The sequence below is a fragment of the Falseniella ignava CCUG 37419 genome (assembly GCF_000301055.1).
GTDB lineage: Bacteria > Bacillota > Bacilli > Lactobacillales > Aerococcaceae > Falseniella > Falseniella ignava.
In genome coordinates, this window is sequence record NZ_JH932301.1 from 114,451 (window position 1) to 219,958 (window position 105,508).

99 protein-coding genes and 1 pseudogene are annotated in these 105,508 nt (G+C 38.3%); 78 read left to right on the forward strand and 22 right to left on the reverse strand.

Going from position 1 to position 105,508, the window contains the following annotated elements; all coding sequences use genetic code 11:
- Window positions 1-41 precede the first annotated feature (41 nt).
- Both HMPREF9707_RS04735 and HMPREF9707_RS04740 read right to left on the reverse strand, forming a co-directional pair.
- Window positions 42-920 (reverse strand): cation diffusion facilitator family transporter, encoded by an 879-nt coding sequence (locus tag HMPREF9707_RS04735; RefSeq protein ID WP_006701552.1) that lies wholly within the window; start codon window positions 918-920, stop codon window positions 42-44.
- A 12-nt stretch (window positions 921-932) separates the two neighbouring features.
- A complete protein-coding gene (locus HMPREF9707_RS04740; protein ID WP_006701553.1) occupies window positions 933-1,868 on the reverse strand; it encodes a C39 family peptidase in 936 nt (311 codons plus the stop codon).
- Between the two features lie 240 nt (window positions 1,869-2,108).
- On the opposite strand from HMPREF9707_RS04740, the gene HMPREF9707_RS04745 reads away from it, so the two are divergent.
- Genes HMPREF9707_RS04745 through gltX form a run of 4 tightly spaced genes read left to right on the forward strand, consistent with a single transcriptional unit; the run spans window position 2,109 to window position 6,695 of the window.
- Entirely contained in the window at window positions 2,109-2,621 is a 513-nt protein-coding gene (locus HMPREF9707_RS04745) for a dCTP deaminase/dUTPase family protein (RefSeq protein ID WP_006701554.1), read from the forward strand.
- 19 nt (window positions 2,622-2,640) lie between these two features.
- Entirely contained in the window at window positions 2,641-4,038 is a 1,398-nt protein-coding gene (gene radA, locus HMPREF9707_RS04750; protein ID WP_006701555.1) for a DNA repair protein RadA, read from the forward strand.
- 33 nt (window positions 4,039-4,071) lie between these two features.
- Entirely contained in the window at window positions 4,072-5,172 is a 1,101-nt protein-coding gene (locus HMPREF9707_RS04755) for a PIN/TRAM domain-containing protein (protein WP_006701556.1), read from the forward strand.
- A 32-nt stretch (window positions 5,173-5,204) separates the two neighbouring features.
- Window positions 5,205-6,695, forward strand: coding sequence for a glutamate--tRNA ligase (gene gltX / locus HMPREF9707_RS04760; protein WP_006701557.1), 1,491 nt, complete (start codon window positions 5,205-5,207; stop codon window positions 6,693-6,695).
- A gap of 148 nt (window positions 6,696-6,843) precedes the next feature.
- Here the strand turns inward: gltX and HMPREF9707_RS04765 are convergent, their stop codons facing one another.
- Window positions 6,844-8,697, reverse strand: a complete 1,854-nt coding sequence (locus HMPREF9707_RS04765; RefSeq protein ID WP_006701558.1) for a beta-N-acetylhexosaminidase — start codon at window positions 8,695-8,697, stop codon at window positions 6,844-6,846.
- Between the two features lie 170 nt (window positions 8,698-8,867).
- On the opposite strand from HMPREF9707_RS04765, the gene HMPREF9707_RS04770 reads away from it, so the two are divergent.
- Together HMPREF9707_RS04770 and HMPREF9707_RS04775 are read left to right on the forward strand one after the other, a co-directional pair.
- A complete protein-coding gene (locus HMPREF9707_RS04770; RefSeq protein ID WP_006701559.1) occupies window positions 8,868-10,010 on the forward strand; it encodes a trans-sulfuration enzyme family protein in 1,143 nt (380 codons plus the stop codon).
- A 244-nt stretch (window positions 10,011-10,254) separates the two neighbouring features.
- A complete protein-coding gene (locus tag HMPREF9707_RS04775; protein WP_006701560.1) occupies window positions 10,255-11,172 on the forward strand; it encodes a sulfurtransferase in 918 nt (305 codons plus the stop codon).
- 612 nt (window positions 11,173-11,784) lie between these two features.
- Here the strand turns inward: HMPREF9707_RS04775 and HMPREF9707_RS04785 are convergent.
- Together HMPREF9707_RS04785 and mgtE are read right to left on the reverse strand one after the other, a co-directional pair.
- Window positions 11,785-12,156, reverse strand: a complete 372-nt coding sequence (locus HMPREF9707_RS04785) for a hypothetical protein (RefSeq protein WP_006701561.1) — start codon at window positions 12,154-12,156, stop codon at window positions 11,785-11,787.
- Window positions 12,157-12,461: 305 nt separating this feature from the next.
- Window positions 12,462-13,865, reverse strand: a complete 1,404-nt coding sequence (gene mgtE, locus HMPREF9707_RS04790) for a magnesium transporter (protein WP_006701562.1) — start codon at window positions 13,863-13,865, stop codon at window positions 12,462-12,464.
- Window positions 13,866-14,025: 160 nt separating this feature from the next.
- Between mgtE and HMPREF9707_RS04795 the strand changes: the two genes are divergently transcribed.
- The 4 genes from HMPREF9707_RS04795 (at window position 14,026) to HMPREF9707_RS04810 (ending at window position 18,133) form a co-directional block, all read left to right on the forward strand.
- The gene (locus HMPREF9707_RS04795) at window positions 14,026-14,724 is read left to right on the forward strand and encodes a hypothetical protein (RefSeq protein ID WP_006701563.1); all 699 of its coding nucleotides are present in this window, start codon (window positions 14,026-14,028) and stop codon (window positions 14,722-14,724) included.
- Between the two features lie 83 nt (window positions 14,725-14,807).
- Entirely contained in the window at window positions 14,808-15,653 is an 846-nt protein-coding gene (locus tag HMPREF9707_RS04800; RefSeq protein WP_006701564.1) for an LCP family protein, read from the forward strand.
- A gap of 89 nt (window positions 15,654-15,742) precedes the next feature.
- Entirely contained in the window at window positions 15,743-16,408 is a 666-nt protein-coding gene (locus HMPREF9707_RS04805; RefSeq protein WP_006701565.1) for a hypothetical protein, read from the forward strand.
- A 135-nt stretch (window positions 16,409-16,543) separates the two neighbouring features.
- Complete coding sequence (locus HMPREF9707_RS04810; protein ID WP_006701566.1) at window positions 16,544-18,133, forward strand: hypothetical protein; 1,590 nt, start codon at window positions 16,544-16,546, stop codon at window positions 18,131-18,133.
- A gap of 72 nt (window positions 18,134-18,205) precedes the next feature.
- Here the strand turns inward: HMPREF9707_RS04810 and HMPREF9707_RS04815 are convergent, their stop codons facing one another.
- Window positions 18,206-18,700, reverse strand: a complete 495-nt coding sequence (locus HMPREF9707_RS04815) for an ECF transporter S component (RefSeq protein WP_006701567.1) — start codon at window positions 18,698-18,700, stop codon at window positions 18,206-18,208.
- A 205-nt stretch (window positions 18,701-18,905) separates the two neighbouring features.
- Between HMPREF9707_RS04815 and HMPREF9707_RS04820 the strand changes: the two genes are divergently transcribed.
- Window positions 18,906-19,475 (forward strand): GNAT family N-acetyltransferase, encoded by a 570-nt coding sequence (locus tag HMPREF9707_RS04820; RefSeq protein ID WP_006701568.1) that lies wholly within the window; start codon window positions 18,906-18,908, stop codon window positions 19,473-19,475.
- A 98-nt stretch (window positions 19,476-19,573) separates the two neighbouring features.
- On the opposite strand, the gene HMPREF9707_RS04825 is transcribed toward HMPREF9707_RS04820, so the two are convergent.
- Window positions 19,574-21,190 (reverse strand): NAD-dependent malic enzyme, encoded by a 1,617-nt coding sequence (locus tag HMPREF9707_RS04825; RefSeq protein ID WP_006701569.1) that lies wholly within the window; start codon window positions 21,188-21,190, stop codon window positions 19,574-19,576.
- 143 nt (window positions 21,191-21,333) lie between these two features.
- On the reverse strand, window positions 21,334-23,109 hold the full coding sequence (locus HMPREF9707_RS04830; RefSeq protein WP_006701570.1) for an oligopeptide ABC transporter substrate-binding protein: 1,776 nt from the start codon (window positions 23,107-23,109) through the stop codon (window positions 21,334-21,336).
- A gap of 312 nt (window positions 23,110-23,421) precedes the next feature.
- Here HMPREF9707_RS04830 and manA point away from each other — a divergent pair, with 312 nt between their 5' ends.
- The 10 genes from manA (at window position 23,422) to HMPREF9707_RS04880 (ending at window position 35,520) form a co-directional block, all read left to right on the forward strand.
- Complete coding sequence (gene manA / locus HMPREF9707_RS04835; RefSeq protein WP_006701571.1) at window positions 23,422-24,393, forward strand: mannose-6-phosphate isomerase, class I; 972 nt, start codon at window positions 23,422-23,424, stop codon at window positions 24,391-24,393.
- 10 nt (window positions 24,394-24,403) lie between these two features.
- Window positions 24,404-25,906 carry an ABC transporter substrate-binding protein gene (locus HMPREF9707_RS04840; RefSeq protein ID WP_006701572.1) on the forward strand — a complete coding sequence of 501 codons (1,503 nt, stop codon included), beginning with the start codon at window positions 24,404-24,406 and terminating at the stop codon, window positions 25,904-25,906.
- A 35-nt stretch (window positions 25,907-25,941) separates the two neighbouring features.
- The gene (locus tag HMPREF9707_RS04845; RefSeq protein ID WP_006701573.1) at window positions 25,942-26,889 is read left to right on the forward strand and encodes an ABC transporter permease; all 948 of its coding nucleotides are present in this window, start codon (window positions 25,942-25,944) and stop codon (window positions 26,887-26,889) included.
- 2 nt (window positions 26,890-26,891) lie between these two features.
- Entirely contained in the window at window positions 26,892-27,743 is an 852-nt protein-coding gene (locus tag HMPREF9707_RS04850) for an ABC transporter permease (RefSeq protein ID WP_006701574.1), read from the forward strand.
- Window positions 27,736-28,608: an ATP-binding cassette domain-containing protein gene (locus HMPREF9707_RS04855; RefSeq protein WP_006701575.1), complete on the forward strand. Its 873-nt coding sequence runs from the start codon at window positions 27,736-27,738 to the stop codon at window positions 28,606-28,608. The genes HMPREF9707_RS04850 and HMPREF9707_RS04855 overlap by 8 nt, the downstream gene beginning before the upstream one ends.
- Window positions 28,592-29,371: an ABC transporter ATP-binding protein gene (locus tag HMPREF9707_RS04860; protein WP_006701576.1), complete on the forward strand. Its 780-nt coding sequence runs from the start codon at window positions 28,592-28,594 to the stop codon at window positions 29,369-29,371. The genes HMPREF9707_RS04855 and HMPREF9707_RS04860 overlap by 17 nt, the downstream gene beginning before the upstream one ends.
- Window positions 29,372-29,395: 24 nt before the next feature.
- Window positions 29,396-30,127: an MBL fold metallo-hydrolase gene (locus tag HMPREF9707_RS04865; RefSeq protein ID WP_006701577.1), complete on the forward strand. Its 732-nt coding sequence runs from the start codon at window positions 29,396-29,398 to the stop codon at window positions 30,125-30,127.
- Window positions 30,128-30,214: 87 nt separating this feature from the next.
- On the forward strand, window positions 30,215-31,939 hold the full coding sequence (ptsP, locus tag HMPREF9707_RS04870) for a phosphoenolpyruvate--protein phosphotransferase (protein WP_006701578.1): 1,725 nt from the start codon (window positions 30,215-30,217) through the stop codon (window positions 31,937-31,939).
- Between the two features lie 150 nt (window positions 31,940-32,089).
- Complete coding sequence (tkt, locus tag HMPREF9707_RS04875; protein WP_006701579.1) at window positions 32,090-34,087, forward strand: transketolase; 1,998 nt, start codon at window positions 32,090-32,092, stop codon at window positions 34,085-34,087.
- A 329-nt stretch (window positions 34,088-34,416) separates the two neighbouring features.
- Window positions 34,417-35,520 carry an ABC transporter ATP-binding protein gene (locus tag HMPREF9707_RS04880; protein ID WP_006701580.1) on the forward strand — a complete coding sequence of 368 codons (1,104 nt, stop codon included), beginning with the start codon at window positions 34,417-34,419 and terminating at the stop codon, window positions 35,518-35,520.
- A 52-nt stretch (window positions 35,521-35,572) separates the two neighbouring features.
- On the opposite strand, the gene HMPREF9707_RS04885 is transcribed toward HMPREF9707_RS04880, so the two are convergent.
- Entirely contained in the window at window positions 35,573-35,920 is a 348-nt protein-coding gene (locus HMPREF9707_RS04885) for an ABC transporter ATP-binding protein (protein ID WP_006701581.1), read from the reverse strand.
- Between the two features lie 389 nt (window positions 35,921-36,309).
- On the opposite strand from HMPREF9707_RS04885, the gene HMPREF9707_RS04890 reads away from it, so the two are divergent.
- The 17 genes from HMPREF9707_RS04890 (at window position 36,310) to HMPREF9707_RS04970 (ending at window position 55,409) form a co-directional block, all read left to right on the forward strand.
- Window positions 36,310-37,821 carry an ABC transporter substrate-binding protein gene (locus HMPREF9707_RS04890; RefSeq protein WP_232217676.1) on the forward strand — a complete coding sequence of 504 codons (1,512 nt, stop codon included), beginning with the start codon at window positions 36,310-36,312 and terminating at the stop codon, window positions 37,819-37,821.
- A 90-nt stretch (window positions 37,822-37,911) separates the two neighbouring features.
- Window positions 37,912-38,871: an ABC transporter permease gene (locus HMPREF9707_RS04895; protein WP_006701583.1), complete on the forward strand. Its 960-nt coding sequence runs from the start codon at window positions 37,912-37,914 to the stop codon at window positions 38,869-38,871.
- A complete protein-coding gene (locus HMPREF9707_RS04900; protein WP_006701584.1) occupies window positions 38,871-39,707 on the forward strand; it encodes an ABC transporter permease in 837 nt (278 codons plus the stop codon). The genes HMPREF9707_RS04895 and HMPREF9707_RS04900 overlap by 1 nt, the downstream gene beginning before the upstream one ends.
- A complete protein-coding gene (locus HMPREF9707_RS04905) occupies window positions 39,700-40,626 on the forward strand; it encodes an ABC transporter ATP-binding protein (protein WP_006701585.1) in 927 nt (308 codons plus the stop codon). Before HMPREF9707_RS04900 ends, HMPREF9707_RS04905 begins: the two co-directional genes overlap by 8 nt.
- A complete protein-coding gene (locus tag HMPREF9707_RS04910; RefSeq protein ID WP_006701586.1) occupies window positions 40,623-41,501 on the forward strand; it encodes an ATP-binding cassette domain-containing protein in 879 nt (292 codons plus the stop codon). The genes HMPREF9707_RS04905 and HMPREF9707_RS04910 overlap by 4 nt, the downstream gene beginning before the upstream one ends.
- A 278-nt stretch (window positions 41,502-41,779) precedes the next feature.
- Window positions 41,780-42,658: a transporter substrate-binding domain-containing protein gene (locus tag HMPREF9707_RS04915; RefSeq protein WP_006701587.1), complete on the forward strand. Its 879-nt coding sequence runs from the start codon at window positions 41,780-41,782 to the stop codon at window positions 42,656-42,658.
- Window positions 42,659-42,719: 61 nt separating this feature from the next.
- Window positions 42,720-43,439 (forward strand): amino acid ABC transporter permease, encoded by a 720-nt coding sequence (locus HMPREF9707_RS04920; RefSeq protein WP_006701588.1) that lies wholly within the window; start codon window positions 42,720-42,722, stop codon window positions 43,437-43,439.
- Window positions 43,440-43,457: 18 nt separating this feature from the next.
- A complete protein-coding gene (locus tag HMPREF9707_RS04925) occupies window positions 43,458-44,198 on the forward strand; it encodes an amino acid ABC transporter ATP-binding protein (RefSeq protein WP_006701589.1) in 741 nt (246 codons plus the stop codon).
- An 82-nt stretch (window positions 44,199-44,280) separates the two neighbouring features.
- Entirely contained in the window at window positions 44,281-45,285 is a 1,005-nt protein-coding gene (locus tag HMPREF9707_RS04930; protein WP_006701590.1) for a sulfurtransferase, read from the forward strand.
- 360 nt (window positions 45,286-45,645) lie between these two features.
- Window positions 45,646-47,262, forward strand: coding sequence for a PucR family transcriptional regulator (locus tag HMPREF9707_RS04935; protein ID WP_006701591.1), 1,617 nt, complete (start codon window positions 45,646-45,648; stop codon window positions 47,260-47,262).
- 698 nt (window positions 47,263-47,960) lie between these two features.
- On the forward strand, window positions 47,961-48,713 hold the full coding sequence (locus HMPREF9707_RS04940; protein WP_006701592.1) for an SDR family NAD(P)-dependent oxidoreductase: 753 nt from the start codon (window positions 47,961-47,963) through the stop codon (window positions 48,711-48,713).
- A 34-nt stretch (window positions 48,714-48,747) separates the two neighbouring features.
- The gene (locus HMPREF9707_RS04945; protein ID WP_006701593.1) at window positions 48,748-50,010 is read left to right on the forward strand and encodes an amidohydrolase family protein; all 1,263 of its coding nucleotides are present in this window, start codon (window positions 48,748-48,750) and stop codon (window positions 50,008-50,010) included.
- A gap of 27 nt (window positions 50,011-50,037) precedes the next feature.
- Window positions 50,038-51,273, forward strand: a complete 1,236-nt coding sequence (locus HMPREF9707_RS04950) for an amidase (protein WP_006701594.1) — start codon at window positions 50,038-50,040, stop codon at window positions 51,271-51,273.
- A gap of 46 nt (window positions 51,274-51,319) precedes the next feature.
- On the forward strand, window positions 51,320-52,777 hold the full coding sequence (allW, locus tag HMPREF9707_RS04955) for an allantoin permease (protein WP_006701595.1): 1,458 nt from the start codon (window positions 51,320-51,322) through the stop codon (window positions 52,775-52,777).
- Between the two features lie 25 nt (window positions 52,778-52,802).
- Window positions 52,803-53,741, forward strand: coding sequence for a ketopantoate reductase family protein (locus HMPREF9707_RS04960; RefSeq protein WP_006701596.1), 939 nt, complete (start codon window positions 52,803-52,805; stop codon window positions 53,739-53,741).
- Between the two features lie 42 nt (window positions 53,742-53,783).
- Complete coding sequence (locus tag HMPREF9707_RS04965) at window positions 53,784-54,788, forward strand: CobW family GTP-binding protein (protein WP_006701597.1); 1,005 nt, start codon at window positions 53,784-53,786, stop codon at window positions 54,786-54,788.
- A 12-nt stretch (window positions 54,789-54,800) separates the two neighbouring features.
- Window positions 54,801-55,409, forward strand: coding sequence for an RraA family protein (locus HMPREF9707_RS04970; RefSeq protein ID WP_006701598.1), 609 nt, complete (start codon window positions 54,801-54,803; stop codon window positions 55,407-55,409).
- Window positions 55,410-55,485: 76 nt separating this feature from the next.
- Here HMPREF9707_RS04970 and HMPREF9707_RS04975 read toward each other — a convergent pair whose 3' ends face one another.
- Complete coding sequence (locus HMPREF9707_RS04975; protein WP_083857171.1) at window positions 55,486-56,343, reverse strand: oxamate carbamoyltransferase subunit AllH family protein; 858 nt, start codon at window positions 56,341-56,343, stop codon at window positions 55,486-55,488.
- Window positions 56,306-59,317: a bifunctional FdrA/YlbE family protein gene (locus HMPREF9707_RS08740; RefSeq protein ID WP_006701600.1), complete on the reverse strand. Its 3,012-nt coding sequence runs from the start codon at window positions 59,315-59,317 to the stop codon at window positions 56,306-56,308. Before HMPREF9707_RS08740 ends, HMPREF9707_RS04975 begins: the two co-directional genes overlap by 38 nt.
- Window positions 59,318-59,543: 226 nt before the next feature.
- On the opposite strand from HMPREF9707_RS08740, the gene HMPREF9707_RS04985 reads away from it, so the two are divergent.
- From HMPREF9707_RS04985 to HMPREF9707_RS05015, 7 genes are all read left to right on the forward strand, one after another.
- On the forward strand, window positions 59,544-60,398 hold the full coding sequence (locus tag HMPREF9707_RS04985; protein ID WP_006701601.1) for an alpha/beta hydrolase: 855 nt from the start codon (window positions 59,544-59,546) through the stop codon (window positions 60,396-60,398).
- Window positions 60,399-60,411: 13 nt separating this feature from the next.
- A complete protein-coding gene (locus HMPREF9707_RS04990; protein ID WP_006701602.1) occupies window positions 60,412-61,350 on the forward strand; it encodes an AEC family transporter in 939 nt (312 codons plus the stop codon).
- Window positions 61,351-61,674: 324 nt separating this feature from the next.
- Window positions 61,675-62,478, forward strand: a complete 804-nt coding sequence (locus HMPREF9707_RS04995; RefSeq protein ID WP_006701603.1) for a substrate-binding periplasmic protein — start codon at window positions 61,675-61,677, stop codon at window positions 62,476-62,478.
- Between the two features lie 52 nt (window positions 62,479-62,530).
- Window positions 62,531-63,205, forward strand: coding sequence for an amino acid ABC transporter permease (locus HMPREF9707_RS05000; RefSeq protein ID WP_040443178.1), 675 nt, complete (start codon window positions 62,531-62,533; stop codon window positions 63,203-63,205).
- Window position 63,206: 1 nt separating this feature from the next.
- Window positions 63,207-63,950 carry an amino acid ABC transporter ATP-binding protein gene (locus HMPREF9707_RS05005; RefSeq protein WP_006701605.1) on the forward strand — a complete coding sequence of 248 codons (744 nt, stop codon included), beginning with the start codon at window positions 63,207-63,209 and terminating at the stop codon, window positions 63,948-63,950.
- A 10-nt stretch (window positions 63,951-63,960) separates the two neighbouring features.
- A complete protein-coding gene (locus HMPREF9707_RS05010) occupies window positions 63,961-65,142 on the forward strand; it encodes a MalY/PatB family protein (protein ID WP_006701606.1) in 1,182 nt (393 codons plus the stop codon).
- Between the two features lie 12 nt (window positions 65,143-65,154).
- Window positions 65,155-66,207 (forward strand): uroporphyrinogen decarboxylase family protein, encoded by a 1,053-nt coding sequence (locus HMPREF9707_RS05015; RefSeq protein ID WP_006701607.1) that lies wholly within the window; start codon window positions 65,155-65,157, stop codon window positions 66,205-66,207.
- Window positions 66,208-66,590: 383 nt separating this feature from the next.
- Here the strand turns inward: HMPREF9707_RS05015 and HMPREF9707_RS05020 are convergent, their stop codons facing one another.
- Window positions 66,591-67,637 carry a 2,3-butanediol dehydrogenase gene (locus HMPREF9707_RS05020; RefSeq protein ID WP_006701608.1) on the reverse strand — a complete coding sequence of 349 codons (1,047 nt, stop codon included), beginning with the start codon at window positions 67,635-67,637 and terminating at the stop codon, window positions 66,591-66,593.
- A 326-nt stretch (window positions 67,638-67,963) separates the two neighbouring features.
- Between HMPREF9707_RS05020 and HMPREF9707_RS05025 the strand changes: the two genes are divergently transcribed.
- From HMPREF9707_RS05025 to HMPREF9707_RS05040, 4 genes are read left to right on the forward strand one after another with little or no spacing between them, the layout of a single operon-like run.
- A complete protein-coding gene (locus HMPREF9707_RS05025) occupies window positions 67,964-69,802 on the forward strand; it encodes a BglG family transcription antiterminator (protein WP_006701609.1) in 1,839 nt (612 codons plus the stop codon).
- The gene (locus HMPREF9707_RS05030) at window positions 69,795-70,076 is read left to right on the forward strand and encodes a PTS sugar transporter subunit IIB (protein ID WP_006701610.1); all 282 of its coding nucleotides are present in this window, start codon (window positions 69,795-69,797) and stop codon (window positions 70,074-70,076) included. The genes HMPREF9707_RS05025 and HMPREF9707_RS05030 overlap by 8 nt, the downstream gene beginning before the upstream one ends.
- A gap of 16 nt (window positions 70,077-70,092) precedes the next feature.
- Entirely contained in the window at window positions 70,093-71,457 is a 1,365-nt protein-coding gene (locus tag HMPREF9707_RS05035) for a PTS ascorbate transporter subunit IIC (protein ID WP_006701611.1), read from the forward strand.
- A 14-nt stretch (window positions 71,458-71,471) separates the two neighbouring features.
- The gene (locus HMPREF9707_RS05040) at window positions 71,472-72,179 is read left to right on the forward strand and encodes a transaldolase (RefSeq protein WP_006701612.1); all 708 of its coding nucleotides are present in this window, start codon (window positions 71,472-71,474) and stop codon (window positions 72,177-72,179) included.
- 360 nt (window positions 72,180-72,539) lie between these two features.
- Here the strand turns inward: HMPREF9707_RS05040 and HMPREF9707_RS05045 are convergent, their stop codons facing one another.
- Window positions 72,540-73,358, reverse strand: coding sequence for a hypothetical protein (locus HMPREF9707_RS05045; RefSeq protein WP_006701613.1), 819 nt, complete (start codon window positions 73,356-73,358; stop codon window positions 72,540-72,542).
- Window positions 73,359-73,659: 301 nt separating this feature from the next.
- On the opposite strand from HMPREF9707_RS05045, the gene HMPREF9707_RS05050 reads away from it, so the two are divergent.
- The 6 genes from HMPREF9707_RS05050 to HMPREF9707_RS05075 are packed head-to-tail and all read left to right on the forward strand — an operon-like array spanning window position 73,660 to window position 77,875.
- The gene (locus tag HMPREF9707_RS05050; RefSeq protein WP_006701614.1) at window positions 73,660-74,499 is read left to right on the forward strand and encodes a class II fructose-bisphosphate aldolase; all 840 of its coding nucleotides are present in this window, start codon (window positions 73,660-73,662) and stop codon (window positions 74,497-74,499) included.
- A 10-nt stretch (window positions 74,500-74,509) separates the two neighbouring features.
- On the forward strand, window positions 74,510-75,220 hold the full coding sequence (locus HMPREF9707_RS05055; protein ID WP_006701615.1) for a triose-phosphate isomerase: 711 nt from the start codon (window positions 74,510-74,512) through the stop codon (window positions 75,218-75,220).
- Window positions 75,207-75,728 carry a YjbQ family protein gene (locus tag HMPREF9707_RS05060; RefSeq protein WP_006701616.1) on the forward strand — a complete coding sequence of 174 codons (522 nt, stop codon included), beginning with the start codon at window positions 75,207-75,209 and terminating at the stop codon, window positions 75,726-75,728. The genes HMPREF9707_RS05055 and HMPREF9707_RS05060 overlap by 14 nt, the downstream gene beginning before the upstream one ends.
- A 23-nt stretch (window positions 75,729-75,751) precedes the next feature.
- Window positions 75,752-76,204: a PTS sugar transporter subunit IIA gene (locus HMPREF9707_RS05065; RefSeq protein WP_006701617.1), complete on the forward strand. Its 453-nt coding sequence runs from the start codon at window positions 75,752-75,754 to the stop codon at window positions 76,202-76,204.
- A gap of 27 nt (window positions 76,205-76,231) precedes the next feature.
- Window positions 76,232-77,560, forward strand: coding sequence for a PTS galactitol transporter subunit IIC (locus HMPREF9707_RS05070; RefSeq protein ID WP_006701618.1), 1,329 nt, complete (start codon window positions 76,232-76,234; stop codon window positions 77,558-77,560).
- Window positions 77,561-77,590: 30 nt separating this feature from the next.
- Window positions 77,591-77,875 (forward strand): PTS sugar transporter subunit IIB, encoded by a 285-nt coding sequence (locus HMPREF9707_RS05075; RefSeq protein WP_006701619.1) that lies wholly within the window; start codon window positions 77,591-77,593, stop codon window positions 77,873-77,875.
- A gap of 157 nt (window positions 77,876-78,032) precedes the next feature.
- On the opposite strand, the gene HMPREF9707_RS05080 is transcribed toward HMPREF9707_RS05075, so the two are convergent.
- Window positions 78,033-78,782 carry a DeoR/GlpR family DNA-binding transcription regulator gene (locus tag HMPREF9707_RS05080; protein ID WP_006701620.1) on the reverse strand — a complete coding sequence of 250 codons (750 nt, stop codon included), beginning with the start codon at window positions 78,780-78,782 and terminating at the stop codon, window positions 78,033-78,035.
- Between the two features lie 199 nt (window positions 78,783-78,981).
- On the opposite strand from HMPREF9707_RS05080, the gene hxlB (HMPREF9707_RS05085) reads away from it, so the two are divergent.
- From hxlB (HMPREF9707_RS05085) to rpe, 15 genes are all read left to right on the forward strand, one after another.
- Window positions 78,982-79,560 (forward strand): 6-phospho-3-hexuloisomerase, encoded by a 579-nt coding sequence (gene hxlB / locus HMPREF9707_RS05085; RefSeq protein WP_006701621.1) that lies wholly within the window; start codon window positions 78,982-78,984, stop codon window positions 79,558-79,560.
- A gap of 71 nt (window positions 79,561-79,631) precedes the next feature.
- Complete coding sequence (locus HMPREF9707_RS05090) at window positions 79,632-80,306, forward strand: fructose-6-phosphate aldolase (RefSeq protein WP_006701622.1); 675 nt, start codon at window positions 79,632-79,634, stop codon at window positions 80,304-80,306.
- 12 nt (window positions 80,307-80,318) lie between these two features.
- A complete protein-coding gene (gene hxlA / locus HMPREF9707_RS05095; RefSeq protein ID WP_006701623.1) occupies window positions 80,319-80,963 on the forward strand; it encodes a 3-hexulose-6-phosphate synthase in 645 nt (214 codons plus the stop codon).
- Window positions 80,953-81,510, forward strand: coding sequence for a 6-phospho-3-hexuloisomerase (gene hxlB / locus HMPREF9707_RS05100; RefSeq protein WP_006701624.1), 558 nt, complete (start codon window positions 80,953-80,955; stop codon window positions 81,508-81,510). Before hxlA ends, hxlB (HMPREF9707_RS05100) begins: the two co-directional genes overlap by 11 nt.
- Before the next feature lie 14 nt (window positions 81,511-81,524).
- Window positions 81,525-82,001, forward strand: coding sequence for a PTS sugar transporter subunit IIA (locus HMPREF9707_RS05105; protein WP_006701625.1), 477 nt, complete (start codon window positions 81,525-81,527; stop codon window positions 81,999-82,001).
- Between the two features lie 146 nt (window positions 82,002-82,147).
- Window positions 82,148-83,200, forward strand: a complete 1,053-nt coding sequence (locus HMPREF9707_RS05110) for an autoinducer 2 ABC transporter substrate-binding protein (RefSeq protein ID WP_006701626.1) — start codon at window positions 82,148-82,150, stop codon at window positions 83,198-83,200.
- Window positions 83,201-83,278: 78 nt separating this feature from the next.
- Window positions 83,279-84,757, forward strand: coding sequence for a sugar ABC transporter ATP-binding protein (locus tag HMPREF9707_RS05115; RefSeq protein ID WP_006701627.1), 1,479 nt, complete (start codon window positions 83,279-83,281; stop codon window positions 84,755-84,757).
- A gap of 16 nt (window positions 84,758-84,773) precedes the next feature.
- Window positions 84,774-85,775, forward strand: a complete 1,002-nt coding sequence (locus HMPREF9707_RS05120; RefSeq protein ID WP_006701628.1) for an ABC transporter permease — start codon at window positions 84,774-84,776, stop codon at window positions 85,773-85,775.
- Between the two features lie 15 nt (window positions 85,776-85,790).
- Window positions 85,791-86,756: an ABC transporter permease gene (locus HMPREF9707_RS05125; protein ID WP_006701629.1), complete on the forward strand. Its 966-nt coding sequence runs from the start codon at window positions 85,791-85,793 to the stop codon at window positions 86,754-86,756.
- Window positions 86,757-87,686, forward strand: a complete 930-nt coding sequence (locus HMPREF9707_RS05130; protein ID WP_006701630.1) for a ribokinase — start codon at window positions 86,757-86,759, stop codon at window positions 87,684-87,686.
- A 3-nt stretch (window positions 87,687-87,689) separates the two neighbouring features.
- Entirely contained in the window at window positions 87,690-88,136 is a 447-nt protein-coding gene (rpiB, locus tag HMPREF9707_RS05135) for a ribose 5-phosphate isomerase B (protein WP_006701631.1), read from the forward strand.
- A 17-nt stretch (window positions 88,137-88,153) separates the two neighbouring features.
- Window positions 88,154-88,831: a beta/alpha barrel domain-containing protein gene (locus HMPREF9707_RS05140; protein ID WP_006701632.1), complete on the forward strand. Its 678-nt coding sequence runs from the start codon at window positions 88,154-88,156 to the stop codon at window positions 88,829-88,831.
- Window positions 88,815-89,441 (forward strand): SIS domain-containing protein, encoded by a 627-nt coding sequence (locus HMPREF9707_RS05145; protein WP_006701633.1) that lies wholly within the window; start codon window positions 88,815-88,817, stop codon window positions 89,439-89,441. The genes HMPREF9707_RS05140 and HMPREF9707_RS05145 overlap by 17 nt, the downstream gene beginning before the upstream one ends.
- A complete protein-coding gene (gene araB / locus HMPREF9707_RS05150) occupies window positions 89,434-91,134 on the forward strand; it encodes a ribulokinase (RefSeq protein WP_006701634.1) in 1,701 nt (566 codons plus the stop codon). The genes HMPREF9707_RS05145 and araB overlap by 8 nt, the downstream gene beginning before the upstream one ends.
- Window positions 91,127-91,780: a ribulose-phosphate 3-epimerase gene (gene rpe, locus HMPREF9707_RS05155; RefSeq protein WP_006701635.1), complete on the forward strand. Its 654-nt coding sequence runs from the start codon at window positions 91,127-91,129 to the stop codon at window positions 91,778-91,780. Before araB ends, rpe begins: the two co-directional genes overlap by 8 nt.
- 138 nt (window positions 91,781-91,918) lie before the next feature.
- Here rpe and HMPREF9707_RS05160 read toward each other — a convergent pair whose 3' ends face one another.
- Window positions 91,919-93,091 carry an IS256-like element IS1542 family transposase gene (locus HMPREF9707_RS05160; protein WP_006701235.1) on the reverse strand — a complete coding sequence of 391 codons (1,173 nt, stop codon included), beginning with the start codon at window positions 93,089-93,091 and terminating at the stop codon, window positions 91,919-91,921.
- Between the two features lie 288 nt (window positions 93,092-93,379).
- On the opposite strand from HMPREF9707_RS05160, the gene HMPREF9707_RS05165 reads away from it, so the two are divergent.
- The 6 genes and pseudogenes from HMPREF9707_RS05165 (at window position 93,380) to HMPREF9707_RS05190 (ending at window position 98,861) form a co-directional block, all read left to right on the forward strand.
- Window positions 93,380-93,583 (forward strand): helix-turn-helix domain-containing protein, encoded by a 204-nt coding sequence (locus tag HMPREF9707_RS05165; RefSeq protein ID WP_006701636.1) that lies wholly within the window; start codon window positions 93,380-93,382, stop codon window positions 93,581-93,583.
- A gap of 440 nt (window positions 93,584-94,023) precedes the next feature.
- A complete protein-coding gene (locus tag HMPREF9707_RS05170) occupies window positions 94,024-94,908 on the forward strand; it encodes a phospholipase D-like domain-containing protein (RefSeq protein ID WP_198003483.1) in 885 nt (294 codons plus the stop codon).
- Window positions 94,909-94,972: 64 nt separating this feature from the next.
- A pseudogene (gene dcm, locus HMPREF9707_RS05175) lies at window positions 94,973-95,943 on the forward strand (DNA (cytosine-5-)-methyltransferase).
- Between the two features lie 15 nt (window positions 95,944-95,958).
- Complete coding sequence (locus HMPREF9707_RS05180) at window positions 95,959-96,381, forward strand: hypothetical protein (RefSeq protein ID WP_006701641.1); 423 nt, start codon at window positions 95,959-95,961, stop codon at window positions 96,379-96,381.
- 124 nt (window positions 96,382-96,505) lie between these two features.
- Window positions 96,506-96,793: a DUF6110 family protein gene (locus HMPREF9707_RS05185; RefSeq protein ID WP_006701642.1), complete on the forward strand. Its 288-nt coding sequence runs from the start codon at window positions 96,506-96,508 to the stop codon at window positions 96,791-96,793.
- Entirely contained in the window at window positions 96,786-98,861 is a 2,076-nt protein-coding gene (locus HMPREF9707_RS05190; protein ID WP_198003484.1) for a heavy metal translocating P-type ATPase, read from the forward strand. The genes HMPREF9707_RS05185 and HMPREF9707_RS05190 overlap by 8 nt, the downstream gene beginning before the upstream one ends.
- Before the next feature lie 124 nt (window positions 98,862-98,985).
- Here the strand turns inward: HMPREF9707_RS05190 and HMPREF9707_RS05195 are convergent, their stop codons facing one another.
- From HMPREF9707_RS05195 to HMPREF9707_RS05225, 7 genes are all read right to left on the reverse strand, one after another.
- On the reverse strand, window positions 98,986-99,696 hold the full coding sequence (locus tag HMPREF9707_RS05195) for an HAD family hydrolase (protein ID WP_006701644.1): 711 nt from the start codon (window positions 99,694-99,696) through the stop codon (window positions 98,986-98,988).
- Between the two features lie 173 nt (window positions 99,697-99,869).
- Entirely contained in the window at window positions 99,870-100,070 is a 201-nt protein-coding gene (locus HMPREF9707_RS05200; protein WP_006701645.1) for a phage holin, read from the reverse strand.
- Entirely contained in the window at window positions 100,057-100,251 is a 195-nt protein-coding gene (locus HMPREF9707_RS05205; RefSeq protein ID WP_006701646.1) for a hypothetical protein, read from the reverse strand. The genes HMPREF9707_RS05200 and HMPREF9707_RS05205 overlap by 14 nt, the downstream gene beginning before the upstream one ends.
- Window positions 100,252-100,373: 122 nt before the next feature.
- On the reverse strand, window positions 100,374-100,607 hold the full coding sequence (locus tag HMPREF9707_RS05210; protein ID WP_006701647.1) for a DUF2922 domain-containing protein: 234 nt from the start codon (window positions 100,605-100,607) through the stop codon (window positions 100,374-100,376).
- A 19-nt stretch (window positions 100,608-100,626) separates the two neighbouring features.
- Entirely contained in the window at window positions 100,627-100,827 is a 201-nt protein-coding gene (locus tag HMPREF9707_RS05215; protein WP_006701648.1) for a hypothetical protein, read from the reverse strand.
- 73 nt (window positions 100,828-100,900) lie between these two features.
- Window positions 100,901-101,464: a sigma-70 family RNA polymerase sigma factor gene (locus HMPREF9707_RS05220; protein ID WP_006701649.1), complete on the reverse strand. Its 564-nt coding sequence runs from the start codon at window positions 101,462-101,464 to the stop codon at window positions 100,901-100,903.
- A gap of 303 nt (window positions 101,465-101,767) precedes the next feature.
- Window positions 101,768-101,977: a helix-turn-helix domain-containing protein gene (locus HMPREF9707_RS05225; RefSeq protein WP_006701650.1), complete on the reverse strand. Its 210-nt coding sequence runs from the start codon at window positions 101,975-101,977 to the stop codon at window positions 101,768-101,770.
- Window positions 101,978-102,315: 338 nt separating this feature from the next.
- Here HMPREF9707_RS05225 and HMPREF9707_RS05230 point away from each other — a divergent pair, with 338 nt between their 5' ends.
- Together HMPREF9707_RS05230 and HMPREF9707_RS05235 are read left to right on the forward strand one after the other, a co-directional pair.
- Complete coding sequence (locus HMPREF9707_RS05230) at window positions 102,316-102,780, forward strand: CtsR family transcriptional regulator (RefSeq protein WP_006701651.1); 465 nt, start codon at window positions 102,316-102,318, stop codon at window positions 102,778-102,780.
- Between the two features lie 60 nt (window positions 102,781-102,840).
- A complete protein-coding gene (locus HMPREF9707_RS05235) occupies window positions 102,841-105,339 on the forward strand; it encodes an ATP-dependent Clp protease ATP-binding subunit (RefSeq protein ID WP_006701652.1) in 2,499 nt (832 codons plus the stop codon).
- The last annotated feature ends 169 nt before the right edge of the window (window positions 105,340-105,508 follow it).

A 105,508-nucleotide genomic window follows, 5' to 3' on the forward strand; every position in this document is an offset into this window, starting at 1 on the left:
ACCCTCACATTACAAAATGTGAGGTTTTATTTTTAGCGAGGTTATCGATGGTATGGTTCAACATGGACATCAACGTCACTGACACTGAATTTGTATTGCATCAATAATTCAATTTGTTGAGTAATTTGATGAGAATCTTTTACTGACATTTGAGGGTCCACTTCGATTGTCACGTCGAGATAGACTTTGTTGACTGAGATGCGTCCACGAATTTTCGGGACGTCTTTAACTTCAGGTAATTGTTTGATAAATGCTCGATATTGTTTGACAGCATCAGGGTCAAAGCCATCTGTTAAGGTATGGGTACTTTCTAAGAAAATATCGAATGCAGATTTAATAATTAAAATACCTACGAGCAAGGAAATAAGTGCATCCAACCATAAAATATTAACTTGGGATGCGATAATTCCAATAATTGTTGTCGCTGTAATGAGTAAATCATTGCGCATATCGGTTAAGGTTGCTCTAAGTCCAATACTTTGAGTTTTTTGATTTAAATAATGAATATAGCGGTATGCAGTATATAAGAGAATTAAAGATAAAGCTGGAATCCATACCGCTTGGATGGGAACATATTGAAAATCTTGTTGGATGAGTTTTTGACAAGATGAAATAATAATTTGTCCACCCAATAAAATCATAATCAGAGAAACCATAAAACTTGAAATAGATTCATATTTATCATGACCAAAGTAATGATCTTCGTCGATCGGTTGTTGCGAAATTTTTAACCCAATAAAGACTGCGAGTGACGCGATAATATCAGAAAAGTTATTCAATCCATCGGCCATTAAAGCTGTAGAATTAAAGATTACAGCTGCTATGAGTTTACTAACGGCTAAGATTAAGTACACAATAATACCCACGAATGATCCGCGGGTAGCCGTTGTGTGGTTATTTGGGGTATTATTTTGAAACATGTTATTCACTCCCTATTTGCTTATCGACCAGTAATTGAGTGCATCTTGAATGATAGCTTGCTCATCATGTGGTTGAATACTATGCATTACTTCAAGATTGTCGTTGGAGTCATTGAAGAAGACTTGATGATTTTTGTAGCCTCGAATAATGATAAAGTGGCCAATATCGGTATAAGCTCCTGGACCGAGTGATGCGATGACAACTTCCCCTTCATCTAAAGCTGTCATTGCAGAATAAAAATCATTCCCGTAATTGTATAACTGAAAATCAAAATCTTCAGCAAAACTATGCAAAATATTCCATGAAGTACCTTGGTTATGCAAATAGAATCGATTTTGACTCCAATCAATAATTTCTTGTGGGTTGACATCTTTTTGATCAAAATATGCCTTCACCATGGCTAAGATAGTAATGGCACAGCCGTTTTCTCCTAATTCGCCAGTCCCATCCGTCCCATACTTAATATGACGAAATTCAGGAGATTTTTGAATATAAAGTGGAACATTGTGTTGTGTATCTGAAGCATAAGGTCCATACTTTGCTGGATATTTTGGTAGCGCAATATGCCCCATATATTCCATATCTAGATGATTCGCTCGGATTGCTTCAACAATTTCAGGTTGATGCTCTAACAATTGATCGCCAAAATGTGTTTGAATATAGGACTCAATCGGCTGAAAAGTCCCGGCTTGATCCGCACGATATTGACTGAATAATTGTTCTAGGGTTTCAAGTTCAGAAGATATTTCTTCTACTGTAGAAATATCTTCAGCGAGAGATTCTTCAATTTCTGGCTTTGATTGATTTTCTCCTTCTTCTTCAACCGTTTCATTTTGAGGGATAGTAGTTGCATCAGATGCCATCATCTGATTTACTAACAACCATGTTAGCAAAAATGTAAAAATAATTGAAATAATGGCTATAACGTGATGTTTTCGAGTTAACATGGCGGCCCCCTTTCATTAAATCTCTTTTCAATATACTAAAACCATGAAATGATGTCCACTTCTGTTGCTTTACAATTGGATAAATTAATACAAACATTATATTTCAAAAAGTGTGACAATACTGTGAAGTCAGAAGGAAAATCGGTAAAACTGTGGTACAATATTATTGCATTATCATAGGTATAAAACAATAAAAAATATTAATTATAATATAAAGATGTTTAAATTAGGAGGTACTGAATGACAAAAAGAACACGTGGCTTTGAAGTAATTTCCAAGTATCAAGATGCAAATATTAATCTTCCTGTAAGATCTACTTATCATTCGGCAGGTTATGATATTGAAGCGGCAGAGACCATTACGATTCCGAGTTTGTTTAGACAATTTAAAGAGGGAAAATCTGATCGCGATGCATCAAGTTACTTCCCTTCTACCCTGGTTCCAACCGGCCTAAAAGCCTATATGTTAGAAGATGAATATCTTCAAATTATCAATCGTTCGTCAAATCCTTTGAAGCGCAATCTCGTCCTACCGAATAGTGTTGGAATTATTGATCAAGATTATTACAATAATCCAGATAATGAAGGTCATATTTACGTTCAACTGATTAATTACAGTATGGAAGATATTGTAATTCAAAAAGGCGAACGGATCGCACAAGGTATTTTTACAAAGTACTATGTTACCGATACGGACCATGAAGCTTCTAACAAGCAGCAGCGAACAGGTGGCTTCGGTTCTACTGGAGAATAATCAATCATAGGAGGTCTGTATGGCCAAGAAGAAAGTAATCTATGAATGTTTAGCATGTGGTTATGAATCACCAAGGTGGTTAGGAAAATGCCCTAATTGTGGTGCTTGGAACCAGATGGAAGAGCAAATCGATATGGGTTCAGCAAAGAAATCACCGATGCATGTGCAGCTTGATGATGCAACGTCCCAAGGAGCGATGACTTTAGATCGGATTGAGTATCGCAAAGAAAGTCGCATGCTCAGTGAATTTGAAGAATTTAACCGAGTGTTAGGTGGCGGGATTGTTGCGGGATCGCTCGTCTTAATTGGTGGTGACCCGGGAATCGGTAAATCCACCCTACTTCTGCAGATTTCAATCCAGTTAGCACAAGACAAGCGTGTCTTGTATGTGTCTGGGGAAGAAAGTTTATCCCAAATTAAGATGCGTGCAGACCGAATTGCTCTCTCAAGTGATCAATTTTACGTGCTGGCTGAGACAGATTTATCGCTAATTGCGGCAAACATTCAACAATTGGCACCGGATGTCGTCATTATCGATTCGATTCAAACGATGATGATTCCAGATTATCAAGGTAGCGCAGGCTCAGTAGGTCAAATTCGCCAAGCAACTTCGATTTTAATGACCATTGCTAAGACGAATCAGATTGCGACATTTATTGTCGGGCATGTTACTAAAGAAGGAAATATTGCGGGACCGCGTATGTTAGAGCATATGGTAGATACCGTCTTATATTTTGAAGGAGAGCAGCACAACCGTTTCCGGTTACTTCGTGCCGTAAAAAATCGTTTTGGACCGACCAATGAATTGGGTGTCTTTGAAATGGAAGAAGCGGGTCTGAAGGAAGTGGTGAATCCATCTCAAATATTTCTAGAAGAACGCGTGATTGGCGCAACAGGATCTGCGATCGTCCCTTCTCTAGAAGGAACACGGACCATTTTAGCTGAGATTCAAGTGCTATTAACCCCAACGGTCTATGGTAATGCCAGACGTACTGCAACTGGGATTGATACTGGTCGTATTTCATTATTACTCGCTGTGATGGAGAAACATTGTAATTTATTACTCCAAAATCAAGATGCATTCTTTAAAGTTACTGGAGGAGTACGATTAAATGAACCTGCCATTGACTTAGCTATTGCAATGGGGATTGCTTCAAGTTTTTGGAACATTCCTCTGGAGGTTAGTGATGTTTTTATCGGTGAGATTGGCTTGACGGGTGAGATTCGTCGGGTTAACCAAATTACGTCACGTATTAAGGAAGCGGCGAAGCTTGGTTTTAAGCGGGTATTCTTGCCCTTTACGAACACGCAAGACTTAAAGATCGATGAAAAAATTGAAATAATTCCTGTTAAGACCATTCAAGAAGCGGTTGAAAAAGTCTTTCCAAGTCGAGATCGCCCTTCTAAGCGATCGTAGTTAATTATTATAATTTATATAGGAGGTGTTTGAATGTTTAAACGCGTGATTGTTTTTATTTCAGCAATCATTGGATTAAGTTTCGGGGTTACATTTGGTCCGGCTATCTGGGCGCAACTAAACTTGAAGTTATCGACATTATCGAATCCTTATCTTAATGCTTTTATTTTTGGATTATTATTTATTATTGTTGGAACGATCGTCGCGCCATTTATCGAGCGAGTTATTCGTCGGCTGATTGATTCACTCAATCGATTGAGTATTCCAATGTTGTTACTAGGATTATTTGGCATGGGTATTGGACTGATATTAGGTTATTTGTTAGGCATGCCTTTTGTGAACTTAGAGATACCTTTTATTTCTTCCACGTTACCGTTTGTTTTATCATTTATTTTTGCGCTGGTAGGTTACCATACGGCAATGAGTCGACGTGAAGAGTTTATTAATTTCTTCCGTCAAAATGCTTTTCGCACCGCAATCAATGATGAACGCCCTACTGCAACACTACCATCAAATCATCATGCTAATGAAGTTTATCATTCTTATAAAATATTAGATACAAGTGCCATTATTGATGGTAGAATTGTAGATGTCATTGAAACAGGATTTATGGAAGGAATTATTTTAATTCCGAATTTCGTTTTGCAGGAGTTGCAACATATTGCGGATGCTTCGGATTCCTTGAAACGTTCGAAAGGTCGGCGAGGATTAGATATTCTCAATGAACTACAGAAAAATAATTACTTACCTGTTGAGTTTTATGATAAAGATTTCGAAGATATCGATGAGGTTGATGCGAAGCTGATTCGCTTAGCAAAATTGGTCGATGGAGCGTTAGTAACGAACGATTATAATTTAAATAAAGTTGCAGAGTTCCAGTCGATTCCAATTTTCAATATTAATGAATTAGCGAATGCGATGAAGCCGGTATTAATTCCAGGCGAACAGTTAGAAGTCTTAGTGATCAAAGCAGGAACGGAGCGTAAGCAAGGTGTAGCTTACTTGAATGACGGAACCATGATTGTTGTTGAAGATGGTCAATATTACTTGAATCAACGTATTCAAGTTGTAGTGACCAGCACCATCCAGACGAATGCTGGGCGAATGATTTTTGCCAAGCCCGTCGAAGAATAAGTAGAGTATTATGAATAAAGGAGTAGAGAATCGTGTCAGAAAAATTTAGAGTTAGATATGCGCCAAGTCCAACCGGTGAATTACATATTGGGAATGCTCGAACCGCCCTGTTCAATTATTTATTCGCCCGCCATATGGGAGGAGACTTTATCATTCGTATTGAAGATACGGATACGAAGCGTAACTTGGCTCATGGTGAGCAAAGTCAAATGGAAAACTTAACTTGGTTAGGGATTGATTGGGATGAATCTCCAGTTAACCCTGTTGAAAAGTATGCTCCATATCGCCAGTCTGAACGTTTAGATATTTATAACCGTTATATCGATCAATTAATTGAAGAAGGCTATGCTTACAAGTGCTACATGAGTGAGGAAGAATTAGAAGCTGAACGCGAAGCCCAACGCGCTCGCGGCGAGATGCCGCACTATACTGGTCAGCATGCGAATTTAACTGAGGAGCAACAAGCAGCCTATGAAGCTGAGGGTCGCATTCCTTCCATTCGAATTCGCGTTCCTGAAGATAAAGTGTATAGCTGGAACGATATTGTCAAAGGTCCAGTGACTTTTGAATCTAAAAATATTTCAGGAGACTGGGTGATCCGTAAAAAAGATGGAATGCCAACTTATAACTTTGCGGTAGTAATCGATGACCACTTAATGGAAATCACGCATGTTCTACGAGGCGATGACCATATTGCGAATACACCTAAACAATTAATGGTATACGAAGCATTGGGCTGGAAAGCACCAGAATTTGGTCATATGACATTAATCTTTAACGCAGAAACAAATAAAAAGTTAAGTAAACGTGATGGTGGTATCTTACAATTTATCGAACAGTATCGCAATTTAGGTTATTTACCTGAAGCTATCTTTAACTTTATTGCGTTGTTAGGCTGGTCTCCAGTGGGTGAGGAAGAAATCTATTCACCAAGTGAATTAATAGAAATTTTCGATGTAGAACGTTTATCAACTTCTCCCGCATCCTTTGACCGTAAGAAATTGGAATGGATTAATAATACTTACATGAAAGCTGCGGATTTAGATAAGGTAGTAGAATTATCATTACCACACTTACAAGAAGCAGGTCGTGTGAGCGAAAACCCAAGTTCTGAAGAGATGGATTGGGCTAAAAAATTAGTCTCACTCTACCATAATGAAATGAGCTATGGCGCAGAGATTGTAGAGCTTTCAGAACTCTTCTTCAGAGATCAGTTACATCTTGATCAAGCATCACTCGATGAGTTGGCGGCTGAGACAGCACCAATTGTCATTCAAGCGATTGAAGACAAACTTAGTGCGCTCACTGAAGATGAATTTGTGGCTGAAAATATTAAGCCATTGACCAAAGAAATTCAAAAAGAAACTGGAATTAAAGGACGTGCCCTCTTTATGGCAATTCGAATTGCGGTGAGTGGACAAATGCATGGTCCAGAATTACCGAACTTAATCGAAGTATTAGGTAAAGAAAAAGCACTAGATCACATTAAACAAGTGAAATCAGCCATTGGTATGACTGCTTAGATTGGTTGTAATCGAATGAAACTAAATCAATTAACACGCAATCAAAAACTATTGCTTTTCGCTGTTGGCCTACTCGTAGGTGTTATTCTAAGATTAATCTTTAAATAAATAAATTTCCCTCACTGATCAAAGGTGAGGGAAATTTTTATTACCAACTAATTTTGTTACGAGACATCATCGTATTTTGTCGGACATAGATTGCCGTTTGAACTCCTTTGGTTGCTTGGTCTGGCAGTGGTTCATAAGATTGCTCATGAAGCTCTTCAATCGAATCAATCTTACCCGCTAAGTAATCATTAATACGAAGCGCGACGCCTTCTCCACGTGTTTTCAACATTCCAATACGAAATTCAATCACTTCAAGCCCTTGCGGTTTCGCTTCTGTTAACCATAAATCGCGTCTTGCATCCAGCAACTCGTCGAGAGCGCGGTTTAGGAGTGGAATCGTTTCGTTTGCAATGGTTGAGAGCGTTTGATGGTCTTTTGCTTCATACGCTTCACGCAATGTGAGTGGCAAGCGCCAACGTAATTTTAAAGCCCCTACTAATGCTTGATAGTAGTGATTGACTTGTGGGTCCCCTGCTTCTAAAGTTGCAAAGTAATGTTCAAGCTGTGTTAAGTGCTTCGTATAGTCTGTTAATTGATCGAGTTCTTCTGTGTATTGAATAAATAAAGGCATCAATAAATCTTGAAACAATAAATATTTTGAAGGATTCGCATTTAGTGAAGCAGGAATACTGAATTCAGGCAGCAAGTCCGCTTGTTCCTGTTTTAACCAATCTGCTAGGGAAAGCTCGGTATAAAGTCGTAAATGCGCATCGAATTCTTCTTCATTATAATGCGCATGATATTGCAAGTAAGTATATAACACCGCACCGAAACGAATGGCATCTTGTGGTGTTTCAGATCCTTCATCTCCCCAGCATGTAGCCAACAAATCTTTTACACCATATTTTTTAGCAGCTTCCAGTGCGGGTAAAGTGGTATAGAGTGTCTTACTGTGATGTGGAATCACCCCAGTCCAGCGCCATGCTCCCCCAGCAAAAGCTAAATCGTCGGTAATCGCTTGACGTTCTTTGAAACGTTGATCGTATTCGTCATAATCTGTTCGATAGTAATCCCAGTACATCAGTTGAACCCCAGAAGGGATTTGATAATTTTCGGATTCAACTTTTGAGTATTTAGAGAAGAACATATCATCCCACATAATCGGATTAAATTGATATTTATGACAAATTTGAAGGACATTTTCTAAGTGTGAATGGAGAATTTCAACTTTTGGTTTGAGGCCTTGTTCATCAAGATAAGTACCCCGTCCTAGATTATAGGCTTCATCCATCCCAATATGGATCTTATCAGTCTTAAAACATTGACGTAGGGATTGAATCATTTGCTCGATTAAGGTTAATGTTTCAGGACGGCCGACATTCAAGATATCATCAATATCACCATATTGACTTGTGATATGTTCCCACTCCATAAACTGATTTAAATGAGCGAGCGTTTGGATACAAGGAACGAGTTCAATGCCTAAATCCGCGGCATAAGCATCTAATTCACGAAGTTCATCATGCGAGTAACGGCCTCGATAAGCTCCAAAGTAAGGTTGTTCAGGGACATCATAGACATCTTCCATATAGAGCATTAACCATGTATGCCCCATCGTAGCAAATTGGCGGATGAGTGACTTCAAGTAAGAAACTCTCGGTACACTATTACGTGAGCAGTCTAACATCATCCCGACTTGTCTAAAGTTCTTTTGAACTGTCAGTGACTGGGTATCCGGCTCATTAGCTAACCGTTTCAATAAATACCAGGTAGTGGGTAAATCGGTAGCACTCAGTTCAATCGTATTATTGATGCGTTGAATGGACGATTGGCTGAGCGTCGGATCAATGGTACACTTGAGTGTCTCTCCCGTGGGATCCAATGTCACACCAAGTTCTGATTGAAGGCGCTTAACTTTATCATTAAGCGAGGTGTCCAAAACATTTAATTGCATGGGTATCGTACTCCTTTAATATGTCCTGTTATTATTATAGAATCAATGTTAGATAATAATCAATTCAAAAGTTAAATGATTGGATTTTTATCTATGAAAACGATTGATTAATCTCTTATGTAAGGTAAAATAAAAAGTAAGAATAGATATAAAAGAATGGAGAGTTCTTTGTGAAGTTAAATACAAAAATTTTACATGATTATCCGGTAGTATGTCGATATACTGGGGCATCATCGATTCCAAAGTTTCAAACGTCAACGTTTAACCAAGAAAGTTTATTTGATACAGATCAAGAGTTTACCTATACTCGTTTTGATAATCCAACCGTCCATGCGTTGGACGAAGGCTTTAAGTCGTTCTATGGAGCAGAATATGGGTTGTCTTTTGCTTCGGGGATGGCCGCCATCTCAACCGCACTTTTGCTATTTGAGGCGGGAGACCATCTGATTTTTCCAATCGAAGTTTACGGAGGGGCTTATCAATTTTCGTCGTCTATCTTGCCGAAGTATGGTATGGAAGTATCCTACGTGGATATGTCTGATATATCGAATATTGAGCGTGAAATTAAAGAAAACACCAAATTAATTTATATCGAGACACCATCGAATCCGTTATTAAAAATTACAGATATTCAAGCGGTCGTAGCCCTAGCTAGAAAGCATGACTTAATGACCATTGCGGATAATACTTTTATGTCCTTTATCTACCAAAATCCACTCAACTTAGGCGTAGATATTGTGATGGAAAGTGTGACGAAGTTTATTAACGGTCATAGTGATGTAACAGGAGGCTTGTTGGTTACAAATCAAGAAGCGCTCTATACCCAACTTAAGACATTACAAAAGAACCTCGGTGGTATTCTAGGGGTTGAAGATGCTTGGCTTGTTTTACGTGGTGTTAAGACGATGGGTATTCGGATGGAACGTTCTGTCAGCAACGCACAGACGATTGCAGAATATCTTGAACAACATCCAAAAGTTGAAAAAGTCTACTATCCAGGTCTGAGATCACACACTCACCACGAGATTCAGATGCAACAAGCAACTTCAGGTGGCGCAGTATTATCTTTCAAGTTGAAAGACCAAGATGCAGTGAATCGTTTCACGCAACATATTCAAATCCCAATTATCGCAGTGAGTTTAGGTGGAGTTGAGTCAATCATCTCTTATCCGACGACGATGTCTCACGCGTGTTTAAGTGAGGAAGAACGAATTGAACAAGGTGTTACGGATAATTTACTTCGTTTCTCAGTAGGAATCGAAGATATCGATGACTTACTCGCTGATTTAGAAGCTGCGTTAAAAGAAATATAGTGAATGATGAAAGAGTCCAGTCGGGCTCTTTTTTCATATCGAATGACTCGAAAAATAATAGTTAATATATAAGAAATATTGTACGATATAAACATATAAAGATATTAATGGGGTGATCGCAATGTTTTTAAATAATTGATATCAAACTGACTTAGTTAAGTTTCGTTTAATGTTGCGATATAATTAATCCAAGTTAAGGAGATAAAATATGCGTAGAATATTGAAATGACTAGGAGTATTCATTATGATGAGTAATTTATTATCGGGACAGCAGATTTTTGCAGAGTCTGTACCGAAGTTTGTTGATACAGAATGGTTAGCAGAAAATATTGAGAAAGAAAATATAAAAATTATTGATGCGACGATTATTTTTGCGAACCCAGAGGGTGAATTTATCGAGAGTGGCTATGACTTATACTTGGAACGTCATATTCCTGGGGCAATTTTTGCCGATTTAATCGCAGCGAATGTGCAAGATGCGCCCATTCCATTTACTTACCCTGGGGAAGAGCAAATGAAAACATTTATTGCCTCACTGGGAATTCAAGATTCTGATTACGTTGTCCTATATGATTCTGGGCCACAATATGATGTTGACTTTAAGGCGGATAGTTGGGCATCAAGGTTAGCATGGCAGTTGGAAGCAGCAGGACTGAAACAGGTAAGTGTACTTCAAGGAGGCATTAATAAATGGCTAGAAGAAGAGCGTCCTGTAGAGACGGGGGACAATCAACCTGAGTCCGCTCCGGAACTATCTTTACAAGAAGTAGCCGATAAATTTGTAGATCAATCCCAAGTTATTGAGGCATTAGAAGATGATCGCTATCTCATTATTGATGTGCTTGATGAGGCACAATTTTCAGGCGAAGTTGCGCCTTTTGGTGAAGACCGTGCAGGGCATATTCCTGGAGCGAAGAATATCTTCTACGGTAGTTTAACGGATGAGTCTGGAGATTTATTAGATGAATCAATGCTTAAGGAAAGATTCGATGAGATTGGTGCCTTAGATGAAGACAAACACGTCATTGTGTATTGTGGATTTGGTGTGGCAGCAAGTTATGTAGCCAGAGCTATCGAATCACTCGGACAAGATAACGTAAGCGTGTACGATGGTTCACTGCAAGAATGGACAGAAAATCATGATTTACCTTTGGAAAAGTAATTCAACAAAACATGTATATAGAGTTATGAAAATAGCACTTCAGTTTAAATCATGCTGAAGTGTTTTTATTAATCTTAAAATTTCTTTTGTGGGTGACGGTCTACGATGGCTTGATTATTTGATCAGGTTTTTTCTCCTTTTTCTGTGAGACGATATCCCCGGACCGGGACGAGCTCATCCAATTGGTGATCTGTAAAGTGGGCATTAACCAATTGGTCGAGTTCAGCACGTTTGATGGAACTCGAATATTTAGCGCCAACTTCAGTCGATAGCATCTTGAGTTGGGTCATATTGAGATGTTTTAAAGAATCCCGAGCACTATCAATAATTACATACCCCGCTTCGATTAAGTTAGCGAGATGCAGGGGGCCATCGATGCCGTAGGTAGATTCAAAATATTTAGGGTAAACTGAATTGGTTAGAAACGTCCCAAAATGAATGCGCCATAGTAAGATAATATCAAACCTTCGGACGTCGCAATTTGATTACGCTTTGGAATGTTTTTTGTTGAATTTGATTGAGATAGAGACATCGATTTCCTCCTGAAGTAATCTTCCAAGCTAAAAAGCTGCAGGTCCTTGACGGAGTTAGCCTGCAGCTTTTAACGTTAAATTATTTAGTTAATTTGCGTAAATTTCGAACGAGCTTAAGACCTAATAAAGCAATCGCAATCGCATAAATATGTGAACCATGACGGTTCCAGTAATTTTGTACATTGTGGCCGACTTCGGAAGCTGTATCTTGGAAATCATAAGCATAGTCACGGCCTGTTTCAACCCAATCTTGCGCGTGGTTTCGACCTGTCTCGAACCATTGGCTCGCTTGTTCTTTGGCTTGTTGGGCTATATCCGCAGCTTCATCGCGATATTGATCGAATTTTTCTTGGGCTTCGTGCTTGGCAATGGTTTGTTTAACTTTATTTTGGCTTGTGCCGTCTTTAACAATGGATTGGATATCTTTGAATTCTTTACTTAAATCAACCATCCTCATCACTCCTTTATTATAGTACTCCTATTATAGCAGAGAATTTATCTATCACATAATAGAATCTCTTTTGAGTCGTTGTACTTCAATTCTTAAGAATTTATTAAGATTGCGTTTTGAAGCAAGATTTTTGAGATTTTTGGGTATCTATTATTAGCAAAGGGCCAAAATAATTACCTCTGCCATCTCCCTTGCTGTGGCGCAGACAGCAACTTTTAAATTTCAGACATATATTCTTTCAAAAAATGGTCCTTGCAAAACGGACAATCAGGGAATGGGCTGATTGTCCGTTTTATTAATGTGAATTAGCTAAGAAGATGTAATAGGTTAGTAGCTAGGTTAAAGTACATAATTAACGCGAAACCGTCACAGATGGTCGTAATAAAAGGACCTGAAGCGACAGCTGGGTCAATACCAATCGCGTTGAACAAGGTTGGGACGACACATCCAACCACTGTTGCAATGGATAATGTAATTAATAGTGAAACTCCCACAATAAAGGATAGGATGATATTTTGATACATAACAAAGGCGATAATACCAATTGTAACGGCAGAAGCTAAGCCCATTAAAATTCCTGATAAAAATTCACGCAGGACGAGCTTGATGAAAGGTTCATCCGACTCTTCCGCTAAGGTAATACGACGGACGGAAACAGCTAAGGATTGTGTCCCAACGTTACCAGCAGAGTCGAGGATAATTGGCATAAAGGAAGCCAGTGCTACCACTTGAGCCAAAGTCTCTTCATAAGCAGAAATTAAACTTGCAGAACCAAGTCCTAATAGAATCAGGATAATAATCCACGGAACGCGTTGCTTGGTCATGTTTAAGATGGACTTATCTGCTGAATCATCATCGTCACCGGAGATACCCGAGAATTTACGGAAGTCTTCTTCCATCTCATCTTGGATAATATCCATCACGTCGTCAACGGTGACAATCCCGACGAGTTGGCGGCTTTGATTTACAACTGGAATGGCAAGTAAGTCATAGTCTTGGATGACTTTAGCCACTTCTTCTTGGTCGACGCTGGTTTCAACGAACTCAGGTTGCGTGTTCATAACGTTGCGGATGACTTCATTGCCAGGTGATAATAAGACATCACGAAGTGAGACAACGCCGGTTAATTGGTCGTGCTCATTGACGACATAAATGTAGTAAATCGTCTCAGATTGACGGCCGATTTGACGCATCTGTTGGATGACTTCATCAGCTGTGTCACTTTCATGTACACGAATTAACTCGGTGGTCATAATCGAACCGGCGGTTTCCGGTGCATGCGATAGGATCGCTTCAATGTCAATTCGGTCTTCTAAGTGCATCCGGTCTAGAATATCTTCTTGTTCTTCGGGTTTAAATCCTTGAAGTAAGTCGACCACATCGTCGTCGGCTAATTCTGAGAAGACTTCTGCTAGATAAGAATCTGGTAAATATTCCAGTGCTTCTTTCTGATTGTCGACATTCATATACTCGAATAAGTCGGCGAACTCATCCGGAGTTAAGATTTGAGAGATTTTACGTTTATTCTCAGGATAGAGAATTTCGAACAACTGTGCCTGGTCGTAATCGTGAAGGCGGAGGAAAATATCACGGAATTCCTCACGGTTGCCATTCTTAACGTAACGAATCAATTGTTCGAATACTTCAGGTTCAACGTATTCTTGAACTTGAAGTTCATCATGGTGTGTATCATTGTTTGTTTGTGTCATAGAATCACCCTCTTTTCATTTTATTTGAACATACTATTCATTATACGTTATTATCCTTTGACTTGAAAGTTGAAGCAGAATCTATTGAAAGAAAGTGATTGTACTTCAGCAGTAATTGACTTATCCTTATTAAGGAAGAGGATAATTTGGAGGAAATAAGATGAAAACAATGATTCGTTATTTATTATTAATGGCTATTACGGTGCAAATCGGATTACTGAGCGTTTTCGCTCAAAATATTGAACTAAGTCAACGGGATAAAGTTGCTCAAATCGAGTTAACTCTTGAAACAAATGAAATCCAACAACAATTATTACCACCAGGCGAGTTAGAGTATCATGAGGGCAAAGTAATTTCAGGAGAAGAAATGAAAGAATTCTATCAACACTTGTTCGAAGAAATTCGCCAACACGATCTAACAGAAGATCAATTGCTGGAATTTGCTCCCGAAGCAACTTTCGAAGAACAACAAGGGACAAAACAATCGCTCGGTTGGATAAGTATTGAAGAAGGGCAAGTAATTATCTTAAAAGCAATGATTCAAGATGGAAAAGTGATTGGCTTTGAGCGTCAATATCGCAGTCCAAAAATGTTATTGCCACTGGGTATAACGGAAGATGAATTTAAAGAACTTTATCAACAATTAGAGTTGAAACCGTTACTTGAGGTGTTAGGTGAACCTGAATTTATCGGCTATATGCGCGGAGAAGATTTATTGGTCTATCAATGGGGTTCTGTGAGAGAAGTTGAATCACAAGATGATGAGCTCGTTTCTATCTCTGCAATTATCGGTCATGATGACGTCGTGAAATCGGCTGAATATGTTACAGGCGCACGACATCGTGGAATTAAAGAGTAAAATTCTAGAAAAATTCTTTGAAAGTTACTTGAAGCTTATGTATAATAGCTAAGCAATTATAGCAAGATTAGAGGAGTAACAAAATGAAACAACGATTAAAGAAAATAATTTTAATGATGACACTATTAAGTTTAGGAATTGGATTGAATTTATTCGGTCCTTCAGTCTCAGCAAGTGGTGATGCATCGACTTTTTTAATTATGGGAGTCGATACGGCGGATAATATCGATACAGTTGGTAATGAGGGCGCTGGGCGTACAGATGTGATGTTGCTAGTAACTATTAGTGATACTTCGAATCGCGCGACGGTAACGAGTATTCCCCGTGATTCTTATGTGGAAGTACCAGGACATGGTACGCATAAAATTAATGCAGCCTATCCTTTAGGAGGCAGCAAGTTGTCTGTTCAGACGGTTGAGCAGTGGTTAGATATAAAGATTGATCATTATGTGACGGTGGATATGGCTGCGTTTCGTAAAGTCATTGATACGTTAGGAGGCGTGACAATCACCCCGCTAGCAACCTTTGAATTGGATGGCTATGCCTTTGAAGAAGGCGTTCCAGTCACGATGGATGGCGAGATGGCGTTAGCCTATGTCCGCGAACGAAATAATTCGGGTGGCGACTATGGACGTCAAGAACGTCAACGTCAGTTAATGTCGGCAGTTTTTGATTTAGCGCGTGATGAAATCACCGGTGTGACTCAGGCTATTGGTTTATTCCAATCACTGAGTGAGGATTTGGATACGAATCTAGGCTTAATCTCATTGACACGTCTTTTTGCGTCATATCATGATTTTAATGGGGAGATTGAGTTCCATCAATTACAAGGTGAAGGCCAATACATCGATGGGGTATACTTCGATGTGATTGATCCGACTTCGCTTGAAGAAATTAAGCAACTTATCAAAACAGAGACGGGCGAATAATAAAATATTGATATAAGTGGTATCTTCGTTAATTCCGTGATTTAATGAAAGTACCACTTTTTGTTATTTATCAAAGGGGAGAATCGAGAATGAGAAAGAAACTATACAATTGCTTAAGAGTGGTGCTTGGGATTGGACTATTGGTATCATTGATTCCGCAGGTTGATGCGCAAGCGCAGATAGCGAGTGGATTAGACTATGCGCCTTACACTTATTTTCTTCATTATGATTATCTTGGCGAAGGGAATGAGTTTGCTGAGCAGCAAGTGACCTTGGAGTATGGGGTTGATTCTGAAGGTTATTATCAATTTGTAATTAATAATCCAGGAATTCGAATGGCTTATGTTTATCGAATTACTGATGATGGGGTCTATGAAGAGGCTTATTTTCCGGATGCGAAGCCCGGAGTAGATTATCGAGAAGAGGCAGATGCAAGAGATGATCAACGTTCGTTAATTCTACCAACAGAGATTCAAATTGGCACTAAATATCAACATGGTTACCGTAAAGAACAGACCATCGAAGTGACCGATATATTGGAGCAATTTGAAGTAGGTGGCGCTCGCTACCTAAATGTGATTGAGCTCACCGTACATGACCCAGACCCAACCATCGAGCAGAAGTATTATTATGCACCAAAAGTGGGTCTCTTACTCGATCAATTTAAGACAAAGACTTCTGAGACGGATGAATATGTAGTGACCACAACTTTGAATTATTTTAGTGGTATGTCACAGCGTTTATTGGAAAAATAAGGCACTTAGCTAGAAAGTTTAACTTTGACCTAAAATAAAGTATAATGGGACACAGGAGTTTATGAATTTGCATGCTCCTCGTAAAAATTAATTAAATTTATATATTATCCATGAGATTATTTAGGAGGAACACATATGTGTCATTTATTAAAACGTTGGCTGAAAGGAACGCTAGCTTGTGTCATTCTAGCTAGTGGGTTTGGCTCTTTGATACAGAATTATCCGATAATTTTAGCACAGGAAGAAGAATCAAGTAATGAACAAGGTGAGAGTGAAGCAGAAGGACAAACAAATCTTTATACTCCCGAAGAAGCTCAAGCTTATATTCAATCGAATAATTTAGTAGAAGCGATGAAGCATGAGTTAGTGACGCAACAATACTTAAGTCAATCAAAAATAGATCGACTTCCAAGTGAGGCGATTTACCAAGCGCTTTATTATCAATTGACGATTGCGCCGGGGGAAGCGACTGTTCCAGGAACTTTCCACGTAATCGCCAGTCAGTATCCTGAAATTGTGAATGGTCCGGATCAACAGATGACTGCAGAAGAAGCTCAAAAATTTATTCAAGAAAACAACTTAGTTGAAACGACCAAACAATTGATGCTCGAAGCCCAATTATTAACGCAAGAACAGTTGGATCAATTGCCAGAGGATGCGGTAATGAATGCGTTAATTCAACAATTTACTGAGCACGATCCAGCCGGAGATTTTGGTAATACATTCCAAATATTAAAAGCAATGTACCCTGAAATCTTTGAGCCTGAAGTGGTTGAGACCGTTGTCGTACCGAACCATACACAACAACTTGATCGCAATCAAATCATTCAACTAGGAGAGCGCCAATATACTCTTGAACAAGTATACTTGTTAGCTCCCGGTGAAGCGGGTAACACGTCGAACGACTATTGGGTAGGTATCGAAGTAGAATATACGAATGAGACCGACCAGGTTGATAAAGATTATTACAAAGAGTGGATTACGCAAGTATTGCTTGTCCAAGACAGTGAGCGAGGCTACAACGCACTTACAATGCAACAATATAAACTGCCAAAGATTGATCGTTCTGTACGTCTTGAAAATAATGAATCAGCCGAGAGAACGACTTCCATTACGAAAAAAGAAGTCAAGCCGAAAGAGACCGTTCGCGAGATTATTTATTATCGATTGAATAATATCGAAGATGATATTGCTATCTATGTGGCTCCACAAGATACACAGTATGAGCTTGAAATGGAAGGTTTACGCCAACTGCCACCACGTAGTGCGGTATATTACAGTTCATCGAATAACCAGATTGCTTATTTGTTTGATTTTGATCAACTATACTTAGTCTATTCAGATCAGACACGTTTATCCGATATTAATCAAATTCCAGGCCGCAGTACTTCGGTACAGGAGCAAGCTTTATCAGATGAGGCTTGGGTTCAATATCAAAAGTTAGTTCAAGAACTCGATATTCAAAACAGTCAAATAATGTTACTGGATGAGGTTGTCTATGAACTCAGTGGTGATATGGTTGGGGTCCGTCAGCGTCCTAACGATGACGAAGCAGCTTCACCAGAAGGTGAATCCACTGAAGGAGAATCTGAAGAAGAACTTGATGGCTTATCAAATATCTTGCTTACGTTCCGATTAAATAAAGAACGCCAAGAATTAGTTAATGAATATCGCGAGATGTATAAACTACTCCCTGTCGATTGGAAGCATTTAGATATTGAATAATAAAGTAAAAGCTAGGATTTGAGGTGACCCTCATAATCCTAGCTTTTTTATAAACGATCAATGGTGATATATTTAGAGTTTTGCACGACTTGAAGCAAGCGCACGTTGCACTAGAGGATAGAGTAAGAAAGCAACGCCTGCACCGATTAATCCTTGGAGAAGGTTACCACCGATACTTGCGGTAGCTGCAGCAACATCATATAAGATGCTGTCAACGATAAAATAACCTAGCGCCATCACGAGACCCGCTGGAATCACTGCTGCCAGACGATTGTGGAAGCGATGGAATAAGTAGCCAGCTAGGAACCCTTCCAACCCTTTCACGAAAAATGTGAAGAGCGCATAATTCGCCCATCCAGCAAAGATATCGGCTAAAGCACTACCAATTCCGCCAATTAAGAACCCCCATTGAGGACCTAAGAGCAGTCCGCCAATCATTAAGACCGCATCGCCTAAATTAAAGTATCCTGCACCAAGTGGGACTTGAACGATCATTGTCATAATGACAGTCAGAGCAGCCAATACGGCACTAATAATTAAATAATAAGTCATATTTTTTTCTTTCATTTTTCCGAACCTCCTATGGTTTATTGCTATGATTAGTATGCCATAGACATGTCAAAATTGCTATACCCAAAATAGAGTGATGAGTGAATGTCTGAAATATTGTATCAATAAATGTTATTAAAATAAAATGATAAAAAGGCTTACATTTTTAGACAAGATGTGTCATAATGGTAGCAATCTATTTTCAGGATAAGGGGGACTACAATTGCAATACTCAGGTGTAAATATCATCTCAACCGAACGATTAATTTTGCGTCCATTTCGAATGGAAGATGCAGAAGTGATGTTTGAGCGTTGGGCAAGTGATGAAGAGACGGTCCATTATTTAAGTTGGATGGCGCATCAAAGTTTAAAAGACACCAAACGTATTTTGAAAGTTTGGATGAACGGTTATTTGACAAAGACGAGTTACGTCTGGGCCATTTGCCCGAAATCAACCCCTGATCAGCCGATTGGATCAGTTAGTTTGCACAGCTTTGATGAAAAATTACCTTCCGCTGAAGCGGGGTATGTTATTGCACGGGATTACTGGAATCAAGGCTATGCGAGCGAAGCGCTGCGTGCCGTGTTGGAATACGGATTAGATTTAATGAATCTCCATCGTATCTCAGCTTATCACCATGTTGATAATGAAGCCAGTGGGCGTGTTATGGAGAAAGCCGGTATGACCTACGAGGGTCGTATTCGTGAAGCTTATAAAGATAAGCATGGCAATTACATGGATGTGAAGCAATACAGCGTTTTACATTCGGACTTATCTTTAGGCTATCTTTAATTGATGTAGATTAGTGTAATCATTCCATTATTATCATTTCATTTTAACGATAAAACCGACTTCCTCAAAAGAAGTCGGTTTATTGTTATTAGTAATAATTAATATTCAGCTTGCCAGATGGCTTCGTCAATCGCAGCATCAATATCTTGAATCTCTACTTGAGCCATCCCTTCTTCAATCGCAGCTTCGATAACAGCTTTAGCAACGAGCTTAGAAGCCTGACGAAGCTTAGAAACATGCGGTAAGATTGGTGCACCGAGATAACTTAAGTCTTGTAGCGAAGCAATACCATGCGCAGCTGCGTTAAGCATTTTGTCTGTTACATGTTTAGCTTGGGCAATCACAATACCTAAGCCTAGACCTGGATAAAGTAAGGCATTATTAGCTTGACCAATCGTGAATGTTGTTCCTTCATATTCTACAGGGTCTGATGGACTTCCTGTTACACAGAGGGCTTTTCCTTTCGACCATTCAATCACTTCGTATGCTTGCGCTTCATTTAGCAATGTTGGATTCGAAATCGGTAAAATCGCCGGGCGCTCATTGTATTGACACATTTTCTCAATCACTTCTTGCGTGAACATGCCCGGTTGTCCTGAACACCCAACTAAGATTGAAGGTTGGATGATATCGATGGCTTCAGACAAGTCCATTAACGGTTCTGGGAATTCCTCCAGCGAGCGCGCGTAGCGAACTTTCCCGGATGTCATATTTCCTTCTTCATTTTGCCGCACTAATCCAAGACGGTCGAAGCAGTAAATATTTTGTTTCGCTTCATCAAATGACATTCCTTTGAGTTGCAGTTCGTTGGTAATTTGATCAGCAATACCGATTCCTGCAGATCCGGCTCCGAAGATTAAGACGCGTTGATTTTCAAGTGATTCCCCCATTACTTGACAAGCTGCAGCAATCGCCGCATTCATCATCACCCCTGTTCCTTGGATATCGTCATTGAAGGTACAGATTTCATAGCGATAGCGATCAAGTATTTGCGTTGCGTGGTCACGTCCGAAATCCTCCCAGTGAAAAAGTACGTTCGGGAACGCTTCCTTAGCTACTTCAACAAATTGATCGATATACGCTAAATAGTCGTCACCTCTTAGGCGGGGTTGCTTCAATCCAAGATAGTAAGGACTATCGATCAATTCTTGACGATCGGTTCCTGCATCAATCGAGACCGGTAAGATTGATTTTGGATTAATACCGGAGGCTGCGGTATAGACCGCTAATTTACCGGTGGTAATCCAAGCTCTTTGAACTCCCCAATCCCCAATTCCTAAGATACCTTCGCCATCGGTGATGACCATCATTTTAATGTCATCAAGCCCCTCGCTAGCTGCAAGAAGTGCTTCTTTGATGCGTTCAGGTTCATTCACATTCAAATAAGCCGCGCCGCGTGGTGTTTTAAAATCTCTCGAGAAATTCATAATGCCATCCGCCACGGTCGGAGTATATAAGATTGGAAGCAACTCGGTAATATTATGGATAACTGTGTAGAAAAATAGAGTGCGGTTCTCCTCATAAAGATCCATTAATGATAAGTGTTTAAGATAATTCGTTGGTAATTCGTGTAAAGCAGCGAGAACGCGTGTACTCTGTTCTGCGATTGTTTCTACTTTGGCAGGGAGTCGTCCCACTAAGCCATATTGTTGACGCTCTTCTTCCGTAAAGGCAGTTCCTTTATTTGTAAAAGGGTTCGCTAGGATATCATTCACATTAACAACCTCCAATTAATTGTATTCGCTATCATCATTCTAACATATTATCAATCAAAGGGGCATTAACAGTTTATGAGAATATGATGGTAAGTTTTATAAAAGCCCCTACAATTGTAGGAGCTTGAAATCGGGGTCTTATTTTACTGTTTAATCGGTGTATCAGCTAACAATTGAACGTGCGTCCAGTCAATGTCTTGGATATTGTTGATATCCCAATGTGAGACGCGGTTGTTAACAGCGGTTAAGTTGTAACGGAAAAGGGTTGGAATGGCAGGAAGCTCTTCCATCATATAAGCTTGCCAATCGTAGTAAGCTTGTTTACGGAAATCAAAGTCGTAAGCTTCTTTTGAATTAATGCGTTCAATCAACTCATCGTTCTTTTCGTCCGTCCAACGGGTGTAATTCCAAAATTCTTGGCGACCGAAGAATTCACCCGGGTTCGGGTCACCGCCCAGACCGAAAGCAGCTTGATAGACGTTAAATTCAGGGTCGTCGCCTCGAAGTCGCTCATAGAACGAATTCATTTCAAGTAACTTGCCGTCAACTAATTCAATATCAATGCCAATATCACGCCAACATTGGATATAATAAGTGGCAATCGGTTCTGCAACCTCACCGCCAGCTTGGAAACCAAAGTTTAATTTTAAAGGTTGACCTTCAGGGTCTTCGACAAAGCCGTCGCCATCGACATCGACAAAACCAGCTTCTTCAAGAATGGATTTGGCGAGTTCTGGATCATATTCAGGGTAAGATTGATCAGGATTGTAATAGTCGGCAAAGTTCGGAGTAATAAATGAATTGGCTTGATGTCTCAGTCCTGAATAGAACTGTGAACCAATGGCATTGTTATCGACTGCATGTGCCATCGCGCGACGTAATTCACGATTACTTACTGGGAGTGTTTCATCATAAATATTTTCTTCTAACTCATCATCCCAATGTCCCATTTTAAAGCCAATATAGGTATAGACGTTCGCTAAATTACCTGCGACTTGGAAGTTCGATGCGTCTTTGAATAGATCGTATTGGTCAGTAGGTAGATCGGCAATATCATAATTCCCATTTTTTAGTTCTTGAACGACTGTCGCACTGCTAACAGTGTCGAGTTGTAAGTAATCAATTTTTGGGCGTCCTTTGTAGTAATCATCGAAAGCAGTGAGTGTTACCGATTCACCCGGTGTAAAGGATTCGACTTTAAAGGGTCCGAAACCAACGGGGTTACCGTGGACATACTCGCTATCTTCTAACTCTGCAATCGGAATATCTTTGAAAATATGATTAGGTTGGATAAAGCTGCTAACCATCCCATTCGCTTGTAGCGCAGAATTACTAAATTCTTTGTAGTGAATCACTAAGGTGTGATCATCGACACGCTCGAGCCCTTCAATCGTATCAGTCTTACCTTCATGGTATTCATCCATGCCGACCACATTTTGGAATTCGTAGCCATAACGAATACCAGAGTAGTCTGGGTGACCAATCATATAATAAGGAATGATGACATCATCAATTGTAATCGGCTCTCCGTCGTGCCATGTATGGCCTTCAGGAATGGTGATTGTCGCGGTAAGTTTATCCGCATCAAGGCGGACTTTAGCGAAGCCAGAATCATCGATCACGAAGTTTTCATCATAGCCATATAAGTCCGGACTAATAAACGACATAATCAAAGAATCGGATTCAGAAGTATCGAACATATCGTTGAAAGCTCCGGTAAAAGGTTCATCGCTAACAACAGCGTAACGAAGGGTTCCACCTTCAATGGCTTCACCTTCATTTTGAATGACACTTGAAAAATCTAAAATATGATTTGCGGGTGTTTCGCCTTCTTCGGTAGCGAAAGCAGCTTGAATAGAACCTAAGATTTGAGTTGTAATACAAGTTGAGACTAAAATAGTTTGTGTTAATTTTTTCAAAAGATTACCTCCAATAAGAGTTGACAGCACTCAGTTTATCACTCGGAGTGCAGCGACGATAATAGATAGCTGGAACAGCTAGAATTATGGAATATCAATATCTAGACAAAGTTCATAACACTCCTTTTTAAGAAATTATTTGTTTTTATTTTATCGCAGATGAAGTATTTCACAAGAGGAAAAGTATTGTTTTGAACACTCACCCATCTTCAAATGATAAATTAACATAAATTTAACTGATATTTTTGTTAAAACATAGGAATATCAGGTAGAATAAGGTAAATGAAAAATAACGGTAAGGTCAGGTGAAAAATGTTTAATATCATAAAGCTATTACCATCTTTACATGATAAAGTATGGGGGGGTACCCTTTTAAGGGAAGAATTTGGAATGGAAATCCCTTCGGATACAACAGGAGAAGCTTGGGTTATTAGTGCTCATCCTAATGGCCAGTCTATTGTTGATTTTCCAAATGAATATAAGGGATGGACACTGGATGAATTGTATCAAAAACATCGAGAGTATTTTGAGTCCTCTTCAAAAATCAATACTTCAACCAAAAAATTTCCTTTATTAGTAAAGTTTCTTGATGCAAAAGGGCGATTATCGGTTCAAGTTCATCCAGATGATGACTATGCCTTAGAGCATGCAAGTGAGTTAGGAAAAACAGAGTGTTGGTATGTTATCTCTGCAAAGCCTGGATCCGAAATTGTTTTGGGACACAATGCGAGAAATCAGGAGGAGTTTGAACAATGGGTTTCGACAGGAAAGTGGGATAAGCTTTTACGTAGAATCCCTGTGAAAGCGGGAGATTTTTATTATGTTGCAGCGGGGACAATACATGGCATTGGAGAAGGAGTTTGTATTCTTGAAATTCAGCAAAATTCTGATACAACCTATCGTGTTTATGATTATGAGAGATTGGATTCTGAAGGTAATTTACGAGAACTACATCTTGCAGATGCTTTTGCAGTAACAACGATACCTGATCAAAATATTCAAAGTCAAAAACATGCTGTTAGTATACTGGGTGGAGAGGTGACTCAACTCATTGAATCAGAATACTTTACTGTTTGGAAGCTGCAGTGTTGTCAAACAGCGAGATTTTCTCTTAATCCAATAGAATTTTACTTACTGACTGTAATCGAAGGTGAGGGAGAAATTCAAGTTAAGGAAACGACTTTAAGCCTAAAGAAAGGTGAAGCGTTTATTATTCCTGTGGGTCATAGGGAGTTTGATGTTACAGGTCAACTTGAAATGATTATTTCAAAATCAAATGATTAAAGGAGTTATTATGAAAAAGACAATTGCTTTTATGATGGTAGCTTTATTATGCTTAAGCCAAATGGTTCTAAGTCCAGCACAAGTTCAGTCGGCTTCAGAGTTTGATGCTAATCGTCTACGAGTTGCCTATTCTGTGGATCCGGATGGGTTAGATCCACAACGGACAGTGGCAGCGAGTACCTTCCAAGTCACTAGCAATATTTATGATACGCTCGTTAAGGTGACCCCAGCAGGTGAATTGCAGCCTGGTTTAGCAGAAAGTTGGGAAGTGTCAGAAGACGGGCTCCAAATTACCTTTAAGTTAGTTGAAGGGAAGCAATTCCATAATGGAGAGCCGTTCAATGCTCAAGCAGTCGTAAATTCTTTTGAACGATTAAAAGAAGAGGACTCTCCTCGTGCAAAAGATTATCAAAATATTATCGAGATGGAAGCAGTCAGTGAATACGAAGTGCGCTTTACCACTGAGGAGCTCGATGTCGATCTTCCTTCAAAATTCGCTTACGCTTGGACAGCCATTGTTGAAACAGGTGTGGCAGATAGTTTACGGACTCAACCGGTCGGGACAGGATCATACCGACTCGTTGAGTGGACACCTCAAGAGCGGATTCTATTAGAGGCTTACGAAGGTGCCTTAACGCAAGCAAAGATTCGGACGGTAGAAATGCGTAATATTCCAGATCCGCAAGCACGTGTATTGGCAATGCAAAGTGGCGAAGTGGACTTTATGAGTATTTCAGGCGAACAACGTCCGCTGGTCGAAACAATTTCGGGTTATCAAGTGATTGCCAATCCGATGAATGGTATCCAGTTAATGCCGATGAATCAGGAAAATGAGTATCTAAAAGACCCTCAAGTCCGTCGGGCGATTGCAATGGCGGTCAACAAAGAAAGTTTAATTGAGCATATCTTTGCGGATGATGGCCAAAAAATTGGCTCGCACTATCCACCGATTTTAGCAAACTATGTTGATTTATCAGAATATATTCCATACGATGTCGAAGGTGCGAAGCAATTGATGGAAGAAGCTGGCTACGGCGATGGTTTTAAATTGAAGATGTACTTGCCGAAAGATTACCAAATGTATGTGGATGCCGGGCAAGTAATTGCGGAAGAATTAAAACAATTAAAGATTCAAGTCGAGATTGAAGTCGTAGAATGGGCTTACTGGTTAGAGAATGTTTATCAAGGACGTCAATACGACTTAACGGTTGTAGGACATACTGGACGTCTCGATTCGTATCAGTGGCTGGCGCGTTATCATAGCGAAAGTCCAGAAAACTACTTCAACTATTCAAACGAACGCGTCGATGAAATCTTAGAGACAGTGTCACAAATTCAAGATGCGACAGAACGCGATGTGCTCTATCAAGAGTTACAGACAATCTTGGCGGAAGAAGTACCAGCGGTTTATATTCAATCGCCAGCGCAATTAATGGCGATGCGTGAAGAAATTCAAGGATATGAGACCTACCCAATTGATATTATGCCGTATAGTGATTTATCATATCGTTAGAGAAAACTTAAAAAGTAATATAAAGGAGGATTCCGATGCTGAAATATATCATTCGTAGATTATTACAGGGGGTTGGAGTCCTCTTTGCTGTTACTTTACTTACTTTTCTAGCATTAAAAGTCATCCCAGCAGACCCAGCCACCTTAATCTTAGGTATTGATGCGACCCCAGAGAGTGTCGCTCAACTACGGGAAGCGATGGGGTTAAATCGCCCACTGTTGGTGCAATACTGGGAGTGGATTACCGCTGTTTTACAAGGAGATTTAGGGACCAGTTATTACTACGGTAGTGCGGTAAGTGATTTGATTCGTTCACGTTTGCCGTTAACGTTGACAATCGCACTCCTTACTACTTTCTTTAGTTTGATTTTCGGAACGTTTCTTGGAACATTCGCCGCTTTATATCGACGTCGCGGCTTAGATTACTTAATTCGTTTGTTTACACAATTAAGCGGGGCGGTTCCTAGTTTTTGGTTGGGAATGATTGCGTTAACTTATCTAGCAGCGCGACGCCAATGGTTCTCAGTACACCCGGACATCGATTTGACGAACCGATTTTGGGGGAGTTTATATCAATTACTCTTACCGACAATGGTGTTAACTCTGACGCAAATGGGACCGACAATTCGTCAGACCCGTTCGGCAATGTACGATGCACTCGAGGCAGATTATATGATGAGTGCCCGGATGAAAGGGTTAAGTGAGCGGCGTCGGATTATTCGCTACGCACTCAGATCAGCGATGATGGCGCCTTTAACGCTATCTTCATTGCAATTTGCGCACTTGATTGGAGGAACGACCGTGGTTGAAACGGTCTTTTCACTTCCTGGGTTAGGTCGATTATTGTTAGTGAGCGTGGAGCAGCGTGATTTAATGTTGTTGCAAGGATTGATTTTATTTATCACCACGATGGTGATTGTCATCTCCGTTGTGACGGATATATTATACCAATACATCAATGGCAATACAGAAGAAGGGGTGTAGTCATGACACAAGTTATTCAGCGACGCCGAGAACGTCGTTACTTGGAACGATTCGCATTCTACCTTTCGTGCAGTATGATTGTTTTGATGTTTATTTTATGTTTGGCTTCTTACTTTACCTCGCAGGATCCTACAGCGGTTGATTTAACGCAACGATTCCAACCGCCGAGTGCAGCCCATTGGGCAGGGACCGATCAATTCGGACGCGATATATTAACGCGAATTATGTATTCGATGCGTTCATTTATTATGATTAGTATGGGTGCGGTTTTGGTAGGAGCGACGCTAGGCTCCTTAATTGGCTTAGTGGCCGGTGTGGCCCGTCCAGGATGGCGCCGTCTTATGATGAGTGTGGTGGATGGATTTATTGCTTTTCCAGGTATTTTATTAGCGCTATTAATTATTTTTATTTTAGGGAAAGGCCAATGGAACACAGTGGTGGCAATCAGCTTGATGTTGATGCCCACTTTTGCCAAATTGGCCTATAGTACGACCATAGAAGTTATAGACAAAGACTTTGTAAAAGCAGCCTATAGTTATGGCTTAAGCCGCTGGGAAATACTTTTCCGACACGTCTTACCTTTCTATGTTCCGAAGTTAATTACCCAAGCGTCGGGCAGTGTTGCTAGCAGTATGATGATTGAATCGAGCTTATCTTTCTTAGGACTCGGTGTCCAACCACCGAATGCCAGTCTCGGCTTAATGATGAACGAAGCGCAGCAGTATGCGTTACTTTACCCGTATATGATTTTACCTACAGGAATTGTACTGGTCAGTGTGGTATTAGCATTTATTATGTTAGGTGACAGTCTCAATGACCGTTGGCAATTACGGATGGAGGTGTGGGATGACTAACTTATTAGACGTTCAAAACTTATCCGTTTTTGATGAGCACGACCTTCCCCTACTAAATCAAATTAACCTATCGATTCCAAGTTGTCAGGCACTGGGAATCGTTGGTGAGTCAGGTTCGGGTAAAAGCTTACTAATCAAAACCTTATTAGGTTTGCTTCCAGATAATTTAAGTGCTTGTTATGATCATTTAGCTCTTGAGACGGTTAATTTTTATCAAATGGCTCCCGATAAATTACGAACATTTCGTGCGCTCGAGATAGGTTATATTCCCCAAAATACAATGGAATACTTACACCCTTTGTTGACGATTGAGGAACAATTAACCGATGGTTATCGGACGCATTTGAAGGCGAGTGGAGCCGAGGCACGTCAACGTGCCTTAGAGTTGTTAGAACAAGTAGAAATTAAGCACCCTGAAAGGATATTGAAAGCTTTACCGCGTGACTTAAGTGGTGGGATGCGTCAACGTGTGCTGATTGCGATGGCTTTAATCAATCAACCCCACTTAATGATTGCGGATGAACCGACGACAGCTCTTGATGCTAAAGTTCAATATCAAGTCATGGAATTATTAGCCAAAGCTCAACAACAAGGCTGTCGTAATTTAGTCATTATTTCGCATGATTTGCACTTAATTCAAAAATATTGCGATTATGTCATTGTGATGCAACAAGGAGAAATTCGGGAAGTCGGGCCGACCGAGACAGTGTTTGGACAACCTCAATCCCCTTATACGCAAGCTCTATTAAACGTGCGGCTCGATCTGTCACAAGACCCGGATCAACCACTTCTCGATGTCCGTCATTATTTATCGCCGGACGCAAAGCCAGTCTCTCAGGAGGTTGAAAATGTTACAAGGAATTGAACTTAATAAAACATTTCAAGGGCGAGGAGGTTGGCTATCCTCCGCCTCTCAGCCGATTGTAGCAGTCGATCAAGTCTCGTTGGAATTGAATCCTAAAGAAACGGTTGGTTTAGTCGGTGAGAGTGGCAGTGGCAAGTCCACTTTAGGCGAACTATTAGGAGATTTGCAGCGTCCGACGTCGGGACAAGTTTGTTATCGTGGTCAAGATATCCAATCGATGGACCGAGAAGCGTATGCGAATTATCGGCGCAATGTGCAATTTGTTTTCCAAAGTCCACACACGTCGATGAATCCGACCTATACGATTCAACACGTGCTTGAAGAGCCATTACGTAAATTAACTAATTTTACTGAACATGAACGTATCGAAAAGATGGAAGCGATGATGGAACAAGTCGGGCTTCCCGTGCGTTACTTGAGTCGATACCCTCGCCAACTGTCCGGCGGACAATGCCAGCGCGTGGCAATCGGGCGAGCACTACTTTTGAATCCAGAAATATTGATCTGTGACGAATGCGTCTCAGCCTTAGATGTCTCTGTTCAAGCGCAAATCTTAAATTTATTAAATCAACTTCAAGAAATTTACGGAACAACGTATTTATTTATTTCGCATGATTTAGCGGCGGTTAAATACATCTCGGATCGAGTCTTAGTAATGCAACACGGTCAAGTCGTTGAGTCTGGGCCGACGGAACAAGTTTTAACCCAACCAGAGCATGCGTATACTAAGCAACTTTTACACTATCATCAACTCATTCATTAATGGGTCAAAGGCAGGAGGAATATTATGAAATGGACGGTTGTAGGCTATTACGGAGGTTCATTAAAAGCAGGTAAAGCAGCTTCTGGGTACTTACTCGAAGCGAAGGAACCGATTTTGATTGATTGTGGCTCTGGGATTGTCTCGACGCTTCAACAGCGAATTGATTTAAATCAAATTAATCATGTCGTCTTATCGCATTACCATTGGGATCATTTTAGTGATCTAGGAGCGCTCATCTATCATCGGGTGATTCAACAAGAACTAGGGATGACTCAACAACCCTTGCATCTATATGGGCAAGTTATCGAGCCGTATTATGAGTTATTGAGTCAGTATGACTGTGTGGAATTTCATCCGATTGAATCGGGGCAACCCTTCGAAGTAGTGGGAGTCCAGTTTACCCCAGCATTCACCCACCACCCCGTACCTTGTCTCGCTTTTAGCATCCAAGATTCAGATCATAAGATATTTTATGGGGCGGATGGAGAATATGCCCCGGAGCTCATTCCGTTAGCGCAAGACAGTGATTTATTGGTTATCGAAGCGAGTCTGTACTCAGAAATTTCTGGAGAAGCGTCAGGGCATATGAATGCGCTGGATGCGGCACAGTTTATTGTCGAGACCGAACCGAAGCAAGCGATACTCACCCACTTGCCAATATATGGTGATCCCGAAGAAATTTTAGAAGTCGTGCTTGAACGAACTGCGATTCCGGTACATTTAGCTGAGAGTTGGTTTACTGTTGATTTAAAATAACATGCGGCAAGATTATAAATTGACTTCTTCATTGATTTTAGGTAAATTAAGCTTGTAGTTAACATGCTTTACAGAAAAGGAGATACTATGAATAAGGGAATTGTGAAAGGGATTGCAGCCAGTGATGGGTATGCTATTGCCCCTGTTTATGTACTAAAAGATCCGGATTTAAGCTTTGAAACTGAACAAGTTTCAGATTCAGCTGCAGAAATTGAACGCTTCAAAGCGGCGGTAGCGCAGTCACGTGAAGAAGTTCAACGAATTCAAGAACAAGCCAAAGCAAATCTGTCAGCAGAAGAGCTTCAAGTTTTTGATGCGCATTTAATGTTTTTAGCCGATCCAGAATATGTCGGACAGATTGAATTAGTGATTGAAAGCGAAAAAATTAACGCAGAAGCAGCGTTACAACAAGTAAGTACGATGTTTATTACAATGTTCGAGTCCATGACAGACAATGCTTATATGCAAGAGCGAGCGGCCGACATTCGTGACGTCTCACAACGAATTTTAGCGAGTCTATTAGGTGTGGAACTTGCTTCTCCGGCAGCAATTGCACATGAAGCGATCTTGGTCGCAGAAGATTTAACGCCAAGTGATACGTCACAATTGAATAAGCAATTTGTTAAAGCCTTTGTGACAAATATCGGAGGACGTACATCACACTCTGCGATTATGGCACGCTCACTTGAGATTCCAGCGATTGTAGGGACAAAGACAATTACTGAAGAAGTACAACACGGTGACTTAGTTATTGTTGATGCGCATGAAGGAATGGTAATTCTCAATCCAACCGAGCAACAAGTTGAAGAATATCAACAAAAGATGGCTAAAGAAGCTGAATTCCGTGCGGAATTAGAGACATTACTCGACGCTGAATCTACCACCAAAGACGGTCATCAAGTCGAAGTAGCGGCAAATATTGGGACACCGAAAGATATGGCCGGTGTCTTGAAGAACGGCGCTGAAGGGGTCGGACTTTACCGTACTGAATTCTTATATATGGACTCGGCTGATTTCCCAACTGAAGAAGAGCAATATGACGCGTATAAGACCGTGCTAGAACAAATGGACGGCAAACCAGTTGTAGTTCGAACGATGGATATTGGTGGGGACAAAGAGCTCGATTATCTTGACTTACCAGACGAGATGAACCCATTCTTAGGCTACCGAGCCATTCGTATCTCATTAGACCAGACAGAGATGTTCAAGACACAGTTACGCGCTTTACTTCGCGCTTCGGTTCATGGATTACTTCGCATTATGTTCCCAATGATTGCGACGGTAGACGAGTTCCGACAAGCCAAAGCAATCTATGAAGAAGTGAAAGCCGAGCTTGACCAAGAAGGCATCGCCTATGCTGATACCATTCAACTCGGAATTATGATTGAGATTCCAGCGGCAGCGTTGATGGCCGATCACTTTGCTAAAGAAGTCGATTTCTTCAGTATTGGAACGAATGACTTAATCCAATATAGTATGGCAGCCGACCGGATGAACGAACGTGTCTCTAACTTGTATCAACCGTATAACCCAGCTATCTTGCGCTTAATCAAGTTCGTCATTGATAATGCGCATGCTGAAGGCAAATGGGTTGGTATGTGTGGTGAGATGGGTGGCGATCCTGTCGCAACACCGCTACTACTCGGTATGGGACTTGACGAATTCTCAATGAGTGCAGGTAGTGTCTTACGCATTCGTCACTTAATCCGCAACGCAAACTATGCGGATTGCCAAGCGCTTGTTGAACGCGCACTGACTGAGTGTGCTTCTTCTGAAGACGTGGTAAAATTATTAAATGAATTTCATCAATAATCGATTGACTAAGTTGCTCCGCCAAATGCATTGGCGGGGTTTTTCTATGAATTCGTAACCCATTCGCTAAAATCATCAATTAATAGATGAAAAAAATGAAGATATTTGAGATAATAAGAAAGAACATTAGGAAAGGGGATTAATATCTACATGTACAATGAAAAAGATACCGTCGCCGTTAACGCGCTGCGTGCGTTAAGTGTTGAACAAATAGAACAAGCCAATTCTGGGCATCCTGGGCTACCACTGGGTGCTGCACCGATGGCCTATGCAGTTTGGGCAGGTCATTTGAATGTTAATCCAGCTGTAACGGATTGGGTGAACCGTGACCGCTTTATTTTATCTGCAGGACATGGTTCAGCTTTGTTATACAGTTTATTACATTTAAGTGGGTTTGATGTGACTTTAGATGATTTGAAGTCATTCCGCCAATTAGGAAGTAGAACACCAGGGCATCCGGAAGTGAATCATACACCGGGTGTTGAAGTGACCACTGGACCTCTTGGACAAGGGATTGCGCAAGCGGTTGGTTTTGCATTAGCGGAGACCCACGCTGCAGCATTATACAACACCGATGAATATCCAGTGATTGACCACTATACGTATGCATTAATCTCAGATGGAGATTTAATGGAAGGTATTTCTTACGAGGCGTGTTCTTTTGCAGGACATAATAAGTTAGATAAGTTGATTGCAGTCTATGATAGTAATGATATTTCATTAGACGGTGACTTGGACATGGCCTTCAATGAAGATATTAAGCAGCGTTTTGAAGCTCAAAATTGGCATTACCAACTCGTTGAAGATGGTAATGACCTAGACGCGATCCATCAAGCGATTGAAGCAGCTAAACAACATAAAGGTCAACCATCGTTAATCGAGATTAAAACGGTGATTGGTTATGGTTCACCAGATCAAGGAACTTCGAAAACCCACGGTGCGCCACTGGGAGAAGAGAACTGGGGCGTGACGCGTGAATTCTTAAAATGGACCCAAAACACGTTCGAAATTACACCAGAGATTCATGCAACGTACAAAGAACGCGTGATTGACCGCGGTCAAGCGAAGTACAATGAATGGATGGAAATGTACCAAGCATACAAGGTAGCCCATCCTGAATTAGCAGAGACGTTAGAAATTGCATTCCGTCGTGAGTTACCAGCTGATTACGATGCTGCCTTAACATTCGCAATGCCGGATACGAAAGCTGACGCAACTCGCTCTAGCTCAGGCAAGGTTCTAAATCAATTAGCGGAATCTATTCCATTCTTATGGGGTGGATCTGCCGACTTAGCTGGATCAAATAAGACAACGATTAGCTCTTCTGGAGATTATTCACCAGCAGCACCTGGCGAGCGCAACTTGTGGTATGGGGTACGCGAATTTGCGATGGCAGCCATTATGAACGGAGCAATGTTACACGGTGGTACGCGTATTTTCGGTGGAACATTCTTTGTCTTCTCGGATTATCTGAAGCCAGCAGTTCGTCTATCAGCCTTATCTCAAATTCCAGCAATTTATGTGCTGACACACGATTCGATTGCGGTAGGTGAAGATGGACCAACACACGAACCAATCGAACAATTGGCAGCTTTCCGTGCGATGCCGAACTTGAATGTCATCCGTCCAGCAGACTACAACGAGACATTAGTAGGTTGGAAAATTGCGGTTGAATCGAAAGACCGTCCAACTTTACTAGTATTAACACGTCAAAACGTTCCAGTCTTAGAACACAGTGCGGAATATGCTGAAGAAGGTGTTCGTCGCGGAGCATATATTGCTTCACCGGCTCAATCGGGTCACGGAGAAGGAATTCTAATCGCAGCGGGATCGGAAGTAGCTTTAGCGATTGAAGCTCAATCGAAGTTACGCGAAGAAGGCATCGATGTTTCGGTTGTTTCAATGCCTGCTGAAAACCGTTTTGCAGAACAAGACGCTGCTTATCAAGAAAGTATCTTACCGTCAGACGTGACGCGCCGTGTAGCGATTGAGATGGGAGCTACTTATGGTTGGCATAAATACACCGGTTTAAACGGTGCGGTGATTGGAATCGACCGCTTCGGTGCATCTGGTAAAGGTGAAGAAGTTGTTGAACACTTTGGTTTTACAGCAGACAATATTGTTTCAACTTACAAGAAATTGAAATAAGCTAACTGCACATTGATGAAAATATAATTGAAAAAAACACCCCCCTTTTCAAGCTCTGCTAATTGTTGAGAATTTGAAGGGGGTGTCTTTGCTTGTTAAATAAGGGGATAAAGTTATAAAAGGGTTTGCAAAAGTGCATTCAATATGGTAAGATTTACTCACTTAATGCGTATAAAGTTTGATATAAAATAATCAGTGGTCATTCGAAATAGTAAGTGATGTAAGCGGTGCAAGTAGCATACGCTTTTTGCGTGTATAATGACCAATGATATCGCTGGGGCGACTCAGGCTAGGCAGTATTTAAAAAAGATGGATCTGGAGGAATAGTGATGGTTGAACTTAAGTTAAATCATATTTATAAAAAGTACGATGGCGCAGAAAAATATTCGGTAACGGACTTTAATTTGGATATTGAAGACCGTGAATTTATTGTATTTGTTGGGCCTTCAGGTTGTGGAAAATCAACAACAATACGGATGATTGCAGGACTTGAAGATATTACTGAAGGCGAACTGATTATCGACGGACAAGTCGTCAATGATGTTCCACCGAAAGACCGTGATATCGCCATGGTATTCCAAAACTATGCACTCTACCCACATATGACGGTATACGATAATATGGCTTTTGGTCTAAAGTTACGTAAAGTTCCAAAAGAGGAAATTGACCGTCGCGTTCGTGAAGCCGCAGAAATTCTAAGCTTAACTGAATACTTGAACCGTCGACCTTCAGAATTATCCGGTGGACAAGCTCAGCGGGTTGCACTGGGACGTGCGATTGTTCGTGAAGCGAAAGTCTTCTTAATGGACGAGCCGCTGTCAAACTTAGATGCGAAGTTAAGAGTTCAAATGCGTGCTGAAATTGCGAAGCTACATAAACGGATTAAAACCATTACGATTTACGTAACCCATGACCAGACTGAAGCAATGACGATGGCAGACCGAATTGTCATTATGAAAGATGGCTTTATCCAACAAATTGGTTCACCAAGTGAAGTTTATAATTATCCAGATAATGTTTTTGTGGCTTCATTTATCGGTTCACCAGCGTCCAATATTTTCGAAGTAATTTATAATGATGGTCGAGTTACGACGGAATCAGGCATTGATGTTGCCGTTACTGAACCACAGAAAAAATTACTCGAAGAGCATGTTGGTAATGGCCAGAGAGTGATTATGTCGATTCGACCTGAAGATATTCAAGCCGAACAAATCTTCCTGGATGCAAATCCTGATTCAATTATTGAAGCCGAAGTGGTTGTTTCAGAGATGTTAGGAGCAGAATCCATCTTATATTCTCAAGTTGGCGATGTTGAGATTATCGCTAAAGTTGATGCGCGTGACTTCCATGAACCTGGTTCTCACGTTCAACTAGGACTGAATATGAATAAAGCGCACTTCTATGATGTAGAGACCGAAGAAGTTATTCGTTAATTAAACTGAAACGATTCAAACGTTCACTCAATTCGAGTGGACGTTTTATATTTTACTTGACCCATTTATCTAATTGGCGGTCGCTCGCTAATACAAAATGATTAAGTCGAACCTCGTGATATTTTAAAGGTTCACTGAATTCTTCGTGTTGATAGATTAATCGCTTGCGATGCGCTTCTGATCTCGGGTTCGGTTGCGGAATAGCTGAAAGTAGTGATTTCGTATAAGGAGGCACAGGGTGGTGATAGATATCGTCAGCAGAAGCGAGTTCTAATATTTTCTCATGATACATTACCGCAATTCGGTCGCTAATATATTTGACCATGGATAGGTCATATGCAATGAAAAGATAGGTTAAATTCTTTTCTTTCTTAAAATCTAAGAGCATCAACGTTAGCAATGGATGGAGTCCCACTATAATTTGGTTAATGAGTTTCTATTTAAAATTCAAACCAACTTATTGCGCCCTAAAATAGATTGTGTTACGATGACATTGCTAACGCATTGTGTTTTATTTCACATATGTAATTGGTATAAAAAATAGAAGGGAGGATTTGTTAAGATGATGCTATTGGGATACTGCTATTGAGCGATGTCATCTGTCAGTTGGATGAATAAATTAGGACAGAAGCTTAAGCTATAATGAGTTTTGACAGGCGACTGATTAAAGCTTAAGCCTCCGTCCGAAAAATATTGTTGCTCTGAGCAATTAAGCAGACTTTAAATTAGTTATGATTTATACTAAGCAATCGAGGGGGAATGAAAATGAAAAAAATCTTTAAATTATTGATGTTATCGATACTCTTAGTCACGAGTGGCGTGAGTGGTGTAACAGCTTGGGCACAAGCAGATGATACCTTTATATATGCCATCTCAGGTGATCCATTGTCGATTAACCCGATCACAACGTCAGACCGTTGGGGATTAACGACTACCAATATGATTTTCTCACCATTAATTCGTGTTGAAGGTGACGGTAGCCATAAGTTCGAATTAGCAGAGGATATTCAAGTTGCTGAAGATGGATTGACCATTACAGTGAAGTTAAAAGAAGGCGTTACTTGGTCAGATGGTGAACCATTTACAGCTGAGGATGTTGTTTTCACTTATGAGACGAAAGCTGACAAAGCAAATGGTAATGCTGACAAATTATGGGTAGGCGACCAACCGATTGAATTCGTAGCGGTAGACGATCATACGGTAGAATTCAAATTACCAGAAGTCAATGCAGCGGCAGTCAATAATATTGCAACAGAAACTTACATTATTCCAAAGCATATTTACGAAGGTGAGCCTGATTTCTCAGTCAATGAATTACGCGCCTCTCCTGTAGGAACGGGTCCGTATAGACTAAAGGAATACCGTCAGGGTGAATACTTAGCATTCGAAGCGAATGAATCCTACTATGGTGGTAAACCGAAGATCAAAAATATTGTTTTCCGAATTATTGCGAATGCGGACACAGCAAAAGTAGCTTTACAAAAAGGGGAAGTCGACGCGTCCATTATTATGCCAGCAGATATTGCGGATTATGAAAATCAACCGGTGAATATTCACACGTATAGTGAGAACCGTGTGGGTTACATTGGGGTGAATACTAATACGCTAGATGATGTAAAAGTACGTCAAGCTATTTTCGCCGCATTAAACCGTGACGAAATGAACTTAGCAGCTTATTTAGATTCAGAGTATTACCATAACGCATACTCATTCTTACCGCCACAAAACCCATACTACACAGAAGATGTGAACAAGCATGAAGGTGGCGCAGAAAAAGCTAAAGAACTATTGCAAGAAGCCGGTGTTGAAGGATTAAAAATCACTCTAGGTTATACTGCAAATGACCCTGTTCAAACAATGGTGGCTACTTTAGCACAACAACAACTACTTCAAGCAGGTATTGATTTAGAGCTGAAAGGAATGGACGGCGCAGCGCTTTATGCTGAGACAAGCAAGCCAGACCAAACCTCTTTAGACCTCTTTATCGGAGGCTATATTATGGGAACAGACCCTGATTTCTATACACCACTCTTCACATCGGATGGTGCGTATAACACCTTCAAATATGCGAATGAGCAAGTTGATGAGCTATTTGAAGCTGGGGCAAAAGAAATTGATGATTCAAAACGAAAAGAAATCTACCATGAGTTACAACAAGTCTTAATGGACGATGCTGTGATCTATCCATTAGTAGATAATTTGAAAGTTTTTGCAGTCAATGAGCGTATCGATGGCATTGAAGATGCTCGCTTTGTGCCAATTTATACTATGGAAGATATGTCAAAATTATTTATTAAATAATATAGCATCAAATTGATGCGAATCGGTGGGTGCATGGGAACAAATCTATATTTGTTAACGTGCACCTTCTATTATTCGAAGGAGAAGATTATGCTTAAATTTATTGGCAAGAGAATATTGCAAATGATTCCGCTATTGCTAATTATCTCTTTTATTGTATTTAGTCTAATCTATGTAGCGCCATATGATGCAATCGATGCGATTGCAACGCCGAACATGTCGCCGGATCAGATTGAATTATTGAGACAAAAGCATGGGCTCGACCAGCCTTTTTTATTGCAATATTTTTTCTGGATTAAAAATATTTTAACGGGAGACTTAGGGTCTTCAATTATTACACAAAAACCGATTGCGGCCGAATTAGCTAAGCGAATTCCGAATACGATTAAGTTGGTTTTACCTGCTTATGTGACGTCATTTATTTTAGCAATTATTTTAGGCTTGGTAGCGGCTGCTAACAAAGGTCGTTGGTTAGATCGATTGTTAGATAATATCAACACGATTGGGATTTCAATTCCGCCATTTTGGTTTGCGATGTTGATGATTTATTTACTGGGTTATCGATTGAATGTCTTCCCGATTGTTGGAATGCATTCGGTAGGGCAAGAAGATTCATTTAGTGACTTTATGGCTCACTTCTTTATGCCATATATCGTCTTAGTCGTAGCGATGTTCCCAGATTTAACACGTTATATTCGCGCTTCGGCGATGACACAGCTGAATCTCGATTATGTTCAAGTTCAGCGTTCTCTTGGCGCGAGTCGAGTAGAAATTTTTAGTAAGCATATTAGCCGGAATGTTTTACTGCCATTAGTCACACAGATTGGGTTTGCGTTACCGATGTTAGTAACCGGAGCCATTATTAGTGAGACCATTTTCCAATGGCCAGGTGTTGGACCGTACTTTATGACAGCAACGAAACAGTTGGATTATCCCGTGATTATGGCTGTAATGCTATTATCTGCGACCCTCGTGATTATTGGTAATCTGTTAGCGGATATTTTGTATACGATCGTGGATCCACGAATTCGACAAGGAGGCGAGCGTTAATGTTTATGCGAAAATTAAAACGAGCGCTCTACTTGCGCCCGGCATATTGGATAGCCATCGTTATACTGGCAGCACTGATTGTCTTATCTGTAAGTGCGCCTTTATTCTCGATAGATCCTAATGCAACCGACGTAACGAACATGATGCAACCTCCTTCCGGTGCTCATTGGTTTGGGACGGATGAATTGGGACGTGATTATTTTATTCGTGTCTTATACGGTGGTCGTGTCTCGCTATATGTAGGGGTTATATCGATGTTAGCAACGACATTAATTGGTCTAATCATCGGTTTAATTTCAGGTTATTTTGGGGGATGGGTTGACACATTGTTAATGCGTTTAGTGGATATTTTATCTTCAATCCCGTGGCTCGTCCTTGTGATTGTGTTAAGTGTCTTTATGAAGCCCGGGCTGACAACGATTATTATTGTGATCGGCGGATTTTCTTGGATGTCATTAGCGAGACTGGTTCGTGCTGAGACGTTAGCGTTGAAGGAGCGAGATTATGTGGTTTATGCACAATTTATTGGGATTAATCCTGTCAAGATCATGATTCAGCATATCCTACCTGGCGTTGTTCCTACGATGCTAGTTGCGTCTACAGCAAGTATTGCGGGTGCTATTATGACGGAGTCTTCTCTATCATTCTTAGGAGTCGGGCTACAACCACCGCATGCATCATGGGGAAGCTTACTTCAAAATGCGCAGTCGAGCTTGCAACGAGCTCCGCATATGGCGTTGATCCCCGGGTTACTTATTATGTTAACAGTTTATGGATTTAACCAACTGGGACATTTACTAAGAGATACGTATGAAATGGAGGATTTACATGAATAAGCAAACAACTTATCGAGATCCCATTGTCGCCTTTGACAATTTAACGATTCATACGAATAAAAAAGGGCTTCCTAATCGCGAATTAGTACATTCAATCAGTACGAGTTTCGCTAAAAATAAGATTACCGGTGTTGTCGGCGAGTCCGGTTCTGGTAAAAGTATCTCGATGAAATCAATTATGGGGATGCTACCGGAGGGATTGGAAAGTCACTTTGACCAATATCGATTTGACGGCGATGCAGTTCAGAGTAAGAATCTACTTGATTTACCGATTTCGATGATTTTTCAAGACTCGAATGTGTCACTCAATCCTCTGCGTAAAGTGAACTATCATTTACTTGAAGTGATTGAGCGGTTCCATCATTTAACGGGAGACAAGGCGGAGCAACGTATGCTTGAAGAGTTACGCTCTGTCGGAATCAAAGATGCCGAACGTGTTGCGAAGCAATATCCTTTTGAACTATCCGGAGGAATGCGTCAACGCGTGATGATTTGTATGGCTTTATTAAAGCGACCGAAGTTATTAATTGCGGACGAACCAACCACGGCGTTAGATGTGACGATTCAAAAGCAAATTTTAGATTTAATTGTTCGAAAGAAACAATCCGAAGATTTGAGTGTGATTTTTGTGACGCATGACTTAGGCGTGGTTGCAGAAATCTGCGATGAAGTGAAAGTGATGTACGACGGAGTCATTGTTGAAGAGGGAAGCTTAGAGGATGTTTTCTATCGTCCAGCGCACCGTTATACTCGTGAATTGATTAAGGCCATCCCACGTGGAGTGAATGGTGAGAGACTATATACGATGGAACGACAAATTTTATCGGAATCTGAAAAACAAGGAATTCTTGTCAATGTGTCCGATGATAATTTAGAGACACCCCACCGCGTATTGAAAGGAGTGGACGAAACCGCATGATTACCATAGAAAATCTTAGCAAGGTGTATGAGAAAAAAGATATCTTCGGCCAAACGTTGTCTAAAGTTACCGCCTTAAACGACGTCAACTTGGAAATTCGTCAGGGTGAGACACTCGGCTTAGTAGGTGAATCTGGCTCAGGTAAGTCCACATTAGGAAATATTATTTTAGGTCTGGAATCACCCACTTCAGGGCAAGTGCTTTATGAGGGGCAGGAGATTGATGCGGCCTTACGACGTGAGATTCAAAAAGAATTAAAGTTTCAGCCTATTTTCCAAGATCCCTATTCAGCGATGAATCCGAATCGTTCAGCGTTAGAGATTGTGGCTGAACCACTCACGCTGACTTATTCAATGGCTGAGGCGAAACAGCTGGCAGGTAAGATGTTAGAGGAGGTGGGAATTCTTCCCGCTGATTTTAATAAGCGACCGCATGAATTTAGTGGCGGCCAACGTCAACGGATCGTTATTGCGCGGTCAATTGTGACCGACCCGCAATTTGTTGTTTGCGACGAGCCTGTGTCTGCGTTAGATGTGTCGATTCAAGCACAAATTATTAATTTGTTAATGGATTTACAGAAAGAGAAGGAGTTAACCTATCTATTTATTTCGCATGACTTGGCAATGGTTCGCAGTATTAGTCAACGGATTGCGGTCATGTATCTAGGAAATATTGTGGAATTGGCGGATACCGAGGATATCTTCAATCATCCGCAACACCCATATACTCGAAAATTATTGGAAGCCATCCCGCTGCCGGATCCGCGTGAAGCCCGATTGCGACAAGCCAATAAGGAACATCGCATTCCAGCCGAAATTACGATTGGAACCCGTTGGGAAGAAGTCCGACCGAATCATTGGGTGTTGTTGGATTAGAAGTTGAGAGTAAAGAAACGGACTGATTCCGTTTCTTTTTTTGTTCAATGAAATTGAAATCAAAAAAGGTATGTGATAACATTAACTTGCAATAAAGTTGCGAGCAAATATATAGGAGGTGGTAAATTGATTAGCATTATTGAGAACAGGTGAGTCATAGTAAATTGTGGCAGATGTGCCCTATTATCAAAGTTACTCTTAGGTTTTAATGAGTTAGAATGATAATTGATTAAAGCCTAAGAGTAATATAAGTTGGAAAGAAAAAAGGAGGAGTTAAAATGAAAAAAACCTTGAAAATATTTATGAGTTTTATATTATCTGCATTAATGATTAATCCTTTAGGAATTTTTGCTGTAACTAATGTCAATATTGCAACTACCGGTGATAATAAACCATATACTTATGTAGATGAAGATGATCAATTAACAGGATATGACATTGAGCTTGCGCGATTAATTTTCGAAAAATTAGAAGATTATGATATTAATTTTGAAATTACAACATTTGATAGCTTGTTCACGGGATTATCGTCCGGAGTATATCAAATGGGTGCAAGTATGTTGAGTTATAATGATGAAAGAAGTGAAAATTACTACTATTCGCGTCCTATCAATGAGTCGCCTTACTATTTTGTTTACAGAAAAGGTGATGAAAAACTCGACAATTTAACGCAATTTGCTGAAAAAGGTATGGTATTTTATGGACTGCCAGGTATATCGGCATCTATTATGATGGAAAATTGGAATGCATCTCAAGATGATGATAAAAAAATTGAAATTTATTATATCGATGGATCTGGAGGTCAAACCTTCTTGGGCGCTTTAGATAATGGGATTATTGATTTTACAGTATTTGAAGCACAATTATTAAATAACTTTAGGGCTTCTAATGAGAAGGTTGATGAAAAAGTAGATTATACTCTAATTGACGATAAAGTTTTAGAGGGATTACCTCAAGAAAAGATTGATGAGTTCGTAGGAAATGCGCAGACTTATTTTGTATTTCCTAAAACAGAAGAAGGTAAAAAATTGCGTGATGCAGTGGATGAAATTTTATTAGAGTTTTATAAAGATGGGACGCTTGAAAAGCTCCAAGAAGATATTTTAAAAGAAAATCAGCTTCCAAAACCAGAAAATATGGAAAAACAAACGAATTAATTATGTTAAAAATAAATGAGGTGCCATTCTAAACTATGGCACCTTTATTTAGGAGGAAATAATGAGTAGTTTTTTTGATATAGGATCTGTATTTTCACAAATGCCACTATTATTGGAGTATCTTGGTACCACTATAGTGTTAGCGGTTTTGTCTATGATACTAGGTATAGTATTAGGTTTTATTATAGCTATAGTTCGACAGAAAAAAATTCCGATTTTAAATACCTTATCAATAGTATATGTATCTTTTGTAAGAGGAACCCCAATTATTATTCAATTATACATTGCCTATTTTGGGATACCTATTTTTTTAAGATATATTAACTATAAACTGGGCTTGGAGCTTCAACTTGGAGGCATACCGCATATGTTTTATGCCATTACGGCATTAGGAATTAATCAATCGGCTTATTTATCCGAGAGTTTTAGATCAGCACTATTATCGGTGGACCAGGGCTCAATTGAAGCAGGTTTGACAATTGGTATGAGTAATGTACAAGTTGCTAGAAGGATTATTATACCAGAAGCGCTCTCAGTTGCTTTGCCGAATATAGGTAATTCATTCATCAGTCTTTTAAAAGGAACATCGTTAGCTTTTTCGAGTGGAGTAATTGAAATGACTGCAGCGGCAAAGATAATTGGTGGAAGAACGTATCGATTCATTGAAGCTTACGTTGCATTAGCAATCATTTATTGGATTTTAACAATAATTTTAGAGCTAATATTTTCATTTATAGAAAAGAAAATATCGATACCGGAAGAGTCTCCTGATATTCTTTAAGAAGAGAGGTAATTTCAGATGATAAAGGTTGAGCATTTAACAAAAAAATTTGGTAATACTGTTATTTTAGATGATTTATCATTTGAAGTAAAAGAAGGAGAAATCATCGGAATTATTGGATCTTCAGGTTCTGGTAAATCAACATTATTAAGGTGCTTAAATCTGTTAGAAAAACCACAAAATGGATATTTGACTATTGATAATGAAAAATTTAATTTAGCAAATCTTCAAGAAAAAGATACTTTGAGGTTACGGAAGAAAATGTCAATGGTTTTCCAAAGTTTTAATTTATTCAACAAAAAAACAGCTTTGGAAAATGTGACTGAGGGTCTAATCATTGTGCAGCGGATGGAGAAAAAAGCAGCAACAGAGAAAGCAATAAAATACTTAAGCCAAGTAGGGATGAAAGATTACGCACAGTTTTATCCAGCGCATCTATCTGGCGGGCAAAAGCAAAGGGTAGCAATTGCAAGAGCGCTTGCTTTAGAACCAGAAATAATCCTATTTGATGAGCCAACTTCTGCGCTGGATCCCGAGTTGGTAAATGAGGTGCTTAAGGTTATTCGCGAAATAAGTCAAACGCATGATTTTACAATGTTTTTAGTTTCTCATGAGATGGAATTTATTAAGTCTATATCAGATCGAGTAATGTTTTTGCACAATGGTTCAATATTAGAGTTTGCTAATCCTGAAAATATCTTTACTAACTCAAGGCATGATCGTATCCGCTCGTTTTTATCACAAATGGAACGAGAGTAGAAAAATTAAATTCATGCGATCCTGTTTGAATAAATCAAGGATGGATTTACTAATAATTTTATATCTATAGAAGGAGAAAAATATGATTAACTATGGGATATCATTGGGAAAAAGTAATAATGTTAATTCAAATGATTTCTTTGTTACAGCCGATTGGCTCCACAAAAAAATTGAAGAAGGCGGACAAGATATAGTTATCTTAGACTTCTCTTACAATAATTCAATTCAAAATGAAGATGCAAGAAAAAAACTATCTCAGATGGATGCCTCGCATCCTTTCCATCGAAAGTATGAAGAAAAGCATATACCAACAGCAATACCCATTTTTATTGGAGAGATAGAAGATAAGGAAACTTTTAATATTAAGGATGCAAATATTATAAAAGAAGTTTTGCAAAATAAAGGTATTTCAACTGACAAAACAGTCGTAGTATATTCGGATGACCAATGCATAGCAGCATATGTTGTTTTCATTATTTATTGGTTAGGAATTGATAATGTTAAATTTTTAGACGGTGGTCTCATAGGTTGGGAGGAAAAGGGCTACAATTTTGAAGAAGGAATAAATGTTGCAGCTGAACCTGGGAAGATTGATATTCAAGTACCTAAAAGACCTAATATTTTATTAAAAACACCGGATGATCTTTTAAAAGCAAAACAACAGAATCCTGATATAATCATTGCATCTGTAAGAAATTGGCAAGAATATTTGAATGAAATAAGTGGATATTCTTATGTGACAACTAGCGATAACATGGAGGTGGCAGGCGCGGTATATGCGAAGTCAAGTTATCATAATGACTGTGCATATTTCGTAAACAAAGAATTTGTTTATGACTCTCCTGAAGCAATGAAATCATGGCGTGAATGGGGAATCAATCCTAGTGAAGAAATTGTATTTTATTGTGGAGGAGGATATCGAGCAGCTCTTGTGTTTTTCATTGCTAAAACATTAGGATTCGATAAAGTTCGAATGTTTCAAGGCGGATCATTTCAATGGAATAAATATCATCGAATTAATCCTAAAAAATATCCTGTTCAAGTGGGGGATCCGCGAACCAATAAATTTAAAATAATTGATGGTTAGTTGTTATTATTTATAAGTATTTGAATAAAAAAACATATATGCTTATGACTCAAGAGAGAAATTAAAAACTTGGGGTTCTATAATGTGATGAAAGTTCTAAAAGACAGGGAAGAGATTTTATAAATCATTTGCTGTTATGATGTGTAAAAATACGTTATAGAAGATGTTGAGGAAAGAACAGCTATTTTGGATGATACTTAGGCTAATAATACTCATTATCATAATAGATACTCGGTGATATTTTTATATCATCGAGCTTTTTTGTATATTCCATAACTTGAGAGCTAGACTCAACTATTTTTTTATAACCACAATTCATGTACAATACAATTAACAGTCAAAATGAAGGAGGTTGCATGCATGGTTTTACTTAGAGAAATTTTTAGTCATCCTTTTTTTGATAAAATTGATATTGCGACAGATCGCAATGTTACATTGAATAAAGAAGTAACATCGGTTGTTTTGTCAGAAGTTCCCGACATTGAGAAATTTATTAAGCCGGGCGTCGTAGTAGTAACTACAGGAATTATTTATAAAGATATGCCTGATGAAATGATGAAGCTGATTGATTCGCTTAAGCGAGTGCATGCGGTGGCGCTAGGCTTTAAGGTTGGGCGTTTCTTTGATGAGATCCCACAAAATATTGTCGACTATGCCGATGAACAAGGATTGTTAGTCTTTCGCGTGCCCGAAGGGATCTTCTTAATTGATGTAGTAAATCAAATTCAAAATATGATTCAAGGTACCGATGATTTGAGCTTTGCTTTGAATATTCAGAAGCAGTTGACTGATTTGATTTTCCGAGAAGCGTCGCAGCAATTTATTATTGATCGTTTTGCAGAAATTGTTGGTACACCGGTTCTATTAATTTCGCCTTATTATTCGTTGGAATATGCTTCAAAAGATATTAATAAGGGGAAAAACAAATCGATCATCGATCGCGTTTTATCATTTCTTCGTGATCAAAAAATTGAAAAAGAAATGTCGATTCGTCTCCCCCTTGAAGACTCAGATCAACAAGTCATCCGCATTCGGGTTATTTCACTGAAGACCTACCAACATCATCCACATTACTTGGTAATCTTACATCCTGAGCAGTTACCTTATCCAATATCCGCCTTTACTTTCGAACAGGTTGCAGTATCCATGTCTTTCGCGCTTTATAAAGATCGCAAAGAAGCAGCCACCGAGCACGCCATTCAGTCAGAGTATTATCGACGCTTGATGGGCCTATCTAAAGTGGGACGAGTTCCGGATGAATCGCTCTTAACCGATTTAAATTATGGAATTTTGCCGACAAACTACTATCAAGTGATTCGAATTGGCGATGCCGCATCGCTGGGGTTACCATACAATAGTAGCTATGAAGAAGAGAAGATGGAGATTCTTGCCCAATGGCTACGTACCTATGCCGGTGATTATTTGAAGGGTACTGTCGTTTTTGAAGATTCGCGCAGTGATAGTCTGTACCTTATTTTACAGCAATATACTAAGAAGCTGAACGCGACACTTCACCAAATTCAGGAGCGCATTGAGGCAGATTTGAAGATGGATATCTATTTCTGTCTGGGCAATACATATTTAGATTTAAGTAAGTTAGGGTTATCCTGTAATGAAGCTAATATTGTGTATGATGAAGTTCAAAAACGAGCCGCCCACGATATTGTGAACTATCTGGATAACAACGTGTTCTATCATCTATTTGGTGAGGTAAATAGTGATGTCGTGAAATATTATTGTCAGTCTGTCTTAAAAGAGTTGGCTTATCCGAAAGACAAGCAAATGATTGAATTGCGCAATACATTGAAGACGTATTTAGGCAATCAATGTGAAATTTCTACTACCGCTAAAGAGTTATTTGTTCATCGCAACACAGTGATTTACCGGATTCAGAAATGTGAAGAAATGCTAGAGTACTCCGTTTCGGCGCCTCGGAACTCCTTAAATATCCGATTGGCTTTAGAGCTAAGTGAATAGAACTAAATAATGCTGGAACAATCCAATTTTTCCCGAAGATGATGCATCTTCGGGTTTTTGTGTGGCGTCGAACTTCATCTGGATTGCTGGAGGTGCAGTTCTGGTTTGGATAACTTCATCTCGTTCGCTTGAGATGTAGTTTTGGTTCGGTTAACTTCATCTGGGTTGCTTGAGATGTAGTTCTGTCTCAGTTAACTTCATCTCCGTTCATTGAGTTGAACAAACTCCGTGCGAAAGTTCATCTCATCCCATTGAGTTGAACAACCTCAGTGTGAAAGTTCGTCTCCGTTCATTGAGTTGAACAAACTCCGCCACAAAGTCCATCTCCACCCCCTGAGTTGAACAATCTCCGCCACAAAGTTCATCTCCGCTCATTGAGCTGAACAAACTCCGCACGAAAGTTCATCTTCACTCATTGAGTTGAACAACCTCAGCGCGAAAGTTCATCTCCGCCCCTTGAGCTGAACAAATTCAGCGCGAATAGACTTTAATCATATCAAGAGCTAACTCTAACAATATATGCTGTTAAACCATTTTAGTTAAAACAACTAAAAACGTTTTCGTTTTTTGTGCGCGGGTTGCCTAGGATAAGTTCATGATAACGATTACAGTATGAGGTGTAGATTAAGTAGGCGAGTAGGCCGAGTCATCGGATTTGGCTAAAAGCGGGGTTTAACAATAAAAGGAGGAAGATGTAAATGTTGAAGGATAAGGTCATTATCGTTACAGGTACAGCAGGTGGGTTAGGTCGATCGATGGCGATTGAATTTGCAAGTCAAGGTGCTAAAGTTGTTATTAACGACGTGCAAGAAGAAGGAATGAAAGAAACCGAACAAATGATTCTCGACAACGGCAGGACAGTTAAGTCGATTCTTGCTGACGTTTCAAGCAAAGCAGAAGGTGAAAAAATCATTGATACAGCGGTTAAAGAATTCGGTACGGTAGATGTCATCGTGAATAACGCTGCGTTATTAGCGGACTTCAAGCCGTCATTAGGCATTTCAGAAGAAGAATGGGATCGCATTATGGCCGTAAACTTGAAGGGTGTTTACTTAATGACCAACACCGCTTTACCATTAATGTTAGAAAAAGGAGCAGGAACCTTTATTAACATTTGTTCAATTGGTGGATCTATTGCGGGTGTAGGTGACGCAGCTTATATTACTGCAAAGCACGGAGTGATTGGTTATACGAAACAATTAGCCTTTAACTATGCGAACAAGGGTATCCGTGCAGTAACCCTAAGTCCTGGTTTAACGGATACACCAATGGTACGCTACGCAATTGATGCGGGACGTGAAGAAGTAATGCGTCAAATCGAAGCAACTCCAGCAGGAAATATCGGTAAAGCAGAAGATGTTGCATATTTAGCAGCATTCTTAGCAAGTGACCGTGCACGCCATATTAACGGTGTGGACTACAAGATTGACGGAGCACAATCTGTCCTTTAATTCATCGCATGACATTATAGAAAGAGAGAGAAACATGAGTAATTTATTAATTAGAAACGCACATATTAAAGACAACGAATCCGATAAAGATATTAAAGTCATTGACGGCATTATTGCTGAAATCGGAGAAAACTTAACGAACGAAGAAAAATTCGAAGAAATTGACTTGCAAGGTCAATCAATTCTACCGACACTGATTGAAAGTCATATCCATCCCGATAAAGCTTTCTTAGAAGAGCGTAAACCAAACGTCTCAGGGACACTTGACGAGGCGATGCGTAACACCGCTGAATTGAAATCAAAATACACTTATGAAGATGTATATAGCCGTGCAGAGCGTGTTATCCGCTGGTGTATTATGAATGGTTCAACGATTATGCGCGCGATTCCAGACGTGGACCCATTTGAGAAAACACTCGGCGTTCAAGTATTAGCAGATTTACGTGAAAAATATAAAGATGTGCTAGATATGCAAATTTGCTGCTTCCCACAAGAAGGAATCGTTCGTCACCCAGGTGTTTACGAAATGATGGAAGAATCGATTAAAATGGGTGCGGACGTTGTGGGGGGATGCCCTTATGCAGAAGATAACTTCGAAGGAACGAAGAAACATTTAGAAATGGTCTTTGACTTAGCACAAAAATATGACTTACCAATCGATATGCACGCAGACTTCGGTACGGATCCGAATGACCCAATGAACAACGTAGTAGAACTGATTGCCGATATGACCATCGAACGTGGTTGGGAAGGCCGTGTTTCATTAGGTCACGTAACCACTTTAGGTTCAGTTGATGTAGACCGTGCAGCGCATATTTTCGATAAGTTAGCGAAAGCTCAAATTACAATTGTGCCACTTCCTGCAACCGATATGTTTATGAACGGTCAAGCAGAGCCAGTGAATACACCAAGAGCAATGGCTCCTGTTAAACGTATGCTAGCGAAAGGTGTCAACGTTGCATACTCTACGAACAATATTCGTAATGCCTTTACACCTTTCAACAACGCAGACTTAATGGCGATTGGGTACTTACTTCAAGTTACACAACAAATGGGTTCAGCAACTGAACGTACAGCAGTCCTTGATATGGCAACGTACAACCCAGCGAAGACCTTAGGCCTTCAAGATACTTACGGTATTGAAGTTGGTAAGAATGCGGACTTTGTTGTTTATGATAACAAAGACCTAAGTAACTTAATTAACGATCAGCCGTTATTGAAATACGTTATTAAAAAAGGTGAAATTTTAGTTCAAAACGACCTAACAAGTAAGTTAGCACCAATTTTAGTAGACTAAGAAATTTAACAGAAAGTAGGAAAAAATTTGGTTGAAACGTTACTTAATAACAAAAAATTGACCGTTTCACCACATCCGCCTTATGATGCGCTTCAAGCATTTGTTCGCGAGAACCATATTGCGCTAGAAGGTGCCGCTGAAGGGCCATTGAAAGGAATGGCCTTCGCGGTGAAGGATGTATTCGATATTGTTGGAAGTACTTATTCGAATGGACATCCGATGTGGCTTCAAACGCATGAACCAGCTACTGAAACATCTAGTTTTATTGTGAACATGTTAGAAGCTGGAGCGGATTTAGTGGGGAAAACAATTTGTGATGAATTGTGCTACAGCATTAGTGGCGAGAATTGGAACTATGGGTCGCCATTAAACCCGCACGACCCACGCCGTTATTGCGGTGGATCATCAAGTGGGACAGGAGCTGCAGTAGCTGGCGGTTATGTGGACGTTGCTTTTGGTAGTGACTGCCTTGGATCCGTACGTGTTCCCGCAGCTTACAACGGCGTCTTAGGCATCCGCCCGACACTTTATCGAGTAGATAATAGTGGTGAAGCTCCTTACTGCAAGTCGATGGATGTGTTAGGTTATGTCGCGCAAGATCCAGACGTGTTCGAACAAGTATCTGAATTTATCTTAGGTGAAGACCAACATCAACAATCATTGAAGCGTCTCTTTATCCCGGTTGATTTATTAGATGTAGTAGATGACAATGTCCGCGAACATCTGAAATCGAGTATCGGGCGCATTAAAGGTTACTTCGATGAAGTGGTTGAAGGTAAGATTTGTCCAGGCGACTTGCAAGATTGGGTTAAAGTATTCCAGCATATTCAAGGCTATGAAGTGTGGGAGAGTTATGGAGGGTGGTACCGTAAGTATCGTCCGCAACTTTCTGAAGGACCGGGAAGCCGTTTAGAATGGGCTTCAACTATTACTTACGCGCAGTATCAAGCGGCTCTTGAAGCGCGCGAAGAAATTATTAAGCAAGTGGATCAAGTGATTACCGAGGATACAGTGGTTGTATTACCAACGGCAGCATCGATTGCACCGCTAAGAACAGATAGTGAAGAATCCATTAATCATACACGACTGCAATCAAGTCAGTTGCTCTGTATTTCACCACTATCAGGCGTTCCGCAAGTGACGCTACCGATTGCGACAATGGAAGAAGTTCCACTCGGAGTCTCATTATTGAGTCCAAGACACAGTGATTTACAACTAGTGAAGCTAGCTTGCCAAATCACACAAGATTACTTAAAAACTTAAAAATAAAGTGCCTTTGTGGCATCGATGAGAGAAGTGAGGAATTTATATGACATCACGTGAAACCATCATCACCCAAGAGATGATTCAAGAATATCAACGTCGTGGTTACACGACGGAGGAGTTACTTCCGAAGACGTCCGAAAAACGTAACATGGACAAGAAGAACTTCTTTACATTATGGATGGGGAATCTCCACAATATTCCAAACTATGCTTCAGCTGGAGGCTTCCTAGTATTAGGGATTGCGCCATTTAATATTATGTTAGCTCTTGTACTTGGAGCTATTTTAGCGGGGCTAGTGTTAGCGCTGAATGGTCGCGCCAGTGCCAAATATGGGATTCCATTTTCAATGCGGCTGCGTGCAACCTATGGGGATAAAGGAGCGAAGTTACCGGGAGCGCTCCGGGGAATCGTTGTTGCGATTGCTTGGTTTGCACTGCAGACATTTACCGGATCACAAGCACTCCTAATTCTAGTGGCTAAATTATGGCCAGGTGTGATGAATATCGGGGGTGGAGCATCCTTCTTGGGATTATCTGTCCCAGGTTGGATTATGTTTATCTTATTCTGGCTAGCGAACTTATGGATTGGTCTGAGCGGAGGCGAATTTTTAAATAAATTCAACACCATCTTAACCATCCTAATTTACGTTCTATTTATCGGAATGGGAATTTGGGGATTTGTCGTTGGCGGAGGCTTCGGTCCAATAATGAGCTATGCGGTTGAAAACGCAGCGGCAGCACCGAAAACAACCTTCGGTTATCTACTCATTATGAATGCGGTACTGGCATTCTGGGCGGCACCGACGGTAAGTGTAGGGGACTTTGCCCAACATGCAACGTCTGACGAAGCACAATTTAAAGGGCAAATCTTAGGTTTGGTAGTTGGCTACATTGTCTTTGCCTTTACAAGTATGTTTATCTTTATTGGAAGTGCCATCCATTATGGTGTAGCACAATGGGATGTTTTAGGCGTAATTAACTCATGGGATAGTTTACCAGCCGCAGTATTGGCTTCACTAATCTTACTACTGATTACTGTGAACTCGAACGCGGTTGCGAATATTATTCCAGCGGCTTATCAATTAGTAGCCTTATTCCCACAAAAAATTAATTACCGTTCAGGTGTAATCATTGCAAGTATTCTAGCGGTTGTGATTATGCCATGGAAACTCATGGAAAATCCAGACAGTATTTATACATTTTTAAATGCAATTGGAGCCATCTTAGGTCCAGTAACAGGGGTCATGTTATACCAATACTATGGTATTGATAAGCAAGAGATCGACTTAGATCAATTATACTTTGAAACAGGTCAACCATCGAAGTATCGCGGAACCAATGTCAAAGCGTATATTGCAACACTCGTAGGACTGATTGTCTCGCTAAGTGGAATGTTTATCCCAGCATTGAGCCTCTTCACCGAACTATCATGGTTCTCAGGCTTTATTGTAGCAGGGTTCGTGTATGCTATCCTTTCAATGAATCAAAAAGAAACAATCTAAAAATAATATTATGGAGGAATTAACTATGAAAATCGCAATTGTCGGCGCAGGTGCTATGGGTGCACTATATGGTGTTGTCTTACAAGATAAAGGGCACGACGTATACTTAATCGATACCGATCAAGCGCATGTTGATGCAATGAATAAAAATGGCGTTGTCTTCAACCACGTTATTGATCATGAAGTTAAGACTTATCCGGTTAAAGCTTTCTCAGATTCAAAAGACATCCAAGAAAAAATTGACTTGCTTATCATCTTAGTTAAAGGCTATGTTACAGATGTCGCGATGGAAGCGAACAAGCACTTAATCGATGAAAATACGATTGTGTTAACTTTACAAAATGGGGCAGGAAACATCGAGAAAATCGAAAAATACGTTCCAAGAGAGCAAATCTTGGCAGGAACGACTTCAACAGCTGGATTTATTACTGAACCAGGCCATATTGACCATACAGGTAATGGTGGAACGCATATTGGAGAAATTAACGGTGGACGTACAGAGCGAATCGAAAAAATCCAAGAATTATTTGTAGATCCACGCTTAGGTGAATCCATTGTTGATGAGAACGTTATGAGCTTAATTTGGGAAAAACTTATTGCGAACAGTGGTATTAACTCAGTCGGTTCATTAACTTACTTGAAGAACGGTGAAGCGTTAGATTCTGACGAGAAGAACTGGTTATTCGATCGCATTACTGAAGAAGCATTAGCAGTAGCAGATAAAGAAGGTATTAAGTTAAGCTTCAATGACTCTGAAGGAATTAAGAAAGTATGTCGCGCGACCGCAGAAAACCGTACATCCATGATGATTGACGTGTTGAACAAGCGTAAGACAGAAATTGATTCCATTAACGGTGAAATTGTACGTCAAGGACGCAAGCATAATATTCCAACACCAATTAACGAAGCATTAGTGAACTTAGTACACTTAAAAGAGAAAAGTTATTTAGAGTTTGGTGAGTAATCACTAGATTATTAAAAACATCCATAGAAAGGAGTCTGCACAGTGAATCCAATTCCTGTTACGTTATTAAGTGGATTTTTAGGTTCGGGTAAGACCACACTACTCAATCAAATTATTAAAACCAATCAATCCGACCAGATTTTTGTGATTATGAATGAATTTGGTGAGATTAGTATTGATTCTCAATTATTGTATGAGATTGACGAGACACAAGTATTTCAGCTCAACAATGGCTGTATGTGCTGTGTTGCCAATAATGAGATGAAAAGTACTTTTGCCAAAATTATGACCTTAATCGATCAACAACAAGTTCAGATTGATCAAATTGTGATTGAACTGAGTGGATTAGCGGATCCTGAACCGGTGATTCAGACGATTACGGAGACACCTTTCTTATGTGATTATTTCTATTTGGATTCAGTCTATACCTTAATTGATTCGCAAAATGGCGCTCATCAATTGGATGAGTATGAAGAATTAACTTCTCAAATTCTCTATGCGGACAAGTTACTTTTTACGAAAAATCATCCGAATGATTTGGAAAAATTAGTCGAACGAATTCGTCAAATTAATCCCTTTGTTCCAATGGAGACAGTGGAGTTAAATAGTCAAACGGCGAAGCATTACTTACACCGAAATTTATTTGGACAAAAACCAGTGGAGTTTGATGCGCATTTGAATCAATGGCTAGAAAATTATCACCAACATGCTGACGATCATGGCCATCATCACCATCACAGTGATTTGACTAGCTTTGCAATTGAAGTTGAGGAAGGCTTGACAGCCACCCAAGTGGAACAATGGTTGGAGTACTTAATCAATCGATATGGTAAGGACTTAGTTCGTTATAAAGGGTTTATAGCTGTAGAGTCTTTTGAGCATCAGTTGATTGTTCAAGGGGTCCATCAATGGTTCCAACTTGATCGAGGAAGATTATGGGAGCCAGAGGAGCCACGCGTGAGTCGGATGGTCTTTATTGGACGGCAACTCGATCCAGACCATATCAAGCAAACGCTGTTAGATCCAACGTTAATCGAAGTCAAATAGAAGGGAATCCAGATGAAAAAGACAAAGATTCCAACCACTTGTTGGTCGGACGCAACAAAAGGTCAAGGGAATTTACCGAGTGCAATCCAGGCGCTAGATCCAACAACTTATCTGGAAGGACCGGCTTATCCAGTCCAACTAGTCAAAGGTGATAATTTAGATTTAATCGAAGCGATTTTACAAGCACCTACGGGTAGTGTATTGGTGGTGAATGCTGCCGAGAATACTTCCACGGCGATCATTGGAGACAACTATGCCGCCGCAGCGAAAGCGCTAGGGATCGCAGGGATCGTTACTGATGGCCTTGTTAGAGATTATCAAGAGATTATCGATTTGAATCTCCCTATTTTTTGTATAGGGCACTGCGCTCGTTCACCGAAGAAACAAGGTGGTGGTCAGCAAAATAGGGCGATTGTGATCGGAGATGTTGACATTCATCCTGGAGATTATATTGTCGGAGACTGCAATGGGGTGATAGTTATTCCGCCAGATCAAGTTGAGACGGTTAGAGAACAAGCCCAACTGAAGGATCAGCGTGATGAAGCAACGAGTCAACGAATCCAAGATAATCCGCAAGCAGCACAAGCTTATTTAGAAGAGCTCGTTGCAAAATTCCGCTAATAAGATTCCATAAAAATTAAAATTAAAAACGTTCTGAATGGAAATCCGTTCAGAACGCTTTTTTATTTAGTCTGATTCAACTTGCGATCAGTTCGGTCAAATAGAAAGCAGCTCCCGCTAACATATCGTAACCGGACGTATGACCGTAGTGTTGAATGTGTTGAATGGCTTGTTGTAGTTGATTGGTGTCATTCTTTTGAATGGCTAGCATTAGCTGAATCCAAGGTCGACTCGCTTGCCCTGCTAGGACTGCTCGATAATAGGCCGAACTAACAGAGGTCGTCTGTCGTTCTTTCGAAGCTACTCGAACGGCAGATTGAAAGACGGGCGGTTGGTTCAGAGCTTGTTCAAAAATCAGTATCCCTTGTAAAAAGTCATCCCCGGAAGGGGTTAACCCTATCCCAGCTCCGATAAAAGGTAAGACCGCTGCTTGCCTCTGCTCTTGTGTTTCGGCACTCTTTAATGCATCCAACATTCCATCAAGTTGTTCCAAGGGTAGTCCTGTTGATTCGAGCGCTATTTGCGCGTTTAAGCGACTACTCACTTCAGTTTGAGCCAATTGTTTAAAAGTTAAGGTAGGAATGGACAGTGATTCAACCATTGTTTCGCGAATAATCAGTTGAATCGGTTGAGGACGTCGATACAACGTCCACTGATGTGGCTCGCACTTAATGAGCATCCCTGGCTTGATATAATCGATCAGCGAACGCGAATGTGTGAGTGCAACTTGACAGCCAATCGGTGATAATTGATCTGGCTGCATGGCTGAGACATAGATGAGCTGTTGTTGGATGTTCAGATTAAAGCCATTTTGGAAGATGGATCCCACCTTGCCAACCCAACCGGACTGAGTCAATGGATGAATCCACTGACTCAGTAGGATTTGGGCTTCAATCTTAGAGTGCGTCAACATCGATGCCGAGGTGTTCAGCATAAGCGATCAACGCTTTCTCAAAAGCAGCCACTGGCGCTGTTACGGTACCTGCACCGACTTGACCGACACCCGCTTTCTTATGAGCAATCCCCGTATTAATAATCGGCTCGATGCCGGTTTCTATGACTTTACGAATATCAATTCCTAAGTTAGCCCCTCGGAAGTCCCAAGTTGGAATCGACCAGTTCGGGTTTTGACCAACGACAATTTTAGCTTGTTCGTTCGAGATACGTACCGCATCCTCGAAACCACCCGCTCCGATAAAGCGTGTAACACCCGGTGCGGCAATCATCGCAGAACCACCTAGACCGATGGTCTCAGTAATCGCAGAGTCTCCAATATCCGCGTTAGCATCTTCTTCGCTGTATCCCGTAAAGAAGAGACCGTTCGGCGTATTAACTGGGGCAGTAAACCATTGATCCCCTAGCGCCGCAATGCGGATTCCAAAGTTCTCGCCGTTACGTGCCATCGTCGTAACTACCGTTCCTTTTTGAACTTTACGGGCATAATCAACCACAACTTTACCAGTGGCCATTGCAATGTTCAAGAAGAATTGATCCGTATCCGCTAAGAATTGTAACGTATCTTGCTTGTCTTTTTCATCAATATCAAGTTGGGTAATGATGGGTGCCACTTCTTTCAAGAAGACAAGTGAAGCCGCGATATTACGTTGGTGGAACTCATCTCCCATACCAATCGCACGGGCAATCATAATACTTGTATTCAAGCCGCCATCAATCGCACGTAGCGCTTGTCCTAATACTGGACCTAAGACATCGCGCATCCACTCGAGCCGCGTAATAACTTCTTCGTTATTAGCACCGAAGCGTAATACGTTTCCGATACCTTCGTTCATAATACAGTAGCCTTCCGTGTCGTCCAAGGCATTTTGTACGACAAAGACAGGGAAGTTTTGGGTCGTAATTCCCCCCATTGGACCGACAGCATTCACATGGTGACATGGCATAAATTCTACTTCGCCAGACTCAAGTTGTCTTAATGCATCCGCTTGATCCGTTGCCCAACCTTCGAAGAGCATCGCACCAATACATGAACCTTGCATTGGTCCCGTCATATTTTCGAATTTAATCGGTGGACCGGCATGTAAGATAATTTTCTTACCATGACTTAGTTCTGGAATGACTTCCTTAGCGTATTTCACGTCAACTAAGTTAGGTTGAGCTTCACGCATCCGTTGAACAATCTCTTCGTTCGCTTCATCGATTGCTTCAGCATGTGCATCGAGCGCATCGAGAACTTTAATTAATTTTACATTGCCGCCGGCACGTGGACGCCAGTCGTATTGAACGACTTTACCACCAAATTCTTGAATGGATTCTGAGAAACCTTCTAAACCAATATTAATCACGCGCGGTTGCGTTGTAATTAAGTCCATCACTTGCTCACTTGGTGTAGGTAAGCTTACTTTCTCACCTTGGTAGTCCACAAATGAACGATCAGGAAGTTTGTAATCAATTCCCATTAATTCAAGTGCGAGTCTAACCGCACGGGCATTGGTTGTTTCGACTAAGACTCCAGCCGCTTTCAAATCTTGAATCGCTTGCGAGTAGCTTTGTGGGTCAGAATCTGTACCAACCACTGTTGCAATTAGGTGCAATTCACGGTTGTTTGCTTTCGCATGGTCTAGTGCTTCGGTAATTTGTGGAATTAACGCATTCACCATATCTGGGTGAGATCCATAACCTAAGACCACATCGAATAAGACAATACCTGTTGTTTCGTCTTGTAGGACTTCTTTTAACTTGTTAATTCGAACAGATGGATCAATCATTGGGTGTGGCTTCCCTTGTGTATAGAAGTCATCGCCTAAGTCCATCACTTCGAATCCATTCGCATTTAAAATATAGCCTTGTTCATTTTGGATGTCGCCTAAGTCTAATGCGTCAGCAATCAACATCGCCGCTTCGTTAGCTAGCGTACCCCCAGAGTAGAGTCCTTTCACCGTCTTGCCATCGAGTGCTTTTTCTACGTGATTATCTAAAGCTTCGTTATAGTTTACTTTTAATGTCTCACCATTGGCTAGGTCGACCGACATACGCGCAGCTTCTTCCAATGTATAAGCAAAGGCAACGTTCCCTGCATGTTCCATTGGTTTTTCACCAAGGAAAATCGCTACAACCGGTTTGGTAATCGATTGTAAGATTTCAACCACGTTATCACGGATTGTTTTGGCAGGTGGTTTCGAAATCACACAGATAACATCGGTGGTCGGATGGGCTTCGAGTGCTAAAATCGCATCGATCATGGTCCGTGCGCCCACCTCTTCATTCAGGTCGCGTCCCCCGGTACCAATCTCATTGACAACCCCGCCACCTAGACGGTCAATAATCGTTGTTACTTCTTGGATTCCGGTTCCTGAAGCCCCAACAATACCGATATTACCGGGTCTAACCACGTTGGTAAAGGCTAATGGAATACCGGAAATAATCCCCGTTCCGCAGTCTGGTCCCATTAAGAGTAAGCCAGCTTCATGCGCTTTATTTTTAAGACGGACTTCATCTTCTAAAGCTACGTTATCTGAGAAAGAGAAGACGTGTAAACCTTGATTGAGTGCATGCTCAATCTCACGTGCTGCATATTGACCTGGAATTGAGATTAATGCTAAGTTCGCTTCAGGAAGTGCCTCAAGCGCCTCTTGCCAATGAGAAACATTTTGTTGGGTTGTCTGTGATTTTTTCGAGCTGAGATCATTTAAGAAACTCTCAACTCGCTCTAAGACGACCTCCATTACGGATTCATCATCGGATTCAACGACAATCGCCATATCATTCGCGCCTGCGGCCATCAATTCATCGGTGGATAAGCCTGCACCAGCGAAGATATCTTTATTAGCATCCGTCGCCATCATCACTTGCGCTTGTTTCACACCGGGCATATTATTTAATTCGGCCGATAGTAACATTAAGTTAATGGAGTCTTGATAATTGCCTTTTTGAATATTGGTAAATAACATTCTATACTTCCTTTCTAAATTTATTCAGCGGTTTTCTGGGTCTACACACCCTAATTTGGTGTTTTTGAAAGAGACAAAGATTCACCATAAGCCTATTGTACTGCAATATGAAAGCACTTTTAAGGATAAAACAAACAAACAAATTCACTCCCTTTGGTTATTGTGGCCAATTCAATTTTGAAGGTAAGTGCTATACTGAAGAAGCTAGGATGAATAGGGTGAAATCATGAAAGAAAAACAATTAACAATCCCACTTCAGGGGTTACCGTATGTCAAGGACGTGGGAGCCACCTACTATTACGGAACAACGCATCGTGGAACGATTCTTTACTTACACGGTGGTGGGTTCTTGTTCGGACAACGCGAAGATTTACCTCAACCATATTTGGAGCGCTTGATCGGTCAAGGCTATCATATATTGGCGCTGGATTATCCACTTGCTCCTCAGGTGAGCTTGTCACAGATTATGACCGCCATTAGACAATCGGTTGATTGGTTTGAGACAACAGGGTACCGTGAACTCGGCTTATCAGATAATAAATATTTCTTGTTCGGACGATCAGCCGGTGCTTATGCGGCGTTACTTTTAGCGAGTCATCAGTCGTCCGACCATCTACGTGGTGTAGCTAGCTTTTATGGTTATACAACGTTACAAGATGCTGCATTCAGTTATCCAAGTCGTGACTATTTGAAGTTACCTGCCGTACCGCAGACCGTCGCACAACAACTACAGCAATCGCCCGTCGTTACCCAAGATGCGACCCAACAGCGCTACTTGCTGTATGTGTATGCTCGACAAACCGGTCAGTGGCTATCATTATTAGGTATTTCAACAGAAGATTTGGCGCATTCATTCACTGTGCAAAGTGACCAAATTACTTGCCCATTATTTATCACCCATGCGCGCCGTGACCCGGATGTTCCGTTTCGACAATCAAGTCGTTTAGCGCAAGCGGTCGAGGACGCAACCTTTATTCCCGTTGAAAGTGATAGGCATGATTTCGACCGAGTAGATATCGAAGGACTCGGTATGTCCATTTATGAACAATTCATTCAATGGTTAGATCAATATTCAAGATAAGAGAGGTGTACGTATGCAATTAGATTTCTTTATGACGTTGCAGCGTGTTTTAGTTTTATTTCTATTAATTGTTATTGGCTTTATCTCGGGGAAAGTCGGCTTAATCTCGAAAAAAGGACAAAAAGATATTACGAACTTAGTTCTATATGTTACGATGCCGGCAACCATCTTTACTGCCATGCAGATGGAGTTGAATACCGAACGGATGCAGACTGCTGGAACGATTGCCCTGATTGTTGCCGCTGGATATGTTTTAATGTTTATCATTGGTTTAGTTAGCTCGAAGTTTTCATTTTTAGGCTTTGATGATGCGCAACAAGGTGTTTACCGAACATCACTCCTATTATCTAATACGTCATTTATGGGCTATCCGATTGTAGCGAGTCTTTTAGGGGAAGAAGCCTTATTCTATGCCGTTCTGGGAGCTGGCTTTATTTTCGAAGTCGTCTCTTGGTCGGTTGGAATCTACCTGATGGGACGTCGTGGGCAAGGCGTAGTCAACTTCAACTGGAAGAAGATTGTCTTCAGTCCAGGTATTCTATCGATTGTCGTCGGGTTGATTTTCTTCTTTGGGCAATGGACGGTCATGGCACCATTCTCGAATGTAATCGATACGTTAGCACCAGCTACCTCGCCATTAGCGATGATTGTCGTTGGACTGATCTTATCGCAATCAGATATTCAAGCGACATTCCAAAATAAAGTACTCTATTTTCAAGCGGCTATTAAGTTATTGGTGGTTCCGTTAATCCTATTGATGATTCTGAAGATGTTAAATATGACGGGTGCACAATTATTAATTCCAGTTATTATGTTAAGTATGCCAACCGCTTCTTATGTCGCAATGTTCGCATCCAACTATCAAAATAATGCGGAGTTAGCAAGTCAAATTGTCTTTATGACGTCGTTACTTTCAATTATCACGATTCCAATTATTACCTTATTCTTCTAATGGATCTATTCAACCAACCTGTAATCAAACAGGTTGGTTTTTTGTTGGAATAGAAAAGACTTACTTAAAATTACTAAAGGAAGTTTGAAGTAAAAAATACTAATTTATAATTATAACTATCAAAATATTGATTAATTTTACATTTGTTGTTGTAATAGCAAAAGTTTGTGATAAAATTAACTTGAAGTGTATATTTGGTTACATTAGACGAGAAGGAGGAATAATTTCAATCAAAATAATCAAAGAACACAAAAAATTACACTTCTTTTTTAAGAAAATGAAGTCTGAAAAGAATAGTTTGTTTTATTTAATTGGAGGTTAATAATGAAAACATGTAAAAAACTTGTTAGAATTGTGATGTTCTTGTCTCTTATATTTGGTTTTGTTTTTTCACCGGGTATTTATGTCCAAGCAGAAGAACAAAAAGTAGTAACTTTAGGAGCCTTAGGCAATCATCCACCTTTCAACTTCACAGATGAAGAAGGAAAGTTAGTTGGCTATGAGGTAGATGTATGGGAAGAAATAGCAAAAAGAAATAATTTCAAATTAGAATATCAAACCGCAACCTTTGACGGGTTGTTCCAAATGTTAGATCAAGGTAAGATAGATACTATTCTTTCACAAATTTCTATTACTCCTGATCGAGAAGAAAAATACGACTTTACTGAAACTTATATGTATAGTCCAGGTGGATGGTTTATCAGAGAAGATGCTGAAGAAGTTAAAAGCTTTGAAGACTTACACGGGAAAAAAGTAGCCATTGTACCTGGCGGTGCTGATGAAAAAATGTATGAAAAAAATGACCCTGATAAAAAAATCGAAGTAGTCCCTTTTAAAGATAATCAAGTAGGTATTCAAGCCGTGGCGGAAGGAAAAATTGATGCAACAGGTACCTCTATTCCTGGCGGAGCTTATTTATTAAAAGAAAATCCTGATTTAAAACTAAAAATTTCTGGATACAATGGTATAACTGAACATAACGCATTTCCTATGAATAAAGATAGAGATGATGATTTGGTGGAAGTTGTTTCTAATACTCTTAAAGAGATGAAAGAAGATGGAACATTAAAAAAATTGGCAGAGAAATGGTTTGGAATTGATGTAACTGTTGAAGACCAGACTGAATAATTTTTTAACCAAAATCCTTTATAGGATTTTGGTTTTTTGAAAGGTTAATTTTATGGATATCGAATTAATAAAAGTATATTTTTTTAATATTTTAAAAGGTACTCAGATCACTATATTCTTAGCAATAATTTCGTTGGTTATATCCCTAGTATTAGGGATATTGTTTGGATTTATAAAATTTTATAGGATTCCAATATTAAATCCATTTCTTAAAATATATACATCGTTTTTTAGAGGAACACCTGCCATGGCTCAAATTCTTTTGGTATACTTTGTTATATTTGGAATGAATGACTTCACCTCAAAGCTTAGACCAGAATATGCAGCAGTCACGACTTTGTCACTAAATGCTGCGGCATATTTAAGTGAGACTTTTCTGGGTGCTTTTAATTCTGTTAGTAAAGGGCAGATTGATGCGGGGTTATCTGTAGGAATGACTAACATAAAAATTATGGAAAAGATTATTTTCCCTCAGGCAATGGAAGCAGCATTGCCATCTCTCTTAAATACATTAATAGACTTAATAAAAGGAACTTCTATAGCATTTATGATAGGAGTGCCTGAAATGATGGCTGTTGCGAGTTTTGAAGGAAGTCGGCGTTTTGATTATGGAATCATTTATATTATTGTATCTGCGATATATTGGGCTCTCTCACTAATTCTTACAAATTTTCAAAGACATGTTTCTAAGAAAAGAAAACTAATACATGTTAGGAGAGTTAAGTAATATGATAACGATTCAAAATTTATCGCTAAGTTATGATGATGAAAAATTCATATTAAACAATATTAATATGGAAATTGGGGAAAAAGAAATTGTTGCAATCTTGGGACCATCAGGTGCTGGGAAATCGTCACTATTAAGAAGCATTAACTTTTTAAATAAGCCAAATAGTGGGAATGTAATTATTGATGGAGTGAAAGTAGATGCTTCGAACTCTTCTAAAAAATCGATTCTTGAATTAAGAAAAAAAACTGCGATGGTTTTTCAAAATTATAACTTGTTTAAGAACATGACAGTTTTAGATAATTTAATTGTTTCACTTACAGAAGGACGTGGAATAGGTAAGAAAAAAGCCAATGAGATTGCGTTAGAACATTTAAAAAAAGTATCTATGTCGCCTTACGTCGATTATTATCCGGATGAACTTTCTGGAGGACAACAACAAAGGGTGGGAATCGCAAGAGCTATTTCTCTGAGCCCTAAGGTATTACTATTGGACGAGCCTACTTCTGCACTAGACCCGCAACTTGTAAATGAAATAAAAAATGTAATACAAACTTTAATCCAAAGCAATAAAAGCATGACGATACTCCTAGTTACCCATGATATAGATTTTGCGATGAAGTTAGCAGACAGAATATTATTTATAGATGAAGGGCACATTCTCTTCGATGGATCTAAAGATGAGTTTTTAAATGTAAATGATGTGAATATAAGTAAGTTTATGAATCGCTTGAAAAGCAGTTAAAGGAGGAACCATGAAATATAATTTTACAGAAGTTGTTGATAGAACGGATATGATTGGTAGTAGATGGCAAGAAATGTATGAGCTTAAGGGAAATATTCCTCCAGGTACGGTTCCTATTTCATCAGCTGATATGGATTTCGAATTAGCACCAGAAATTGTAGATGGCTTAAAAAATCATATTAACCATACAGTTTTTGGATATACAGAACCCAACATAGCGTATTTCGATTCAGTAGTAAGATGGATGAAAAGTAAACATAACTGGCAAATTGATTCGAATTGGGTTGTACCAATGCCAGGAATCGTTGCAGCGTTAGCAGTGTTTATACAGGAATTTAGTAAACCTGGCGATGGGGTTATTATTATGGATCCAGTCTGGCCAATGTTCAATGAAATTCCGCAGAGGTACTCAAGAAAAGTAGTAAAAAACTCATTGATTATCGAGGATAATGAATACAGGATTGATTTTAAAAATTTAGAAAAGAACGCTGCTAAAAAAGAAAATAAGATTTTATTATTTAATAATCCTCATAATCCAGTAGGTAGAGTTTGGACTGAGAAAGAATTGATAAAATTAGCACAAGTATGTGAAGAGCATAATTTGCTTGTGTTTTGTGATGAAGTCCATGAGGACTTGATATATCCAGGACATACTCATGTAAAATTATGTGAAGTCTCTGATTATATGAGAGCTCATACCATTGTTGCGACTTCTCCAAGTAAAGCATTTAATTTATCAGGACTTTGTGTTTCTAACATAATAATATCTAACTGTGACTTGTTAGAAAGATTTAAGAAAAAAGCTGAATTTTTAGTGTTAAATAAGGTTAACGCAATGGGATTAGAAGCTGGGAAATTAGCATATAATAAGGCAGAACCATGGTTAAATAATTTGTTGAATTTAATTAATATTAATAGGGGATTGTTGAATGAGATCATAAGTAGTGAATTACCCAAAGCTGTAGTTTATCCTCTTGAAGGAACATACTTGCAATGGATTAATTTAAATGAATATCAGTTAAGTTCAAAAAAAATACATGAGAAAAATATTGAAAATAATGTTTTTCTTACTGAAGGTGATATTTTCGGTGATATCGGTGAAGGATTTAATCGAATTAATATTGCCACTTCTACTGATAAGTTAACAGAAACATTGGAAAGATATACAAAAGGAATCAGCGAATTGATTTAAATGAGGGAGAAAATGAAATTAAAAAAGAATTTTCATGATGAAATGACCCCAGTAGAAAGAAGAAGAGCCATTCAACAGGGGAAAGAAATTGATAGAATACCTGTGGATTTACTTATAGTTGATAATAAAGCTCAGTTAGTTAATTGTAATGTCCGAGATCTTTTTTTTGATAGGAAAATAATGGTAGAAGCCGAGTTAAAAACCTACGAGAGATTTGGTGTAGACTGGTTATCTTGTTCACCGAACTCAAAAGCAATTTCCCAAAGTTTAGGGGGTAACTTTATTTTTCCTGAAAATAAAAGCGCATATTGTGGCGATCCAATATTGAAGGATTACAGTTATTTAGAGATGCTAGAGCCTAAAGAAGTGAGTCAAGATGATAGATTAAAACTATATTATGAAGTTGCTGAAGATTTAGCAGAAATAATTTATAATGAAGTGAATATGCATATCTATATTGGAGGCCCCCTAACCATTGCATCATATTTAAGAGGTGTCGAAAATGTGATGAAAGATATGAGAAAGCATCCAGAAAATTTACATAAACTGTTAAAGATAGTGACTGAATCCATGAAAAAGGTCATTAACGCATTTTCTGAAATTGATGGAATTGTATTTGCTCTAGCAGATCCAGTATCAAGCTGTGACATTACTTCCCCAAAAAATTTTAATGAGTTTTCTTATCCATATTTAAAAGAAGTATGTGATTATGCATTTGAAAAGACCGGCGAAAAACCATACATTCATATTTGCGGCAAAACAGAAAAAATATGGGATCAAATCATAAAATTAAAATTAAGCACATTTAGTATTGATAACGAATGTAATCTAAGAGAGGCTGTTCTTTATTTTGGAGATAAAATTGGCATTACGGGAAATATTCCCCCGTATAGCGTAATGGCTAGAGGCACTCATGAAGATATAAAAAGAAGCTACGAATCTTGCTTGGAAAACGGGTACAGATTGAATAAAAATTATATTTTAGGTCTAGGCTGTGATTACCCTCTGGGTTCTGATTTGACAAATATAGATTATCTAATGCATCTAGTTAGATCTTATCATTGATAAGTAAAATACTGATATTGTCATTGGTCTAAAATAATATACAGCTGTTGTTTTATGTATTTTAATAAGAAATAACATCAATAAAACGTCTTCTTTAAAAATATTTACACAAAATTTTGATTCAAGAAAGTCATTTTTTAGTTCCTTTTTTATGTCTTCGTGAAATGTACATATTAAGTACTATGGTGGATGTGATGATAATCCCGATAATCTTTTTTATCATGATATTCTTGTTTTTGAATATAACGATAGAGTCTGAAAAAATCGTTAATTTTATTTATTGTACAATCATTCTATTCAACCAACCTGTAATCATGCAGGTTGGTTTTTTTGTTGGAATAGAAAAGACCCTGGAATAAATTCAGGGTCGATGTGAGGTACAATTATTTAGGTGAAACTAAGATCTTCACTTGAGATTTGTCTTTTGTTAATTCGATAAAGCCTTCTTCGACAATATCAGCTAATTTAATTTCTTTTGTAACGAGTTTGTCAGCTGGGAAGTAGCCATTTTCCATTAATTCAAGCACTTTCGGGAAGACATGACGGTAACCAATAATTCCTTTCATAGTCTTTTCACCAATAGCGAATTCATTAGGATGTAAGCTTGCTTCTTGTTCCCAGATTGAAACGATCATCGCTTCACCGGCTTTACGTACTGCTTCAATCGATTGTTTCAAGACAACAGGGACACCTGTTACTTCATAAGAAACATCGACACCACCGCCATTGATGCGATGTAATGCTTCAACAATACTTTCGTCGCCTTCTGGACGAACAACAATTGCGCCTAATTCTTCAGCTTTTGCTTGACGCTCTTCAGATAATTCAATCGCATAAATCTTAGAAGCACCTGCTGCTTTAAGCGCTTCGATGACTAATAAACCGATTGGACCGCAACCAAAGACAGCGGCAGTATCACCTGCTTGAAGGGCTGATTGACGAACAGCATAAAGAGCAACCGCTGCAGGTTCAGTTAACGCTGCTTGTTCATAAGATAATCCTTCAGGGATAATATGTCCTAGCTCTGCGTCACAAACACAGAATTCTGCGAAACCACCGTCAGCTGCAAGACCGACGAAGTTCAAGTTCGGGTCTAAGTTATAATCTCCAATTAAGCCATGTTCTGCAATAATTGGTTCGATTACAACGCGGTCACCAGGCTTAACATTTTCCACGCCTTCACCAACTTCAACAACTTCCCCACAGAACTCATGACCTAAAGTAATCGGCGCTTGATCTCCTGAAAGTGGATGTGGTTGACCTTGAGGGACGAAGATAGGTCCTGCTAAGTATTCATGTAAGTCCGTTCCACAAATCCCTGAATAAGCTACGGCAACTTTCATTTGCCCAGGGCCTACCTCTGGAATATCAACTTCTTCTACACGAACATCTTCGGCATTATGCCATCTTGCTGCGTGCATTTTCGTCATAGTATCACTCCTTCTATATATTGACTCTATGATAAAAAGTTCACAAGGAAATGTCAACTAAAAACAACTGGGAGGGGGATAAATTTTCATTTTGTTTTCAGGAGGGGAGGAACTTTATTATTTTGTTTAAAATTTAAATTTATGTAAAGTCCAATGTGTCTTTGATTTACACAAGCTAATTGTACTCAATTATATTTGTAATCGCTTTTGTTTAGTGTATTCTTAAAGTAGAAAGAATATTCATTTGATCGAATCAATTCTAAAATTGCATAATATATTAATTGTTTTGAAATAAACTTGTGAAATAGCAAGGAAGGAGGGGGTTCATGACAAATCAAATATATAATGCCGATCAACGACAAAAAATGATTTATTTAATGCTATTTGTCAAAGAAAACAACTCAAGTTTATTTCATATACAAGATGTATTAGAGGTAAGTAAAAATACAATTATCAATGACATGAATAATTTAAAGAATAATTTGCGAAAAGCTGGTTCACAGACACAAATCGTCTATTCTAGAAAAGAAGGTTATCGATTAAAGGGTAACGCAGTACAAGTCAGATCTGAAGTATTTGATTGTATTGATAAGCTTTTGCACGAAATAAGTATCGATATTATTATTCAAAATATCGTGGATGAAGATGTGGTATTTTTATCTAACTTCAGAGAAATGTTCAAGAAGATTACCTGTGAAATCACCGTTGTTCCATCGAGAAGAGATCGAGTTTTTCTATTCCTGTATTGTTTATTTCTACATTTAGATAGAAATGGAATCGGATTGGATAGTTCTAATCAATCCAAATTCAGTGTATCGAATAAAATCCAACAGATTGTTACCGAATTACTGATAAATATTGATAGGGCATATGAAGATATTGAAAAAGAATATATAGCTGGCGTACTTTTAACGATGAGCAATAATCAGTTTTTGATGGAAGATTTTCCAACCATTTCAAACGTAGCTAGGGAGATAGTGAAAGAAGTTGAACGGATTTCAGCGGTAAGGTTCGAGGAACGAGAAAAGTTAATTTCTGATTTATACAACCATCTAATCCCAGCCTATTATCGAATCGTTTTAGAACTAAAATTTGAGAATACTTTATTAAATAAAATCAAAAATGAGTATTTAGAAATGTTTAACATTGTTAGTTTAGGGCTGAAACCTCTCAAGCAATTTATAGATTGTGATATCCCTGAAGATGAGGTTGGATTTTTAACTTTATTATTCGTTGGTTACTCAAAACGGAAACGGATTGTTGACACGCTGAACGCTATTGTTGTTTGTCCAAACGGTTTTAGCTCCTCATTAATAATGAAATCAACTCTTATTCAATTATTTCCTAATATAAATTTCATAGCAACGCACAATCATGAATTAACTGAGAGTATGATTATCGAAAATAGAATCGATGCTATTTTTTCAAATGTTCCGATTAATTTGGGAGTAAAGAATTATGTTGTAAGCCCGTTGATGAGCGAACTAGAAAAAAGAGAATTATATAATAATATTCAAAATGATTTTTTCTTTAAAAATCAGGGGACACTTTTAATTGAACAAGTTATTGATAGTGTAATGCCTTATATAGTAATTAAAGACAATCTAACTAGAGGAGACTTAATTAATAGAGTTACAGAACAATTAAGCCTAGAAAAAGAATCAAGAGGTGATGATAAACCAATGTTAACAGACTTATTAACTACCGATAAAATTGTAATAGTCGATCAAGAAATGGATTGGGAACAGAGTATCGCGAGTGCAGCAAATCCATTACTTGAAAAAGAGTTCATAACGCAAGAGTATATTCAATCAATGATAGATGTTGTGAAGGAAATGGGCCCTTATATTGTTTTAGCCCCCCAAGTTGCTCTAGCGCACTCACGCCCAGAGAATGGGGTGAAAGAACTTGGAATTAGTCTCTTAATCAATAAGAAACCTATTGATTATAATGAAGCAAGTCAAGAGGAATTTGATGAAGATCGACTGGTCCAGCTTGTATTTGTTTTAGCTGCAATTGATAATGAAACTCATTTAACAGCCTTAATTCAGTTATCGCAAATAATGGATGACGAATCAACCGTTGCGAAATTGTTAGAGGCTAGCAATAGTGAAGAGGCATTAAAAATTATAACAAAAAAATTAAAGGAGGAAGGAAATGATTAAAGTTGTAACGGTGTGTGGTAATGGTATTGGAAGTAGTTTGCTTTTGAAGTTAAAAATCGAAGAAATTTGTAGAGAAGAAGGGATTGAAGTAGAAGCACAGTCGATTGACTCCGGTAATGCAGTCGGTGTACCCGCTGATTTATATGTCACGACTAAAGAATTGTCATCAATTTTTCCATCATCAGCCAATGTAGCTATTATTCGTTCATATACTAATAAGAAGAAAATTATCGAAGACGTGTTACCCGAATTACAGCGGTTAGCTAATAAATAAATAAGGAGAGAGAAAAATGGAAGCAATATTACAGTTTATTCAGGATATTATTTCAGAACCGGCATTTCTAATGGGGCTCATTGCCTTTGTTGGTTTAGTTGCTTTGAGAGAAAAACCTCATAAAATTTTAACGGGTACCTTAGGTCCAATTTTAGGTTACTTAATGCTATCTGCCGGAGCAGGCGTTATTGTTAGCAATTTAGACCCACTTGCTCAAATGATCGAGCATGGATTTAATATTACCGGCGTTGTACCAAATAATGAGGCTGTTGTTTCAGTTGCTCAAGAGATTTTAGGTGTTGAGACAATGACGGTTTTAGTTGTGGGGTTGATAGTTAACCTCCTCATTGCTCGATTCACCCGCTTCAAGTATGTATTTTTAACAGGTCACCACAGTTTCTTCATGGCTTGCTTGCTAGCTGCGGTATTAGGAGCGATTGGAATTCAAGGGATTGAGTTAATTCTCTTAGGTGGATTCTTCTTAGGAGCATGGAGTGCAATCTCTCCAGCAATTGGTCAGCGAATGACTTTACAAGTGACAGACGGCGAAGATTTAGCGATGGGTCACTTTAGTTCACTGGGCTACTATGTTTCAGGGTTAATTGGTAAGTTAGTAGGTAAAGGAAGTGCTTCTACCGAAGATATCGAAGTTCCTGAAAAATGGTCATTCTTAAGAAATACAACGATCAGTACGGCTCTAACAATGTTAATTTTCTATCTTTTAGCAGCACTTGTAGCAGGTCCTCAATTTGTTAACGAATTATCAGGTGGAAAAAACTATATTGTTTACGCAATTATTTGTGGACTTAACTTTGCGGTAGGTGTTGCAATTGTCTACGCAGGGGTACGAATGATTCTTGCCGACTTAATTCCAGCATTCCAAGGTATTGCCTCAAGAGTAATTCCGAATGCGGTTCCTGCTGTTGACTGTGCGGTATTCTTTACATTTGCACCAACGGCGGTGATTATCGGATTTATTAGTTCATTTATCGGCGGTATTGTTGGGATGTTAATCTTAGGATTCACCGGAGGAGTTTTAATTATTCCAGGTATGGTTCCTCACTTCTTCTGTGGTGCAACTGCAGGTATTTATGGTAATGCTACAGGAGGACGACGTGGTGCTACAATCGGTGCTTTTGTGAATGGTTTATTATTATCATTTATCCCTGCACTATTACTTCCGGTACTAGGTCAGTTAGGATTTGCTAACACTACCTTTGGTGATACAGACTTTGGTGCAATTGGTATCTTATTAGGACGATTAGGTAATTCAATGGGTAATACAGGCATTTATATTATTGCTGCGATTACTTTATTGGTCTTAATCATTCCTAACTTTTTAAGCAAATCAAATATCGCAATTAATAATGTAGAAGAATAGAAAGAGAGTGTAGTATGGATTTAAAAATAGATATTTATGCAGATGGCGCAAATATTGATCAAATGCAACATGCGTTTGATAATTTAAATGTTGATGGTTTTACCACAAATCCTTCTTTAATGAAAAAAGCGGGGATCACTGATTATGAGCAATTCGCAATCGATGTGTTAAAACGATTCCCTGATTTACCCGTTTCATTTGAAGTTTTTGCGGATGATATTGAAACGATGGAACTGGAAGCACGTAAAATTGCCAGTTTAGGTGAAAATGTTTTTGTAAAAATTCCGGTAGTGAATTCTAAAGGTGAGTCTACTGCAGAATTAATTCAAAAATTATCTAAAGATGGAATCAAATTGAATGTGACCGCTGTTTTTACCGTTGAACAAGTTAAACAGGTTGTTGACGCCTTAGAAGAAGGTGTGGATAGTATTGTTTCTGTCTTTGCAGGAAGAATTGCTGACACTGGAGTGGATCCAACAGATATTATGAAACAATCTGCTGAGATATGTCATACTAAGGAAAAATGTAAACTATTGTGGGCTTCTCCACGAGAAGTGCTAAACATTATTCAAGCTCAAGAGGTAGAGTGTGATATTATTACCTGTACCCCAGAGTTGATTGAAAAAACCAAATTATTTGGAAAAGACCTCGAAGAATATTCTAAAGAAACAGTCCAAGGTTTTGTGAAAGACAGCCAACTTCTAGGATTTTCGATTCTGTAAAAGCTCTTGGTCAAATAGGATCAATAAAACACTTTTGGGAATTAAGCTACGGTTTGTAGCTTAATTCCTTTTTTGCGTAAGGGGCTTGATACTATGTGTTCATATACTTTATGAAAGATAAGAGAGTCATAGTCTATTAATCAATATGCACGTATCTTATTTTATTATATTTACTTCGTGCTTTTAATATGAAGGACATCATTGTTTAATCAAGATAAAGAAAAGGTTGATGAAAATTGTGTCATCAGTCAAAATTAATTTGAGTCCCATTTTTTGAAATTTGAATACCAGAAAAACTAGGTATATCGTTAAGGTCGAATCCGCTAGATACTGCAAAGACATGAATGTTATCTTTTATTTTTAACTCATCGTTAGGAATTGGAACCCATATTTTTCCGTATGGGCAGGGTTATTATTTAAATACCCAGTCAACTCTGTTTGAGAAATATAATCTTCAATTTCGCATATTTCAAAATCAAATTCAAAGTATTTATTTTTAAAGCCATCTTCACTATTCATTATATCCTCGTATGATGTATCATACGCTAATTCTTGGCGACCTTTTTCGGTCTCATTTAAAAGTAACGACGAGGAATATCCTGCTTCTGTTAAACTCAAAAAGTCAACTTGAATATTTAATAATGTTTCATCAGAATTATCTGGACCGTATTTTGTCACAATAAGTTCCCGGGCATTTCTGTCAATAGTGCATGAGCTTGTCTGACCTTCCTCAATCTCAGACCCGATAACACTGTAAAATTCAGCTAATTCCTCTTCAGACAAGTTTGGCATAAATTTATTTGAAATTAATTTAACTAATTCTAGTAGCTGAATATTTTGCCAATGTTTTTTGAATTCAACTGATAAAGTGGCACCATCCCATGAATTCCTCTCTGTTGAAATGAAAATATATTGATTAGAATAACTTGTTATAGGAGGAAATAAATATACAGAATCAGGAATTTGATTCCCTTGATAAAGAGTTGAAATCTTAGATACATCAAAACTACTCTCATTATCAATTGTGTGCACTAATCTATTAATCCACGCACTATCTACATATTTATTATAATCGTGTGAATATTTTTCACTGAAAATATCATCTTTTCTATATGAAGAGCATCCTAACATACTAATAATAGCTAATGACGCAAATATAATTTTCTTTAATTTATTCATTTAATCACCTCTCTTGACATTAATTATACCCTACAGATTTAGCAACTCAATAGAATCGTGGAATAGGTTACGGTATAAAGGATTTTATATAAATATGTAAAAGTAATAAAAAAGAACAGATAAAATTACAATTTTTCAGTTAGCTGTAATTTATAAAAAAATTAGCAAAATCAAAGTGTTATTTTAACTTTAAGACATAAAATAAAATATATTTTCATGACATCAATAATAGTTCAAAACTCTTGCGAAAGAGGTTTCAGTGGAGTATTCTTTTATATAAAGATATTAGGGAGGGTTTTCAATGAAAGTAAACTCTAATAAGGTTTTACCAGCAGTGCAGAAATTAGGTTTTGCAATACCGGCAACAAATTTTATTGATTTAGATTCTGCAAGAACTTTTGTAAAAGTCGCTGAAGAAAGAAAGTTACCACTGATTTTAGCTTTTGCTGAATCACATCGACATATTATTTCGCTTGAAGAAGCAGCGTTGATTGGGAATTACTTTGTTGATAACGCATCAGTGCCAATTGTGTTACATCTTGATCATGGGACGAACCCAGAATTTATTTTTAAAGCAATCGAACTAGGTTTTAGTTCGGTAATGATTGATGCGTCACAAAAAGAATTTGAAGAGAACATCAAAATTACTAAAGAAATAGTTGATTATGCGCATAAACACAATGTTTCAGTTGAAGCCGAGTTAGGTCATGTAGGGTCTGAGGACTTGACTGAAGCATACGAATTAAGTGATTCGATTTACACTGAAGTAAAAGATGTCATCGAATTTGTTGACCGAACAAATGTAGACTCACTTGCAATATCGATAGGTACTGCTCACGGTGTCTATAAAGGAGAACCTAAGATTAATTTTGAAAGATTGGAAGAAATAAAAGAAATATCAAAAGTTCCATTAGTGCTTCATGGCGGGTCTTCATCTGGTGATGAGAATCTATCGAAATGTGCAGCAAATGGCATTTCAAAAATTAATATTTTTACAGACTTTATTAATGGTGCACTACATAAAATTGAAGAAGGGCATCCTAAAAACTACCTAGTTTTAAAAGAATTAGCTAATTTAGGCATGGAAGAAGTTTTGAATCACTATTATGACGTTTTTGGCACTCAGTCTATTGAAATATAGGAGAGATGAAATGACAGATAAAGTAAAAGCGCCTTTTTTTGTTTTTAATCCAAAGTCATATCTTTATGGGGATACATTGCTAGAGATGGCAATTGAAGCGGATCAGTTAGCTGGAAAGCATCCTGAATGCACTTTTTTTGTAACCTGTCCATATTCAGACATACAAAATATTGCTAAGCATACTGAAAATATTATTGTGACTGCTCAGCATTTGGATGGAATAAGTCCGGGTAGAGGAATGGGTAAAGTCTTGCCTGACTCCATCTATAATGCAGGAGCGAGAGCTACATTTTTAAATCACGCAGAGAATCCATTATCTTTCTCAGAACTTGTCCAATCGATTAATAAGGCAGATGAATTGAATATCATTACGATTGTCTGTGCTGATTCTATAAAAGAAGCAAAGGCTATAGCCACGTTAGAACCTGACATTATTCTATGTGAACCAACTGAGTTAATTGGAACAGGTCAAACAAGTGATAAAGAATATGTATTAACTACTAATAAGATTGTGAAGGATATTAGTCCAAATATATTAGTGATGCAAGCAGCAGGTATCAGTAGTGCTCAAGATGTATATGATGTAATCAAGTTGGGTGCTGATGGAACAGGATGCACTAGTGGCATTGTAAAAGCTCCAGATCCTAAAGCGATGTTGAAAGATATGTTTGAAGCAGCGATAAAAGCATACCAAGAGGGGGATTCAGATGGCAGTATATAAAAAAACAATAGAGTTAGATACAAAGGAAAAAATTGTAACCTATGTTGACGTGACACCCGAAATAAGAAAAGCCATTGAAGAGAGTGGTATCGAAAATGGTATCTGTGCGGTGGTTACACCTCATACTACGTGTGCTGTATTCTTTGAAGAGTATGCCCATGATAAAAATGAAGATGGACTCGATACATTGCAGCAAGATTTAAATAATGTTCTCTCGAAGATAATTCCTGCTCATGATTCTGCAGAAGTGTATAATTATCCGGGAGAGGAACATTATCAAGTCGTAGAAGCATGGGATAATGCCGCTGAATATTTACCGGGAGGTGATAGAAGAGCACTGTGGAATGGTGATGCGCATTTAAAATCAACCCTCATTGGAACCAGTGAGGTATTAAGTGTTGAAGACAATAAGTTGGCTGTAGGAAGTACAGGCTATGTCTACTTCGTTGACTTTGATGTGACAAGGGATAGAGTTCGAAAATGTTCAATCACCATTATAGGAGAGTAATTAAATGAAGGAGAATTATATCGATGAGTAATTTTAGTTTATTAAATAAAGATTTAATCTTTCTAAATAAGGAATTTGCAAATACAGATGAGCTTTTTGGATTTATTTCAGATAAAGGATTAGAGTTAGGGTTTTCGAAACCTTCGTTCGAAGACGCCCTCAAAACACGAGAACAAAACTTTCCTACAGGGCTAAAACTAAATGAATATAGTGTAGCAATACCTCATGCTGATGCTGAACACATAAAAGAAGAATTCATTTCACTCATTACCTTAAAGTCACCGATAACTTTCAAATCTATGGAGGATCCGAAGCAATCGGTGGAAGTGAATTTGGTATTTGTTCTAGGGTTAATTAACCCTGACAATCAGCTTGAGACTTTACAAAGTGTTGTTGAATTAATGCAGAATACTGACAAAGTAAGAGCTTTGTTAGATGCACAATCGATTGAAAAGATTGAAGAGATTATCAAATAAAATTTTTAAAAGAAATGAGGTATTATGATGTTTGATTTTGTTCAGAAGTTTATTGACTTAGGACCATCCATTGTCCTTCCAATATTAATTTTTATCTTTGCGTTAATCCTCGGAACAGCACCTCGTCGTGCTTTCAAAGCTGGTTTAACGGTAGGTGTTGGTTTTATCGGGCTTAATCTTGTAACAGGATTATTAGGAGATAGTATCGGTCCAGCTGCTCAACAAATGGTTGAAAGATTTGGTCTTTCTCTAAACGTAGTCGATGTGGGTTGGCCAGCAGCATCCGCTATTTCATACGGTACCGTACTAGGAAGTTTAGCAATCCCAGTTGGTATTGGAGTTAATATTATTTTATTATTATTTGGTCTAACTAAGACACTGATGGTTGATATTTGGAACTTTTGGCATGCTGCGTTTGTGGCTTCATTAGTTTTTGCTGTAACAAATAATTTCTCACAAAGTCTTTATGCAATGGTTGCGTATTTAGTCATGATTTATTTATTAGGGGATCTTATTGCACCGACAATTGGAGAATTTTACCAATTCCCAAATATTACTTTCCCACACGGAACATCTGCGCCTGGATTCATTATTGCATTACCACTTAACTGGTTATTTGATAGAATACCAGGCTTGAATAAAATTGAAGCAAGCCCAGAAACAATTCAAGAAAAATTCGGAATTTTTGGTGATACAACGGTTATGGGCTTAATGATTGGTATTGTAATGGGGTTACTTGCAAACTATTCAATTGGCGATTCATTACAACTAGGTGTACAGCTTGCAGCGGTAATGGTGCTGTTACCACGTATGGTTGCTTTATTAATGGAAGGTCTTGCACCCATTTCTGAATCAGCGAATGAGTTCGTACAGAAAAGATTCCCTGGTCGAGAGCTTAATATCGGGATGGACTCTGCATTATCTGTAGGTCATTCGGCAGTATTATCTAGTTCATTATTACTAGTGCCAATCACAATTCTTTTAGCATTTATCTTACCAGGAAATAAAGTAATTCCATTTGGAGACTTAGCGACAATTCCATATGCTGTGTGTTTAATGGCAGCAGTATTTAAAGGGAATATTGTTCGAACTGTATTGGGTGGTACTTTATATATGGCATCAATCCTATACATTACTTCTTGGGCAGCTCCGCTTGTAACAGCAGCAGCTAAAGCAGCAAACTTTGGTATGGGGAATAACGAAAGCATCACTGCGATGATCGAAGGTGGACTATGGCCAACATGGTTATTCATTACTGCCGCTAAAGTTAATGTATGGCTTATTATTACAATTGTATTAGTTGCTTCCTTAGCAGGACTATACTATGTAAATAAAGTGAAAACAAAAGCAAAATAATAATATTGTAGTTAATTAGGAGGAAATTCAATGAAAAAGTTACTAGTAATGTGTGGCTCAGGAATTGCCACATCAACAGTCGTGATGAATAAAGTAAAAGATTGGCTAAAAGCTGAAGGGTTAGATAAAGAAGTCTCATTATTCCAATCCAAAGTAGCAGAGGAAGCGAACCGTCTTGATGATTACGATGTCGTTATCTCTACAACAGCAGTACCAGACAATCTAAAAGATAAAGTAATTATGGCTGTTCCATTACTTACAGGTATTGGTGCAGATAAAGTATTTGAAGAAATCAAAGCAGAGTTAAGTAAATAAAAAACAATAATTAAAAGAAAGGGTTGATGAAAAAATCGTCAACCCTATTTATTATAGAATCAGTTATAAAAATTATGAAATGAAAATTGTGTTTACAAATGATAAAAATCTTCACCAACTTAATTATTAAAAAATTGAAATTCGTAGAATATTAATACTATTGGTAGATATTAATACCTTTACTTTTATATTTTTGAAATATTTCTTTGGACAAGTCATGTGTAAATATATTTAAGTTTCTGATATCAGAATCGATGATAAAATTACTGATAGTTTCAAATTTATCCGATGTAACAATTGAAAAAATAGATTCTGATCGTTCCATCATTAATCTTTTTATATTTGCTTCTTCAAATGTTGGTACAGAGGTGCCTAATGTAGAATCAACATGATAAATACCATTAATAAAAATATCAAAATTCATATTTCGAATGATTTCAAAAGTCGAAGCCCCTACATTAATCATGGGTTTCTTATATAGCTTTCCACCGACCACGATAATTTCACTTGATTCTAATTTTGCTAACTCAGTAGCGATGGGAGGGCAGTTTGTAACAAAAGTAGCATTAAAATTTGGTGGGAGCAATTTTACTAGTTCTAAGTTACTAGTGCTTCCGTCAATTAATATTGTCTTGTGTTGTGATATATAAGGAAGAATTTTTTTGGAAATCAATCTTTTAACATGGGTGTTAACAGAGCATCTATATTCAAAGCTTGTTACAGCTGGACCAATTCTAACAGCTCCTGACCTTATTCTTTTTAACATTTTTTGGTTTTCTAATTCTACTAAATCACGACGTACTGTATCTTCGCTAACATTTAATTTCGATGATAAATCAATAATGTTAACTTTACCTTCTATACTAATCATTTCCACAATCGTCTGGTGTCTTTTTTCTTTATTCATTGTCCTCACCTTGTTACTATTTATTTTTATGCCTACAATAGAATCATTTATTAGTACTTTTCTTGCATTAATTTGCAGAATATGTGCAAATAGGTGCAAAAAAAGTATTGACCCTTTTATTGTTTGCGGTTACAATTGAATTATGACTTAATAATAAAGAAAAATCAAATTTATCTAAAAATAGCTATGAGATTTCAATATGGGGGGAAGAATTTTAATGGGCGGATTTGAAAACGCTTATACAACAGTTCTAGAAGAACTTAAAGCTACTTTTGAATCAATAAATGAGAGTGAAATAGAAGAATTAATAACAATCATTACAAACTCAGACCAAGTTTTTTTTGTAGGGGTAGGAAGAGTGCTATTATCTTTAAAATCAATAGCGAAAAGATGGTCACATTTAGGGATTAAATGTGTAGTTGTAGGAGACATAACAGAACCAGCTATCAAAAAAAATGATGTACTTATCGTTGGATCAGGGAGTGGTGAAAGTATAATCCCTCTCGAAATTGCGAAGAAAGCGAAAGACTTGCAAGCGGTAGTTGTTCATATAGGATCTAATGGGGAGAGTTCTATCTCCAAATTAAGTGATTTATTTGTTAGAATCCCCGTACAAACTAAATTGTATTTAGACGACGAAATACCGTCATCACAACCAATGACAAGTCTATTTGAACAAATGTTATTGCTTCTGGGGGATGTCGTGGGATTAATGATTATTAAAGAAAAAAGTATTAATCTAGATTCTCTATGGGAATTTCATGCAAATTTAGAGTGATATTTTTCGAATTAAGTAACTTAAAAATTATATTTAAACAATTAAAGAAACAGTACTAAAGAGGTGATTTAATGAAATTGATACTTGATACAGCTGATATAAGAAAAATAGAGCGCTATTTGGAATATTTACCAGTATACGGAGTGACAACAAATCCAAGCATAATCAAAAAATCAAATCCGAATTCATTTGAAACGAGCATGAAAAATATTAAATCGTTATTAAGCAAAGAACAGAGCTTGCATATACAAACAGTTTCTTCAGATTTTAATGCTATCATTCGTGAGGCTGAATATATTATCGATAAAATAGGAAACGATACTTATATAAAGGTCCCAGTAACAATAGAAGGATTAAAAGCAATTAAATATTTGAAAGACAATAGTTTTAACGTTACGGCTACAGCAATATACAACGAAATACAAGCTCAGCTAGCCATTGGATATAATGTGGATTTTTTAGCTCCATATGTGAATAGAATGTTAAATTTAGATACGGATCCCTTTCGAATAATTTCTAGGATCAACAGTACAATTGTAAGAGAAAATAAAAGCACTGAAATTTTAGGCGCTAGCTTTAAAAATATTACTCAGGTGTTAAATGCATATCATGCGGGAGCGAATTACCTAACTGTGGGTGTGGATGTAGTTGATAAATTTCTAGATGATAAAAATATTAATTATGCTGTCGAAGCATTTGCCTCAGATTGGAAAGAGTATTATGGTAACCAAACTTTTGATTTTTAGGAGGGGATAAATATGAAACTTCAGGTTGCAATAGATGATGTATCTTATGAAGAAGCTTTGGATATAGTAAGAGATCTCCATCCATATTTAGATATTATTGAAGTTGGGACACCTATGATAATAAAATATGGATTAAAACTAGTAAGTGAAATTAGAAAAAAACACCCAAACATAGAAATATTAGCGGATTGTAAAATTATGGATGGTGGAGCTCTGGAGACAGAAATGTCACTCAAAGCTGGGGCTGACATAGTGACAGTTATGGGAATAACGGATGACTCAACTATAAAAGATTCAATCCAAGTGGCTCACAAGTTTGGCAAGAAGATTATGGTTGATATGCTTTGTGTAAACAATGTTAAGGTGAGAGCTACTGAGTTGGAAAGAATGGGAGCTGATATACTGTCTATTCATACTGGTGTGGATCAGCAATCTTCAGGGAAAAACTCATTAAAAGGATTAATAGAATTAAAAGAAGTAATTTCTTCTTCAAAAGTCGCGGTAGCAGGAGGAATAAATTTAAAAACCTTGTCCGAATATAAAGTTTTATCTCCAGATATCATTATTGTAGGAGGGGGAATAATAAAAGCTAATGATAGGATATCAGAGTGTCAAAAAATTTATGAAAGTATAAAAGGTATTACAAATGAATACTGAGAATAACTTTAAATTAATTATTGGAGAGATACAAGAGTATTTAGAATTAATCAACTTTCAACAAATAGAAGAAATAGTTGATTATATAATGACTTCAGAAAAAATTTATATTGCTGGGGCAGGCCGGTCCGGAGTATTTTTAAAGGGTTTTGCAAATCGTCTAATGCACTTGGGAAAAAAAGTTTACTTTATTGGAGATATAACCACCCCTGCGGCAAAAGAGAATGATTTGTTATTAATAACATCAGGTTCTGGATTAACTGAAACAATGGTAACTTTAGCTAAGAAAGCTAAGAAGTTAAAGGTTAATATTGCGTTGTTAACTATGAATGATGAGTCTGAACTAGCGAAAATTTCGAATGTTTTTGCTACGATACCTGGTAAAACACCGAGACTTGAAGGCCTGGGGTATAAATCAAGTCAGCCAATGGCAACTATTTTTGAGCAATTATCAGGTTTACTATATGATGCCATGATTTTAACATTAATGGATAAAATGGGAGTTTCTGAGAAAGAAATGTATAACAGACATGCTAATTTGGAGTGAAAGGAGGATTAGATATGGGAGAAATTATTAAAGGAATTGATTTGAAAGTATATAGTCCATTAAAAGGTAAATTAATTATGCTTTCCGATGTTGATGATGAAGTTTTTGCAACTAAGGCATTAGGAGATGGTGTAGCAATTATCCCAGAAATTGGAGAGGTATATGCACCTTTTAGTGGAAAAGTTGAATCGATTTTTACAACAGGACATGCGATTAGTATTAAAAGTGAAACTGGAGCGGACTTATTGATTCACATAGGTGTCAACACTGTTGAATTAGATGGACAAGGTTTTGAATGCTTTGTAACTGAGGGAGATTTAATTGAAAAAGGTCAATTCTTGATTCGATTCGATATAGAATATATAAAAAGTAAAGGACTAGATACAGTTACTTCTCTTGTTGTTCCAAATCATACAAAGTTTAAGGAAATCGAATATGAAAAATCACAAAATGTAGAAGTGGGACAATTAATTATGAAAATAGAGTCATAATCTGAAATGATTGAGAATTATAACTAGACACCATTAGAGATGTTGCTAGGATAATGAGATCTTAATACATCTTAGATGAAGGGAGGAAAAATTTATTTTTTTGTTAGTATTAAAAAATTTTATAGATTAAATGGAGGAATAAAAAAATGAAAAAAATAATGAAGTTTTTGGCGGTATTATTAATGGTATTTGGTCTAATGAGTCATAGTGCTGTAGCTCTTGCATCAGGTTTAGACTATGATCCAGCTACTTTTAAATCAGATAAAGACCGGTCTGAATGGACGATAGGTGTTGTAACTAAAGATAATACATCAGCTTGGTTTATGCGTATGGAAGATGGTATTGAGCAATTTAGGAAAGATACGGGAATTAATGTTATTTCACGCGGGCCAGCTAGCCCAGATGCTGCTTCTCAGGTTCAAGTTATTGAAGACTTGATTGCACAGGGTGTTGATGCGTTGTTGGTTGTTCCACTTGACCCACAAGCCTTAGAATCAACATTAAAAAATGCGCTTGATCAAGGAATTGTAGTAATTACACATGAAGCCTCAAATCAAGAAAATACATTATATGACGTTGAAGCATTTACATCAGATATGTTTGGTTCAACAATTATGGATGAGTTGGCTAATGCAATGGATAAAAAAGGCAAATATGCAATGATGGTAGGTTATACAACATCTACAACACATATGGAATATGCGAATGCTCAGCATGAAAGACAAGAAGAGGAATATCCAGAGATGGAGCTTATTAATGGAGAAGTACCTAGTGCTGAGTCAGAAGAAAGTATTAATACAGCATACGAAAAAGCAAGAGAAATATTAAGTGTTAACCCAGATTTAAGAGGGTTTACTGGAGTTGCTTCAACTGACTGTCCGGGTATAGCAAATGCGGTTGAAGAATTAGGACTACAGGAACAAGTAGCAATTGTAGGAGTAGGTACTCCAAATGAATTCAGACCATATATTGAGAGTGGAACAATCAATAAGTTATTATTATGGGATCCCGCGGATGCAGGTTATGCCATGCTACAAACAGCTGTCAAGGTGTTAAACGGTGAATTAATTGAGAATGAGTCAGATTTAGGTGTAACTGGCTATGAAAAGGTTGAAGTTTCAGAAAAAACAAACAGAATTATTATTGGTAATGCACCACTGATTATTGATTCAGAAAATATCGGAGATTACGATTTCTAATACAGATTTTAGCATGAAAGCGTCATATCGATTAAGGTCGAATCTATGACGCTTTCTTTTTATAGAAGAGGTGAGGAAATGGTACAAAAATTTATTTCAATGGAGAACATATGCAAAAACTTTGGTGGTGTAAAAGCTTTAAAAGGAGCCTCATTACAAATAAATAAAGGGGAGGTTCATTGTTTAGCTGGTGAAAATGGAAGTGGTAAATCAACAATTATTAAAGTTTTATCTGGTGTTCATAAACCAGAAAGTGGAAAAATAATTATTGATGACCAAGAATATACAGAAATGAAACCAAGTGAGGCTATTAAACAAGGAATACAAATTATTTATCAAGATTTTTCTATATTCCCTAATTTAACGGTTAGAGAAAATTTAGCGCTAAATAAGATATTATTAGACGGGAAGAAATTAGTAACCAAAAAAGATTTTGATGTTATAGCGAAAGAAGCGATTGCCAAAATAGGATTTGAAGTTGACCTTGACGAACTAGTTGAAAATCTTTCAGTGGCTGATAAACAACTTGTAGCGATTTCTAGAGCTCTACTGGATGATGCAAAATTAATAGTTATGGATGAACCAACAACAGCTTTGACAAAAAAAGAAGTTGACAGATTATTTGATATAATCCGCCGACTAGTAGCGGAAGATGTAACGATCCTATTTGTTTCACATAAATTAGATGAAGTGTTTGAAATTTGTGATAGAATTACTGTTTTTAGAAATGGTGAAAATGTAATAACACTCCCGATTTCTGATATGACAGAAGAAAAATTTTCATTTTATATGACAGGTCGTGATTTAAAATATGAACAATCTCACTACGAAAAGAATATTGGAGATACAGTACTTGAGTTAAAAGGACTTACAGGAAAGAACTTTTCGGATATAGATTTCTCTATTAAAAAAGGAGAAATTGTAGGGATAACTGGTCACTTAGGAAATGGACGCTCTGAATTGACACAGACACTTTTTGGTTTATTACAACCTACTTCAGGAGAGGTATATATTGATGGAGAAAAGGTAATAATAGAGAATCCAAAGCGTGCACAGGATTTAGGAATTGCTTTGGTACCTGAAGATCGTTTAACAGAAGGATTATTTTTACCTATGTCAATAAAAACAAATGCGACTGCTGCTATGATTGATAAATATGCCAATTCATTAGGAATAATAAATAGAAAAAAAGTTATAGAAAAATCAAGAGAGGCAATAAATCAGTTTTCAATTGCAACAACAGATGAAGATCAAGCAGTAGGAGCTCTTTCAGGGGGTAACCAGCAAAAGGTCTTATTATCTAGATGGATAGATACCCAACCGAAAATTTTAATTTTAAATGGGCCAACTGCAGGTGTAGATATTGGAGCGAAGCATGATATATATAAAGTATTAAAAACTCTATCTCTTGCTGGCGTGGCTATAATTATAGGTTCGGATGATATGCGAGAAATAACACAAAATTGTGACAGAGTAGAAGTGATGACTGATGGAAAAATAATAACGACTCTACAAAAAGAGGAATTAACACCAGAAATATTATCAAACTATATGTAGAAGGAGCTGATAATAAATGAATATGAAAAGTAAAATGAATAAGTTGTTTTTTAAGTCAGAGTTTTTCGTGTTTCTGATTATAATTATCTTTGCATTGCTTGTTCAGGTTAGGTCTGGTCAATTTTTTTCAAATACTAATATGATCAATTTGCTCAGATCAATGACTGTACCGTTAATATATGGTTTATGTGCATATCTAGGTTTTATTAGTACTGGAGCCGATATTTCTTTTCCGCTAATTGCTGCTTTAAGTACTTATATGGGTACCATATTTGTTACCAATATGGGAATGACGGTGGGAACATTGGGAGCGTTTATTATTTCGATTTTATTTGGTCTTTTATTGGGTTTTCTAAATGGCTTTTTAATTTCTAACTATGATTTTCCTTCTCTTATTGTGACTCTAGGAACTTCAACAATATTTAGTGGTATTTTATTTGGGGTTTTAAATGCGGGACGAGTACTTTTACCTACAGAAATAATGAGTTTCGTTGAAAAACCATTAATCAGTGTTACGAATCCAACTACTAATATTAGTGCAGCTTTGCCCAAAACATTCATAATTGCATTATTACTGTATTTAGCTGTGTATTTAGTTCTAAATTATACTATTGCTGGAAGAGGAGTTTTTGCAATTGGTGGTGATTCTTCATCCGCTGAGCGTGCAGGCTTTAATGTAAAATTGATTCGTACAAGTCTCTTTACAATAAGTGGTGGGATTGCGGCGATTGCAGGTATGTGCTATGCGCTTGAAACTAAATATTTCTTACCAACAGAATATGTCGGAGGAGAAATGACTGTTATTGCTGCTGTGGTACTAGGCGGTACAAGTATGGCTTCTGGGAAGGGAAGTTTGACGGGAGTTTTTCTAGGTACTTTGTTACTAACAATGGTATCCAATAGTTTGATGCTTATAGGGGTTCCAATATATTGGCAACGAGCAATTGTTGGTTTAATAATAGTTGTTGGTACTGCAATATCGGTACTTGACATTTCAAAACTTCGTTTTGCTAAGTGAAAGAGGTGTAATAGTATGAATAAGGGTAAATATAATAATCACATATCACGACTAATATTGATTTTAATTGGGATATTGCTACTAGCATTTATCATAAAAGGAGATTCTTTTTATAAGACTACAAATTTTATATCTATGCAAAGACAAATGGTTGAATACGGCTTGATGGCTTTGGGTGTATCAGTTGCTATGATTTCAGGTGGAATTGATTTGTCAACTGTTTATATTGCAAACCTCAGCGCGATTATAGCTGGATTAATTATGATGAACTATTCGGGAATAACAGGAATCGTTTTAGCTGTGGTCTGTGCTATTGGTATTGGAGTAATTTGTGGTACTTTAAATGGGGTATTAGTGTCTAAAATCAATATTCCTCCAATGCTTGCTACTTTAGGTACAATGCAATTGTTCATGGGAATAGCGATTATAATAACAGCAGGACGAGGTTTAAGCGGCGTTTCTGACATATTTCCAGTCATTAGCAAAGTAACTTTATTTAATTTTATTCCATTATCATTTGTTATCTATTTATTTCTAGTAGCTTTAATAGCTTATATTTTTGATCGCACAACCTTTGGTTTGAAGGTATATTCTGTTGGAACTAATAGTTTGGCATCAAGATATACAGGGTATAATGTATCTAAAATTCTAATAAAAACTTATCTTATCTCAGGTATTTTGTCATCAGTAGCAGGATTAATTAGTTTATCTAGGATTAATTCAGCTAAAGCAGACTTCGGATCCAGCTATACAATGCAAACAATTTTGATAGCAGTATTAGGAGGATTAAACCCTAATGGAGGATCAGGTAAAATATTAGGAGTATTTCTCGCTACAATTATAGTCCAAGTACTATCATCATTACTTAATTTATTCCCTAATATCAATAATTTTTACAGAGATTTAATATGGGGAGGGGCCTTAATTTTCGTACTTCTTTTAAATTACTATGTAGATAATAAAAAAAGAAGGAGCTCATAAATGAAAAAAATTGTAGTGATAGGAAGTATAAATATTGATTTATTTATTTATGGAATAGAAAGGATACCGAGATTAAACGAGGCAGTATTAGGAGAATCATATGAATACGGATATGGTGGAAAAGCAGCTAATCAAGCTATAGCATTGAATAAAATGGATATAAAAACATACTTGATTGGTTCTGTTGGAAAAGATGAATACGGCAGTAACTATCTGAATTACTTAGATGGATTAAATATAAACACTGACCACCTAAAAGTAGTTGAAAAAGAGAAAACAGGAACTGCAGTAATAAACATTATGAATAATGGAGAATATTTTTCAACGACTATCCCTGGAGCTAACCACTATGTAGACGTAAGTGAGTTAGAAAAAATAATTACTGAAATAAATCCTGATTTTGTATTGATTCAATTTGAAATTTTAAAAGAAACTATATATTCAATTGCTGAAATCTGTAATTCTATGAATGTAAAATTAGTAGTAGATGCAGGTCCACCTTTACCTGGACTAGATTTAAATAAATTAGGAAAGATATTTATACTGTCACCTAATCAAAGTGAAGCAGAATTTTTAACCGGAATAAAAATTGAATCAGAACAATCGATTTATGAAACCGCGCTAACCCTTTATGAAAATAGCAATTCAGAATATATCCTATTAAAATTAGGGGAACAAGGTTCCTATCTATATGATGGACAAAAAGGTGAGTTGTTCCCGTCATATAAGGTGAATGCGGTTGATACCACTGCCGCAGGCGATACTTTTATAGCGAGTTTTCTTAAGAGATATTTAGAAACGCAAGATATACCTAAATCAATTGATTTTGCATCATACGCATCCTCGATTTGTGTAACGAAAAAAGGAGCTGCTGAATCAATACCTTCCTATAAAGAGGTTATGGACGGATACCAAAAAATGGAGGAATAGAAAATGGGAAAAAAGATTGCCATAGGAAATGACCATGGTGGATACGAACTTAAAAATCAAATAGTGACATTCTTGAAGGAAAATGGCTATGAAGTCCTTGATTTTGGTTGTCATTCGCCCGAGAGTGTAGATTTTCCAGGGTATATAAAAAAAGTTACAGACTCTATTCAAAATCAAACAGCAAATAAAGGCATTATTATATGTGGCACAGGAATTGGTGTTTCAATAGCTGCTAATCGAAATCCAGGAATCCGGGCGGCATTATGTACTAATGAGTACATGGCTAGAAAATCAAGAGAACACAATGATGCGAATATATTAGCTTTAGGAGCAAGAGTTGTTGGAACAGATTTAGCACTTAGTATTATTAAAGCTTTTTTAGATACAGATTTTACTTCTGAAAGTAGACACGTTAGACGTATGAATAAGATGGAAGAATTAAACAAGTAATATAAAAGGTGATGATAATGGAATATAAAATGTCTGCTTCTCTAATGTGTATGGATTTTTTAGATTTTAAACAACAATTAGAGATTTTAGATAAATATATGGATCTATTTCATATTGATATTATTGATGGAGTGTACAGTAAGAACTTGTCTCTATCACCGACACTAATGGAATATTTTAATAAAGTGATCACAAAGCCTATGGATGTTCACTTGGCTACTCTATATCCGGAGGATTGGATAGAGTTATCTGCAAAAGCAGGGGCAAAGTATATTTCATTACAATATGACGTGATTCAAAATCAAGCATTCAGATTATTTCAAAAAATTAGAGATTATAATTGTTTGCCAGGACTAGTAATAAATCCTGCCATAACTGTTGAACAATCATTTAACTGTTTATCAAAGATTGATTTATTGACTATAATGATGGTGGATCCCGGATTTCCAGGACAAAAATTTGTGTATGAAAGTTTAAAAAATATAGAGGAAGCAGCAAACGTACGTGAAAAAAATAATTTTTCATATAAAATCCAAGTGGATGGATCAGTGAATCAGAACACATATAAGTCACTAATTGACGCTGGAGCAGATATTTTTGTGTTGGGTTCTTCTGGATTATTTAACTTAGATCAAGATATAAACAATGCTTGTGAAATTCAAAAAAAGGACTTCTTAAATGCTATTAAAAAGTGATACCAAAAAAAATATTGAAAATGTTATTAGAGTTCATACTGAAAATATAAAAATGTTATTAACAGATGATGTAAATATGCAATCAAATAAATTAGTAAAATTAATTCAAAATAATTCTGGGTTTATTTTTTGCTTGGGTTCAGGGACATCAAGTATTCTAGCGCAAAAAGTTGTCCATTCTTTAAATTGTATTGAATATAGTAGTGTATATTTATCATCTTCGCGCACATTACACGGAGGAATTGGCTGTATCAAGGAAAAAGATTTAGTATTGTTTTTTTCTCGAGGGGGAGAAACACAAGAATTGATAAAAGCAGCCCAGATTTTAAAAGAGAAAAAAGTCGAGCTAGTAGTTATTACTGAAAATGAAGATTCTACACTTGCATCTATATGCCAAGAAGTAATTTTGCTTCCAAAAAGTGAAGAAATAGATAGAGATAATCTCTTAGCCACTGGAAGTTTTGTAATGACATGTGTTTTTATGGATACCACTATAAATATGCTTGCTGAGTTATCAGGCTTTAATAAAAGCTCATTTAAAAAGAATCACCCCGGAGGTTTTGTCGGGCTAAAACTGAATCAAATGGATGAGGAGGATAAAAATGAGTAAATACACGATAGGGATTGATTTTGGGACATTATCAGGTCGCGCAGTACTAATAAGAATTAGTGATGGAAAACAAATATCTTCTGCAGAAATGAAGTATCCTCATGGTGTTATGGATGAAACATTACCTGATGGACAACTTTTACCAATTGACTGGGCTTTACAACACCCTCAAGATTATTTAGATGTTCTTGAATATACTTTCAAAAAAGTTATTTGTGATTCTGCGGTTAATCCAAGTGATATTATTGGGATAGGTGTGGACTTTACAGCTTGCACAATATTACCAGTTAAAAAAGATGGGACGCCACTTTGTTTTTTAGATGAATTTAAAAATAATAGGAATGCGTACGTTAAATTATGGAAACATCACTCTGCTCAAGATAAAGCCGATATTATTAATGAGTTAGCTAATAAAGACAATGAATTATGGGTAAAAAGGTTTGGAGGTAAAATTTCCTCGGAATGGTTAATTCCAAAGGTGTGGCAAACGTTAGAAGAGGCACCTGAAGTATATGATGCAGCGGATTATTTTATCGAGGGTGGAGATTGGATAGTGTGGCAATTGACAGGGAATCACACTAGAAACGCTTGTACTGCAGGTTTTAAAGCTAATTGGCATAAGGGAGAAGGTTATCCTCCAATTGAGTTTCTAAATAAATTAGATCCTAGACTTAATGAATTGGTGACACATAAAATAAATATGCCTATTTCAAGTGTTGGAGAAAAGGCAGGGGGACTAACTGAGAATTTAAGTAGAAAAACGGGTCTTCAAACGGGAACATCAGTTGCAGTAGCCCATGCTGATGCACACGTAGCTTTTCCAGGTGTAAAGATAACTAAGCCAGGGGTGATGCTAGATATCATTGGAACGTCAAGCTGTCATTTAATTATGGATGAAGAAGAATATCTAATCCCAGGAATTAGTGGTGTAGTTGCGGATGGTATTATACCAGGATACTATAGTTATGAAGCAGGACAAAATGGAGTGGGCGATACATTTCACTGGTTCACAAGTAGAATGATTAACGAATCATATATTAATGAGTCAAAAGAAAGAGAAATTTCTATTCACGATTTATTAATAGAAAAAGCAAAAAAACTAGAACCTGGTGAATCAGGATTAGTAATGCTAGAGTGGCTTAACGGTAATAGATCAACATTGAATGATTCGAATTTATCAGGGTTGATAGTAGGATTGAATATTAGTACAACACCTGAAGAAATATATTTAGCTATCTGTGAAGCAACAGCTTTTGGAACAAAAGTAATAGTGGATAATTTTGTGGATAATGGTGTGAAAGTGAACGAATTTGTTGCCTCTGGGGGCATCGCTAATAAAAATCCATTTTTAATGCAGATATATGCTGACGTATTGAATATGCCAATCAAAATAGGTGGTAGCACGCAAGGACCAGCACATTCTAGTGCAATTTTTGCGGCTGTTGCAGCAGGAAAAAATAACGGAGGATATGATAGTATAGTAGAAGCTAGTGAAAAAATGGGTACAGAATATAGCGCAGTGTACCATCCTAATCCTGAAAAAGTTCAAAAATACGAAACTCTTTATTCAATTTATAAAGAGCTCTACGATATCTTTGGTAGAGAGAATAAAATAATGAATGAACTAAAAGAAATTAGGCTTAGAGAAAAGAAAGCAAAAGATTTAACTAGTGAGGTCAAGGATAATGAATAAAATATATCTGTGTCCATCTATGATGTGTGCAAATTTTGATGACTTAAAAAGTGAAGTAAATAAATTAGATTTAGCGGGTGTAGATATATTTCATATTGATATAATGGACGGAACTTTCGTGCCCAACTTTGCAATGGGAATAGGAGATATAGAGGCTGTAAGACGAAATACAACGAAGCCATTAGATGTTCACTTAATGGTTTCAAATCCTGGACGATATATCGATTTATTTTTGAACATGGGTGTAGATATTATTTATGTTCATCCTGAGTCAGATCCGTATATTGTTAGAACTATACAAAAGATTAAGCAAAGTGGGGTTAAAGTTGGTATTGCTCTTAATCCTGAAACTAGCATAGAAAGTGTGCAGTATTTATTGCCAATGGTTGATATAGTCTTAATAATGACAGTTCCACCTGGTTTTTCAGGTCAGAAGTATTTAAATTATATTGATGAAAAGATAAAATATGTTGCTAAGTATAAGGCAAAACATGATTTTAAAATTTTTGTTGATGGAGCAATTTCCGCAAATAAAATTAAGACATTAAGAAAAATAGGTGTAGACGGCTTTGTATTAGGTACATCAGCCTTGTTCAATAAAGAGGAAGATTATTCGGAATTAATTGAACAATATAGAAAGTATTAATCTATTACTCTGAATTTTTTGCTAGTTTTTAGAATTTTATTTAATAATAATGTTTATGTTTAGCAAAAAGTTATTACGAAGCGGATCAGTCAAGTCCACAATCCTGTGTAAAATACTATACAATGTTTTACCGGTCACTCATTGATCAAACTTAATATATTTTCTTGTAGAACTGAGCCATTCATCATGAAGGTCCATAAGGACAGCTCCAATTAATCGATTGGCGGACGATCGGTTGGGAAAGATACGAATAATCTTTTCTCTTCTGCGGACTTCCTGGTTCAGTCGTTCAAGAAGGTTGGTGCTTTTTAGCCGATTGTGGCCATTTCCGATGACCGTGTATTGAAAGGCATCTTCGAAGCCATTATCCAATGTTTCGCATGCTTTTGTATATTTGGACTGGTCAATATATTCACCGACTAAGGCATTCTTAGCTGTTCGAGCGAGTTCAATATCCGTAAACTTAAAGATCGCTTTTACTGCTTCTCTAAACGGTTTTGAATTCTTTTTTGGAATGGAACTGAAGATATTTCTTAAAAAATGGACCTGACATCTCTGCCAACTTGCGTTGGTAAAGGACTTACGAATCGCAGACACTAGGCCTTTATGGGCATCAGAAATGATGAGTTCTGTCCCCTGTAGACCGCGTTCTTTTAAGTAGTCAAAGAAGATGGACCATGTGTCATCACTTTCTTCATTTTGGATCATGAAGCCAATGATTTCACGATCACCCCCTTCTGTTATCCCGATCGCAATATGGCAGCTTTTAGAAAGCACTCGATGGTCCTCACGGACTTTTATGTAGAGAACATCAGTCATCAGATAAGGATAATTCGTACCTGAGAGCGAACGGTTCTGCCATTCGTTGACCATCGGGTCTAACTGTTCAGTCAGGCTAGAAACAAAAGATTTCGATACCGATTTTCCACAGAGCTTTTCAACAATCTTTGAAACTTTACGTGTCGAAACGCCTGAAACATACATCTCAAGCATTGAAGCGAGCAGTGCCTTTTCATTTCGCTGATAACGCTCAAACACCGTCGGTGAAAATTCACCATCACGTGTTCTAGGCACTTTTAATTCGAGTGTGCCCACACGAGTCGTAAAGTCTCGCTCATAATAGCCATTTCTTTGACTCTGACGACTTTCTGAACGTTCATAGTCATCGGCTTGAATATATTCTGTTCGTTGATTTTCCATCAATTGGTTGAAAACAGTGGTCAAAATATTTTTAGACACATCATCTTTAACGGAATGTTCAATAATACTTTGAACCTCTTCGTTGTTCAGTGTAAAATGTACTTGGGTCATGTAACGTCCTCCTGGGTATGTTTTTAGTGGTTAAAAACATTGTACCGTAAAAGGGCTGTTACATGGCCTTTTAACTTTTACACAATTATATGGACTTTATCAGCGGATCTTTATCAAATAATATTTATAATTGTTCTTTAGGAATTAAGTTACCTTTCGTAGCTTAATTCTTATTTTATTTATGAAAAGATATTTTTGCTGATTAAAATTCAACTTCAACACATATTGAATCTCAATATAACAATGTATATAATATTCATAATTAAATTTAGTTCAGGAGGTATCTTTATGAGCATAAGTTACAATAATTTGTGGAAGAACATGATTGATTTAGGAATAAATAAAAAGCAATTAGCGGAAATGACAGGCATTTCACCAACAACCATTACTAATATGGCAAAGAACCAATTTGTTCACTTAGAAACTATTTACCGAATTAGTATCGAGTTAGATTTAAATATTGAAGATATAGTAACGTTTAATTATAATTAAATAATTTAAAAATAATTGAGGTAAAGAGAAGATTTTCATAGTAGTAAGTTTATGTGGTCAGAATACTAAAACATAAGGAAGTATTTTTATTAAATTAGGTTATTACTTCAAAAAATGTTACAATTTCAAAGAATAATATTTGAAGGTGACTACAATGCAACATAGCTTCTTTACACAACAAAATAAATATGAAATAGACATTTATGTAGAACTTTTAGAGATCACAGGATCGTTATCAAACCTTTTCTCTGAAAGTATAAACCCATTTATATACTATAGAGCAATGGAAAAATATTTTTTGTAAAGCATTTAATGCGGAAAACTTATCAAGATCAGATATTTCTGCCGATGCAAGTAAAGATGGAATAGGAATAGGATTAAAGACCTTTGTTCAAGGGAATGGAAATACTTTTCAGAAAGTCGCAGAATTTAATAAAGATTTGTCTACCCTAAAAAACTTGACGGATAAAGAATTTATTCGCAAAGTGTCAGAATTAAGAAATGAACGCATAAGAGCTACAATGAGAATTTGTAATCTAGATGCTATGATATATCACTTATTAACAAGAAGTGAAAAATATTTTGGTATATATGAAGAAGACATGGATTTTGTTGATACAGAAAATATAAAAATTATAAAGAATACGGATAAAACAATTTATTTTGTAGATGGAATTAATGAATATAATTTCAATTTTTCAAAAAGTACTCTTTTAAAAAGATTTAATACAACTGATACTAAAATGCTTTATGGCTTTAATGTTAATATTTTGAAAGACCCTTTTGATTTTTTGTTAGCAACTAGAACTTCTATAAACGAAGCGAATTTAAAGTTTCCGCAAGGTTCTGAAGATAAACTTATAGATTACATTATACTCCCATTATACAGCCCTAGAAGTAGGGTTGTGGAATTAAGATCTGGTTTAAATCAATGGAATGCTTCTGGAAGAAAAAGGAATCAAGATGAAGTCTATATACCAATTCCAAGTTGGATACATCAAAAAAAGAAAGGATTTTTTGATTATAGTACATCAGATTACAAAACAGATCCTTTTGATGTGAAGTTGCCAAGTGGGGAAGTACTAAGCATGAAAGTTGCTCAACAGGGCGGAAAGGCATTAATGAGCAATCCAAATTCTGATTTAGGTAAATGGATACTTAGAGATATACTTCAATTAAAGCCAGGTGAAATTGTAACCATCAATCAATTACAAACGATAGGGATTGATAGTGTCATGTTAGGGAAAACTAATGAAGGTAAATATACATTAGATTTCTTAAAACAAGGAAGTTTTGATGATTTTGAGGAAATAATTAATAGATAGATTTTAGCAGAGCTTAACATTGAAGGACTGATTTTCTTCAAAGCGAGGATAGTGGGAGGTAACAATGAAGGTAGCAGGACTTTTTTCAGGAGTCGGAGGAATAGAACTAGGTTTTGAACAAGCGGGTTTCAATGTTATCTGGGGGAATGAGATAGACCTAAAAGCTAGTGAAACCTATAAACTTAATCACGAAAGTAAACTTATAGTAGATGATATACATAATATTCAAAGTGATGATATTCCTGATGTTGATGTTATAGTAGGTGGCTTTCCTTGCCAAGCTTTTTCTGTAGCCGGGTATAGAAAAGGATTTGAGGATGAAAGAGGAGAAGTTTTTTTCAGATGGCTAGAATTATTAAAGATAAAAAGCCTAGGATTGTATTCATTGAAAATGTAAAAAATCTACTTGGTCATGATAAAGGAAATACATATAAAGTAATAAAAGAAACATTAGAAAGTTATGGATACTTCTTGAAAACCATGGTATTAAATGCTAGCGAATATGGTAATATACCACAAAACAGAGAGAGGATTTATATTATTGGTTTTTTAAATGAAGATGACTTTAAAAATTTTAGAGAGATAGAGCCAATTGAGCTTAAGACAACAATCAAAGATATAGTTAAATCAGAAGAAAAAGTAGATGATAAATACTATTACACAAAAGATAAAACTAAATTTTATGATGAGTTAGAAAAAGAAATTACTAATCCAGATACTCTATATCAGTGGAGAAGAGTATGTGTTAGAGAGAATAAATCGAATTTATGCCCGACATTAACAGCGAACATGGGAACTGGAGGTCATAATGTACCATTAATATTAACAAAATATGGTATACGGAAATTGACTCCACAAGAATGTTTTCTATTTCAAGGATATCCAAAGGATTTTCAGCTTCCAAACTTAGCTCAAAGTCATTTATACAAACAAGCGGGTAATTCTGTGGTTGTTCCTGTTATCTATAGATTAGCTAAGGAAATAAAAAATGCTATCGAAAAGACAGATAAGCAGAATATTAAAATTTCAAAATAAAAAGGAGCTTAGATAATGAACCGATCTAAAGAGCTACAAGAAGCGCTTGAGGCGAGCTATGCTACGTTGAAGCAGGTGGATATCGCATTGGCTGCGCTGAAGCGAGCTTCGAGATGGGGTTGGATTGACTTATGGAAAGGCAAGAGACTGTCTAGTTATCTGAAACGTCGTAAAATTCGGCAGGCGAATCGAGCGATTGAGGCCATGGAAAGATCAGTAACACGGTTACAGTCTGAATTAGCGGATGTAGCATTAGTGATACCAAGTGCCGTAAGTGATCGTCTCCGTGATCATTTCTGGGATATATGGGTCGATAATACTTTTATAGACTTGAGTGTGCAGTCGAAGATCAAGCGAGGGCAACAAGAACTGAAGGCCTTTCGTAAAGAAATCTTGGCGCTAATTGAACAATTGAAAGATGAATTAAAGCAACGTTAAACGCAAATAAAAATTGTGAGTCACTCGAACGAGTGCTCACAGTTTTTTGTAGCTATAATCATCCTCTTTTTATTTAGATTAAGGTATAATTAATATTAACAAAAATAAGTAAGGAGGAAAAATTATGAAGTTAAAAACTATTTTAAAAGGGACAAAAGGTGTAGGTTTATTTGCTGGAGGCGCAATATTCGCTAGTCTGGCCCGTCAAGTATTAGGAAGTCAAGGTGCCCGTGAAATATACGTAAATGCATTGGCTAAAGGAATGCATGCGGTTGATGGTGTAAATACGGTTGTATCTAATGTTAAACAAGAAGCTGAAGATTTATATGAAGAGGCTAAAGACGTATATGCGCATGAGAAGCAACTTGAGGCGATTGAGCAATTAGATGAAGATGATGAGTGGAGTGAATAAAGGAATTAAGTGGCTTATCCTAAGGGAGAATACTGGCCGCATCCGTCTTGAAGTTTCTTTTAAATGTACTCCCGCTGTTCAAAGTTATTTACATGAATTGGCACAACAACATTCTGCGATTCAACGCGTGAAGTTCTATTTGAATGAGCATCGTCTATCTGTATACTACGAACCAGGGGAACGCGATGAAGTCCTGGCTTGGTTAGATTGCATCAATGTGGACGAGCTGTACCATATCTATCAAGATAAGCAAGAATTTACAGCTTTGAATCCCGGAAAGATCGTGACGAGTCAGCTATGTAAGCGCTGGGTCTATCTACTCTGTGTACCTAAATCGCTAAGAATTTATTGGACACTCGGTAAAAGTACTCTATATTTACTGGAAGCATGGCGTTATTTGAGACGGGGTCAATTAACAATGGAAGTGCTAGACTGTGCAGCGGTATTTGCCTCTATTGGATTAGGTGAAGTAGCATCAGCGGGTCGAATTATGTTTATTTTAGAATTAGGTGAACGACTGGACGAGTGGACCATATCGAAGTCAATTCACGACTTAACTTCCAGTTTAGATCAAGAGCACCTTCTAATTTGGGTAGAGAATGAGCAAGGTCGACGTTACCAAGTTATGACCCAGCATATTCAAGTTGGTGATCATATTGTAGTTCAAGAAGGTGAGCAAATTCACTTTGATGGACGAATTATTCGCGGGAGTGGATCAACTCAAGAAAGTAATTTAACTGGAGAACCGTTCCCGGTGCCGAGACAAGTTGGCGATGAAGTTTATTCTAATACGACGCTAGAATCTGGCGAGATTGTTGTAGAAGTCACAGATGCGGTCTTTAATAGTCGTCTTGAGGAGCTGGTAAAAGCAATCCATCAATCGTTGGGAGCGCAATCCGCCAATCAAGCAAGACTCTATCATCGTGCAGACAGCCTCGTAAAATATAATTTTCTAGGATTAGCGATCACCTACTTCCTTACCCAGAATTGGGGCAAGGCGTTATCATTCTTGCTGGTCGACTTCTCGTGTGCCATCAAACTGTCAACGTCTGTGACATACTTGACGGCACTTCGTGAAGCTATGGAAGCGGGAGTGATTATTAAGGGATCAAATAATCTTGATTTATATGGAAAGATTGATACCTTTGTCTTTGATAAGACGGGGACGCTCACAGAGTCTAAATTATCTATAGCGAAAGTTGCACCATTTGCAGGGCATAGTTATCAAGAAGTTCTTTCGATTGGGGCCTGTCTGGAAGAACATCTCTATCATCCGATTGCACAAGCGGTGGTTGATAAAGCACGTGATGAAGGTATTACTCACGAAGAGATGCATGGACCCCTGGTACATATAGCATCACGAGGAATCAAATCTTCCATTGATGGCGATGAAGTTTTAATTGGAAGTGAAGCGTTTATCCATTCCGAAGGGGTCTGTTTAACTCAAGAGCAGATAGAATTTGCAGATGATTATCGAGATTTGTATAATTTACTGTATTTAGCTCGAGCAAAAGAGTTAATTGCGATCTTCTGCATCGATACGCCACTGCGTGAGAATGCAATAGAGGTCTTGTCACAACTAAAATCTGAGGGCAAGCGGATTGTGCTATTAACCGGAGATACTCCTGAAAGGTCGAGATTATTACAAGAGTCCGTAGATTTTGATGAGGTCAAAACACAGGTCACGCCACAAGATAAAGTAACCTATATAACGACAGCTCAGCAGGCCGGACATAATGTATTAATGATCGGGGACGGTCTGAATGATTCAATTGCTATTACGCAGGCGGATATAGGTGTAGTGATGGGAGATGCATCTGATATTGCTCGTCAAGTTAGCGATATAATCTTTATCAATGATGATTTATCTTCCCTTTACACTTTGAAGGACTTGAATCAACGCCTCGACCATCAACTATCTCGCAACTTACATCGAGCGATTGGGATTAATACATCCTTAATTGGGCTTGGTTTGATGGGGTGGATGTCAGGGTCTATGTTAGCAACCTTACATAATCTATCTACTGTTTTGATTGTGGCGGATAGTTTTAAGTTAGAAGCTAAGTAATGAGCTTTGTTGTATGAATGGAATTAGCAGAAGTATCCTGTCAAGGATACCCAGGGCAAGTGTATTTGACTAAGAATAAAAACTGTGAGTCACTCAATTGAGGATTCGCAGTTTCTTACTATAATTAATTAATTTGTGATGCTTCAAAAATTTGTTCAATACAACTTTTAATTTCTTGATAATTTTTTGCTTGGTATGGATAATCACCTTCTTGATGATCGGTATACCAGATGGCTTCCCAACCGGCTTGAGTACTTCCCTCGACGTCATTCGGCCAACTGTCTCCAATATAGAGGATTTCGTCGGGCTTTAAGTTGAGTTGTTGCTCGATCTTCTGGAAGATCATTGGATCTGGCTTGGAGCATTCAAGTTCATCTGAGATAAAGAGATGTTCAGGGTTAACGTACTGTTCAAGTTGTAAGTATTGAATCTTTGCACGTTGGTCTTTGCTCGGTCCGTTGGTTAAGATAAATGGAATTAGTCCTTGTTCGCGCACCCATTGAAGAAGTTCCGCAGCCCCATCAACGAATTGAATTTCTTGGCGTAATGTCTGATATAAATGTTCGAACGCCATAGCCGTATCAGCTGAAATCGACTTGTCAAAGTGTCGATAAGTACGAATCACCCGGTCTCGCTTATAATCAAGCTTACTTTTCTCACCTGCCATAAACTTAAAGAATTCATCTTCAGAATAACGCTGGTAGACAGGGTTGAAGTCCTCAAACGGCACTTCCAGTGGAACGTGGTCCTCTTGCATCGCTTGGAACACATTATGATAAGTATCATAGCGTTCATAGAGCGTGTCATCTAAGTCAAATCCAATTGCACGAATCAATGGTATCCTCCTCGTATAATATAACGGTCGGGCTATTCAGGGCCCTTTCATTTGTTGTAGCATACACCTCTAACATCATATCATGAATTCGCTTAAATGAAAGAAGTCTTTCATGGATTATCAATAAATCCCCGAAGCGTTCCTAAATTGAGGAATCGCTTCGGGGATGATGGTTAGGATTGATGGTAGTGATGGCTAGAGATCTGTAAGAGGGCGCCGAGAAAGGTCGCCAGTAAGTTAATCGTCTGGACGGCTTGATCGCGATAAGTAATCTGGTAAAGGTCGCCCAAGCCACCGACTAAAACTGCTAAGGCGGGTAGTAAAATTAAGGCAATCCACTTCAGTGTGTCATAGTGTCGATTATCCAGCAACATAATAACAACCTCCTTGTTCGAGTCGATTAATGCGCTCTGCGTGTTGTTCGACTTGTGTCGTTAATTGGTCGATGCGTAATATCAGCTGATGAATGGCGGTAATCAATTGAATGGCTTTCGTAATAAAAGTAAAGGCTACCATCACGGTACTAAGGATGGTGCCGAGTTCAATCCAAGTCATAGTAAAACCTCCTGATAGAAAAGACTGTAGGCTACTTCTCTCGGGTAGGCTACAGTCTTGGGTTGTGATGTGACTCTCGCTATCATGACGGACGTGTGTCCATTGGGATTAAGGGTAAGGGATTAATTCGTCTGATAAATGGTATCAACTTGACGGGTGACGTAACGAGCGCCAGCTGGTTCGTGGTAATTCAAGCCATTCTTACCACGGAAGACTTTTTGTTGACTGATCGTCTCGAGTGATGCTTTCGCCGTATCAGCATTGACACCTTGAGTAGGGTTTTTAATGCTGATTTTGGTTGCTTTACCTAATTCATCTTTGAATTGTAATTCGAGTACGTGTGAAGTAGTTTTCATCGCGCTTCCTCCTTATATCTTATCGGTATTCGTAAGTAACAACGGCAGAGACATTCTCTACGGAATCTTCCGTTAACTGATCGAGTGTGTCACGGATGGCTTGGACCGCATCCCCTGGAGCATCTTCTGTCAAGTTGTTCAAACTAATGCGACTTTTCTTATCAGTTAGGGGGTTGAGTGTCCCTAAGACTAGACGGCTATTTGTGAATTCTCGTTTCATTTGAATTCCTCCTTTGAGTTAGTATCAGCTCGAGCTGACATCTATAGAAAGGGTGGCAAGGAATAAAATGGAACTATTTTTTCAATAAATATTTTAAGGGGTGGAGTTTGCGGCGAAGTTGGATGCGGCGCTTGTAGAGATTTTCGCGCGTAATACCGAGAATTTCAGCAATTTCGGTATAGGTCCCGACTTCGGTCGTCAGTAATAGGAAGAGTTGATATTCTTCTTCTGAGAGATGATGGCGCGCTTGTTCGATAAAGCGTGTAATGTACATTGATGCGATCGATGGGGGTGCTTGATGAATGTTCTCTGGTTCGCTGAGATTTTCAAGAAATGCTTGTAAGTCTTCAGGGGTCTCTTGACGAGCGAGGTCCCGTTGATCGCGTCGAATCAAATCAATTAAGTGCCAGTACAGTCCTCGCTGAGCATAGGCGGTGAATCGGTACCGATCATCGTCATTAGTAAGGGGCTGTCCGTCAAAGTTTTGAGCAATTTGCAAGAGTTTGATACGCAGCTCTTGCCAGTAGTCGTCATAATGGATATGCGCAGAATGAATATTACACCGGGCGAGCGTCTTATACACTAAAGGAGCAAATAAACGTAATAGGTGCTCGTGGTAGTAGTATTGATGATCCATAGATAACCTCCTGTGATGGTTGTATCGATTAATGTGGTGCGTTGGGATTGATTTGAGAGAAGTATTATTAATAGAGAAGAGCCTGGGAAGCGTTCGCAGGCTCGGTTGAGGTCATGCGCGAGGAATGCGCACGGACGGGCATTCTTGTGGATGAAGATTTAGCGAGAACGTCACATCGCAAGATTGGTGTGAGTAGAATGCCGTCTAAATTAAAGGGAAGTACAGCTTGATGATGGTGAAAGCATCATAATTCAAAGCAAAGTAAATTACATGCATTGTGCATGTTGCTTTGTGTCAAGGAGATTAGTTAGCAAAGAATATTTCCTGTATTTCACTATGGGTGAGCGCGAGCTCGCGGATAATGCAATTCATAAAATCATAGCTTGGATTGCGCTCACCGTTAAAACATCGATAAACTGTTGTTGGGGAATAATGAATAAGTTCGGCAAGTTGATATTTCGTTAAGTCACACTCTGCAAGTAGTTCTTCTAACCTAACCCAGTCAATATTCAAGGTAGTACCTCCTCTCATTTAACTTATCTAACTCGTTGAAACTGGTTTCTTAAGACCTATTGTAAGGGTGCGTAAATTGATATGTCAATATAAAAACAACAAAATATTTATTTTTAATAAAATTAAATTTAACTTTAGCGATACCATAGGCTTTGATGGGATATTTTTTCTGATTATATGCTCAATATGATGAATGATTCGGGGTGAAGATGAGATATTCAATTTGATAAGTCAAGCGTGTCGCTAGGCATCTAATTTGCAAAAGGGATGGAAGATGATATAATGGTCAAGAAAGGTCAGTGAATGACTCATCGAAATAATTGGATAGGAGGGATACAATGGTACGGCGCAGTATGTCGGATGTTATTGAGGCTTATTTGAAAGAAATTCTAGCGAGTCGCTCGACAGTTGAGATTAAGCGGTCAGATATTGCGGAGCGCTTTGATTGTGTACCTTCGCAAATCAATTATGTGATTAACACTCGCTTTACCCAGGAACACGGTTATATGGTAGAAAGTAAGCGTGGGGGTGGCGGTTATATCCGTATTTTAAAGGTCGAGGTGATCGACGATGCGCATGCGCTTGAGGAGATGGCAGCCCTGATTGGTTCAGCTATTACCTATCGCAATGCCACTACGATTATTAATACTTTGCTGGAAGATGAGATTATTGATCAGCGTGAAGCCATCTTAATGTTCTCGATGATTGATCCGGAATTTCTATCGGGGTTATCAACGCAAGAGGATGAGTTGCGCGCAATGCTTTTGAGGCAGATGTTGATGCAATTGCGTTATATTTATTAAACCGATACCCTGTTGAAAAGCAGAGGTTGCAATAACATAAAATCTTAACGAGGTGAGAACATGTTTGAAGAATTATTTACAGAGAGTGCAAGGCAAGCCATGATTTATGCGGCGGAACAAGCTTATTACTTGCGCCACCAAGCGGTAGGAACCGAGCATATTTTGCTTGGTTTAGCGCGCGAAGAACAAGGGATTGCTGGGAATGTGTTGCGTGAAGCAGGCGCAACGTATGATGTTCTGTTGAAAGAACTAGAGATGATTCATGGCCGGACAGCCATGCCAAGAACTGCCGGTGAGATTGTAATTCCATACAGCCCACGTTCGAAGAAAATTATTATGAATGCATCAAATGATGCGAAGCGTTTAGGTGTATCTCGTGTGGGTACAGAGCATTTGTTACTTGGTATGTTGAAAGAAGAAGTTCTAGCAACTGCGATGTTACACAATATAGGGGTTGATTTACAAGATTTACGCAAAGCAATCTACAAAGTGATTGGCCTTGAAGGTCATGGTGAGCATGGGCAAGAAGGCCGCCGCCAACGTCGTCGTGCGCAAGGGGGTAATGGTTCAAATCAGCGGAATGAAGGGGCAACAAGTGAGTCAACGACGCCGACGTTAGATAGTTTAGCACGTGATTTAACCGAGTTAGCCCGGTCTGGTAAATTGGACCCGGTCGTAGGACGTAAGAATGAAGTCCGCCGAATGATCCAAATTATTAGTCGTCGTACGAAAAATAACCCCGTATTGGTTGGGGAGCCCGGTGTTGGTAAAACAGCAGTCGTTGAAGGGTTTGCGCAACGTTTAGTGGATGGTACCGTGCCGGATAATATTAAGGACAAGCGCCTGATGATGCTCGATACTGGTTCGCTAGTAGCTGGAACGAAGTATCGTGGTGAATTTGAAGAGCGCATGAAGAAGATTATTGAAGAGATAACCCAAGATGGTCAAGTGATTCTCTTTATCGATGAGATTCATACGCTAATTGGTGCGGGATCGGCTGAAGGCGCGATTGATGCGGCCAATATTTTGAAACCTGCTTTAGCGCGCGGTGAGATTCAAGTGATTGGCGCGACAACGCTAGATGAATATCAAAAACATATTGAAAAAGATGCCGCACTAGAGCGTCGTTTCTCTCGAGTTCAGATTGATGAACCGAATGAGGAAGAGTCGATATTAATTATTAATGGTCTGAAAGAGAAATACGAGCAACATCATCAAGTCGAGATTACTGAAGAAGCGGTCAATGCAGCGGTGAAGATGAGTATGCGTTACATGACTGACCGTCGTCTGCCGGATAAAGCCATTGACTTAATGGACGAGGCATCAGCGAAGGTTCGGATTGATGCGACACAAGAAGCGACAGAGTTGACACGTTTGCGTAGCGACTTGAATGACTTGAATACACGGAAAGAAGCGGCGATTTTAGAGCGTAATTTCGAGAAGGCTCAACAAATTCGTGAACAAGAAAAGAAATTGGAGAAAGATATGGACGGGCTAATCCAAGAAGCGGCTCAAGATCAAGCTTCGCCTGAAGTGTTGAAAGTCACTAAGGAAGATATTGCTGAAGTGATCTCCTTAGCAACTGGTATCCCAGTTCAGCAGATGGACTTGGCAGAGTCTCAGCGCCTAATTAATCTTGAAGCTGAGTTGCACGAGCGCGTAATTGGTCAAGATGAGGCTGTCAGTGCGGTCTCTCGTGCGATTCGCCGAGCTTATTCTGGCTTGAAAAACCCAAATCGTCCGATCGGATCATTCTTATTCCTGGGTCCAACAGGGGTAGGTAAGACTGAGTTAGCCAAAGCGTTAGCTGCGACCATTTTCGGCAGCGAGGATAATATGATTCGCGTGGACATGTCAGAATATATGGAGAAACATAGCGTATCGAGACTAGTTGGTTCACCTCCAGGTTACGTGGGCTATGATGAAGCTGGCCAATTGACGGAGAAAGTTCGTAACAAACCTTACTCGGTCATTCTATTGGATGAAGTGGAGAAGGCACATCCGGATGTCTTCAACATCTTGCTACAAGCTTTTGATGATGGACACATGACCGATGGAAAAGGCCGCCGAGTGGACTTCCGTAACACCATCTTTATTATGACATCAAACTTGGGTGCAACCGCCTTGCGTGACGACAAATCTGTCGGCTTTGGTGCCGTTGATTATTCGAACGACTACGATGCAATGGCGGCACGAATCCATGAGGAAGTGAAGAAGACGTTCCGTCCGGAATTTATCAACCGTATTGATGAGACGATTGTCTTCAAACCCCTATCTAAAGAAGAAATTCGTGAAATTGTTAAACTTCAGGCGCAAGAAATTATCAATCGTCTTGAAGACCTTGAAATTTCTGCCCGTGTAACTGACACAGCGGTGGATATCATTGCGGATGCTGGCTTCGATCCAGAATACGGTGCCCGTCCAATCCGTCGCGCGATCCAAAAACAAATCGAAGACGAATTGAGTGAAATGTTATTGAGTGGAGCAATCGAGCTAGGAGACCAAATTACCATTGGCGGCCGCTCCGGCGCTATTAACATCAATAACCGTTCGAAGTAAGCGACACTCGAATGTTAGTTGAGCCTCAGTGTGAAGCTGGGGCTTTTTTATGTGGGGAAAATTGGTTGGGGTCACGGAATTTGTGCCAAATGGTAGGTGGAGAGGGTGTGGACAGTCAGTCGGGGGGTGGTTGTTGCCGGCGGAACTTCATCTGAGTAGGGCTGAGCTG

Coding starts and splice junctions, on each gene's coding strand:
- HMPREF9707_RS05010 (WP_006701606.1), top strand. CDS start 63,961: ATGAAATATAATTTTACAGAAGTTGTTGATAGAACGGATATGATTGGT.
- HMPREF9707_RS05125 (WP_006701629.1), top strand. CDS start 85,791: ATGAATAAGGGTAAATATAATAATCACATATCACGACTAATATTGATT.
- HMPREF9707_RS05235 (WP_006701652.1), top strand. CDS start 102,841: ATGTTTGAAGAATTATTTACAGAGAGTGCAAGGCAAGCCATGATTTAT.
- HMPREF9707_RS04975 (WP_083857171.1), bottom strand. CDS start 56,343: ATGCTGAACACCTCGGCATCGATGTTGACGCACTCTAAGATTGAAGCC.
- manA (WP_006701571.1), top strand. CDS start 23,422: ATGTTTAATATCATAAAGCTATTACCATCTTTACATGATAAAGTATGG.
- HMPREF9707_RS05000 (WP_040443178.1), top strand. CDS start 62,531: ATGGATATCGAATTAATAAAAGTATATTTTTTTAATATTTTAAAAGGT.
- HMPREF9707_RS05210 (WP_006701647.1), bottom strand. CDS start 100,607: ATGAAAACTACTTCACACGTACTCGAATTACAATTCAAAGATGAATTA.
- HMPREF9707_RS04810 (WP_006701566.1), top strand. CDS start 16,544: ATGTGTCATTTATTAAAACGTTGGCTGAAAGGAACGCTAGCTTGTGTC.
- HMPREF9707_RS04845 (WP_006701573.1), top strand. CDS start 25,942: ATGCTGAAATATATCATTCGTAGATTATTACAGGGGGTTGGAGTCCTC.
- HMPREF9707_RS05145 (WP_006701633.1), top strand. CDS start 88,815: ATGCTATTAAAAAGTGATACCAAAAAAAATATTGAAAATGTTATTAGA.
- HMPREF9707_RS05035 (WP_006701611.1), top strand. CDS start 70,093: ATGGAAGCAATATTACAGTTTATTCAGGATATTATTTCAGAACCGGCA.
- HMPREF9707_RS04910 (WP_006701586.1), top strand. CDS start 40,623: ATGATTACCATAGAAAATCTTAGCAAGGTGTATGAGAAAAAAGATATC.
- rpe (WP_006701635.1), top strand. CDS start 91,127: ATGAATAAAATATATCTGTGTCCATCTATGATGTGTGCAAATTTTGAT.
- HMPREF9707_RS05025 (WP_006701609.1), top strand. CDS start 67,964: ATGACAAATCAAATATATAATGCCGATCAACGACAAAAAATGATTTAT.
- HMPREF9707_RS05070 (WP_006701618.1), top strand. CDS start 76,232: ATGTTTGATTTTGTTCAGAAGTTTATTGACTTAGGACCATCCATTGTC.
- HMPREF9707_RS05180 (WP_006701641.1), top strand. CDS start 95,959: ATGAACCGATCTAAAGAGCTACAAGAAGCGCTTGAGGCGAGCTATGCT.
- HMPREF9707_RS04815 (WP_006701567.1), bottom strand. CDS start 18,700: ATGAAAGAAAAAAATATGACTTATTATTTAATTATTAGTGCCGTATTG.
- HMPREF9707_RS04930 (WP_006701590.1), top strand. CDS start 44,281: ATGATTAACTATGGGATATCATTGGGAAAAAGTAATAATGTTAATTCA.
- HMPREF9707_RS05090 (WP_006701622.1), top strand. CDS start 79,632: ATGAAATTGATACTTGATACAGCTGATATAAGAAAAATAGAGCGCTAT.
- HMPREF9707_RS05060 (WP_006701616.1), top strand. CDS start 75,207: ATGGCAGTATATAAAAAAACAATAGAGTTAGATACAAAGGAAAAAATT.
- HMPREF9707_RS04925 (WP_006701589.1), top strand. CDS start 43,458: ATGATAAAGGTTGAGCATTTAACAAAAAAATTTGGTAATACTGTTATT.
- HMPREF9707_RS04850 (WP_006701574.1), top strand. CDS start 26,892: ATGACACAAGTTATTCAGCGACGCCGAGAACGTCGTTACTTGGAACGA.
- HMPREF9707_RS05005 (WP_006701605.1), top strand. CDS start 63,207: ATGATAACGATTCAAAATTTATCGCTAAGTTATGATGATGAAAAATTC.
- HMPREF9707_RS04795 (WP_006701563.1), top strand. CDS start 14,026: ATGAAAACAATGATTCGTTATTTATTATTAATGGCTATTACGGTGCAA.
- HMPREF9707_RS05205 (WP_006701646.1), bottom strand. CDS start 100,251: ATGACTTGGATTGAACTCGGCACCATCCTTAGTACCGTGATGGTAGCC.
- HMPREF9707_RS04805 (WP_006701565.1), top strand. CDS start 15,743: ATGAGAAAGAAACTATACAATTGCTTAAGAGTGGTGCTTGGGATTGGA.
- hxlB (WP_006701621.1), top strand. CDS start 78,982: ATGGGGGGAAGAATTTTAATGGGCGGATTTGAAAACGCTTATACAACA.
- hxlB (WP_006701624.1), top strand. CDS start 80,953: ATGAATACTGAGAATAACTTTAAATTAATTATTGGAGAGATACAAGAG.
- HMPREF9707_RS04735 (WP_006701552.1), bottom strand. CDS start 920: ATGTTTCAAAATAATACCCCAAATAACCACACAACGGCTACCCGCGGA.
- HMPREF9707_RS05050 (WP_006701614.1), top strand. CDS start 73,660: ATGAAAGTAAACTCTAATAAGGTTTTACCAGCAGTGCAGAAATTAGGT.
- HMPREF9707_RS04915 (WP_006701587.1), top strand. CDS start 41,780: ATGAAAAAAACCTTGAAAATATTTATGAGTTTTATATTATCTGCATTA.
- HMPREF9707_RS04895 (WP_006701583.1), top strand. CDS start 37,912: ATGCTTAAATTTATTGGCAAGAGAATATTGCAAATGATTCCGCTATTG.
- HMPREF9707_RS05185 (WP_006701642.1), top strand. CDS start 96,506: ATGAAGTTAAAAACTATTTTAAAAGGGACAAAAGGTGTAGGTTTATTT.
- HMPREF9707_RS05120 (WP_006701628.1), top strand. CDS start 84,774: ATGAATATGAAAAGTAAAATGAATAAGTTGTTTTTTAAGTCAGAGTTT.
- araB (WP_006701634.1), top strand. CDS start 89,434: ATGAGTAAATACACGATAGGGATTGATTTTGGGACATTATCAGGTCGC.
- mgtE (WP_006701562.1), bottom strand. CDS start 13,865: ATGACACAAACAAACAATGATACACACCATGATGAACTTCAAGTTCAA.
- HMPREF9707_RS05200 (WP_006701645.1), bottom strand. CDS start 100,070: ATGTTGCTGGATAATCGACACTATGACACACTGAAGTGGATTGCCTTA.
- HMPREF9707_RS05040 (WP_006701612.1), top strand. CDS start 71,472: ATGGATTTAAAAATAGATATTTATGCAGATGGCGCAAATATTGATCAA.
- HMPREF9707_RS05140 (WP_006701632.1), top strand. CDS start 88,154: ATGGAATATAAAATGTCTGCTTCTCTAATGTGTATGGATTTTTTAGAT.
- HMPREF9707_RS05045 (WP_006701613.1), bottom strand. CDS start 73,358: ATGAATAAATTAAAGAAAATTATATTTGCGTCATTAGCTATTATTAGT.
- ptsP (WP_006701578.1), top strand. CDS start 30,215: ATGAATAAGGGAATTGTGAAAGGGATTGCAGCCAGTGATGGGTATGCT.
- HMPREF9707_RS04995 (WP_006701603.1), top strand. CDS start 61,675: ATGAAAACATGTAAAAAACTTGTTAGAATTGTGATGTTCTTGTCTCTT.
- HMPREF9707_RS04970 (WP_006701598.1), top strand. CDS start 54,801: ATGAAAAAGACAAAGATTCCAACCACTTGTTGGTCGGACGCAACAAAA.
- HMPREF9707_RS04960 (WP_006701596.1), top strand. CDS start 52,803: ATGAAAATCGCAATTGTCGGCGCAGGTGCTATGGGTGCACTATATGGT.
- HMPREF9707_RS04940 (WP_006701592.1), top strand. CDS start 47,961: ATGTTGAAGGATAAGGTCATTATCGTTACAGGTACAGCAGGTGGGTTA.
- HMPREF9707_RS05065 (WP_006701617.1), top strand. CDS start 75,752: ATGAGTAATTTTAGTTTATTAAATAAAGATTTAATCTTTCTAAATAAG.
- HMPREF9707_RS05130 (WP_006701630.1), top strand. CDS start 86,757: ATGAAAAAAATTGTAGTGATAGGAAGTATAAATATTGATTTATTTATT.
- HMPREF9707_RS05015 (WP_006701607.1), top strand. CDS start 65,155: ATGAAATTAAAAAAGAATTTTCATGATGAAATGACCCCAGTAGAAAGA.
- HMPREF9707_RS05020 (WP_006701608.1), bottom strand. CDS start 67,637: ATGACGAAAATGCACGCAGCAAGATGGCATAATGCCGAAGATGTTCGT.
- HMPREF9707_RS05160 (WP_006701235.1), bottom strand. CDS start 93,091: ATGACCCAAGTACATTTTACACTGAACAACGAAGAGGTTCAAAGTATT.
- HMPREF9707_RS04900 (WP_006701584.1), top strand. CDS start 38,871: ATGTTTATGCGAAAATTAAAACGAGCGCTCTACTTGCGCCCGGCATAT.
- HMPREF9707_RS08740 (WP_006701600.1), bottom strand. CDS start 59,317: ATGTTATTTACCAATATTCAAAAAGGCAATTATCAAGACTCCATTAAC.
- HMPREF9707_RS05110 (WP_006701626.1), top strand. CDS start 82,148: ATGAAAAAAATAATGAAGTTTTTGGCGGTATTATTAATGGTATTTGGT.
- HMPREF9707_RS05115 (WP_006701627.1), top strand. CDS start 83,279: ATGGTACAAAAATTTATTTCAATGGAGAACATATGCAAAAACTTTGGT.
- tkt (WP_006701579.1), top strand. CDS start 32,090: ATGTACAATGAAAAAGATACCGTCGCCGTTAACGCGCTGCGTGCGTTA.
- HMPREF9707_RS04840 (WP_006701572.1), top strand. CDS start 24,404: ATGAAAAAGACAATTGCTTTTATGATGGTAGCTTTATTATGCTTAAGC.
- HMPREF9707_RS05165 (WP_006701636.1), top strand. CDS start 93,380: ATGAGCATAAGTTACAATAATTTGTGGAAGAACATGATTGATTTAGGA.
- HMPREF9707_RS04920 (WP_006701588.1), top strand. CDS start 42,720: ATGAGTAGTTTTTTTGATATAGGATCTGTATTTTCACAAATGCCACTA.
- HMPREF9707_RS04775 (WP_006701560.1), top strand. CDS start 10,255: ATGATGAGTAATTTATTATCGGGACAGCAGATTTTTGCAGAGTCTGTA.
- HMPREF9707_RS05080 (WP_006701620.1), bottom strand. CDS start 78,782: ATGAATAAAGAAAAAAGACACCAGACGATTGTGGAAATGATTAGTATA.
- HMPREF9707_RS04765 (WP_006701558.1), bottom strand. CDS start 8,697: ATGCAATTAAATGTTTTGGACACCTCGCTTAATGATAAAGTTAAGCGC.
- hxlA (WP_006701623.1), top strand. CDS start 80,319: ATGAAACTTCAGGTTGCAATAGATGATGTATCTTATGAAGAAGCTTTG.
- HMPREF9707_RS04800 (WP_006701564.1), top strand. CDS start 14,808: ATGAAACAACGATTAAAGAAAATAATTTTAATGATGACACTATTAAGT.
- HMPREF9707_RS05030 (WP_006701610.1), top strand. CDS start 69,795: ATGATTAAAGTTGTAACGGTGTGTGGTAATGGTATTGGAAGTAGTTTG.
- HMPREF9707_RS04990 (WP_006701602.1), top strand. CDS start 60,412: ATGCAATTAGATTTCTTTATGACGTTGCAGCGTGTTTTAGTTTTATTT.
- HMPREF9707_RS04860 (WP_006701576.1), top strand. CDS start 28,592: ATGTTACAAGGAATTGAACTTAATAAAACATTTCAAGGGCGAGGAGGT.
- HMPREF9707_RS05220 (WP_006701649.1), bottom strand. CDS start 101,464: ATGGATCATCAATACTACTACCACGAGCACCTATTACGTTTATTTGCT.
- HMPREF9707_RS04755 (WP_006701556.1), top strand. CDS start 4,072: ATGTTTAAACGCGTGATTGTTTTTATTTCAGCAATCATTGGATTAAGT.
- radA (WP_006701555.1), top strand. CDS start 2,641: ATGGCCAAGAAGAAAGTAATCTATGAATGTTTAGCATGTGGTTATGAA.
- HMPREF9707_RS04880 (WP_006701580.1), top strand. CDS start 34,417: ATGGTTGAACTTAAGTTAAATCATATTTATAAAAAGTACGATGGCGCA.
- HMPREF9707_RS04740 (WP_006701553.1), bottom strand. CDS start 1,868: ATGTTAACTCGAAAACATCACGTTATAGCCATTATTTCAATTATTTTT.
- HMPREF9707_RS04985 (WP_006701601.1), top strand. CDS start 59,544: ATGAAAGAAAAACAATTAACAATCCCACTTCAGGGGTTACCGTATGTC.
- HMPREF9707_RS04855 (WP_006701575.1), top strand. CDS start 27,736: ATGACTAACTTATTAGACGTTCAAAACTTATCCGTTTTTGATGAGCAC.
- HMPREF9707_RS05105 (WP_006701625.1), top strand. CDS start 81,525: ATGGGAGAAATTATTAAAGGAATTGATTTGAAAGTATATAGTCCATTA.
- HMPREF9707_RS04890 (WP_232217676.1), top strand. CDS start 36,310: ATGTTATCGATACTCTTAGTCACGAGTGGCGTGAGTGGTGTAACAGCT.
- rpiB (WP_006701631.1), top strand. CDS start 87,690: ATGGGAAAAAAGATTGCCATAGGAAATGACCATGGTGGATACGAACTT.
- HMPREF9707_RS05055 (WP_006701615.1), top strand. CDS start 74,510: ATGACAGATAAAGTAAAAGCGCCTTTTTTTGTTTTTAATCCAAAGTCA.
- HMPREF9707_RS04935 (WP_006701591.1), top strand. CDS start 45,646: ATGGTTTTACTTAGAGAAATTTTTAGTCATCCTTTTTTTGATAAAATT.
- HMPREF9707_RS04945 (WP_006701593.1), top strand. CDS start 48,748: ATGAGTAATTTATTAATTAGAAACGCACATATTAAAGACAACGAATCC.
- allW (WP_006701595.1), top strand. CDS start 51,320: ATGACATCACGTGAAACCATCATCACCCAAGAGATGATTCAAGAATAT.
- HMPREF9707_RS04905 (WP_006701585.1), top strand. CDS start 39,700: ATGAATAAGCAAACAACTTATCGAGATCCCATTGTCGCCTTTGACAAT.
- HMPREF9707_RS04785 (WP_006701561.1), bottom strand. CDS start 12,156: ATGGTTGATTTAAGTAAAGAATTCAAAGATATCCAATCCATTGTTAAA.
- HMPREF9707_RS04745 (WP_006701554.1), top strand. CDS start 2,109: ATGACAAAAAGAACACGTGGCTTTGAAGTAATTTCCAAGTATCAAGAT.
- HMPREF9707_RS05075 (WP_006701619.1), top strand. CDS start 77,591: ATGAAAAAGTTACTAGTAATGTGTGGCTCAGGAATTGCCACATCAACA.
- HMPREF9707_RS05230 (WP_006701651.1), top strand. CDS start 102,316: ATGGTACGGCGCAGTATGTCGGATGTTATTGAGGCTTATTTGAAAGAA.
- HMPREF9707_RS05215 (WP_006701648.1), bottom strand. CDS start 100,827: ATGAAACGAGAATTCACAAATAGCCGTCTAGTCTTAGGGACACTCAAC.
- HMPREF9707_RS04865 (WP_006701577.1), top strand. CDS start 29,396: ATGAAATGGACGGTTGTAGGCTATTACGGAGGTTCATTAAAAGCAGGT.